This window comes from Streptomyces sp. NBC_01485 (assembly GCF_036227125.1).
In the GTDB taxonomy this organism is placed as follows: domain Bacteria; phylum Actinomycetota; class Actinomycetes; order Streptomycetales; family Streptomycetaceae; genus Streptomyces.
Genome location: NZ_CP109435.1, coordinates 345,548 through 459,555 on the forward strand (window position 1 = coordinate 345,548; position 114,008 = coordinate 459,555).

Annotated in this window: 97 protein-coding genes and 8 pseudogenes (1 of these 105 cut by a window edge); 45 read left to right on the forward strand and 60 right to left on the reverse strand. The window is 71.8% G+C overall.

All coding sequences use genetic code 11. The features are described 5' to 3' along the window. The first annotated feature begins 44 nt into the window (after window positions 1-44). The 4 genes from OG352_RS01415 to OG352_RS01430 all read left to right on the forward strand — a co-directional run bounded on the left by OG352_RS01415 (window position 45) and on the right by OG352_RS01430 (window position 3,758). Window positions 45-401 carry a VOC family protein gene (locus tag OG352_RS01415; RefSeq protein WP_329213439.1) on the forward strand — a complete coding sequence of 119 codons (357 nt, stop codon included), beginning with the start codon at window positions 45-47 and terminating at the stop codon, window positions 399-401. 119 nt (window positions 402-520) lie between these two features. After that, the gene (locus OG352_RS01420) at window positions 521-2,197 is read left to right on the forward strand and encodes an FAD-dependent oxidoreductase (RefSeq protein ID WP_329213441.1); all 1,677 of its coding nucleotides are present in this window, start codon (window positions 521-523) and stop codon (window positions 2,195-2,197) included. After that, window positions 2,194-3,408, forward strand: a complete 1,215-nt coding sequence (locus OG352_RS01425; RefSeq protein ID WP_329213443.1) for an ATP-binding protein — start codon at window positions 2,194-2,196, stop codon at window positions 3,406-3,408. Before OG352_RS01420 ends, OG352_RS01425 begins: the two co-directional genes overlap by 4 nt. Then, window positions 3,405-3,758, forward strand: coding sequence for a UBP-type zinc finger domain-containing protein (locus OG352_RS01430; protein ID WP_329213445.1), 354 nt, complete (start codon window positions 3,405-3,407; stop codon window positions 3,756-3,758). Before OG352_RS01425 ends, OG352_RS01430 begins: the two co-directional genes overlap by 4 nt. Before the next feature lie 210 nt (window positions 3,759-3,968). Here the strand turns inward: OG352_RS01430 and OG352_RS01435 are convergent, their stop codons facing one another. Beyond that, window positions 3,969-5,771 (reverse strand): M4 family metallopeptidase, encoded by a 1,803-nt coding sequence (locus tag OG352_RS01435; protein ID WP_329213447.1) that lies wholly within the window; start codon window positions 5,769-5,771, stop codon window positions 3,969-3,971. Window positions 5,772-6,006: 235 nt separating this feature from the next. Here OG352_RS01435 and OG352_RS01440 point away from each other — a divergent pair. From OG352_RS01440 to OG352_RS01460, 5 genes and pseudogenes are all read left to right on the forward strand, one after another. Further along, window positions 6,007-6,184: pseudogene (locus tag OG352_RS01440) on the forward strand (CAP domain-containing protein); the annotation flags it as partial. 185 nt (window positions 6,185-6,369) lie between these two features. Beyond that, window positions 6,370-7,452 carry a hypothetical protein gene (locus tag OG352_RS01445; protein WP_329213449.1) on the forward strand — a complete coding sequence of 361 codons (1,083 nt, stop codon included), beginning with the start codon at window positions 6,370-6,372 and terminating at the stop codon, window positions 7,450-7,452. Then, on the forward strand, window positions 7,449-8,555 hold the full coding sequence (locus OG352_RS01450; protein ID WP_329213451.1) for a polyprenyl synthetase family protein: 1,107 nt from the start codon (window positions 7,449-7,451) through the stop codon (window positions 8,553-8,555). Before OG352_RS01445 ends, OG352_RS01450 begins: the two co-directional genes overlap by 4 nt. Window positions 8,556-8,693: 138 nt before the next feature. Next, complete coding sequence (locus OG352_RS01455) at window positions 8,694-9,653, forward strand: threonine/serine dehydratase (RefSeq protein ID WP_329213453.1); 960 nt, start codon at window positions 8,694-8,696, stop codon at window positions 9,651-9,653. 357 nt (window positions 9,654-10,010) lie between these two features. Next, window positions 10,011-11,654 carry a serine/threonine protein kinase gene (locus OG352_RS01460; RefSeq protein ID WP_329213455.1) on the forward strand — a complete coding sequence of 548 codons (1,644 nt, stop codon included), beginning with the start codon at window positions 10,011-10,013 and terminating at the stop codon, window positions 11,652-11,654. Here the strand turns inward: OG352_RS01460 and OG352_RS01465 are convergent. Beyond that, window positions 11,643-13,109, reverse strand: a complete 1,467-nt coding sequence (locus OG352_RS01465; RefSeq protein WP_329213457.1) for a serine hydrolase domain-containing protein — start codon at window positions 13,107-13,109, stop codon at window positions 11,643-11,645. The two genes, OG352_RS01460 and OG352_RS01465, sit on opposite strands and share 12 nt — an antisense overlap. 185 nt (window positions 13,110-13,294) lie before the next feature. On the opposite strand from OG352_RS01465, the gene OG352_RS01470 reads away from it, so the two are divergent. Then, window positions 13,295-14,350 carry a hypothetical protein gene (locus OG352_RS01470; protein ID WP_329213459.1) on the forward strand — a complete coding sequence of 352 codons (1,056 nt, stop codon included), beginning with the start codon at window positions 13,295-13,297 and terminating at the stop codon, window positions 14,348-14,350. A gap of 28 nt (window positions 14,351-14,378) precedes the next feature. Here OG352_RS01470 and OG352_RS01475 read toward each other — a convergent pair whose 3' ends face one another. From OG352_RS01475 to OG352_RS01495, 5 genes are all read right to left on the reverse strand, one after another. Further along, window positions 14,379-14,864 (reverse strand): DUF6328 family protein, encoded by a 486-nt coding sequence (locus tag OG352_RS01475; protein WP_329213462.1) that lies wholly within the window; start codon window positions 14,862-14,864, stop codon window positions 14,379-14,381. Window positions 14,865-14,907: 43 nt separating this feature from the next. Then, window positions 14,908-15,891 (reverse strand): aldo/keto reductase, encoded by a 984-nt coding sequence (locus OG352_RS01480; protein WP_329213464.1) that lies wholly within the window; start codon window positions 15,889-15,891, stop codon window positions 14,908-14,910. Between the two features lie 89 nt (window positions 15,892-15,980). Further along, window positions 15,981-16,604 carry a TetR/AcrR family transcriptional regulator gene (locus OG352_RS01485; RefSeq protein WP_443072127.1) on the reverse strand — a complete coding sequence of 208 codons (624 nt, stop codon included), beginning with the start codon at window positions 16,602-16,604 and terminating at the stop codon, window positions 15,981-15,983. Window positions 16,605-16,609: 5 nt separating this feature from the next. Beyond that, window positions 16,610-18,094, reverse strand: a complete 1,485-nt coding sequence (locus tag OG352_RS01490; protein ID WP_329213468.1) for an MFS transporter — start codon at window positions 18,092-18,094, stop codon at window positions 16,610-16,612. A gap of 88 nt (window positions 18,095-18,182) precedes the next feature. Then, complete coding sequence (locus OG352_RS01495) at window positions 18,183-19,391, reverse strand: FAD-dependent monooxygenase (RefSeq protein WP_329213470.1); 1,209 nt, start codon at window positions 19,389-19,391, stop codon at window positions 18,183-18,185. Window positions 19,392-19,568: 177 nt separating this feature from the next. On the opposite strand from OG352_RS01495, the gene OG352_RS01500 reads away from it, so the two are divergent. Continuing rightward, window positions 19,569-19,697, forward strand: a complete 129-nt coding sequence (locus OG352_RS01500; protein ID WP_329213473.1) for a hypothetical protein — start codon at window positions 19,569-19,571, stop codon at window positions 19,695-19,697. Here OG352_RS01500 and OG352_RS01505 read toward each other — a convergent pair whose 3' ends face one another. Both OG352_RS01505 and OG352_RS01510 read right to left on the reverse strand, forming a co-directional pair. Further along, on the reverse strand, window positions 19,698-20,396 hold the full coding sequence (locus OG352_RS01505; protein WP_329213475.1) for a ribonuclease H family protein: 699 nt from the start codon (window positions 20,394-20,396) through the stop codon (window positions 19,698-19,700). A 46-nt stretch (window positions 20,397-20,442) separates the two neighbouring features. Next, entirely contained in the window at window positions 20,443-21,243 is an 801-nt protein-coding gene (locus OG352_RS01510) for a VOC family protein (RefSeq protein ID WP_329213477.1), read from the reverse strand. A gap of 313 nt (window positions 21,244-21,556) precedes the next feature. Here OG352_RS01510 and OG352_RS01515 point away from each other — a divergent pair, with 313 nt between their 5' ends. The 3 genes from OG352_RS01515 (at window position 21,557) to OG352_RS01525 (ending at window position 25,150) form a co-directional block, all read left to right on the forward strand. Beyond that, the gene (locus OG352_RS01515) at window positions 21,557-23,011 is read left to right on the forward strand and encodes a family 2B encapsulin nanocompartment shell protein (protein WP_329213479.1); all 1,455 of its coding nucleotides are present in this window, start codon (window positions 21,557-21,559) and stop codon (window positions 23,009-23,011) included. A 106-nt stretch (window positions 23,012-23,117) separates the two neighbouring features. After that, window positions 23,118-24,170 (forward strand): family 2 encapsulin nanocompartment cargo protein terpene cyclase, encoded by a 1,053-nt coding sequence (locus OG352_RS01520; protein ID WP_329213481.1) that lies wholly within the window; start codon window positions 23,118-23,120, stop codon window positions 24,168-24,170. 101 nt (window positions 24,171-24,271) lie between these two features. Next, window positions 24,272-25,150 (forward strand): geranyl diphosphate 2-C-methyltransferase, encoded by an 879-nt coding sequence (locus OG352_RS01525; RefSeq protein WP_329213483.1) that lies wholly within the window; start codon window positions 24,272-24,274, stop codon window positions 25,148-25,150. A gap of 111 nt (window positions 25,151-25,261) precedes the next feature. Here OG352_RS01525 and OG352_RS01530 read toward each other — a convergent pair whose 3' ends face one another. Next, on the reverse strand, window positions 25,262-25,744 hold the full coding sequence (locus OG352_RS01530; RefSeq protein WP_329213485.1) for a VOC family protein: 483 nt from the start codon (window positions 25,742-25,744) through the stop codon (window positions 25,262-25,264). Window positions 25,745-25,938: 194 nt separating this feature from the next. On the opposite strand from OG352_RS01530, the gene OG352_RS01535 reads away from it, so the two are divergent. Together OG352_RS01535 and OG352_RS01540 are read left to right on the forward strand one after the other, a co-directional pair. Continuing rightward, entirely contained in the window at window positions 25,939-26,577 is a 639-nt protein-coding gene (locus OG352_RS01535) for an ATP-dependent Clp protease proteolytic subunit (RefSeq protein ID WP_329213487.1), read from the forward strand. A 2-nt stretch (window positions 26,578-26,579) separates the two neighbouring features. Continuing rightward, a complete protein-coding gene (locus OG352_RS01540; RefSeq protein WP_329223657.1) occupies window positions 26,580-27,182 on the forward strand; it encodes a ClpP family protease in 603 nt (200 codons plus the stop codon). A 21-nt stretch (window positions 27,183-27,203) separates the two neighbouring features. Here OG352_RS01540 and OG352_RS01545 read toward each other — a convergent pair whose 3' ends face one another. Beyond that, window positions 27,204-27,623 (reverse strand): helix-turn-helix domain-containing protein, encoded by a 420-nt coding sequence (locus tag OG352_RS01545; protein WP_329213489.1) that lies wholly within the window; start codon window positions 27,621-27,623, stop codon window positions 27,204-27,206. A gap of 202 nt (window positions 27,624-27,825) precedes the next feature. Here OG352_RS01545 and OG352_RS01550 point away from each other — a divergent pair, with 202 nt between their 5' ends. Beyond that, on the forward strand, window positions 27,826-28,713 hold the full coding sequence (locus OG352_RS01550) for an RNA polymerase sigma factor SigF (RefSeq protein WP_329213491.1): 888 nt from the start codon (window positions 27,826-27,828) through the stop codon (window positions 28,711-28,713). A 24-nt stretch (window positions 28,714-28,737) separates the two neighbouring features. Here the strand turns inward: OG352_RS01550 and OG352_RS01555 are convergent, their stop codons facing one another. Next, complete coding sequence (locus OG352_RS01555; RefSeq protein WP_329213493.1) at window positions 28,738-29,190, reverse strand: ATP-binding protein; 453 nt, start codon at window positions 29,188-29,190, stop codon at window positions 28,738-28,740. A 121-nt stretch (window positions 29,191-29,311) separates the two neighbouring features. Next, window positions 29,312-30,709, reverse strand: a complete 1,398-nt coding sequence (locus tag OG352_RS01560; protein WP_329213495.1) for a DUF6777 domain-containing protein — start codon at window positions 30,707-30,709, stop codon at window positions 29,312-29,314. 213 nt (window positions 30,710-30,922) lie between these two features. Between OG352_RS01560 and OG352_RS01565 the strand changes: the two genes are divergently transcribed. Continuing rightward, window positions 30,923-32,197, forward strand: coding sequence for a streptophobe family protein (locus tag OG352_RS01565; RefSeq protein WP_329213497.1), 1,275 nt, complete (start codon window positions 30,923-30,925; stop codon window positions 32,195-32,197). 4 nt (window positions 32,198-32,201) lie between these two features. Here the strand turns inward: OG352_RS01565 and OG352_RS01570 are convergent, their stop codons facing one another. The 4 genes from OG352_RS01570 to OG352_RS01585 all read right to left on the reverse strand — a co-directional run bounded on the left by OG352_RS01570 (window position 32,202) and on the right by OG352_RS01585 (window position 36,598). After that, entirely contained in the window at window positions 32,202-33,188 is a 987-nt protein-coding gene (locus OG352_RS01570) for a serine/threonine-protein kinase (RefSeq protein ID WP_329213499.1), read from the reverse strand. Continuing rightward, window positions 33,188-33,769 (reverse strand): hypothetical protein, encoded by a 582-nt coding sequence (locus OG352_RS01575; RefSeq protein ID WP_329213501.1) that lies wholly within the window; start codon window positions 33,767-33,769, stop codon window positions 33,188-33,190. The genes OG352_RS01570 and OG352_RS01575 overlap by 1 nt, the downstream gene beginning before the upstream one ends. A gap of 9 nt (window positions 33,770-33,778) precedes the next feature. Then, on the reverse strand, window positions 33,779-36,118 hold the full coding sequence (locus tag OG352_RS01580) for an ABC transporter ATP-binding protein/permease (protein ID WP_329213503.1): 2,340 nt from the start codon (window positions 36,116-36,118) through the stop codon (window positions 33,779-33,781). Between the two features lie 69 nt (window positions 36,119-36,187). Next, window positions 36,188-36,598: a hypothetical protein gene (locus tag OG352_RS01585; RefSeq protein ID WP_329213505.1), complete on the reverse strand. Its 411-nt coding sequence runs from the start codon at window positions 36,596-36,598 to the stop codon at window positions 36,188-36,190. 701 nt (window positions 36,599-37,299) lie between these two features. On the opposite strand from OG352_RS01585, the gene OG352_RS01595 reads away from it, so the two are divergent. Beyond that, a complete protein-coding gene (locus OG352_RS01595; protein WP_443072128.1) occupies window positions 37,300-37,593 on the forward strand; it encodes a DUF1905 domain-containing protein in 294 nt (97 codons plus the stop codon). Here OG352_RS01595 and mgrA read toward each other — a convergent pair. Then, window positions 37,583-38,575 carry an L-glyceraldehyde 3-phosphate reductase gene (gene mgrA / locus OG352_RS01600; RefSeq protein WP_329213512.1) on the reverse strand — a complete coding sequence of 331 codons (993 nt, stop codon included), beginning with the start codon at window positions 38,573-38,575 and terminating at the stop codon, window positions 37,583-37,585. The two genes, OG352_RS01595 and mgrA, sit on opposite strands and share 11 nt — an antisense overlap. Window positions 38,576-38,685: 110 nt before the next feature. Between mgrA and OG352_RS01605 the strand changes: the two genes are divergently transcribed. Further along, window positions 38,686-39,567: a LysR family transcriptional regulator gene (locus OG352_RS01605; protein ID WP_329213514.1), complete on the forward strand. Its 882-nt coding sequence runs from the start codon at window positions 38,686-38,688 to the stop codon at window positions 39,565-39,567. Between the two features lie 25 nt (window positions 39,568-39,592). Further along, window positions 39,593-40,108, forward strand: coding sequence for a mycothiol transferase (locus OG352_RS01610; RefSeq protein WP_329213516.1), 516 nt, complete (start codon window positions 39,593-39,595; stop codon window positions 40,106-40,108). Here the strand turns inward: OG352_RS01610 and OG352_RS01615 are convergent. The 11 genes and pseudogenes from OG352_RS01615 to OG352_RS39870 form a co-directional block, all read right to left on the reverse strand. Beyond that, a complete protein-coding gene (locus tag OG352_RS01615) occupies window positions 40,090-41,160 on the reverse strand; it encodes an adenosine deaminase (protein WP_329213518.1) in 1,071 nt (356 codons plus the stop codon). The genes OG352_RS01610 and OG352_RS01615 overlap by 19 nt on opposite strands. A 52-nt stretch (window positions 41,161-41,212) precedes the next feature. Next, a complete protein-coding gene (locus tag OG352_RS01620; RefSeq protein WP_329213521.1) occupies window positions 41,213-41,611 on the reverse strand; it encodes a VOC family protein in 399 nt (132 codons plus the stop codon). A 131-nt stretch (window positions 41,612-41,742) separates the two neighbouring features. Then, window positions 41,743-42,663: an aldo/keto reductase gene (locus OG352_RS01625; protein WP_329213523.1), complete on the reverse strand. Its 921-nt coding sequence runs from the start codon at window positions 42,661-42,663 to the stop codon at window positions 41,743-41,745. Window positions 42,664-42,715: 52 nt separating this feature from the next. Beyond that, entirely contained in the window at window positions 42,716-43,132 is a 417-nt protein-coding gene (locus OG352_RS01630; RefSeq protein ID WP_329213525.1) for a hypothetical protein, read from the reverse strand. A gap of 240 nt (window positions 43,133-43,372) precedes the next feature. Then, window positions 43,373-44,698 (reverse strand): aldehyde dehydrogenase family protein, encoded by a 1,326-nt coding sequence (locus OG352_RS01635; RefSeq protein ID WP_329213527.1) that lies wholly within the window; start codon window positions 44,696-44,698, stop codon window positions 43,373-43,375. A 224-nt stretch (window positions 44,699-44,922) separates the two neighbouring features. Further along, window positions 44,923-46,128, reverse strand: coding sequence for an RNA polymerase sigma factor (locus OG352_RS01640; protein WP_329213529.1), 1,206 nt, complete (start codon window positions 46,126-46,128; stop codon window positions 44,923-44,925). Next, a complete protein-coding gene (locus OG352_RS01645; protein ID WP_329223658.1) occupies window positions 46,128-46,478 on the reverse strand; it encodes a YciI family protein in 351 nt (116 codons plus the stop codon). The genes OG352_RS01640 and OG352_RS01645 overlap by 1 nt, the downstream gene beginning before the upstream one ends. 255 nt (window positions 46,479-46,733) lie before the next feature. Beyond that, window positions 46,734-47,876: an LLM class flavin-dependent oxidoreductase gene (locus tag OG352_RS01650; RefSeq protein WP_329213531.1), complete on the reverse strand. Its 1,143-nt coding sequence runs from the start codon at window positions 47,874-47,876 to the stop codon at window positions 46,734-46,736. Window positions 47,877-47,934: 58 nt separating this feature from the next. Beyond that, window positions 47,935-48,063, reverse strand: a pseudogene (locus OG352_RS01655) (SfnB family sulfur acquisition oxidoreductase); the annotation flags it as partial. Between the two features lie 8 nt (window positions 48,064-48,071). Continuing rightward, entirely contained in the window at window positions 48,072-48,626 is a 555-nt protein-coding gene (gene ssuE, locus OG352_RS01660; protein ID WP_329223659.1) for an NADPH-dependent FMN reductase, read from the reverse strand. A gap of 250 nt (window positions 48,627-48,876) precedes the next feature. Further along, a complete protein-coding gene (locus OG352_RS39870) occupies window positions 48,877-48,960 on the reverse strand; it encodes a putative leader peptide (protein WP_350760414.1) in 84 nt (27 codons plus the stop codon). Window positions 48,961-49,119: 159 nt separating this feature from the next. Here OG352_RS39870 and OG352_RS01665 point away from each other — a divergent pair. Then, window positions 49,120-49,305, forward strand: a pseudogene (locus tag OG352_RS01665) (helix-turn-helix domain-containing protein); the annotation flags it as partial. Between the two features lie 166 nt (window positions 49,306-49,471). Here the strand turns inward: OG352_RS01665 and OG352_RS01670 are convergent. Next, a complete protein-coding gene (locus OG352_RS01670) occupies window positions 49,472-49,642 on the reverse strand; it encodes a hypothetical protein (RefSeq protein ID WP_329213532.1) in 171 nt (56 codons plus the stop codon). Between the two features lie 224 nt (window positions 49,643-49,866). Here OG352_RS01670 and OG352_RS01675 point away from each other — a divergent pair, with 224 nt between their 5' ends. Next, entirely contained in the window at window positions 49,867-50,562 is a 696-nt protein-coding gene (locus OG352_RS01675) for a type 1 glutamine amidotransferase domain-containing protein (protein ID WP_329213534.1), read from the forward strand. Between the two features lie 111 nt (window positions 50,563-50,673). Next, window positions 50,674-51,114, forward strand: a complete 441-nt coding sequence (locus OG352_RS01680) for an SPW repeat protein (protein WP_329213536.1) — start codon at window positions 50,674-50,676, stop codon at window positions 51,112-51,114. A 105-nt stretch (window positions 51,115-51,219) separates the two neighbouring features. Here the strand turns inward: OG352_RS01680 and OG352_RS01685 are convergent, their stop codons facing one another. From OG352_RS01685 to OG352_RS01695, 3 genes are all read right to left on the reverse strand, one after another. Beyond that, the gene (locus OG352_RS01685) at window positions 51,220-51,987 is read right to left on the reverse strand and encodes an ArsR/SmtB family transcription factor (RefSeq protein WP_329223661.1); all 768 of its coding nucleotides are present in this window, start codon (window positions 51,985-51,987) and stop codon (window positions 51,220-51,222) included. Between the two features lie 179 nt (window positions 51,988-52,166). Next, window positions 52,167-52,943 carry a GNAT family N-acetyltransferase gene (locus tag OG352_RS01690; protein WP_329213538.1) on the reverse strand — a complete coding sequence of 259 codons (777 nt, stop codon included), beginning with the start codon at window positions 52,941-52,943 and terminating at the stop codon, window positions 52,167-52,169. A 138-nt stretch (window positions 52,944-53,081) separates the two neighbouring features. After that, window positions 53,082-53,792 (reverse strand): chaplin, encoded by a 711-nt coding sequence (locus OG352_RS01695; RefSeq protein WP_329213540.1) that lies wholly within the window; start codon window positions 53,790-53,792, stop codon window positions 53,082-53,084. Window positions 53,793-54,051: 259 nt separating this feature from the next. On the opposite strand from OG352_RS01695, the gene OG352_RS01700 reads away from it, so the two are divergent. Next, on the forward strand, window positions 54,052-55,689 hold the full coding sequence (locus OG352_RS01700; RefSeq protein ID WP_329223662.1) for an alpha/beta hydrolase: 1,638 nt from the start codon (window positions 54,052-54,054) through the stop codon (window positions 55,687-55,689). Continuing rightward, a complete protein-coding gene (locus OG352_RS01705) occupies window positions 55,690-57,147 on the forward strand; it encodes an FMN-binding glutamate synthase family protein (protein ID WP_329213542.1) in 1,458 nt (485 codons plus the stop codon). 11 nt (window positions 57,148-57,158) lie between these two features. On the opposite strand, the gene OG352_RS01710 is transcribed toward OG352_RS01705, so the two are convergent. Next, a complete protein-coding gene (locus OG352_RS01710) occupies window positions 57,159-57,941 on the reverse strand; it encodes an alpha/beta fold hydrolase (protein WP_329213544.1) in 783 nt (260 codons plus the stop codon). Between the two features lie 136 nt (window positions 57,942-58,077). Between OG352_RS01710 and OG352_RS01715 the strand changes: the two genes are divergently transcribed. Next, entirely contained in the window at window positions 58,078-59,172 is a 1,095-nt protein-coding gene (locus tag OG352_RS01715; RefSeq protein ID WP_329213546.1) for a baeRF3 domain-containing protein, read from the forward strand. 79 nt (window positions 59,173-59,251) lie between these two features. Further along, on the forward strand, window positions 59,252-60,277 hold the full coding sequence (locus tag OG352_RS01720; RefSeq protein WP_329213548.1) for a Gfo/Idh/MocA family protein: 1,026 nt from the start codon (window positions 59,252-59,254) through the stop codon (window positions 60,275-60,277). A 13-nt stretch (window positions 60,278-60,290) separates the two neighbouring features. On the opposite strand, the gene OG352_RS01725 is transcribed toward OG352_RS01720, so the two are convergent. Next, window positions 60,291-60,704 (reverse strand): SsgA family sporulation/cell division regulator, encoded by a 414-nt coding sequence (locus OG352_RS01725; protein WP_329213550.1) that lies wholly within the window; start codon window positions 60,702-60,704, stop codon window positions 60,291-60,293. A gap of 343 nt (window positions 60,705-61,047) precedes the next feature. Here OG352_RS01725 and OG352_RS01730 point away from each other — a divergent pair, with 343 nt between their 5' ends. Continuing rightward, window positions 61,048-62,445, forward strand: a complete 1,398-nt coding sequence (locus OG352_RS01730; protein ID WP_329213552.1) for a PP2C family protein-serine/threonine phosphatase — start codon at window positions 61,048-61,050, stop codon at window positions 62,443-62,445. Window positions 62,446-62,501: 56 nt separating this feature from the next. Here OG352_RS01730 and OG352_RS01735 read toward each other — a convergent pair whose 3' ends face one another. Next, window positions 62,502-64,004, reverse strand: a complete 1,503-nt coding sequence (locus OG352_RS01735) for a DNA-binding protein NsdB (RefSeq protein WP_329213554.1) — start codon at window positions 64,002-64,004, stop codon at window positions 62,502-62,504. Between the two features lie 232 nt (window positions 64,005-64,236). On the opposite strand from OG352_RS01735, the gene OG352_RS01740 reads away from it, so the two are divergent. Further along, window positions 64,237-65,376: an aminoglycoside phosphotransferase family protein gene (locus tag OG352_RS01740; protein ID WP_329213556.1), complete on the forward strand. Its 1,140-nt coding sequence runs from the start codon at window positions 64,237-64,239 to the stop codon at window positions 65,374-65,376. A 280-nt stretch (window positions 65,377-65,656) separates the two neighbouring features. Next, window positions 65,657-67,579: an N-acetylmuramoyl-L-alanine amidase gene (locus OG352_RS01745; RefSeq protein WP_329213558.1), complete on the forward strand. Its 1,923-nt coding sequence runs from the start codon at window positions 65,657-65,659 to the stop codon at window positions 67,577-67,579. 7 nt (window positions 67,580-67,586) lie between these two features. On the opposite strand, the gene OG352_RS01750 is transcribed toward OG352_RS01745, so the two are convergent. From OG352_RS01750 to OG352_RS01775, 6 genes are all read right to left on the reverse strand, one after another. Next, window positions 67,587-68,084 carry a hypothetical protein gene (locus tag OG352_RS01750; RefSeq protein ID WP_329213560.1) on the reverse strand — a complete coding sequence of 166 codons (498 nt, stop codon included), beginning with the start codon at window positions 68,082-68,084 and terminating at the stop codon, window positions 67,587-67,589. Window positions 68,085-68,303: 219 nt separating this feature from the next. Beyond that, a complete protein-coding gene (locus OG352_RS01755; protein ID WP_329213562.1) occupies window positions 68,304-68,546 on the reverse strand; it encodes a DUF397 domain-containing protein in 243 nt (80 codons plus the stop codon). Between the two features lie 84 nt (window positions 68,547-68,630). After that, window positions 68,631-69,797 (reverse strand): thiolase domain-containing protein, encoded by a 1,167-nt coding sequence (locus OG352_RS01760; protein ID WP_329213564.1) that lies wholly within the window; start codon window positions 69,795-69,797, stop codon window positions 68,631-68,633. Further along, window positions 69,794-70,864 (reverse strand): thiolase domain-containing protein, encoded by a 1,071-nt coding sequence (locus OG352_RS01765; protein WP_329213566.1) that lies wholly within the window; start codon window positions 70,862-70,864, stop codon window positions 69,794-69,796. Before OG352_RS01765 ends, OG352_RS01760 begins: the two co-directional genes overlap by 4 nt. Then, window positions 70,861-71,805 carry a Zn-ribbon domain-containing OB-fold protein gene (locus OG352_RS01770; protein WP_329213569.1) on the reverse strand — a complete coding sequence of 315 codons (945 nt, stop codon included), beginning with the start codon at window positions 71,803-71,805 and terminating at the stop codon, window positions 70,861-70,863. Before OG352_RS01770 ends, OG352_RS01765 begins: the two co-directional genes overlap by 4 nt. Window positions 71,806-71,919: 114 nt before the next feature. Beyond that, window positions 71,920-72,720: a crotonase/enoyl-CoA hydratase family protein gene (locus OG352_RS01775; protein WP_329213571.1), complete on the reverse strand. Its 801-nt coding sequence runs from the start codon at window positions 72,718-72,720 to the stop codon at window positions 71,920-71,922. A 175-nt stretch (window positions 72,721-72,895) separates the two neighbouring features. Between OG352_RS01775 and OG352_RS01780 the strand changes: the two genes are divergently transcribed. Both OG352_RS01780 and paaK read left to right on the forward strand, forming a co-directional pair. Continuing rightward, complete coding sequence (locus OG352_RS01780; protein WP_329213573.1) at window positions 72,896-74,500, forward strand: acyl-CoA synthetase; 1,605 nt, start codon at window positions 72,896-72,898, stop codon at window positions 74,498-74,500. Window positions 74,501-74,723: 223 nt separating this feature from the next. Then, a complete protein-coding gene (paaK, locus tag OG352_RS01785; protein ID WP_329213576.1) occupies window positions 74,724-76,025 on the forward strand; it encodes a phenylacetate--CoA ligase PaaK in 1,302 nt (433 codons plus the stop codon). A gap of 30 nt (window positions 76,026-76,055) precedes the next feature. Here the strand turns inward: paaK and OG352_RS01790 are convergent, their stop codons facing one another. Then, a complete protein-coding gene (locus OG352_RS01790) occupies window positions 76,056-77,552 on the reverse strand; it encodes an acyl-CoA synthetase (RefSeq protein WP_329213578.1) in 1,497 nt (498 codons plus the stop codon). Between the two features lie 268 nt (window positions 77,553-77,820). Here OG352_RS01790 and OG352_RS01795 point away from each other — a divergent pair, with 268 nt between their 5' ends. The 3 genes from OG352_RS01795 to OG352_RS01805 all read left to right on the forward strand — a co-directional run bounded on the left by OG352_RS01795 (window position 77,821) and on the right by OG352_RS01805 (window position 83,454). Continuing rightward, window positions 77,821-79,365, forward strand: a complete 1,545-nt coding sequence (locus OG352_RS01795; RefSeq protein ID WP_329213580.1) for a cytochrome P450 — start codon at window positions 77,821-77,823, stop codon at window positions 79,363-79,365. Continuing rightward, the gene (locus OG352_RS01800; RefSeq protein ID WP_329213582.1) at window positions 79,349-80,356 is read left to right on the forward strand and encodes a (-)-alpha-amorphene synthase; all 1,008 of its coding nucleotides are present in this window, start codon (window positions 79,349-79,351) and stop codon (window positions 80,354-80,356) included. Before OG352_RS01795 ends, OG352_RS01800 begins: the two co-directional genes overlap by 17 nt. A 185-nt stretch (window positions 80,357-80,541) precedes the next feature. Continuing rightward, the gene (locus OG352_RS01805; RefSeq protein WP_329213584.1) at window positions 80,542-83,454 is read left to right on the forward strand and encodes an ATP-binding protein; all 2,913 of its coding nucleotides are present in this window, start codon (window positions 80,542-80,544) and stop codon (window positions 83,452-83,454) included. Window positions 83,455-83,460: 6 nt separating this feature from the next. Here OG352_RS01805 and OG352_RS01810 read toward each other — a convergent pair whose 3' ends face one another. From OG352_RS01810 to OG352_RS01820, 3 genes are all read right to left on the reverse strand, one after another. Next, window positions 83,461-85,014: an acyl-CoA synthetase gene (locus OG352_RS01810; protein ID WP_329213586.1), complete on the reverse strand. Its 1,554-nt coding sequence runs from the start codon at window positions 85,012-85,014 to the stop codon at window positions 83,461-83,463. After that, on the reverse strand, window positions 85,011-86,120 hold the full coding sequence (locus OG352_RS01815) for an NAD(P)H-dependent flavin oxidoreductase (protein ID WP_329213588.1): 1,110 nt from the start codon (window positions 86,118-86,120) through the stop codon (window positions 85,011-85,013). The genes OG352_RS01810 and OG352_RS01815 overlap by 4 nt, the downstream gene beginning before the upstream one ends. 97 nt (window positions 86,121-86,217) lie before the next feature. Beyond that, the gene (locus tag OG352_RS01820; RefSeq protein WP_329213590.1) at window positions 86,218-87,822 is read right to left on the reverse strand and encodes a phytoene desaturase family protein; all 1,605 of its coding nucleotides are present in this window, start codon (window positions 87,820-87,822) and stop codon (window positions 86,218-86,220) included. Between the two features lie 204 nt (window positions 87,823-88,026). On the opposite strand from OG352_RS01820, the gene OG352_RS01825 reads away from it, so the two are divergent. Then, window positions 88,027-88,935, forward strand: coding sequence for an NUDIX hydrolase (locus OG352_RS01825; protein ID WP_329213592.1), 909 nt, complete (start codon window positions 88,027-88,029; stop codon window positions 88,933-88,935). Window positions 88,936-88,966: 31 nt separating this feature from the next. On the opposite strand, the gene OG352_RS01830 is transcribed toward OG352_RS01825, so the two are convergent. The 3 genes and pseudogenes from OG352_RS01830 to OG352_RS01840 all read right to left on the reverse strand — a co-directional run bounded on the left by OG352_RS01830 (window position 88,967) and on the right by OG352_RS01840 (window position 93,560). Next, window positions 88,967-91,222 (reverse strand): serine/threonine-protein kinase, encoded by a 2,256-nt coding sequence (locus OG352_RS01830; protein WP_329213594.1) that lies wholly within the window; start codon window positions 91,220-91,222, stop codon window positions 88,967-88,969. A gap of 59 nt (window positions 91,223-91,281) precedes the next feature. Then, window positions 91,282-91,827, reverse strand: a pseudogene (locus tag OG352_RS01835) (oxygenase MpaB family protein); the annotation flags it as partial. 14 nt (window positions 91,828-91,841) lie between these two features. Further along, the gene (locus OG352_RS01840) at window positions 91,842-93,560 is read right to left on the reverse strand and encodes a sensor histidine kinase (protein ID WP_329213596.1); all 1,719 of its coding nucleotides are present in this window, start codon (window positions 93,558-93,560) and stop codon (window positions 91,842-91,844) included. A gap of 351 nt (window positions 93,561-93,911) precedes the next feature. On the opposite strand from OG352_RS01840, the pseudogene OG352_RS01845 reads away from it, so the two are divergent. Further along, window positions 93,912-94,223 (forward strand): annotated as a pseudogene (locus OG352_RS01845) (oleate hydratase); the annotation flags it as partial. Window positions 94,224-94,465: 242 nt separating this feature from the next. Next, window positions 94,466-94,612 (forward strand): annotated as a pseudogene (locus OG352_RS01850) (pyridoxamine 5'-phosphate oxidase family protein); the annotation flags it as partial. A gap of 73 nt (window positions 94,613-94,685) precedes the next feature. On the opposite strand, the gene OG352_RS01855 reads toward OG352_RS01850, so the two are convergent. The 3 genes and pseudogenes from OG352_RS01855 to OG352_RS01865 form a co-directional block, all read right to left on the reverse strand. Beyond that, window positions 94,686-95,126, reverse strand: coding sequence for a pyridoxamine 5'-phosphate oxidase family protein (locus tag OG352_RS01855; RefSeq protein ID WP_329213598.1), 441 nt, complete (start codon window positions 95,124-95,126; stop codon window positions 94,686-94,688). Between the two features lie 280 nt (window positions 95,127-95,406). Continuing rightward, a pseudogene (locus OG352_RS01860) lies at window positions 95,407-95,541 on the reverse strand (type I glyceraldehyde-3-phosphate dehydrogenase); the annotation flags it as partial. A 183-nt stretch (window positions 95,542-95,724) separates the two neighbouring features. Continuing rightward, window positions 95,725-98,106, reverse strand: a complete 2,382-nt coding sequence (locus tag OG352_RS01865; RefSeq protein WP_329213600.1) for a phosphoketolase family protein — start codon at window positions 98,104-98,106, stop codon at window positions 95,725-95,727. Window positions 98,107-98,142: 36 nt separating this feature from the next. Between OG352_RS01865 and ppk2 the strand changes: the two genes are divergently transcribed. Then, window positions 98,143-98,946, forward strand: a complete 804-nt coding sequence (gene ppk2, locus OG352_RS01870) for a polyphosphate kinase 2 (RefSeq protein WP_329213602.1) — start codon at window positions 98,143-98,145, stop codon at window positions 98,944-98,946. A 17-nt stretch (window positions 98,947-98,963) separates the two neighbouring features. Here the strand turns inward: ppk2 and OG352_RS01875 are convergent. The 3 genes and pseudogenes from OG352_RS01875 to OG352_RS01885 form a co-directional block, all read right to left on the reverse strand. Further along, window positions 98,964-99,296: pseudogene (locus OG352_RS01875) on the reverse strand (universal stress protein); the annotation flags it as partial. A 10-nt stretch (window positions 99,297-99,306) separates the two neighbouring features. Next, window positions 99,307-100,329: a zinc-dependent alcohol dehydrogenase gene (locus OG352_RS01880; protein WP_329213604.1), complete on the reverse strand. Its 1,023-nt coding sequence runs from the start codon at window positions 100,327-100,329 to the stop codon at window positions 99,307-99,309. Window positions 100,330-100,361: 32 nt separating this feature from the next. Continuing rightward, a complete protein-coding gene (locus OG352_RS01885; RefSeq protein WP_329213606.1) occupies window positions 100,362-101,267 on the reverse strand; it encodes a universal stress protein in 906 nt (301 codons plus the stop codon). A gap of 417 nt (window positions 101,268-101,684) precedes the next feature. On the opposite strand from OG352_RS01885, the gene OG352_RS01890 reads away from it, so the two are divergent. The 3 genes from OG352_RS01890 to OG352_RS01900 all read left to right on the forward strand — a co-directional run bounded on the left by OG352_RS01890 (window position 101,685) and on the right by OG352_RS01900 (window position 105,049). Then, window positions 101,685-103,412, forward strand: coding sequence for a SulP family inorganic anion transporter (locus tag OG352_RS01890; RefSeq protein ID WP_329213608.1), 1,728 nt, complete (start codon window positions 101,685-101,687; stop codon window positions 103,410-103,412). Between the two features lie 326 nt (window positions 103,413-103,738). Continuing rightward, the gene (locus OG352_RS01895) at window positions 103,739-104,215 is read left to right on the forward strand and encodes a Crp/Fnr family transcriptional regulator (protein ID WP_329213610.1); all 477 of its coding nucleotides are present in this window, start codon (window positions 103,739-103,741) and stop codon (window positions 104,213-104,215) included. Between the two features lie 123 nt (window positions 104,216-104,338). Further along, window positions 104,339-105,049 (forward strand): response regulator transcription factor, encoded by a 711-nt coding sequence (locus OG352_RS01900; RefSeq protein WP_329213612.1) that lies wholly within the window; start codon window positions 104,339-104,341, stop codon window positions 105,047-105,049. Here the strand turns inward: OG352_RS01900 and OG352_RS01905 are convergent. Both OG352_RS01905 and OG352_RS01910 read right to left on the reverse strand, forming a co-directional pair. Then, window positions 105,046-106,224 carry an acyl-CoA dehydrogenase family protein gene (locus OG352_RS01905; RefSeq protein WP_329213614.1) on the reverse strand — a complete coding sequence of 393 codons (1,179 nt, stop codon included), beginning with the start codon at window positions 106,222-106,224 and terminating at the stop codon, window positions 105,046-105,048. The genes OG352_RS01900 and OG352_RS01905 overlap by 4 nt on opposite strands. A 198-nt stretch (window positions 106,225-106,422) precedes the next feature. Continuing rightward, window positions 106,423-106,758 (reverse strand): ferredoxin, encoded by a 336-nt coding sequence (locus OG352_RS01910; RefSeq protein WP_329223664.1) that lies wholly within the window; start codon window positions 106,756-106,758, stop codon window positions 106,423-106,425. A gap of 262 nt (window positions 106,759-107,020) precedes the next feature. Between OG352_RS01910 and OG352_RS01915 the strand changes: the two genes are divergently transcribed. Next, on the forward strand, window positions 107,021-107,386 hold the full coding sequence (locus OG352_RS01915; protein WP_329213616.1) for a DUF6479 family protein: 366 nt from the start codon (window positions 107,021-107,023) through the stop codon (window positions 107,384-107,386). Window positions 107,387-107,515: 129 nt separating this feature from the next. Here OG352_RS01915 and OG352_RS01920 read toward each other — a convergent pair whose 3' ends face one another. Beyond that, window positions 107,516-109,915 (reverse strand): excinuclease ABC subunit UvrA, encoded by a 2,400-nt coding sequence (locus OG352_RS01920; protein WP_329213618.1) that lies wholly within the window; start codon window positions 109,913-109,915, stop codon window positions 107,516-107,518. A gap of 420 nt (window positions 109,916-110,335) precedes the next feature. Between OG352_RS01920 and OG352_RS01925 the strand changes: the two genes are divergently transcribed. Further along, window positions 110,336-112,258, forward strand: a complete 1,923-nt coding sequence (locus OG352_RS01925; RefSeq protein ID WP_443072130.1) for a PAS domain S-box protein — start codon at window positions 110,336-110,338, stop codon at window positions 112,256-112,258. Here OG352_RS01925 and OG352_RS01930 read toward each other — a convergent pair. Both OG352_RS01930 and OG352_RS01935 read right to left on the reverse strand, forming a co-directional pair. Beyond that, complete coding sequence (locus OG352_RS01930) at window positions 112,242-113,219, reverse strand: ATP-grasp domain-containing protein (RefSeq protein WP_329213620.1); 978 nt, start codon at window positions 113,217-113,219, stop codon at window positions 112,242-112,244. The genes OG352_RS01925 and OG352_RS01930 overlap by 17 nt on opposite strands. A 551-nt stretch (window positions 113,220-113,770) precedes the next feature. Further along, window positions 113,771-114,008, reverse strand: partial view of an RpiB/LacA/LacB family sugar-phosphate isomerase gene (locus OG352_RS01935; protein WP_329213622.1) — the 3' portion only. 224 nt of this gene lie beyond the right edge of the window; the window shows 238 of its 462 coding nt (coding positions 225-462); its start codon lies beyond the right edge, outside the window — the gene reads right to left on this strand; the stop codon is at window positions 113,771-113,773.

The window sequence follows — 114,008 nt, forward strand, 5'->3', positions numbered from 1 at the left end:
TCGTGATCACAACCGTCGGGCCCAGTCTTCACTACGCTTCGGTCATGGCTCTGGAGTGGGAACAAGTGATCGTCGACTCGGCCGACCCGGTGGCGCTGGGACGCTGGTGGGCCGCGGCCCTCGGGTGGGTCGTGGTGCACGACGCCGCCGACGAGTACGAGATCAGACCGGAGCAGGACCGGACCCGGGGTCTGCTCTTCGTGCCGGTCACGGAGGGCAAGTCGGTCAAGAACCGGCTCCACCTGGACTTCCGCCCGGACGACCAGCGGGCCGAGGTGGCCCGCCTGCTGTCCCTGGGGGCACGCCACGCGGACGTGGGCCAGGGCGAGCAGTCGTGGGTGACGCTCGCCGACCCCGAGGGGAACGAGTTCTGCGTGCTGGGGGCGCGGCAGTCGCCCTGACCGCCCGCGTCCTGCCGGTGTCCCGGAGCGGACCGGGGCGATCGAACATACGATGAGCGGGTCGGCGCGGGGCTCGCCGTGCCGCCGCGAAGACCGACCGCTGTCGGGGTGGGAGACGTATGGCACAGGCCGCCGACGCAAGCCGGACCGTCATCCTGACCGTGGACGACGACCCGGGGGTCTCCCGGGCCGTCGCCCGTGACCTGCGGCGCCGCTACGGCGCCCGGTACCGGATCGTGCGCGCGGAGTCCGGGGAGTCCGCGCTGGAGGCGTTGCGCGAGCTGAAGCTGCGCGGCGATCTGGTGGCCGTCGTCCTGGCCGACTACCGGATGCCGCGGATGAACGGCATCGAGTTCCTCGAACAGGCCCTGGACGTGTACCCGGGCGCCCGGCGCGTGCTGCTGACCGCGTACGCGGACACGAGTGCGGCGATCGACGCGATCAACGTCGTCGACCTCGACCACTATCTGCTCAAGCCGTGGGACCCGCCGGAGGAGAAGCTCTACCCCGTCCTGGACGACCTGCTGGAGGCCTGGCGGACCAGCGACCACCGGCCGGTGCCCGCCACGAAGGTGGTCGGGCACCGCTGGTCGGCGCGCTCCTCGGACGTGCGGGAGTTCCTGGCCCGTAACCAGGTGCCGTACCGCTGGTACTCCGCCGACGAGCCCGAGGGTCAGCGGCTGCTGGCCGCGGCCGGGGTCGACGGGCAGCGGCTGCCGCTGGTGGTCACCGCCGAGGGCACGCCCCTGGTCGAGCCGGACGCCCCCGAACTGGCCGCCCATGTGGGGCTGGCGACGACTCCGACGGCCGACTTCTACGACCTGGTGGTGATCGGCGGCGGTCCGGCCGGGCTCGGCGCGGCCGTGTACGGGGCCTCCGAGGGTCTGCGGACGGTGCTCGTGGAGCGGTCGGCGACGGGCGGGCAGGCCGGGCAGAGTTCGCGGATCGAGAACTACCTGGGCTTCCCCGACGGTGTGTCCGGGGCCCAACTCACCGACCGGGCGCGGCGGCAGGCCACGAGGTTCGGCGCCGAGATCCTCACCGCGCGGGAGGTGACGGGGCTGGAGGTCAGCGGGTCCGCGCGGGTGGTCCGCTTCTCGGACGGCTCGGCGGTGGCCGCGCACAGCGTGATCCTCGCAACGGGCGTGTCCTACCGGCAGTTGGCGGCGCCGGGCTGCGACGACCTGACCGGCTGCGGGGTGTTCTACGGCTCGGCGCTCACCGAGGCCGCCTCCTGCCAGGGGCACGACGTGTACGTCGTGGGCGGTGCCAACTCGGCCGGGCAGGCGGCGATGTACTTGGCGCGGGGCGCGAAGTCCGTCACGCTCCTGGTGCGCGGCGCGTCCCTGTCGGCGTCCATGTCTCACTACCTGATCCAGCAGATCGAGGAGGCGCCCAACATCTCCGTGCGCCCCTTCACGGTCGTCGAGTCCGCGCGCGGGGAAGGCCGGCTGGAGCAGTTGACGCTGCGGGACGTGGCGAGCGGACAGACCGAACTCGTCGACGCGCAGTGGATGTTCGTGTTCATCGGCGCGGCCCCGCTGACCGGTTGGCTGGACGGCACGGTGCTGCGCGACGGGCGCGGTTTCATCCTCGCCGGACCCGATCTCACGACGGACGGGCGGCCGCCGGCCGACTGGGAGCTGGACCGGCCGCCCTACCACCTGGAGACCAACATTCCCGGCGTGTTCGTGGCGGGCGACGCGCGCGCCGAGTCCGCCAAGCGCGTCGCGTCCGCCGTAGGAGAGGGAGCGATGGCCGTGATGCTCGTCCACCGGTATCTGGAGCAGTCATGAGCGGGCGGGGGCTGCCGTGCAGCCCGGCCGAGATCAGCTCGCTGTTCCTGTTCGAGAAGCTCTCCCCGGAGCAGCTCGGACGGCTGTGCGGTGAGGGGCGGTTGGAGCGGTTCGAGCCCGGTCCGGTGTACACCGAGGGCGATCCGGCGACCTGCTTCTACGTGATGATCGAGGGCACGGTCGTGCTGTACCGGCGGGTCGGCGCGGACGACGTCGAGGTCAGCCGCACCTCCCAGCGCGGGGTGTACTCCGGGGCCACGGCCGTGCGGGCCACGGCGACGCTGCGGGAGCGGGTGGCGAAGATGCGGCACAAGCTCGCCGTGATCGCCTCGGGCGCGTACGACCCGGAGGCGCTGGCCCGGCTGATCGAGATCCAGGAGCGCACGGCCGAACTGGTCGCCAAGGCACCGGTGTTGAGCCCGCTGGAGGCCTCCGACCGGGAGGACGCGCTCACCGACTGGCTGGACGACCACGACGTCCCGGAGGGCTGGCGGATCGCGCCGACGTTCGTCCAGGCCGGGCTGGACACGGAGTGGCTGGAGCAGGTCGCGGCGGCCGTGGACGAGGACACCCTGCCGGGCGCGATGGGATGGCTCAACTACACGGTGGAGACAGAGCTGTTGATGGACGAGATCGGCGACTCCACCAACCGCATCTCGCACCTCGTGGACGCCGCCAAGCAGTACTCGCAGCTCGACCGCGCCTCCTACCGGGTCGTCGACGTGCACGAACTCCTCGACAGCACGCTGCTGATGCTGTCCGGCAAGATCGGGCGCATCGAGGTCGTCAGGGACTACGACCGGACGCTCCCGCCGATCCCGGCCTACCCGGCCGAGCTCAACCAGGTGTGGACGAACCTCGTCGACAACGCCGTCTTCGCCGTCGACAGCGCGGGCGGCGAAGGCACGTTGACCGTGCGGACGGCTCACGAGGGCGACCGGCTGCTGGTGGAGTTCCGCGACACCGGGCCCGGGATCCCGCCGGACATCCGCGGCCGTATCTTCGACCCGTTCTTCACCACCAAGCCGGTCGGCGAGGGCACCGGGCTCGGCCTGGACATCTCCTGGCGGATCGTCGTCAACAAGCATCACGGCGGCCTGCAGGTCGAGTCCGTGCCGGGCGACACCCGCTTCCAGGTCCTGCTGCCGCTGACCGCCCCCGGCCCCGAGAACGCCCAGGACGACCCCGAGACCGCCGAGGAGCCCGTATGACCGACGTAGCCGGCATCGACCTGAGCGTCCCGCCCAGCGGCACGGGCTGCGTCGACTGCGACGCGGTCGGCGGCTGGTGGTTCCATCTGCGGCGCTGCGCGACCTGCGGCCGGGTCGGCTGCTGCGACTCCTCCCCCGGGCAGCACGCCACCGCGCACCACAAGGCGACCGGGCATCCCGTGGTGCGCAGTTTCGAGCCGGGCGAGGAGTGGTTCTGGGACTACTCCACCGACGAGCTGTACGAGTCCGGTCCCGACCTCGCCCCGCCGGCCCACCATCCCGCCGACCAGCCCGTACCGGGGCCGGCCGGGCGGGTACCGGCGGACTGGGCGCGGTCGCTGCACCGTTGACGCCTTCCCGGCGGCAGGGCTTCAGTGGGCTCCGACCCGCTCCGGTCCTGGTCGGAGGCCGTTGTGGCAGTGCCGCGTGCCAGGAGGCACGACCGTGCTGACGGGGCACTGCGCCGACCTCGGTGAGGTGGGCCTACCTGTCGTGCCTGCCGTTCACGGACGGGGTGCGCCCGGGTTCCCAGGCGGGCGCGCCCCGTCACCACCCGGCTGTCAGCGGCCGGCGGCCGGTGTGTTCGCGGCTGTCACGTTGACGGCGGCCCAGGCGCGGTCCACCGTCAGGTACTCGGTGCTGGTCGCCCCGTAGAGGTCCTTGGCCGCCTTGAGCGTCGCGGTGCGGGCGTCGTGGAAGTCGGTCGAGGAGACCATGTAGCGGGTCAGGGCGCGGTAGAAGACCGCGGTCGCCTTCGCCCGGCCGATGCCCTTCACCGGGACCCCGTCGAAGGTCGGCGAGTCGTAGGCGACGGTGCCGATCTTCTTGCGGCCGCTGCCCTCGGCGAGGAGGTAGTAGGCGTGCGAGGAGACGCCGGAGCCGGCGTGCACCTCGGCGTTGTACGCCTCCGGCGACCAGTAGTCGATCGTGCCTTCGAGGACGTCCAGGGACGGCTTGTCGAGGCGGCGCAGGAACTTCTGGTCGAGGCCCAGCCGCTCGCCGATCAGGTAGTTCGGCGGGTTCTTGGGGTTGTTGGCGCTGAACTCGACGTTGGAGCCGAAGATGTCGGCGAGGGACTCGTTGAGGGAGCCCGGCTCGCCGTACTGGTTGCCGTCGGCGTCGACGGACGTGGGCTCCAGCCTGGCGGTCGCGTCGACGACGCCGTGGGTGAGTTCGTGGCCGGTGACGTCGAGGACGACGAGGGGCTTCTTGATCATGGTGCCGTCGCCGTCGCCGTAGAGCATGCAGCCGCAGGCCGGGTCCCAGAACGCGTTGCCCACCTTGTTGCCGAAGTGGACCATGGCGCGGGCGCCCTTGCCGTTGTTGGCGATGCCCTTGCGGCCGAAGGTCTTCTGGTAGAAGTCCAGCGTCTTGGTGACGCCGTACTGGGCGTCGACGGCGGCGCTGGCGCGGCTGGAGACGGCGCCGTTGCCCCACTTGTTGGTGGGGCTGGTGAACGCCCGGCCGCCCGCGAAGTTCTCCAGTTCCTTGTTCCGCGCGTCACGCGTCTCGGTGTTCCAGTGCGTGGGGTCCTTCAGCAGGTAGCTGGTCCGCGCGGTGCGGGTGGTGGTCAGCGGGATCTTGCCGACGAACAGGCCCGTGCCGGTCCCGGTGGCCGTCGACGGGTAGCGCCTGGGGGCGCGGGCCGCGGGCGGCGCCGCACTCAGGGCCGCGGCCTGCGAGACGGTGCCGGTGGCGGGGTCGAGGGTCTCGCCGCGCTCGCGCAGGGTGTCCAGCAGTTCGGGCGAGAGGAACTCGTCGCTGTCGGGCGTGTTGCTGCGCACCTTGCCGGTACGGGCGTCGAGGACGACCGTGCGGGAGCCGCCGGTCTCGGTGGTGTCGCTGCCGGTCACCCGGATCCGGTAGGCGAGCGCCGACGCGCCGCCACGGGCGTCGACCACGAGTTCGGCGCTCTCCGCGTCGCCCTCGGCCACGGCCGCGGCCTTCGCCTCGGCCTGGCGGGCGGTCAGCCCGGCCTTGACGGTGGCGGGGTCGACGTCGTGGCCGGCGGCGCGGGTCACGCCCGCGTAGGCGAGCCGCTGGGTGAGGTGGACGACGAGGTCGCCGCCGAGGACCGGCATCCCCCGGTGGGTGCGGACGAACCGGACGTGCCGTGCGCCCTCCGGGTCGATCAGGACGTCCTGGGCCTGGAGTTCGTCGCCCTGGCCGACGCCGGTCGCCGAGGCGTGGGCGAAGGCGGCGGTACGGGCGGCCTCGACGACGCGGTCGGCCTGCGAGGCGGTCGCGGCCGTGGCGTGGGTCTCCCCCGCGGACGGGGCCGCGAAGGCCGTGCCCGCCAGGCCCGTGGCGGCCGTCGTCACGGCGACGGCGAGCGCCAGGCTGCGTATGTGTGCGCTGCGCACAGGTGAGGGTTCCTTCGTTCGGACGGCCGGAATCGCCAACCGCCGCAAGACACAGCGCCGTTGGGCGCCAAGGGACTGGTCGGGCCCCGGACCGCAACGGCGATGCCCGGCACCCTCGCGACGCACCGCGACCGCAGAGCGGTCAACTACGCGCCGACCCCGAAGATGTGACACGCCAAATGAAGGTTGCCTCGACCGCATGTGATCGATCTCGCACCAGAAACCGACCACGGGAACCATCGGCGAGAACATCGCCTGCGGCCGGCGCTCCGCCGCCGAGGTGGTGGACGGCTGGATGAACAGCCCCGGCCACCGCACCAACATCCTCAAGGCCCGCCTTCACCCACATCGGCGTCGGCTACGAGGGCGGCGGCCCGTCGGGCACGTACTGGACCCAGCCCTTAGGCACCTGACACTCCGTCAGGCCCGCAGCCACGCCCGCCCCTTCAGGCCCCGAGGTAATCCGCGCCTCGCAGGCAACCCCGTTCGCCCTGCCCGCGTCTTGACCGGCGACAGGCCCACTATACGCACCATGTATACACGCGACGTATACACAGAGTGCATACGTGGGCTCACAGTGATCGGCCGAAAGGAACCGATGTACGGCAAGGCATTCGCCCCGGAGTACCAGGGCGCCCTGACCACCCTGTCCGTGAACTCCTCGCTGGACGACGTACTGGCCGCCGGCACCGAGCAGTTGAGGGTCGCCGAGCGGGCCGGACAGCACGGCGAGGCGGCCCGCTCGGGGCTCGCGGTCGCCGAGGCGCACCGGCGGCTCGGGCAGGTGCGGGAGGCGGACCGGGCCTGGAAGGCGAGTTACCGGGCGGCGCGGGAGGCCGGGGACGTCGCCGCGATGGCGTGGGCGCTGTGGAGCGGCGGCACCCTGGCCCGGCAGCGGGGCGCGTTCCCGCTGGCCTGGCGGCTGCTGGGGCTCGCGGCCGAACTCGGCGAGCGGGGCGGCGACATCGTCGTCCGCGGCTACTCGCTGGCCGGGCTCGCGGAGACCGGCCGCATCCAGGGCGACTACGAGGCCGTGGGCCGGCTGCACGAACAACTGCTGGCCGAGGCCCGCAGGCGCGGCGAGGCCCGGCACACGGTGTGGGCGCTGGAGGGCATAGCGCAGATGCACCGCAACTCCGGTGCCTACGACACCGCGTACACCCTCTTCGAGGAGGCGGCGCTGATCTCGGCGGGCGCCGAGGACCGGCGCGGTCACGCCTGGGCGCTGCGCGGGCTGGCCGACATCGTCTCCGTGCGGGACGGCGCCACCGAACGCGCCCTCGGCCTGCTGGCGGAGGCCGAGGAGTCCTGCCGCGCGATGAACCTGTCCGGCGCGCTGGCCTACAACCACAAGATGCGCGGCAACGTCCTGTACCGCGCCGGTCGTTACCCCGAGGCCCGGGACCTCTACGAGCTGGCACTCGGCGAGTTCCGTGCCATGGGCGAGCCGCGCGGCGAGGCGCTCTCCCGGCTCGGTCTGACGAAGGCACTGGCCCGCCTGGGCCGCGCCAAGGCGGAGACGGAGGCCGAACTGACCGACCTGGCACGGGCGTTGGAGCGCATCGGCCTGAGGCACGCCCGGGAGATGGTCGCCCGGGCGCAGCGCGAGCTGGGGGTCGGACCGGCCGACGAGACGACCGGGGCGGCACCGGCAGGCCTGCGCACGGCGGTCGCACGATGACGGCGCTCGACGCGGCCCCACGGGAAGTCGCCGCGACACCCGGCTCTGCGGTGCGCGACCGCACCGAAGCATCCACCGCCCCCGCCACGCCGCCCCGGGCGCTCCAAGTCCTCGCCCGCTGCCGTGCGTTGGTGCGGCCCGCGCTCATGGAGGCCGTCGGGCGGTCGCATCCCTGGGTGGGTGAGATGGCCGGGTACACCTTCGGCTGGTGCGGCGTCGGCGGGGCGCCCGCGGCCGGCTCCGGAGGCAAGGGCGTGCGGCAGGCCCTCGCGGTGCTCGGCGCCGAGGCGGCCGGCGCGCCCGCGCGGGCCGGGGTGCCCGCGGCGGTCGCGGTGGAACTCGTGCACGCCTTCTCCCTGCTCCACGACGACATCATGGACGGCGACCCGACCCGGCGCGGGCGCGCCACGGTGTGGAAGGCGTACGGCACGGGACCGGCGGTCCTGGCGGGCGACGCCCTGTTCGCCCTGGCGGTGGAGACGCTCGCGGTGCAGCCGCCCCCGGCCGGCGCCACTGCCGTGCGTCTGCTGTCCGGCGCGCTCGGGGACCTCGTGCGCGGGCAGGCCGACGACCTGCTGTTCGCCGCGCGGCCCTGGTCGGGGCCGGAGCGGGTGCGGCCGGCCGCCTACCGGGCGATGGCCGAGGGGAAGACCGGCGCGCTGCTGGGCTGTGCGGCGGCGCTGGGGGCCGTCCTGGGCGGGGCGTCCCCTACTGCGGTGGCCGCGCTGGACCGGGCCGGACGGCATCTGGGGGTCGCGTTCCAGGTGGTCGACGACATGCTGGGCATCTGGGGCGACCCCTCGGTCACCGGCAAACCCGTCCACGCTGATCTGCGGGAGCGGAAGAAGACGTTCCCCGTGCTGGCCGCCCTCGACTCGGCCGCCCCCGCCGCGCGCCGTCTGGCCGTGCTCCTGGAGCGGGGCGGCGATCCGGGGGCGGCGGCGGAGCTGGTCGAAGCGGCTGGGGGCCGTACGGCGGCGCTCGTCGAGGCGGGCCGGCAGGTCGCCGCCGCCGAGTCGGCGCTCGCGGAGCTGCCCTCGGCCGCCCCCGCCCTGAGCGACCTGCGCTGCCTGGTGGACTTCGTCGTGCGCCGGGATCTCTGAAGCCCGGCCCCGACAAGATCGCCGGCCCGTGTTGACCTGCGGGACCGCGCCGGGTGAGGGTGCGAGGAGACGAAGCGAAACAGGTGCGGCCCCGCCACCTCCGCCGCGCCGGAACCCGGAACCGGAAGGGTGACTGCCTTGATCGGCATCTCGGAGATCGAAGCCGCTGCCGAGCGGATCGCCGGACATCTCGTCCGTACCCCGACCGTGCCGAGCCCGGGCCTGTCGACGCTGCTCGGTGTCCCCGTGACCACGAAGCTGGAACTCCTCCAGCGCACCGGTTCCTTCAAGGCGCGCGGGGCGACGGCGAAACTGCTGTCGTTGAGCGAGGCCGAGCGGGCGGCCGGGGTCGTGGCCGTGAGCGGCGGGAACCACGGGATCGCGCTCGCGGTCATGGCCGCCGCGCTGGATGTGAAGGCCACGGTCGTGATGCCGCGTTCGGCGCCCGCCCGTTCCGTCGAGATCGCGGCGGCGGCCGGTGCGTCGGTGCGGCTGACCGACACGATGGGCGGCGCGTTCTCGCTGGTGGAGCGGTTGCGGGACGAGGGCTTCACGCTGGTGCACCCGTTCGACGACCCGGTGGTCGTCGCCGGTCAGGGCACGGTCGGCCTGGAACTGGCCTCCGACGCCGGTGAGCTGACGGACGTGCTGGTGAGCGTCGGGGGCGGCGGTCTGATCGCCGGTGTCGCCGCCGCCCTGCGCGCCCGCCGCCCGGACGTGCGGATCTGGGGTGTGGAGACCGAGGGCGCGCAGGCGATGTCGGAGGCGTTGACGGCGGGCGGGCCGGTGCAGGTGGAGCTGTCGTCGATCGTCTCCACGCTCAGCGCGCCCAGCGTCTCGCAGTTGACGTACGACCATGTCCGCGCCCTGGTCGGCGAGGTGCTGGTGGTCTCCGACCGGGAGGCAGTGCGGGGCAGCCTGGAGCTGGCCGAGCACGCCAAGGTGTGGACCGAACCGGCGGCCGGCTGTCTGCTGCCCGCGGCCCGGCAGGTCGTGGAGCGGGTGGGGGACGGCGCGCGGGTGGGGCTGGTGGTCTGCGGGGGCAACGCGACGGTCGCGGACATGATGACCTGGGTGGACCGGTTCGGGCTGCGCTGAGACCGCGCTGCGGGGTTAGGGAAATCCCTCCGGAGGGTGTCCGAGCAGGAATAAACCCCGGCCGGGAAGGTCGTTTCCGGGATCGGCGAGGAGTCTGCGCAGGAGTGCGCGGAGGAGCGTCCGCAGGAGTGCCCCGTGTCCTGTTTACCTCCGGTTACACCGCAGGACGGGCCCATGACAGGTCCAGGACAGGCCCCGCAATTCCCTTTTCTCGCACAAATGCTCGGCTCGCACCGTCGGTCCTTTTGAATGAAAGACAGGAAACTCGCCGGAGTTGCCCTCCAATTGAACGGACCCCCTCTCACCGGTCGTACCCATGGGAAAGGTGAGTACCAGCGGTTCAGCGAGGGATGGCCCATGGTCAAGACGCACGTCTCCACGCACGAGTTGGTCGCCGGGAGGTACCGGCTGCTCGACGTCGTCCACCAGGAGACGAACCGCGTCAGCTGGTACGGCGAGTACGTGGAGGACACCGGGGCGGCGCGACCGTGCCTGGTCACCCGGATCGGGTTGCCCCCCGACCAGGGCGAGGAGAAGGCGCGGCAGGCCGCCGACCGGGTCCTGGGCATGTCGGAGACGATGGCGCGGCTGAGCCCGGGCCGGATCGCCGCGGTCGTCGACGCCCTGGAGGAGGAGGGTTCCCTGTGGACCGTCACCGAGTGGATCGACGGCCTGCCCCTGGGCCAACTCCTCGCGCAGAAGGGGACGTTCAGTCCGGCCAAGGCCGCCGCGATCGGGCTGGAGCTGCTCGACGTGCTGGAGGTCGCGCACGGTGAGGGCATCACCCACGGCGAGCTGAGCCCCGGCCAGGTCTTCGTGCGGGCCCGCGGTCCGCTCGTCCTCACCGGCTTCGGGCTGGCGGGCGCGACCCTCGCCCCGCGCGTGGCGGCCCCGGCGTACGCCTCTCCCGAGCAGGCCCGCAACGACCGGATCGGCCCGGCGGCCGACCTGTGGGCGCTGGGCGCGATCCTCTACACGATGGTCGAGGGCCGGCCGCCCTACCGGGACCGGGACCGGCCCGAGAGCACGCTGAAGAGCGTGGACCGGCTGCCGTTGCGCACCCCGCTGCGCGCGGGCCCGCTCACCGGGACCCTGCAGGGGCTGCTGCGCAAGGAATCCCGGGAGCGGCTGAACCGGACGGTCGTACGCCAAGCCCTCACCCGGGTGCTGGAGGACGACCCGCACGGCGTCCTGCCCGCCCCCAAGCTGAAGCGTGCCTGCGCCGCGGCCCGGCAGATCGGTCCGCACTGGAGCGGCCGGGCCATGGCGGCCGGGACGGTGCTGGCCGTCGTCACCGTGGCGGTCGCCGCCCTCGCCGTGACCCATCAGCTCTCCGACGCCGACGACACGGCGGCGGGCAGCGCGCAGCCCCGGCCGTCCGTGTCCGCCGCGCCGCCCAGCGAGGACGCCGGCGACAGAGAACCCGCGCCGCCGGCTCCGAGCACGCCCCCGACCGCGCCGAGCAGCCCGTCCCCCAGCTCGTCCCCGGACGCCTCCCCCTCCGCGCCGCCCTCGGCCTCCGCCGACGCCCTCCCGGCCGGCTACCGCGTCTACCGCGCGCCCGAGGGTTTCTCGGTCGCCCTGCCGGCCGGCTGGAAGCGGCTGGAGACCGCGCGTGGCGCCGACCAGTCGTTCCGCGTCACCTTCGGGGCGGCCGGCGACCCGCGCACCCTCGCGGTGACCTTCAGCGTGAGCGCCGGGACGGACCCGGTGGCCGTCTGGCGCGACGACGTCGAGCCCAACCTCAAGAAGGACGACGGTTTCCGGCGGCTGGGCGCCATCGAGGCGACGACGTACCAGGGGTACAAGGCCGCCGACATGGAGTGGCTCTTCAAGGCCGACGGCACGCAGGTGCGCACGTTCGGCCGGGGCGTGCTGCTCGGCGGGCACCGCAGCACCTCGCTGCGTTTCACGACGCCCGCCGCGGACTGGGACAAGAGCGCCAACCAGCAGGCCCTGAAGACCTTCCTGCGGACCTTCCGGCCGGGTTCAGCCGCCTGACGGGCCTGACACTCCCGCTGCCGGCAGCGGGGCGCGCTTGAGCCGCAGGGGTCCGGCGTGCAGCGGCCTGGTGGTCCAGTGCGCGGTGAACGTCCGGTCGGCGAGGGCGCACGTCACCCGCAGGCGGTGCGGGGTCTCCAGCAGGGCGAGGTCCACGGCGAGGGTGTCGCCGTCGCTCCATCCGCCGCTCACGGCGAGCGGCAGCGGCTCGTCCGCCACCCGCCACCCGCCCGATCCCAGGGCGGCCCGCAGGCGGTCGCCGTCCTCGACGAGGGTCAGCGTCCAGCCGTCCGCGTCCACGGCGACGGAGGCACCGGTCAGCCCCGGCTGGTCGGCGCAGGCGCCGCCGTACGGGGTGAACTCGGCGCCCGACCACTGATCGGCCCGCTCCGGCGGTGCGGGAGCGCCGGGGGCCGGGGGCAGTGCGAGCCGGGCCAGGCGCTCGGCGAGGGCCGTGTCGGCGTCGTCCCGACCGGTGAGCCGCTCGGGTCCGAAGGCGGGGATCAGGTGCTCCCAGACGAGGTCGAGCAGAGCCTGCATGTCGCCGGTCGCGGCGGTGGTGGCGATCACCGCGTCGTGTTCGGGCAGCACCAGGCAGAACTGGCCGTACGCCCCGTCGCCGCGGTAGCCGTGCCGGGACCGCCAGAACGAGAAGCCGTAGCCCCGGACCCAGTCCCCCTCCGCGCGCTCGCCGTGGCCGGCCGTGGGGATGTGGGAGCGCGTCGCCTCGGCGACCCACTCCGGCGACAGCAGCCGCTTCCCCTCCCAGAGGCCCTCGCCGAGATACAGCAGGCCGAGCCGGGCGAGGGCGTCGGTGGCGGCGTGCAGCCCGCTGAAGCCCAGCTCACGGCCGGTGCGGTCGGTCAGCCAGCCGGTCTCGCCGATGCCGAGCGGGTCCAGCAGCCGGGGCCGCAGATACGCGGTGAGCGTCTGCCCGGTGACCCGCTGCAGGATCGCGGCGAGCGCGTAGGTGGCGGGCTGGTTGTAGGCGAACACGGTCCCCGGGTCGCGCTCGGGCGGCAGCAGCAGGAAGCCCCGGACGAGGTCGTCGGGGTCGAGGGCGCGCGCCCTGTCCAGCGTCTCGGCCTCGTGCCCGCTCGTCATCGACGCCAGGTGCCGTATCCGCATCGCGCGGCTGCGCGGGTCGGTGATGTCCGCCTCGAACTCCGGGAAGTACGACACCACCGGGTCGTCGAGCCCGATCAGTCCCTCGGCGACGGCGAGACCGGCGGCCGTGGCCGTGAAGCTCTTGCTGATCGAGTACAGCAGATGCATGCGGTCGGGGTGGTACGGCGCCCACCAGCCGGAGGCGACCACGTGGTCGTGGCGCAGGATCATGACGCCGTGCGGCTCGACGGCCTCGCAGGCGTCCAGGGCGTCCAGGAAGGCGAGGACGCGGGAGGCGTCGACGCCCTGGGCGGAGGGGGTGCTCGTGGGCAGCGGGCTGACGGTCATACCGGAATCCTCCCCCGGCGGACGGAGGATGATCGACGGCTTTTTTCACGTCACGCGTGGCCCGTTTCCTCCCCAGGCGGCCGGGGACACCCGGCAAAGCATCGCCAACGGGTCCATATAGGCTGCCGGTCTGCACTTTCGCAGTGCCGATCCTACGTCCCGCAGCCCGCAGAGGAGAGTCATCCGTGACCCTGGCGATCGACCTGCCCGAGACGTCCGAGACGTCCCCCGAGACGTCCCCCGCTCCCCTGTCCGACCTGGTCGCGCGTGACGCCCGCGAGTTCGGCGTGTACGCGCGGACCGGCGGGTGGGCCTTCGGCCTGATGGTGGCGCGCAGCGTCCGGCCGGGCGGGCAGAGCGCGGACGAGACGCCGAAGGTGTCGGCGAAGGAGTTCGCCACGCTGGCGGGCTGCTCCCCCGAGCGCGTCATGCGTTACTACAAGGCCTGGGACCGGGCCGCCGACGACGGTCTCGTCCCGCACTTCGAGGAGCTGGCGCCGGGCCAGGAGGTCGAGCTGCCGGACGCCGACGTGTGGCTGACCTTCTACGTCTCGCGCTCCAGCGCCACGTCCGAGCGCGGCACCGCGATCGCGCAGGCCGCCGAGGCCGAGGGCATCCGTCCGACGAAGGCGCTGGAGGTCGCGGAGAACCCCACCGCCCTGCGGGCCGCGATCCTCGCCGACCCCTCGACCGCCCGCGCGGCCCGCGCCGCCCTCCTGGACCGCATCAAGGAGGACCCGGACCTCCAGGCCGAGCTGGCCCGTGACGTCGTACGCACCGACGACCTGAAGAAGGCCGTGGCCACCGAGAGCCGCTCGGCCGACCGCATCGGGTACGTGCGCCAGATCGCCGAGTCCGGCCAGATCAAGACGCCCGCCGGGCAGACCCTCGACGCGCCGGCCGAGCTGCGCCAGGAGGCGGAGCGGCACCTGTCGCTCATCGACGAGCTGAACGACGGCGAGGACGCCGGCGAGTGGGCGACCGATGCCTACGACACGATGAAGAACCTCGTCGTGGAGACCGTGCAGGCCGATCCCGAGCTGCGCGTCCAGGAGCGGCGCACCAAGTTCTACAGCAGCCTCCAGCGGGTGACGAAGGTGTTCGAGGAGCTGACCTTCGACGACGCGCAGGAGTTCTACGAGGACGACATGGTGCAGCAGTTGGAGGACCTCCAGCAGGCGATCGGCACCTGCATCACCGCGCTGCGCGGGGCGCGGGGCGAGGCGTCCGGAGCCGAGTAGCGGTACGCGCGTCGCTGTGGACCCGGCGTCACCGTGTCGTGTGGCGGTACCGGGTCCACAGCGGCAGCACGAACCAGCACAGCGCGTACCAGACGACCACACCGCTGACGAGCCAGGGCACGTAGTCGTCGTGGGTGGCCACGCGCAGGATCAGCAGCAGGGAGGCGGTCATGGTGGCGAGCAGCAGGAGCAGGCCGACGAAGGTCAGCCGGGACGCCCACCGCACGGCCTGCGGCTTCACCCGCCGCCCGGAGACCAGGCGGTGCAGGGAGACGGGGCCGATGAGCGCGCCGGTCGCGCAGGCGCCCAGGACGACGGTCACGATGTAGATGACCTGGTCGGTGTGTCGCAGGTCCGCGTAGCGCGGGGTGAACACCACGGTCAGCAGGAAGCCGAAGAGGATCTGTACGCCCGTCTGGGCGACGCGGATCTCCTGGATGAGCTCCCCCCACATGCGGTCGGCCCGCTCCTCCTCGGTCTCGTCGCGCCCCGATCCTCGCTCGTCCTGGTCCATGCGGCTCGGGTATCCGGGCCGCCGACCGTTCAAACGGCCGCTGCTACCAGCGTCCCTCGACCTGCTCCTTGACACGCCGGTCGTAGAGGTCGCGGACGGCCGCGAGGGTCTCGTCGGAGAGCTCGGGGAGCCTGGCGGCCGCCGCGTTGGCGCGGGCCTGTTCGGGCGAGCGGGCGCCCGGGATCACGGTGGTCACGCCGGGCTGCTGGACGATCCAGCGCAGGGCGAGCTGGGCCGGGGTGTACCCCTCGGGCGCGAGGGCCGCGAACTCGACGGCGGCCTCGACGCCGGTGGCGTAGTCGACGCCGGAGAAGGTCTCGCCCTGGTCGAAGGACTCGCCGTGCCGGTTGTAGGTGCGGTGGTCGTTCTCCGGGAAGACGGTGTCCTTGGTGTACTTGCCGGACAGCAGGCCGGAGGCGAGCGGGACGCGGGCGATGATGCCGACGCCGGCCTCCCGGGCGGCCGGGAGCACCTCGTGCAGGGGCTTCAGGCGGAACGGGTTGAGGATGATCTGCACGCTCGCCACGCCCGGCCGGGCGATCGCGGTGAGGGCCTCGGCGCAGGTCTCCACGCTGACGCCGTACCGCGCGATGCGCTCCTCCGCGACGAGGGTGTCGAGCGCGTCGAAGACCTCGCCACTGGAGTAGACGGGGGTGGGCGGGCAGTGCAACTGCACCAGGTCGATGCGGTCGACGCCGAGGTTGCGGCGGGAACGGTCGTTCCAGGCGCGGAAGTTGTCCAGGACGTAGTTCTCGGGGAGCTGGTCGACCCGGCGGCCCATCTTGGTGGCGACCAGCACGTGCAGGTCGGGCCGGCTGCTCAGGAACGTGGCGATGGTCTGCTCGCTGCGGCCGTCGCCGTAGACGTCGGCGGTGTCGAAGAAGGTCACTCCGGACTCGGCCGCCGCCTCCAGAACCGTCAGGGCCTCCTTGTCGTCGACGTCTCCCCAGTCGGCGCCCAGTTGCCAGGTGCCGAGACCGACGACGGATGCGTGCTGACCAGACCTACCGAATTCGCGCTCGTCCATGAGGCCAGTCTGTCATCCATGGTCACCTGGCGCGGAACGGCCGGCTCCGGTCCCTCACCTGCGCGTCGTCCACCGGCTCTCCCCCGTGCCTAGCCGTCCAGGTGGGCCTGCACGGTCGGGCCGTACCGGTCGACGATGTCCTCGACCGGCATCGCCCGCAGCTCCGGGCCGCGCGCGATGCCGAACATCACGCCGAGGCCTAGCAGGGTGGCGACGGCGAGTTCGGCGCGGGCGCCGGTGTCGGGGCCGGTGAGCCGGGCGGCGAGGCGCTCGGTGACCTGGGTGCGGAAGTTGGCGCGCAGTATCTCGCCGTGGTCGCCGTGCAGGGGCGCGAACGCGATCCGCAGCACGGGGTCGGTGCCGCGCTCGCGCTGGCTGACCACCACGTGCCGGACCATGTGCCGGCCCAGTTCCGGCAGCGGGGCGGCCAGCAGGGCGTCGGCGTCCTCCTCGAAGGACATGACGCGCGCGAACAGGGCGTCCTTGTTGCCGAAGTACTTCACGACCAGCGGCGCGCTCACCCCGGCGCGCTCCGCGACGGCCTTGAGGGTGATGTCGGCGTGCGCCTGGCGGGCGAGCAGGTACCGGGCGGCCCGCAGGATGGCGGTCTTGGTCGCCCCGGCGTCGCGGCGCGCGGGGGCCGCAGGCCTGCTCGCGGCAGCGGCATCAGTGTCGGTGCCGACATCGGCGTCGGCCTCGGGGGATGTGGTCATGGCACTCATGCTCCCTCCATCGCCCCGTCGTTCACCGGCCGGGTGCCGCCCCGGAACGGTCGCGGGTCCTCGGGCTCGGCGTCGCCGGGGATGGTGAGCGCCACCGCGCACGCGGCCAGGGCCACCGCGCCTGCGATGCCGAAGGCCAGCAGGTAGCCGTGCAGCGTCGGCACCGGGGCTCCGTCGACGAGGCTGGTGTGGTGGACGAGGACGGCGGCCACGGCGGCGCTGGAGACGGCCTGGCCGATCGTGCGCATCAGGACGTTGACGCCGTTCGCCGAGGCGGTCTGCCCGGGCGGGACGGCGCGCAGGATCAGCGAGGGCAGCGCCGAGTAGGCGAGGGTGGTGCCGGTCGCCACGACGGTCGCCCCCACCATGATCATCCACAGTTGGTGGCTGTCGGCGACGCGCACGGCGTACCCCGAGGCGATGACGGCGGCGCCCAGGGCGAGGGTGACGCGGGGGCCGCGCGCCTCGGAGATACGGGCGGAGACGGGTGAGAACAGCAGCATGGTGATGCCGCCGGGCAGCAGGCACAGGCCGGTCTGGACGATGGACAGCCCGAGCCCGTAGCCGCTCGCCTCGGGCGCCTGCACCAACTGGGCGGTCACCAACGAGTTGGCGTAGAACGCGAAGCCGGTCAGGAGCGCGGCCACGTGGGACAGGCCCACCCGTGGCCGGGACACCAACCGCAGGTCCACCAGGGGCTGTCGGGAGCGCAACTGCTGCCGCCACCACAGGCCCAGGACGACCACGGCGCCGAGGAACAGACCGATGATCCGGGCGCTCCCCCACCCCCACTGGCCGCCCTGCGACACGGCGAGGAGCAGGCAGATCAGCCCGGCGGCCAGCCCGAGCGCCCCCGTCACGTCGAACCCGCCGGGCTCGCGCACGGGCGACTCCGGCACCGCCCACCGGATCAGCGCGACCCCGGTCGCGCCCAGGGCGGCGGTCACCCAGAACATCACGTGCCAGTTCGCGTACTGCACGACCACGGCCGCCGCCGGCAGCCCCAGCGCGGCGCCGATGCCGACGGTGGAGCTCATCAGCGCCACGGCGGATCCCCGGCGTTCGGGGGGCAGTTCGTCGCGCAGGATGCTGATGGAGAGCGGGACGACGGAGACCGCGGCGCCCTGCAGGGCGCGGGCCGCGATCAGTACGCCGATGTCGGAGGTGAGGGCGCAGATCACCGAGCCGACGGCCATGAGGGCGAACGACAGGAGCAGCACCCGCCGCTTGCCGTACATGTCACCGGCGCGGCCGAGGACCGGGGTGAGGACCGCGCCGGACAGCAGCGAGGCGGTCACCATCCAGGAGACCGCGCCGGGCGAGGCACCGGTCAGCCGGGGCAGGTCGGGCAGGAGCGGGACGACGACGGTCTGCATGACCGCCATGAGGATGCCGCAGTACGCCAGGACCGGGATGGTGAGCCGGGCCCGCAGACCGGCGTTTCCACTGGTCGGGGCGGGTATCGGAGCGGGCGACTCCACGGGACTCCAGCGGCTTGCATGAAAGTAACATGAGGTGAATGACAATTCACCGTAGCAGTGAATTGCCATTCACCCAAGGTTGGCCCGGCTACCTGCGGGAGGAGGCCGGCGTCCGCGTGCCGCGCGCCAGCTTCGGGCCCAGCCAGCGCTTGAACCGGCGCAGGGCCTCCAGCCGCCCGGCGGCCTTGTCGAGCCGGTAGTACAACTGCGGCGGGACGTACGGCAGCAGGGGCGAGTGCCGCTGTCCGAGCAGGGCGAACATCTGCTCCGGGGGGAGGTGGATGTAGCGGGTGAGGTTCTCGTACCACTGGGCGCTGTAGTGGGCGGCGCTCTGCGGGGAGAGCAGGGCGGACCTGCGTTCCTGTTCGTAGCGAGCGAGGGCCGCCGGAAGGTCGGCGCTGTCGCGCAGGGCGTCGGCGAGGGCGACGGCGTCCTCCAGGGCGAGGGTGGTGCCGGCGCCGATCGAGTAGTGGGTGGTGTGCGCGGCGTCGCCGAGGAGGACGAGATTGTCGCGGTACCAGGTGCGGTTGGTGAGCGTGCGGAAGGTCAGCCACTGGGCGCTGCCGACGGCGGACGCGCGGCCGATCAGGGGGTGGCCGTCGAGGATGTGCGCGAAGAGCTTCTCCAGGTCGGCGAGGCCGTCGCCGTCGCCCGCCCGGTCGAGGCCGAGCCCGGCGAGGGTCTCGGGGGCGCACTCGATGACGCAGGTGCTCTGCTCGGAGCTGAAGGGGTAGCCGTAGCACCAGATCCAGCCGTGCTCGGTCTCCACGAAGGCGAAGGTGAAGGAGTCGAAGACCTTGGTGGTGCCGAGCCAGACGTAGGAGTTGCGGCCCGGTGCGAGGTCGGCGCCGAAGTCGTCGGCCTGGTGGGTGCGCAGGGCGCTGTGGACGCCGTCGCCGGCCACGACGAGGTCGGCGTCCGGCAGGTTCTCGGCGGTGATCTCGCTCTCGAACTCCAGCCGTACGCCGAGTGCGCGGGCCCGTGCGGCGAGGATCTCCAGCAGCTTGTGCCGGCCGATGCCGTGCCCTTCGTCGCCGGGCTGACGGATCGCCAGATCCCTTACGTGGGCGACGCCTTCGTTCCAGCGGACGGAGCTCTCGTCGATCGCGCGCGCCGACTCGGGGTCGCAGGCGTGGAGTTTGTCGAGGAGCCCCTGCCAGTACGTGACGCCCCAGCCGTAGGTCGAGCCCTCCGGGTCGCGCTCGTGGACGGTGATGTCGTGGGACGGGTCCTGCCGCTTGAGCAGGATCGAGAGATACAGGCCGGCGGGCCCGCCGCCGACACAGGCGACCTTCACGCGCACCCCTAGGAATTACTGGACGTGGTGGATTGACGACGCAGAGTAGCAGGGCGCGACGCCCGTCGACTGACGCCCCACCTGCCCGATCGCACCAGTTTTCCCAGGTGAGCCACACCACCGACGGCACACCGGCGCACGAAGGTCCACCGAAAGAAGCGCTCCCAGGGCAAGGAATTGCCCCTTCCGCCTCACGCGGACGCCCAGTTGGCCGACCAGGCGACCGGGGTCTCCCCCAACGATCCGGCGTTCTGGCCGCACCACGCCCACACGGCCCACTACACCTGCGACGCCTTCGACGCCTGATCAGGCGTCGACGCTGCGGCACTCCGGGTGACCCCAGCCCTGCGCGTTCTTGGCGATCTCCTCGCCGGCCGCGTAACCACGGCCGCACACGCAGCGGCCGGGGAACTTGGCCTTCAGCGTGCGGGACGACGAACCGCCGCCGCGCCGGGGGGACTTGACGCCCGAGAAGCGGGCCGACTTCGGCTTCGGGGTGTCCGGTGAGGCCGGGGGCTCCGGGGAGCCGTGGTCGCTGCCCGCCGTCTGCTGGACGATCGCCGCCTGGCTGGCGGCGCGGTCGGCGAAGTCGTTGAGCGGGTCGCCGTCGACCTGGTGGGCGGGCACGTAGCGGAAGTCGACTGCGCGGCCGTCGAGCAGTTCGTCGATACGGACGACCAGCTCCCGGTTGGCGACCGGCTTGCCGGCGGACGTCTTCCAGCCGTTGCGCTTCCAGCCGGGCAGCCAGGTGGTGACGGCCTTCATGGCGTACTGCGAGTCCATCCGGACCTCGAGCGGCACGGCCGGGTCGGTCGACGCCAACAGGCGTTCCAGCGCGGTGAGTTCGGCGACGTTGTTGGTGGCCTTGCCGAGCGGCCCCGCCTCCCAGCGGGCCGGGGCCTCCGTGTCGTCCGCGACCACCCACGCCCAGCCCGCCGGTCCCGGGTTTCCCTTCGAAGCCCCGTCGCACGCGGCCACCACTCGTTCACGCATGCGCACGATCATGCCACGGCCGGGCCGGACGCCCGGCCCGGCGTCAGGACTCCGTCGGCTAGGACACGTCCTTGGTCTGCGGCATGTCGCCCTCGGTGGTGGTGACGTCGATCACCGAGAAGTTCGCGCCCTGCGGGTCGCTGATCGCGGCGAACCGGCCGAACGGGGTGTCCATCGGGCCGAAGCGCAGGACGCCGCCGAGCTTGGTGGCCTTGGCCACGGCGTCGTCGCAGTTGTCGACGGTGAAGTAGACGTTGACGTACGACGGCACCTCGGGCGGGAACTCCTCCGTCATCTTCATGCGGCCCAGGACCATGTCGCCGCCGACCTCGAACAGCCGGAAGTCGACCTTGTCGTCCTGCATCTGCTTCGCCGTGTACGGGAACACGGCCGGCAGGAACGTGTCCGTCTTCGCCGGTTCACGGGTGAAGACCTCGGCCCAGCAGTACGCGCCGGGCTGCTCGGGCGACGCCTCGAAGCCCTCGTGGACGCCCGCCTGCCATACGCCGAAGACGGCGCCGCTGGGCTCGCGGGCCAGGCACATCGTGCCGAACTCGCCTACCTGCATCGGCTCCATCAGCACCTCACCGCCGTTCTCACGGATCTTGGCGGCGGTGGCGGCGGCGTCCGGGGAGGCGAAGTACAGGCACCACTGCGACTGGCCCTCCTGGCCGGGCATCGGCGGGACGACCGCGGCGACCGCCTTGCCGTCGACGAAGGCCTGTGTGTAGTTCCCGTACTCCGACGACGCCTCGCCGAAGGTCCAGCCCAGGACGTCGCCGTAGAAGCTCTTGGCGCCCTCCAGGTCGCTGAACATCGCGTCGGCCCAACAAGGGGCTCCCTCTGGTCGTACGGCCATGACGACGGCCCTCCCGATGAGATGGATTGTCCGGTTCCTCACGCTAGTCACCCGGCGGTCGACTCGCCCGCCGAACACGGAAGTCACCGAGAGTTACTCATGGGCGCAACGGCGCGTGGGAGCACATGGCGGGAGTGTTGGCACACACGCGGCGCCGTCCGCCCCATCCGGCAGGTTTGCACCTCCAGGGCGCGAAACCGCCCCCTTCACGCCGTACCCACCCGTCACTCAGGGTGTTTGGCTGGTGCCGCGGATCACCGTACCGATCTTCACGACCCGTCCGCTCAGCTCCGCGCACCTTCCTGGAGGGAACGTGTCCACACCGGACAGCGCCACCGGTCCCGCTCTCGACGAACCCGAACCCGGCCCTTCCGCCGCCGCCTCCACCGACGGGCAGCTCACCAGTCTCAGCACCCGGGCGGCCCGTCAGCTCGCCACGACCCACAAGTCCGAACCGCAGATGCAGGCCATCAGCTCGCGCTGGCTGCTGCGGATGCTGCCCTGGGTGGACATCAAGGGCGGCGCCTACCGTGTCAACCGGCGGCTCCAACTGCGGGTCGGCCGGGGCCGGGTGCAGTTCGAGCAGAACGGCGGGGACGACGTCCGGGTCATCCCGGAGACCCTCACCGAGCTGCCCGTGCTGCGCGGCTACTCCGACAACGGCGCCCTCGCGGAGCTCTCCGCCCGCTTCCGGGTGCGGGAGGTCCGGGCCGGTCAGGTCGTCTTCGAGGCCGGGCAGCCGGTGACGGAGGCGTACCTCGTCGTGCACGGCCGGTTCGCCCGCTTCACCGCCGGCAAGTACGGCGAGGAGGAGATCGTCGGGGTCGTCTCCGGCGGCGACCAGCTCGGCGACGAGGCCGTCGGGCAGGACGACCCGCTGTGGCTGAGCTCGGTGCGCGCGGAGACCTCGGGCGTGCTGCTGGCGCTGCCGTGGGACGTGCTGCGGGAGTTCATGGGGCGGGTGCCGTCCCTCGCGGCCCATCTGGAGGCCTACGCGGCACGGCAGCGGCTGCCGATGAACCGCAAGGGCGAGGCCGACCTGCCGCTACAAGCCGGCCACACCGGAGAGCCGACGCTCTCGACGGGCTTCGTCGACTACGAACTCTCGCCGCGCGAGTACGAGTTGTCGCTGACCCAGACCGTGCTGAAGGTCCACACCCGGGTCGCCGACCTCTACAACCACCCGATGAACCAGACCGAGCAGCAACTCCGGCTGACCGTCGAGGAGATCCGCGAACGGCAGGAGTGGGAGCTGGTCAACAACCGGGAGTTCGGGCTGCTGCACAACGCCGACTACTCCCAGCGCGTCAGCACGTTCACCGGCCCGCCGACGCCGGACGACATGGACGAGCTGCTGTCGATGCGGCGCAGGACCAAGCTGTTCCTCGCCCATCCCAAGGCGATCGCGGCCTTCTTCCGGCAGTGCAACCGGCGTGGTCTGGTGCCCGGCACGGCCACCGTCGAGGGGCACGAGATCCCGGCCTGGCGCGGGGTGCCGATCTTCCCGTGCAACAAGATCCCGATCAGCCCGCAGCACACCAGCAGCATCCTCGCGCTGCGCACCGGCGAGGCCGACCAGGGGGTCGTCGGCCTGTACCAGACGGGCATCCCGGAGGAGTTCCAACCCGGCCTGAACGTACGGTTCATGGGGGTCGACGCCAACTCGATCATCCGCTACCTCGTGACCGCGTACTACTCGATGGCCGTCCTCGTGCCGGACGCGGCCGGAGTCCTGGAGAACGTCCAGGTCGGCCGGACGGCCGAGTGAGGACGGGCCGAGTGAGGACGGGCCGAGTGAGGACGGGCCGAGTACGGGCGGGTCGAGTACGGGCGGGTCGAGTACGGGCGGGTCGAGTGCGGGCGGGGAGGTCGCGGTGAGTGCGCCCCCGAGCGCCGGGAGTGCGCTGCCCGGTCCGCCGAATCTCGCCGCGAGCGTGCGGGCCCGGCGCGGCGGGGCGATCCCGGGCCTCAGGTACCGGCAGGCCGCGCCCGCCGATCCGGAGCAGGCCGCGGAGATCGACCGCAGGCTGGAGGCGTGGGCCCGCGGCCTGGATCTGTTCCCGGCGGCCTGGAACGGGGACTTCGCGGGGTTCCAGTTCGGCCGCGCGGTGGTGCTCCAGCATCCGTGCGCGGCCGACCTGGAACGCCTCACGGTCGCCGGCAAACTGCTGCTGGCCGAGAACATCGTCGACAACTGCTACTGCGAGGAGGACGAGGACAAGGGCGGCTCGCGCAGCGGGCTCGGCGGCCGGCTGGTCATGTCGCAGTCGGCGCTCGACCCCTACCACGGCCCGCCCGACCTCCAGGCGGAGTGGACGCAGGGGATGCAGGCCGACGGCCCGCTGCGGGCGTACCACTGGGCTCTGAAGGACTACGCCGTCCTCGCCACGCCCAGCCAGACGGACCGGTTCGTGCACGACATCGCCCGGCTGCACCTGGGCTATCTCGCCGAGGCGGCCTGGGGGGAGACCCGGTACGTGCCGCGGGTGTGGGAGTACTTGGTGATGCGGCAGTTCAACAACTTCCGGCCGTGTCTGTCGGTCGTCGACGCGGTGGACGGCTACGAACTGCCCGAGGCGCTCTACGCCCGCCCCGAGATCCAGCGCGTCACGGCGCTCGCCGGCAACGCCACCACCATCGTCAACGACCTGTACTCCTTCACCAAGGAGCTGGCCGGCGACCCGACCCATCTCAACCTGCCGCAGGTCGTCGCCGCCAACGACCGGCGCGGTCTGAAGGCCGCGTACCTGAAGTCGGTCGGGATCCACAACCAGATCATGGCGGCGTTCGAGGAGGAGTCCGCCCTGCTCGCCGCGACCTCGCCGCTCATCGAGCGCTACACGCGCGGCCTGGCGGACTGGGTGGCCGGCAACCACGAGTGGCACGCCACCAACACCCACCGCTACCACCTGCCCGACTACTGGTGACCGCCGCCTTCCTGACACCCCGTCGGCACCGAGCACCGTCACCCACCGAGCACCGTCATGCAGAGCAGCACCGTCACGCATCGCAGCACGAGGAGCCACCGTTGACCATCACCCCGGACGCCATCGCCACGACCGTCCCGCTGCCGACCCAGTCCACGTACCAGAACCGCGTCGCGGACTACTGGAACGCCGAGGAGAACCCGGTCAACCTCGAACTCGGCAGGATCGACGACCTCTACCACCATCACTACGGCGTCGGCGCGGCCGACTGGACCGTGCTCGACGAGCCCGACGCCGATCTGCGCCGCGCGCGGGTCACCGCCGAACTGCACCGCCTGGAGCACGCCCAAGCCGAACTGCTGGCCGCCCGGCTCGGCCGGCTCACCCCCGCCGACCGGGTCTTCGACGCCGGGTGCGGTCGCGGCGGCGGCAGTGTCGTGGCGAACCAGCGGCACGGCTGCCACGCGGACGGCGTCACCATCTCCGCCAAGCAGGCCGGGTTCGCCAACGAACAGGCCCGCAAGCGGGGCATCGACGACAAGGTGCGCTACCACCATCGCAACATGCTCGACACCGGCCTGGAGACCGGCGCGTACGCGGCGTCGTGGAACAACGAGTCGACCATGTACGTCGAGCTGGACCTGCTGTTCGCCGAGCACGCCCGGCTACTGCGCCGCGGCGGACGGTATGTCGTCGTCACCGGCTGCTACAACGACACCTACGGCCAGGCCTCGCGCGAGGTGTCGCTCATCAACGCCCACTACATCTGCGACATCCACCCGCGCTCGGCCTACTTCCAGGCGCTGGCCCGCAACCGGCTGGTGCCGGTCCACGTGGAGGACCTCACGGAGGCGGCCATCCCCTACTGGGAGCTGCGCAGCCAGGCCGACCACCTGGTCACCGGCATCGAGGAGACCTTCCTCACCGCCTACCGCAACGGCAGCTTCCAGTACCTGCTGATCGCGGCCGACCGGGTCTGAACCAGACCGGATCTCAACGAGGCCGGATCTCAACGGGGCGGGGACCGGGCTCCGGCGATCTCGCCGGCCCAGTCCCGTCGGGCGCGGCCCCGCGCCGGTGACCGGTGCCGCCTACGCCCCGTCGTACGCCTTCTGCAGGGCGGCGATGTCGAGCTTGCCCATCGCGAGCATGGCCTTCATGGCGCGGGCGGCCTTCTCGGAGTCGCCGCCGGTGACCATGGCCATGAGCGCGGCGGGGACGACCTGCCAGGACACGCCGTACTTGTCCTTGAGCCAGCCGCAGGGGCCGGGCTCGCCGCCGCCCTCGAGGAGCCTGTCCCAGTAGAAGTCGACCTCCTCCTGGTCGGCGCAGTGGATCTGGAAGGAGATCGCCTCGTTGAACTTGAACTCCGGGCCGCCGTTCAGCCCGACGAACTTCTGGCCGTTCGCCGTGAACTCCACGGTGAGCACGGACCCGGCGGTGCCCGGACCTGCTTCGGTGTAGCGGGTGACGTCGCCGACCTCGGAGTTCTTGAAGATCGACACGTAGTGGTGGGCGGCTTCCTCGGCCTGGCCGTCGAACCAGAGACACGTGGTGAATCCGTCGGTGGTCATGAATACCTCCTGGGCGTGGAACGCGGTCATCAGTGTCGACCGCCGTCCGCCCCGAAACTCATCGCCCGGGCCGTGGATTAATCCGAATGCGCTCTGCCCGTGGCGAATCTGCCGCGGGCAGAGAAACCGCCTTCGGGCGCCGCCGGAGGCCGAGAGTGGGGTCGACGGCAGTCACGCCACGACGAGGAGAACCGATGACTCCACTCACCACGCTCGCTCCCCGCGCCGAGGAGGGCGACACCGCGTCCACCCGCTTCGACGACCACCTCGCCGCCCAACTGCTCGACCAGCGCATCGTGTTGCTCGGCACCCAGGTCGACGAGGTCTCCGCGAACCGGGTCTGCGCGCAACTGCTGATCCTGTCGGCGCAGGACCCGCGCACCGACATCGCCCTGTACATCAACAGCCCGGGCGGGTCGGTGCACGCGGGGCTCGCCGTCTACGACACGATGCGGCTGATCCCCAACGACGTCTCGACGCTCGCCATGGGCTTCGCGGCCAGCATGGGTCAGTTCCTGCTCAGCGTCGGCGCGCCCGGCAAGCGGTACGCGCTGCCGAACGCGCGCGTCATGATGCACCAGCCGTCGGCCGGGATCGGCGGCACCACGTCGGACATCGAGATCCAGGCGGACAACCTGGAGCACACCAAGCGGACCATCGAGCGGATCACCGCCGAGCACACCGGTCAGACCCCGGAGACCATCTCGCGCGACGGCGACCGCGATCGCTGGTTCACGGCCGAGGAGGCCAGGGAGTACGGCATCGTGGACCGGGTCGTGGAGTCCCTCGCGGACGTCCGCCCGGCCGCCTCCAAGCGACGGATGGGGCTGTGACCATGGGCACCTACACGATTCCGAACGTCGTCGAGCGCACCCCGCAGGGCGAGCGGTCCTACGACGTCTTCAGCCGGCTGCTGTCGGAGCGGATCATCTTCCTCGGCACCGAGATCGACGACGGGGTCGCCAACGTCGTCATCGCGCAGCTCCTCCATCTGGAGTCGGCGTCCCCGGAGAGCGAGATCTCGATCTACCTCAACTCCCCGGGCGGATCGTTCACTTCACTGATGGCGATCTACGACACGATGACGTTCGTGCAGGCGCCGATCTCGACGTTCTGCGTCGGGCAGGCGGCGTCGACGGCGGCCGTGCTGCTGGCGGGCGGGGATCCCGGCCGCCGGTTCGTGCTGGAGCACGCGCGCGTGCTGCTCGGGCAGCCGGCCAGCGGCGGCCGCCAGGGCACGGTGTCCGACCTGGCGCTGCAGGCCAAGGAGATGGTCCGTATCCGCGCCCAGGTGGAGGAGGTACTGGCCCGCCACACCCCCCACGACCTGGCGACCCTGCGCACGGACATGGACCGCGACAAGGTGTTCACCGCACCGGAGGCGGTGGCGTACGGGCTGGCCGACGAGGTGCTGAGCCGGCGTCTCGTGAACGTGTGAGACGCCGGCCCGCGCGGGTCGTCAGGCGGCCAGGCAGAGTCCGTCGTACGACGAACTCGTCGTCGCACGGCTCCTGTTGGAGTGGCTCCTGCCGGAGTGGCGGCTGCTGAGCCGGATCAGCTCTCCCTGGGCCCGGCCCAGCAGGTCGCCCAGGCTCAGGCCGAGGGCGTGGGCGGCGGCCGCGAGGACCTCCGAGGAGGCTTCCTTGCGGCCGCGCTCCACCTCCGAGAGGTACGGCATGGAGATGCGGGCCGAGTCGGCGACGTCCTTGAGGGTGCGCTCCTGCGCCTGGCGTTCGCGGCGCAGGACGTCTCCGACCAGGTCGCGCCACAGGGGCTCGCGCGCGGCGGGTCTGGCGGCGGGGGCGGCGGTGTCGCCCGGGCGCTCGGCAGGCGGGCGCAGCGGGATCACACGGGCTTGGTTCGGCGCTTGGTCGCTCACCTGACCAGCCTAGAAGAGCGGCCCGCGACCGGAAGGGGCCCGGCGTTGCGCCCTCGGTGGAATCCGTGCCGGAATCCCGCACGCATGGGTCGGCCCGGATCGGGTACCCGCCCCCTGAGCGGGCTCGTGTGTTCGTGTCCGCTCACGGACCGAGAACAGCAGACGCCAAGCCGTGACGTTCGAGGGATTCGAGGGAGAGGCAATGCAGACCGCCGTGATCCGGTCGGAGGCCAAGGCCGTCGAGAGCACCCCCGTGACCAGCACGGACGGCGCACCGCTGCCGGGAATCGAGGCACCGCGGAGCGTGGCTCCGCGCGACGCACGGGAGCTGTCCCGCCAGTTCTTCCAGCGGCTGGCCGTACTCGAAGAGGGCACGCACGACTACCAGTACGCGCGCAACACGCTCATCGAGATGAACATGTCCCTGGTGCGGTTCGCGGCCGGCCGGTTCCGCGGTCGCGGGGACGACATGGAGGACATCGTCCAGACCGGGATGATCGGCCTGATCAAGGCCATCGACCGGTTCGAGATCTCGCGCGAGGTGGAGTTCACGTCGTTCGCGCTGCCGTACATCGTCGGTGAGATCAAGCGGTTCTTCCGGGACACGACCTGGGCGGTGCACGTGCCGCGCCGGTTGCAGGAGCTGCGCGTCGAGCTGGCCAAGGCCCGGGACGAACTCGCCGGCCGGCTGGACCGGGATCCGACGGTGGCGGAGCTGGCCACGCTGATGAACCTCGCGGAGAACCAGGTGGTCGAGGCGCAGATCGCCGCCAACGGCTACAACTCCTCCTCGCTCGACGCGGCGCTGACCGGCGACGGCCCGGAGCACGGCGAGTCGGTTCTCGCGGACTTCATCGGCGTGGAGGAGGACGGGCTGCGGCTCGTCGAGGACTTCCACTCGCTCGCCCCGCTCATGGCCGAACTCAGCGAGCGCGACCGGCAGATCATCCACCTGCGGTTCGTGGAGGAGGCCACCCAGTCGGAGATCGGCGAACGGCTCGGCTGTTCCCAGATGCACGTGTCCCGGCTGATCAAGCGGATCATCACGCGGCTGCGCCAGGGGATGCTGGGCGAACTGGGCTGCGCCTGACGGCCCTGGCCTGCGCCCGACGGCTCAGCCGCCGAACCTGAGCAGCGCGCGGACGCGTTTGCCGACCGGCACGCGCTCGGCGGTGACCTCCGCCGCCAGCGCGTGCACGATCTCCAGACCGTGCCGGCCGATGCGCCGGGGGTCCTTCGGGAAGCGCAGGGGCAGCGCGTCGCTGCTGTCGTACACGCACACCGTGACCGCGTCGTCCGTACCCTCCAGTTCCAGGATGTACGGCCCGTTGCTGTGCCGGTCGGCGTTGGTGACCAGTTCGCTGACGACCAGGAGCACGTCCCCGCTCGCTCGGTCGCCGATCGTGGCGCACCATTCCGTTCTGAGCTGGTCGACGAAGTGGGCGGCGAAGGAACGGGCCTCGGCTATGCAGCCGGGTTCACCGGTGTAGTGCGCCGCCCGCCGCAGGGGTTCCACGGGTACGTCGAAGCCGGTCGGTACCACTGCCCCGTCCAGGTGCTCGATCATGCGTTTCTCTCTCGGAGGCCGGACTGGCCGGACGCTGCTGTGCACCTGTGCTCGTACCCCGTGCCGCGCCGCGCAGTCCCCGTCGGCCGTCACCCTGTCCGGGCGACGGCCATGGGGTTGCTCACACGGCGGGTGAGAGGGCGGACGACGTCCGGCTGGTGACGCCCGCCGACGGCGGGGCCTGCGAGAGCGAGGAGAGGGAGCTCTCCGGCTCGTCCGTGAGTTCGGACAGCGAGCTCGGCGGCTCGGAGAGCCCGGACTCCTCGGACCTGGACCCGGAGGACGGCGGCTCCGAGGACGGGGGCTCGGAACTCGGGGGCCGGGAACTCGGGGGCTCGGAGCTGTGCGACTCGGAGGACGGCGGTTTCGTGGACGGGGATTCCTTGGACGGGGATTCCTTGGACGGGGACTTCGAGCCCGGGGACTTCGAGGACGACCCGGACGACGGCGGCACGCAGCCCGTCGGCTTACCGGTCGCGGCGCCGGTGGGCGGCGAGACGCACGTCGGCATGCCCGGGGTGCTGACGGTGATGGACGGCGTCAGCTTCGCCGGCGGCCGGGTGGGCCGGTCGTGGTGCACGTCGCCGCCCGGCCGGCGGGCGATCCAGTGGTGGCCGGGGTGGGGGTCGTAGAGCACGAAGACGTTGACCACCTTCACGGAGGCGTTGACCACGACCGTCGTCGAGGGGCTGTACGAGGACCAGGTGTGGCCGGTCCGCTTGTACCCGGACTGCTGGGCGACGGGCGGGGTCAGCGGGTTGCCGCAGGCGCAGCGCACCCGGGGGACGCCGCGCCCGTCGACCATGACCGCCGTGCCGGCCTGCAGGATCGCCTGATAGGTGGTGGCGGCTCCGTCACGGTATCCGTGGTTGGTGACGCGGGTGTCCAGGCGCAGTTGCACGGGGGTGAGGGAGCGCAGGTAGCCGGGGACCTGGGCGGGGTCGACGCCGGCCACGGAGGCGAACGCCTTGTTCTTGGCGGGGTCCTGCTGGAGGTACTTGATCTGCAGCGCCACGTCGCAACTGGAGACGTTGAGGGTGCCGCCGTACAGTCCGGGCTGCCCGCCGCTGACCCCGGGGACGGTGTTCCCGGGCGGGGCGGAGCCCTGCGGGGCGACGGAGGCGGGCGACGCGGAGCTGGTCTTGGCGGCGTTCTCGCCCGTGAAGCTGTCCGGTCCGGGGTCGCCGGCCGGCTGCATGAAGACCTCGCCGGCCGCCTGGTTCGAGCCGCCGCCTCCGGGCAGGGTCAGGACCAGGGCGAGGGCCGTCGCGGCCACGACCGCCGTGGTGATCAGGGCGACCCGGGGCGCGGACTTCCACCAGGGCCGGCGCGGTTCCCAGCCACCGCCGCCCCCCGGGGAGTCGCCGACGGGCGGCTCGGACGGCGGGCCCGAGGGCGGCGGCTGGGAGGGACCCGACAGCGGGCCGGAGGGCGGGCCGGCCGGTCGCCCGGTGGGCCGCCCCGTGGGTTCCGTGGGCGGTTCCGACGGGCGGCCGGAAGACGGAGGTTCGACACTCACGAGCACTCCCGACGTGGATTTACCGCGGCGCTTCACGTGACCGGGTGACCGATGCGACCGATCCGACCGGCCTGGTCGAAATGCGCCGTTTTATTCCGCAACGCACCCATTGTGTGCTCCGATCAGGCGCCGCCCGCAAGCCGGACGCCGACGGCCCCTCCCCCGGCCCCTCCCGACGAGCGCGCTCCGCCGGCGCTGCTTAGCGTGGGCAGGGTGAGCTCCCACACCCCCTATGACCAGGCAGTCTCCCGCCACGGCTGGGTGCAGGCGGTCGCCGCGGCACTGGCCGGGCTGATCGCCATGGGGGTGGTGGCCGCGCTGGGACTGTGGGCGGCCGGCGCCTCGGACCTGCCGCAGGGCGCCTACCCCCGGGTCGTCGCGGCGACCGTCGTCACGGCCGTCGGCGGCACGGTCGAGGTCTCCGGGAGCGCCGGCGGGCTCGCCGACACGCAGGCCGGTCTGACGGTGATCCCGCTGTCCGTCACCCTGGTGGGCGTACTCGTCGTCGGTGCCGGATTCCTGCGGCCGCTGCGGCACCGGGCGGTGGCCGGCGCGGCGGAGCTGGCCTGGTGGGCGGCCCGGATCGCCGTCGTGTGGCTCCTCGGTCTGCTCGGTCTGGCCCTCGCCGCGCGCCAGACCTTCAAGCTCTCCCTCGGTGACGACACGCTGAGCGACCTGGGTGAACTGTTCGACGTCAGCCCCGAGGTCGGTTTCACCACCGACGTGCCGCTCACCCTGGTGATCGGGCTGCTGTGGCTGGCCGGGGTGCTGGCGCTGGCGCTGCTGGTCTCGCGCGGGGCTCCGCTGCCGGCCCGGCTGCTGCGCTTCCAGGAGTCGGTACGGCCGGCCGCGCACGCGATGGTCGTGCTGCTGCTCGCCTGGGTCGCCCTGGGCGTCGTCGCCGCGCTGGTCGTCGCGGCGACCCGCGGGCACGCCACCGAGACCCTCGCGGTGGTGCTGCTCGGCATGCCCAACCTGATGTGGCTGACGTTCACGATCGGGCTGGGCGCGACCTGGAACGGCCGGGTGGAGGGTCCGTTCGGGCTGCCGATGCCGCATGTGCTGGACGAGGTGCTGCGCAGCCGGGACACCGCCGCGCTGAACCTGAGCACGCTCGCCGAGCACGACGGCCGCGTGTGGTGGCTGGTAGTCGTGAACGCGGTGCTGCTGCTGGCGGCCGCGTTCTCGATGGCGGCCCACTCACCGCCCCGGATGCGCGCCTGGCAGCACGCCGTGCACATGGCGGTCGCGCTGGTGCTCACGGTGCTGATGGTCTGTCTGGTGGGCCGGATCTCCGCGCACTTCGGCCTCTCCGTGCTCGGCATCGGCGACCTGGGCGGCAATCTGTCCGGGGAGCTGTTCCTGCGCCCCGAGGTGTGGTCGGCGCTCGGTTTCGCCGCGCTGTGGGGGCTGGTCACCGGTTTCCTGGGCGGGCTGCTGGCGGGGCTGCTGCGCCGCCGGGGCGGGACACAACCCCTGGTGGCCTGACGGCTCAGTGCCGGTCGCCGGGGAAGACCGGCCGCGCCCAGCGCGGAGGCGTCGGCGTGGGCGTCGACGCCGGGGTGGCGACCAGCTCCGTCGGCGGGTGGACCGCCCGGTGCCCGCCGCCGCCCTTCGCCCTCAGCTCGGCGACGAAGGCGGCGCAGGTGGGGTGGCGGGCCTCGGGGTTCTTGGCGAGGGCCCGGGCGAACACCGCGTCGAGGTACGGGGGGAGGTCGGGGCGGACCTCCGTCAGCGGGGTCGGGTCGGCGTTCTGGTGGGCCCAGAGCAGGGCCATGTCGTCGTCGCGGAGGAAGGGCGGGCGGCCCGCGAGGCACTCGTAGACCACGCAGGCGAAGCCGTAGACGTCGCAGCGGCCGTCGACCGGGCGGCCGGAGATCTGCTCGGGGGCGACGTAGTCGAGCGTGCCGACGAACTGTCCGACCGTCGTGAACCCGGTCAGCGACAGCGACTTCTTCGTCAGGCCGAAGTCGGTGAGGTAGACGTGCTCGGGGTGGTCGCTGTCGGTGCCCCGGGACACCAGGATGTTGCCGGGCTTGACGTCCCGGTGGACCAGTCCGTGTTCGTGGGCGGCGTCCAGCGCGGAGGCGACCTGCGCGGCGATGCGGACGGCCGTCGGCAGCGGCAGGGGGCCCTCGCGGTCCAGGAGCTGGCGCAGGTCGCTCCCGTCGACGTACCGCATGGCGATGTAGAGCACCCCGTCGGTCTCGTCCGCCTCGAAGACGGGCACGATGTGCGGGTGGTCGATCGCCGCCGCCACCCGCGACTCGTGGGTGAAGCGCTTGCGGAAGGTGTCGTTGCGGGCCAGCTCCGGGGCGAGCAGTTTGAGCGCGACGGTCCGGTCCAGGCGCAGGTCACGGGCGCGGTAGACGACGGCCATGCCGCCGCGTCCGATCTCCCGCTCGATGCGGTAGCCGGCGACCTGGCGGCCGATCAGCTCGGAGGCCCGGCCGGAGAACGGGCTCGTGCCGTGTGACATCAGGGTCCCCCGTCGAGGTCCACGATCCGCGTGGCGGTGTAGTCCTGGTCCGCGGCCGGGCCGTCCGGGCCGTCCGGGCCTCTCGCGTCGGGCGCGTCGGGGGCCTCGTCCGTCGCGTACGTGCTGAGGCGGCTGCCGTCGCCGTACACCCACTGTCTGCGCGCGAGATCGTACAGCCACACGTCCTCGCCGTCGACGACCACGCCGATCCGCAGTCCGTGGGTACGGCGGCGGAAGGACTCGCCGTCGAGGCCGCCGTCGGCCAGTTCCTCCACCGCCGCCCGGTAGCGGGCGAGGGCCTGTTCGGCGCGGCCCAGGAGGGGGCGCGGGTCGGCCGCGTGCGCGAGGGGGCCGTCGGAGCGGGGCGGGTCCTGCGGGACGGCGACCAGGTGGCGGCCGTCGACCCAGGCCGACCAGCCGTTGGAGCACAGCACGCGCCCCCAGTCGCCGCGCCGCTCCATGAGCCGGACGGGCAGCAGCGGATCGAGGGGCACGGTGGGGCGGGCCGGGTCGGGGGCGTCCCAGGCGGGCATGCCGTGCTGGGGGACGACGTGCGTGGGCCGGAATCCGGGAGTCGTCATCGGCCGCCCCTACTTCCGCATCACGGCGGGCTCATGCCGGCGCAGCAGCCGGGAGACCGCGAACCCGCAGGCCAGCGACAGCACGAGGAGCATCCCGATGTTGAGGAGCCACACCCCCGCCGAGTGCTCGAACAGCGGATCGCTCGTCTTGTCCCCGGGCACGATCCGCGCCAGTTGGAGGGTGCCGGCCATCGCGCCGAACGCCCACCGCGAGGGCACGAGCCAGGACACCTGCTCCAGACCGGGCACGCCGTGCAGCTTCAACAGGGCGCCGCAGAAAACCACTTGGACGATGGCGAGCAGCACCAGCAGCGGCATCGTCACCTCCTCCTTGCGCACGAACGCGGAGACCAGCAGCCCGAGCATCATCGCCGTGAACGCCAACAGGGCGACGGCTACGGTGATCTCGGCAAGCGGTGGCATCAACACGCCTTCGCCGCCTGGTGCGTTGAGGTCGACGCCGAGCAGGGCGACGAGGGTCAGCACTACCGCCTGCACGACGGTGATCGTGCCCAGGACGACGACCTTGGACAGCAGGTACGCCGATCTGGACAGGCCGACGGCGCGTTCCCGCTGGTAGATCACGCGCTCCTTGACGAGTTCGCGCACGGCGTTGGCCGCGCCGGTCAGGACGCCGCCCACGCACAGGATCAGCAGCGCGTCCATCACATGCTCCTGGTCGAGCTTGCCGCCGGCCAGGGCGCGGGCCATCGCCCCCATCACGAACGGCAGGGCGATCATGATCACGAGGAAGGTGCGGTCGGCGGCGAGCGCGGCCGTGTAGCGGCGGACCAGGGTGCTGAGCTGGGCGCCCCGGCTGCGGGGCCGGGGCGGCGGCGGCATGACCACGGGGCCGGAGCGGGGCAGCGGGGGCTGCTCGCTGGAGTTGACGACGTACTGCCGGCGGAAGGGGGACTCGCGGTACTCCCCCGCCCAGTCCCGGTCCTGGTCGCGTTCGAAGGCCTCGAAGGCCTCGGGCCACTGCTCGAAGCCGAAGTAGGCGAGGGCGTCCTCGGGCGGCCCGTAGTAGGCGATCCTGCCGCCGGGCGCGAGCACCAGCAACCGGTCGCAGACGTCGAGGCTGAGGACGCTGTGGGTGACGACGATGATGGTGCGGCCGTCGTCGGCGAGGCCGCGCAGCATGTGCATCACCGAGCGGTCCATGCCGGGGTCGAGGCCGGAGGTCGGCTCGTCCAGGAACAGCAGCGACGGCTTGGTCAGCAGCTCCAGGGCCACGCTGACGCGTTTGCGCTGACCGCCGGAGAGGCTGTGCACGGGCTGGTCGGCGCGCTGCTCGAGACCCAGTTCGCGGATGACCTCCTCGACCCGCGCACGGCGCTCGGCCTTGGCGGTGTCCTGGGGGAAGCGCAGTTCGGCGGCGTAGACGAGGGCGCTGCGCACGGTCAGCTGGGCGTGCAGGATGTCGTCCTGCGGGACCAGTCCGATGCGCTGGCGCAGCTCGGCGTAGTCGCGGTAGAGGTCGCGGCCGTCGTACACGACCGTGCCGTGGTCGGCGGGGCGCTGTCCGGTGAGGGCGTTCAGCAGGGTGGACTTGCCGGCGCCGCTGGGGCCGACGACCGCCAGCAGGCACTTCTCCCCCACCGGGAACGACACGTCGTCGAGGAGGACCTTGCGGCCGCGGTCGACGGCGACCGTCAGGTCCTGTACGTCGAGGGAGACCTCGCCGGTGTCGACGTACTCCTGGAGCTCGTCGCCGACCAGGCAGAACGCCGAGTGGCCGATGCCGACGATGTCGCCGGGGTCCAGCGGGGCGCGGGTGACGGGCAGGCCGTTGAGGTAGGTCCCGTTGTGGCTGCCGAGGTCGACGATCTCGTGGCCGCCGTCGGGCAGCCCGCGCAGTTCGGCGTGCCGGCGCGAGACGATCAGGTCGTCGACGACCAGGTCGTTGTCGGTGGCGCGGCCGATGCGGACAGTGCGCGAGGACAGCGGCCGTACCGAGGTCGGCCGGCGGAAGGTGCCGGTCAGGGCGGGCATGGAGACGGCCGACGGGCGCTGCGGCGTGGGCGCGGGACGGCCGGACACGGCGGCGTACGGCCCGTCGGACGGGCTGCCGAAGTGGATCACGGTGCCGGGGCCGACGCCCCACTCGTGGACGCGGCGGCCGTCGGCGTAGGTGCCGTTGGTGCTGTGTTCGTCCTCGATGGTCCAGTGGGCGCCGTCGGGCCGCAGTACCGCGTGGTGCCAGGAGACGCGGGTGTCGTCGATGACGATGTCGCTCAGTGGATCCCGGCCGACGTGGTAGTCGTGGCCCGGGATCAGCACGGTGGTGCCCGTCTCGGTCTCCAGCACGAGTTCGGGCTCAGTCGAGGAGATCGGCCGCTCAACCATGACCGAATTCTATCGATTCGCACCCATGTGCGCCCGACGGGCGGTCCGTGACCGGGCGGGCGGCCGGCGTCAGCCGACGGGGACGAAGAGGGCCGGGACCGTCCGCTGCATGCGCAGCGCGTCGACGGACTCGGCGAGCAGCTCGTACTCGGTGGTCTCGTCGCTCAGCGCGATCCGCACCAGCCGCCCGCCCGCCAACTCGTCGGCCACCAGCTCCTGCCGGACCACGTCGGCGCACCAGGCCCGCAGCAGCGCGGGCACGTCCGGCACGGTGTCGGCGACCGGGACCAGGGCGCCCGCCGGGATGTGCTCGCTCTCGGGCCGGGGATCCAGCCGTTCGGCCATCCAGGAGGCCCGGTCCCGCAGCCACCACAGGGCGAGCGCCAGCGTCGGCGCCCGGTAGGTGCCGAGCGGTACGCCGATGCGGCGGCCGTCACAGACTCCGTACGCGGTGACATGGCACAGGAATTCGTCGTGCACGACCCTCTCCCCCGGTGCTCGCTTGCCGGTGGTGCCTCGCTTTCCGTGCGACTCCTCTGAGTGAACTGCCCCTGACGTTCGAGTATGTTCACTAATGAAACACTGTCACCATTACTTTCCGGACAGTCTCTTGGCATACTCGGCGCCACTCATGGCCGAAACAATGCGGACCTCGGGGCGCGTCGCCATTACCCGACGGGTAATCGACCCGGGCGGCGGGCGCGGGCAAGGCGGTGACACCGGATCGGCGAAAACCAGGATCCGGGTTCTGACCAGTATCGATGACCTCATTGGAGGCCGATTTCCCATGTCCGCGAACACCGCCCGTTACGGGAATCCCGTCGCCCGCTCCTTCGAGGCCTGGAACGCACGGGAGCCCGATGCCTTGGCCAAGGCTGTTCACGCAGCGTGGGCAGTGAACGGCGGGCGGACCGTCCCCCAGAGGGGGGACCCCCGGCCGACTTCGGCGGGAGGATCGGCGCCGGTGGCCGGATCCGACGTCATCACGCCGGACGCCGAGGACCGGATCACCGCCGTCCTCGGATTCCTCGACCGGGTGCCCACCGGATCCTGAGGCCCGGACCGCGATGAATTCCTCCGTGCGCAGCGGTCTACCCGGAAAGGGATCACCAAGGAGATCGCCGAATGGATCACCGCGTGCGGAGGGCATCGCGAGCACGAACAAGAGCATGAACACCGGCATGAACACGGACACAAACGGAATGCTGAATGCCGAATTCACGGCCGTCCTGCGGAAAAGCCCGGCGGCCGGCGGCTGGACCTATGTCGTCTGGCCGGAGTCCGTCGAATTCTTCGGCACCCGCGGACTGGTCAAGATCCGCGGGACGGTCGACGGACACCCGTTCCGGAGTTCGTTCATGGCCCTCGGGGACGGCACCCACAAACTCCCCGTCAAGGCCGAGGTGCGCGAGGCGATCGGAAAGCGGGAGGGCGACCCGGTGACCGTCCGCCTGACGGAGCGGCTCAGCCGTTGATCACCGCGTCGATCCGGGCCAGTTCCCCGGCCTCGAAGTCCAGGTTGGCCAGGGCGCCGACGCTGTCCTCGATCTGCCGGGCGCTGCTCGCGCCGACCAGCGCGGAGGTCACCCGGCCGCCGCGCAGCACCCAGGCCAGGGCGAGCTGGGCCAGGGACTGGCCGCGGGACCGGGCAAGCTCGTTCAGGGCGCGCAGTTTCCCGACCAGTTCCTCCGTCAGCGCGTCGGAGTTCAGGAACGGGCTGTCGCTCGCCGCGCGCGAGTCCTCCGGGATGCCGTCCAGGTAGCGGCCGGTCAGCAGGCCCTGCTCCAGCGGCGAGAACACGATCGAGCCGACCTGGAGCTCGTCCAGCGCGTCGAGCAGGCCCCCGCTCTCCGGGCGGCGGTCGAGCATCGAGTAGCGCGGCTGGTGGATGAGCAGCGGGGTGCCCAGCTCGCCGAGGATGCGGGCGGCCTCGCGGGTCTGCTCGGCGGAGTAGTTGGAGACGCCGACATAGAGCGCCTTGCCCTGCTGGACGGCGGTGTGCAGGGCGCCCATCGTCTCCTCGAGGGGAGTCTCCGGGTCGGGGCGGTGCGAGTAGAAGATGTCGACGTAGTCCAGGCCCATCCGGGTCAGGCTCTGGTCGAGCGAGGACAGCAGGTACTTGCGCGAGCCCCACTCGCCGTACGGGCCGGGCCACATCAGGTAGCCGGCCTTGGTGGAGATGACCAGCTCGTCGCGGTAGGGCGCGAAGTCGGCCTTCAGCGCCTCGCCCAGCGCGGATTCGGCGGCGCCGGGCGGCGGGCCGTAGTTGTTGGCCAGGTCGAAGTGGGTGACGCCGAGGTCGAAGGCGCGGCGCAGGATGGCTCGCTGGGTGTCCACCGGGCGGTCCGGGCCGAAGTTGTGCCACAGTCCGAGCGACAGCGCGGGGAGCTTCAGGCCGCTGCGTCCGGTGCGCCGGTAGGGCATGTCCGCGTAACGGTCGGGGTGTGCGGTGTACAACGCGACTCCATCAGGGTTGGCTCACGGTCTTCCGGGTCCACTGTTCCCGAGGGCCGTACAGCGGTCCAACAGAAGAATCCGATGGAATTGAGCGGCTAGGCTTCTCAATCATGGAACTGCGCCACCTTCAGCATTTCGTCGCGGTCGCCGAGGACCAGCACTTCACCCGGGCCGCCGAACGCCTGATGGTCTCCCAGTCGGGCCTGTCGGCGTCGATCCGCGCGCTGGAGCGGGAGCTGCGCGCTCCGCTGTTCGTACGGACCACCCGGCGGGTGACGCTGACGGAGGCGGGCCGGGCGCTACTGTCCGAGGCGCAGCGGATCCTGGCGCAGGTGCGGGCGGCGCACGAGGCGGTGGCCGCCGTGCAGGGCGTGGTGCGCGGCACCCTCTCCGTGGGCACCGAGCAGTGCATCGCCGGGGTGCATGTGGCGGGGCTGCTGGCGGCGTTCCGGCGGCGGCACCCGGAGGTGGAGATCCGGCTGCGGCAGACCGGCTCGGGCGCGCTCGGCGAGGAGGTGGCGGCCGGCCGGCTCGACCTGGCGTTCGCCTACCGCACCCAGCCGGACACCGACCAGCTCCGCTGCGCGCCGCTGGCCACCGAGCCGATGTACGTGCTGTGCCATCCCGACCACCCTCTCGCCGGGGCGGCGGCGCTGACGCCGGAGGACGTCGCCGGCGAGGTGTTCGTCGACTTCCACCCGGACTGGGGGCCTCGGCGTGCCACCGACGTCGCGTTCGCCGGGGCGGGGGTGCGGCGCACCGTCGCCCTGGAGGTCAACGACGTGCACAGTCTGCTGGACCTGGTGGACGAGAACCTCGGCGTCGCCGTCGTACCGCGGCACTTCCGGCACAAGCGCGAGGCGCTCACCGCACTGCCCCTGAAGGGCACCGGCGAGGCGGCCTACGAGACGGTCGCCCTGCTCCCGCCCCCGCAGGCGACCAGCCCGGCGGCCCGGGCGCTCATGGCGCTGCTGGAAACGGGGAGCGCGTGAGCGCGGGCTGCGCCATGGTGGACGTATGCATGCCAAGGACATTCTCATCGACGGGTACAACCGCATCCAGGAAGAAGTCCACGCCGCCGTGGAGGGACTGGACCCCGACGGCCTCAACACCCGGCCCGCCCCCGACGCCAACTCGATCGCCTGGCTGGTCTGGCATCTCACCCGGGTCCAGGACGACCACCTCGCCGACGCCTTCGAGCGCGACCAGGTGTGGCTGACGCAGGACTGGGAGAAACGGTTCGGTCTCGACCTGCCGCGCCAGGACACCGGGTACGGGCACAGCGCGGCGAAGGTCGCGAAGGTACGGGTCGCCGACGGCATCCTGCTGACCGGGTACTACGACGCCGTGCACGCGCAGACCCTGAAGGCGCTGCGCGAGCTGACGGCGGCGGACCTGGAGCGCGTCGTGGACGTGCGCTGGGATCCGCCGGTCACGCTGGGCGTACGGCTGGTCAGCGTCCTGGCCGACGATCTGGAGCACGTCGGCCAGGCGGCCTACGTCCGCGGGCTGCTTCAGAGCGCGGAGGCGTAACCCGGCAGGACGACGTCCTCGATGAGGGCCCTGCGCTCGTCGTACGGGATGAACGCGCTCTTGAGGGCGTTCACCGTGACCGTGCGCAGGTCCTCGAGGGTCCAGCCCGCCTCCTCGACCAGCAGCGTCATCTCGCGGGTCATCGTCGTGCCGGAGACCAGCCGGTTGTCGGTGTTGAGGGTGACACGGAAGCCGAGGTCCTTCAGAGCGGTGATCGGGTGCTCGGCGATGGAGGTGGCGGCCCCGGTCTGGAGGTTGGACGTCGGGCACATCTCCAGCGCGACACGACGGTCGCGCACCCATCCGGCGAGGCGGCCGAGCTTGCCGTCGACGATGTCGTCGGTGATGCGCACGCCGTGGCCGATGCGCTGGGCGCCGCACACCTGGAGGGCCTGGTGGATGCTGGGCAGGCCGTGGGCCTCGCCGGCGTGGATGGTGAAGGGGACGTTCTCGCGGCGCAGGTGGGCGAAGGCGTCGAGGTGGTCGGCGGGCGGGAAGCCGTCCTCGGCGCCGGCGATGTCGAAGCCGACGACGCCCGCGTCCCGGAAGGCGACCGCGAGGTCGGCGCTCTCCCGGGTGCGGTCGAACATGCGCATGCCGCACAGCAGGGTCCCGACACGGACCGGGGTTCCGGCGGCGGCGGCCTTCGCCATACCGGCCGCAAGGCCCTCCTGGACGGTCTCGACGACCTCGGGAAGCGTCAGCTCGCCGTTCAGCATCAGCTCGGGGGCGTACCGCACCTCGCCGTAGACGACGCCGTCGGCGGCGAGGTCGAGGACGTACTCCTCGGCGGTGCGCAGCAGGCCCTCGCGGGACTGCATGACGGCGAGGGTGTGCTCGAAGGTGGCTATGTAGCGCACCAGATCGCCCGAGTTGGCGGCCTCGAAGTACCAGGCGGCGAGCTCGTCGGGGTCGGTGGTGGGCAGCGTGTGGCCGACCGCGTCCGCGAGTTCGACGACGGTGGCGGGGCGCAGGCCGCCGTCGAGGTGGTCGTGCAGGACGGCCTTGGGGAGCCGGCGGAGGGTGTCGGTGTCGATGTGGAGCGCGGTCATGTGCGTGTTCCTCGGCGTGTGGTTCAGGCGGTTCAGGTGGTTCAGGTGGTTCTCAGGCGGTGGTGGCGGGCTGGAGCAGGTCCCAGCGGTTTCCGTACAGGTCCTCGAAGACGGCGACGGAGCCGTAGGGCTCGTGGCGGGCCTCCTCCAGGAAGGTCACGCCGGCGGCGCGCATCCGGGCGTGGTCGCCGGCGAAGTCGTCGGTGTGCAGGAAGAACCCGACCCGTCCGCCGGTCTGGTCCCCGATCCGGGCGCGCTGGGCGTCGTCCTTGGCCCGGGCGAGCAGCAGCCCGGTCCCGTCCTGGCCCGCACCCGGCCGTACGACGACCCAACGGGCCCCGTCGGGCCGCGACTCGTCCTCGACGAGCCGGAAGCCGAGCGCCTCGGTGTAGAAGCGGATCGCCTCGTCGTAGTCGTCGACAACGAGGGTGACCAGGGCGATACGACTCATCGGGGCCTTTCGGGAGGTGCGATTGACGGGTGAGGTTATACGTAAAACTCCCTGGACGCCAGTCGTCTGCGGGGCTGCGTGGTCCTGGAGGTTGCCGCGTGCCGTCCGGGGCGAGCCGGTTCCCGGGCACGTCAGTCCCCGGGTGTCCGACCGGCCTTCCGGTGGGCCGTGTTCAGGCGGGCGAGTTCCTCGTCCGTGAGGCGGAGGGCGCCGGCGGCCACGTTCTCGGTCAGGTGGTCGGGGTTTCCGGTGCCGGGGATGGCCAGGACGTGAGGGCCCCGGCTGAGGGTCCAGGCGAGCCGGATCTTGGCGGGGGTCGTGTCGTGGGCGTGGGCGACGGCGAGAACGGCGTCGTCGTGGGCGGTCGTCGCGCCCTCGGGGCCCGCGTCGCCGGCGATGGCGTAGAACGGGACGAAGGCGATGCCCTGTTCGCCGCAGAGGCGGAGGGTCTCCTCGGCCGCCGGGTCGTGGTCGCCGAGCCCGTAACGGTTCTGCACGCTCACCACCGGGGCGATGGCCTGCGCCTCGGCGAGGTGGCGGGGCTCGACGGCGGAGAGGCCGAGATGGCGGATCAGGCCCTCCTCGCGCAGCTCGGCCAGGGCGCCGAAGTGCTCGGCGATCGACTCCTGGCGCATCCGGCGCAGGTAGACGAGGTCGAGGTGGTCGCGGCCGAGCTGGCGCAGGTTCTCCTCGACGTGGCCGCGCAGATCCTCGGGACGGGCCGAAGTGCCCCACTCCCCCCGGTAGTCGCGGAAGGGGCCGACCTTGGTGGCGATGAGCAGGCCGTCCGGGTACGGGGACAGCGCGCTGTTGATCAGTTCGTTGGCGGAGCGGAGGGCGGAGAAGTAGAAGGCGGCGGTGTCGATGTGGTCGACGCCGAGGTCGATCGCCCTGCGCAGGACGGCGATCGAGCGGTCGCGGTCGCTGGACGTACCGAGGTGGAAGGCGGCGCTGCCCGTCAGCCGCATCGCGCCGAAGCCGACGCGGCGGACGGTCAGGTCGCCGATGTGCCAGGTGCCCGCGGCGTCCGCGGTGATCGCTTCGGTGGTCATCCGTGCAGTTTCGCACGCACCGCGGACACCCCTACGGGCCTGGCCGGCGCGCTCAACAGGCCACGGTCTCCTCGCACTTGCGCAGTGCCTCCTGGACGTCGCGGCTCCAGCGCCGGGCCGTGCGGGGGGTGGGCGAGGACACGGTGTGCACGGCCGGCTCCCCGCGTTCGGGCAGTGCGCCGGCCCTGGCGCGGCGGCGCTCCGCGGCAGGCGGTGCGCCGTGGGCGACGACCTCCTCCACTATGTCGGCCAGATCGCCGTCGGGGAGGGGGAGTTCGAGGTCGTCGTCGACGAAGCCGACCACGGCCGGCACGTACTCCACCAGGGCGCGCAGGGCCTTGGGCAGGCCCCGGCGGCCGTGCCGCAGGCCGCTGAGCACGTGCAGCGCCGTGGCGATCTCCCGTTCGGTGGCCTCCCTGCTCAGCGTGGCGGGGGTGATCTCCGTGTGCCGCGGCGGTACGGGGCCCATGAGCCCCGGAAGGCGACGGTTTCACCCTCTGCCTCCACGGCGTCCGCCGACGGCGTTTCGTGCATGCCGGATTCGAAAGTCCGCCGGAATTGGCCGTTTCGGACTACGGACCGTGCCGTTCCGGGCTAATACCCGTTCCCCTGCTGCCACTTGGCGAGCCACTTCCGCCCGCGCGTGTCCATGTCCGCTTCCGCCCAGACCCCCACCGCGTGATGCCCACCGCCCGCCGCCCGCGTCGGCTCAGCGCAGCGGCTTCTCCAGCAGCGCCTTGCGGTGGCTGAACGTCTCGATGGAGTAGCGCCCGTGGTAGTTGCCCATGCCGCTCTCGCCCACGCCGCCGAACGGCAGGTCGGAGACGGTGAGATGGGCGAGCGGCAGCCCGTAGCCGAGGCCCCCGGAGGAGGTTTCGGCGGCGATGCGGCCACGGGTGTCGGCGGAGTCGGTGAAGACGTACAGGGCGAGGGGCTTGTCGCGGTCGTTGATGAAGGCGATCGCCTCGTCCAGGCCGTCGACGGTCACGATCGGCAGGATCGGGCCGAAGATCTCCTCCCGCATGACGGGCGACTTGGGGTCGACGTCGGCGAGGACGGTCGGCGCGATGTACTTGTCCGTACGGTCGTTGCCGCCGCCGACCACGATCCGGCCGGAGTCGAGCAGGCCGGTGAGCCGGTCGAAGTGGCGTTCGTTGATGATGCGGCCGTATGCGCCGGAGGTCTGCGGGTCGGTGCCGTAGACCGTCTCGACCGCGTGTGTCAGCAGGGGTTCGAGGGCGGCGGCCGTCTCCGGGTCGGTGAGGACGTAGTCGGGAGCGACGCAGGTCTGCCCCGCGTTGAGGAACTTGCCGCGCGCCAACCGGTCGGCGACGACGGCGAGATCGGCGTCGCGGTCCACGAACGCCGGGGACTTGCCGCCGAGTTCGAGAGTGACGGGGGTCAAGTGCTCGGCGGCGGCGCGCAGGACGATGCGGCCGACGGTGCCGTTGCCGGTGTAGAAGATGTGGTCGAAGCGCTCGGCGAGCAGGGCGGTGGTCTCCGGGACGCCGCCCTCGACGACGGCGACCGCGTCGGTGTCGAGATACGCGGGCAGCAGACGGGCCAGGGCGGCGGAGGTGGCGGGCGCGAGTTCGCTCGGCTTGACGACCACCGCGTTGCCGGCGGCGAGGGCACCGACCAGCGGTGCGAGCAGGAGTTGGGCCGGGTAGTTCCAGGGTGCGATGACGAGGACGACGCCGAGCGGGTCGTACTGCGTCCAGGCGGTGGCGTCGGCTCCGAGGTGGGCGGGGACGGGGGCGGGCTCGGGGCGCAGCCACTCCTCCAGGTGATCGAGGGTGTGGTCGATCTCCCGGATCGTGAAGTCGATCTCGGTGCGGTAGGCCTCGGTGGAGCTCTTGCCCAGGTCGGCGTGGAGGGCGGCGGCCAGGTCGGCGCCGCGCTCCGTGAGCAGCTCGCGCAGCCGGCGCAGTTGGTCCGTGCGCCAGTCGACGGGCTTGGTGCGGCCGGTGCGGAAGGTGGCGCGCAGCCGCGCGACGACGTCGGCGGGCTGTTCGGGGGTGGCGACGGTGGTCACGGTGCCTCGCTGGGGTGCACGGGCCTCGCGGCCCTGGTTTCTCGGGTGTCTCAGGTAGCTCGGGTGTGTCTCGGGTGTCTCTGGGTGAGCGGCCAGCTCGATGTATATGCCAACCTTTCATGCACCAAAATACATTCCCGGGACAGCGCCCCTCCCACCGGCACCGGCGCGCCCGTCGGACCGGGCCCGGATCAGGCTCGGATCGGGCCCGGATCGGGCCCGGATCAGGCGAGGAGCTCGTGTCTGCGGCGGTCGAGGAAGGCGCGTTCCGCCGGGCTCTCGCTCAGCGCGAGGGCCGCCTCGTAGGCCCGTACGGCCTCGGTGGTCCGGTCCAGGCGGCGCAGCAGGTCGGCGCGGACCGCGTGCCAGACGTGGTAGCCGTCGAGGTCCAGCGCGTCGACGAGGTCGAGGGCCGGGCGCGGCCCCTCCGTCTCGGCCACGGCGACCGCGCGGTTCAGGGCCACGACCGGGCTCGGGGCGAGGTCCATGAGCTGGTCGTACAGGCGCAGGATCTGCCGCCAGTCGGTGGCGTCGGCGGTCGGCGCGTCACTGTGGACGGCCTGGACGGCGGCCTGGATCTGATACGGCCCGGGCCGGTTGCGGCGCAGGCAGCGGCGGACGAGCGCCTGCCCCTCGGCGATCAGCTCCCGGTCCCACCGCGCGCGGTCCTGCTCGGGCAGCGGCACGAGCATGCCGTCGGCGGCCTCGCGCGCGCACCGGCGGGACTCGACGAGCAGCATCAGCGCCAGCAGGCCGACGGCCTCGGGCTCGTCCGGCATCAGCTCGGTGAGGAGCCGGCCGAGGCGCACGGCCTCGGCGCACAGGCCGGTATCGCCCCCGTACCCCTCGTTGTACCCCTCGTTGAAGATCAGGTAGACGACGGCGAGGACGCCCTTGAGCCGGTCGGGCAGATCGGCGTCGCGCGGCACGCGGTACGGGATGCGCGCGTCGCGGATCTTGGCCTTGGCGCGGACCAGGCGCTGGGCCATGGTCGGCTCGGGGACGAGGAAGGCGCGGGCGATCTGCGCGGTGGTGAGTCCGCCGAGCAGCCGCAGGGTCAGGGCGACCTGCGCCTGCGGGGCCAGCGCGGGGTGGCAGCAGGTGAAGATCAGGCGGAGCCGGTCGTCGCGCACGGGGCCCTCCTCCACGGGCGGGTCGGCGGCGTACAGCAGGGCGGCCTCGGCCTGCCGGGCGTCCCGGGTGGACTCGCGGCGCAGCCGGTCGACGGCCCGGTTGCGGGCGGTGGTGATGATCCAGCCGGCCGGGCTCGGCGGCACACCGCTCTCCGGCCAGCGCCGCACGGCCGTGGTGAAGGCGTCCTGGACCGCTTCCTCGGCGAGGTCGATGTCGCCGAGGAAGCGGACGAGGACGGCGACGGCCCGGCCGTACTCCGCGCGGAAGACGGCCTCGACGTCGACGGGGTCACCCATCAGTGGGTGTCCACGAACGGCCGCACCTCGATGGGGAGCGTGGTGGCCAGGGCGGCCTTCCGGCCCCATTCGAGGGCCTCGTCCAGGTCGGCGGCCCGGATCAGGCACAGCCCTCCGAGGTATTCCTTGCCCTCGGCGTACGGCCCGTCGGTGATGAGCACGTCGCCGTCCTGCGGGCGCAGCACGGTGGCCGTCTCCGGTCCGTGCAGTCCGCCGGCGAAGACCCAGGCCCCGGCGGCGCGCAGTTCGTCGTTGTAGGCCTCCACACGGCGCATGATCTCCGCGAGCTCGTCGGGGGCGGGCGGCTCACCGCCGGCCGGCTGGACCACGCTGAGCAGGTAGTTCTTCATGACGTCCTCCTTGGCGTCGTACCGTTCTCTCACCTCCTACACGAACGGCGACCCCTCGGATCGACACCCCACACCGCGAAACGGGAAAGAATCCCGCTGGCTTTCGGACTTCGAGGGGCGCGGACTTCGAGGGGCGCGGAAAACAGCGGTTCTCAGAATCGCAGAGGACTGCAGCCTGTTAGGGGCTCGGGGAACTGCGCGAGCAACCACAACGGACCCGCACCCGCCAACGCACCCCGGACACCCACCCCCCTCTCAACCCGCGAACGGCACCTGCGGCAAGGAAGCGACATCGCCACGGAAAGGATGCCGCCACAACCCTTCTTCGGCCAGCCTCGGCAGTACTCCCTCCCCGAACCAGTAAGCCTCCTCAAGGTGCGGATACCCGGACAGCACGAACTCCTCGATCCCCAGCGCCGCATACTCCTTGATCCGCTCGGCAACCTCCTCATGGCTGCCGACCAACGCGGTCCCCGCACCCCCACGCACCAGCCCGATCCCGGCCCACAGGTTGGGATGGATCTCCAGCCCGTCCCGCCCGCCCCCGTGCAACGCGAGCATCCGCTGCTGCCCCTCGGACTCACTGCGCGCCAGCCCCGCCTGGACGGACCTCACGGTCTCCGAGTCGAACCCGGCGAGCAGCCGATCGGCCTCCGCCCAGGCCTCTTCCGACGTGTCCCGGGTGATGACGTGCAGCCGGATCCCGAACCGCAGGGTCCGCCCCTGCTTCGCCGCGAGCCCCCGGACCCAGGCGATCTTCTCGGCGACCTGCTCCGGCGGCTCGCCCCAGGTGAGGTAGACGTCGACGTGCTTCGCGGCGATCTCACCGGCGATGGCCGAGGATCCCCCGAAGTACACCTCGGGCACCGGATCCGGCACCCGGGCCAGCTTCGCTTCCTCCACCCGCAGGTGCTCGCCCTTCAGGTCGACGGTCTTGCCCTCCCACAACTCCCGCACGATCTCGAGGAATTCACCCGTACGGCGATAACGGTCGTCCTTGTCCAGGAAGTCGCCGTAGGCCCGCTGCTCGTGGCTCTCGCCGCCGGTGACCACGTTGAGCAGGAGCCGTCCGCCGGTCTGCCGCTGGAAGGTGGACGCCATCTGCGCGGCGAGCGTCGGCGAGACGGAGCCGGGCCGGAACGCGACGAGGAACTTCAGGCGCTCGGTGTGCTGGCTGACCATGGCGGTGGTCAGCCAGGCGTCCTCGCACCAGGCCCCGGTCGGGGTGAGCGCGCCCACGAAGCCGAGGTCCTCAGCGGCGCGGGCGATCTGGCTCAGATAAGCGACCGTCGGCGGCCGGTCCCGTCCCGAGGCGGTGGCGGGGGTGCCGTGACCGCCGCCGACGACATGGCGGCTGTCGCCGTTGGTGGGGAGGAACCAGTGGAACGTGAGGGACATGCGGGGTCTCCGATCGAGGGCGCTTCGAAGGCGTATCGAAGGTGCGTCGAGGGTGCTGGAGCAGGCCGTGGCGGGGCGGCCGGGTGCCGTTCAGCACGCACCGGCCGATGCGCTGGATCTTCCGGCGGGTGGGGTCGTGCAGGGTGTGCGTGCGGGCGTCACGCCAATGCCGGTGCGGATTGAGCGAGACCTCGCTCAGCTCGCCGCGGCCAGGTAGGGCGTGCGTCCGAGCGCGGCCGAGAACTGGTCGACGACCTGGCTGAGCGCGTCGGTGGCGGCCGGGGCGACCGTGATGGAGCCGTCCTCGTGGGCGGTGATGTCCTTGTCGAGGGTGAACCAGCCCTGCACGATGTGGGCCGCGCCCATGGAGTTGAGCACGGGACGCAGGGCGTAGTCGATGGCCAGGACATGGGCGGTGGAGCCGCCGGTGGCCAGCGGCAGGACCGTCTTGCCGGCGAGCGCGTACTGCGGGAGCAGGTCGAGGAGCGCCTTGAGGACCCCGGAGTAGGACGCCTTGTAGACGGGCGTGGCGACGACGACGCCGTCGGCGCGCGCGAACAGTTCGGTCGCCTCGACGATCGCCGGGTGGCGGAAGTCCGCGCCGAGCAGGGCCTCGGCCGGGATCGTGCGGACGTCGAGCGGGATCACCTCGTGTCCCTGGGCGGCGAGTTGCTGGTCGAGGTGGCGCAGCAGGCGGCCGGTGCGGGAGGAGGCGGAGGGGCTGCCGGAGACGGACAGGACGGTGGCCATGGGTCCTCTTTCGAAGGGAGCGCCCTCGTCGGACTGCGGGGCGGGGCGGGTGTGCCAGTCGGCGGGGGTCGCGGTGCTCATGCGGTCGACCTCATGGGCCCTGCGGACATGCGGAACTCGTGTTGCGGAGAGTTTTCGGGCACGTCGAATTTCCACGCACGCAAAAGGCGGTGCGGAATTCAGGGACTACTAAGGAGTGCAGAGAGCGGGGGAGAGAACGCGGCGGATCACAGGAAAGGGATGACGGGGATCAGGCCGCGGCGCAACAGGAGGCGCTGGAGACGCGCGCGAGGTCGACATGGCGTCGCCGCGTGAGGTCCAGTCGCATCTTCATACCGTCGATCGTGGCAGCCGTCGGCGACGGCAGTCAAGGAAAACCCGACCGGTCTCGTATCGCGGACCATTGAATTCCACGACGGTGTGACAGGTGACAGGGAAACCCTTGAACGGCCGTCGAATAGGCCCGCGTTCTCCAGGCGTGCGTTCTCCAGGCGTGCGAACGGAACTACTGGATTACATCGCAGCGGTCACCCGACTCGGTTCACCGCTCCGAGCCGCCGGGGAACTGCGCCTGTCCCAGCCCGCGTTGAGCGAGACCGTGCGAAACCTGGAACGCGAACTCGAGGTGGACCTCCTGGAGCGCAAGCGGTCCGGGGCCACGATGAGGGCCTCGGACCGGTGATGTGCCTGCGGCCCGACAGTCCGTTGGCCGCAGCGCCGTTGGTGTCGGTGTCGGTGGACGGCCTGCTCGACGTACCGCTGATCGGGATGCGGTCGGGCTACGTCATGCCTGACCGCCGCCCCGCCCCGCTCCCGAATGCCCGACCCTCGCCCCTCGCCCCCGGTCAGTCGTCGTCGGACGACGCCGGGACCACGACGAGGAACGCGTCCGACTTCAGGTCCATGACCACGGTCGCGGGCTGTCCCTCCGCCCTGCGGCGCGCCGCGCACTCCTCCGCCGGCCACGACCCGCGCGGACCTCCCGCGGAAAACCGCTCCAACACCTTCGCGCGCATAGCGGCAGGCACCTCCAACCGGGTAGCGGACAACTGCCGTCAGAAATGCGCCTGCCCGCGATCGGTGCGATCATGTCCGGCCGTCGCGTACGAGGCGCTGGGCCGCGCCGGCGAGTGAGCCGGGGCGGTGCGCGGCGCACGCTTCGCAAGGCTTAGGTTTGGGGCGCAACACCCCACACGGCAAGCGCACAACAACCCTCACACAACACACCTGGAGCACCCTCATGGCCAAGATCCTCTTCGTGATGACCGGCGTCGACCACTGGACGCTCGCCGACGGCACCCAGCACCCGACCGGCTTCTGGGCCGAGGAGGCCGCCGCACCGTACGAGGCGTTCCGGGCGGCCGGTCACGAGGTCGTCGTCGCCACGCCCGGCGGTGTGGTCCCCACGGTGGACAAGGGCAGCCTCGCCGCCGAGCTCAACGGCGGCCAGGAGGGCGCCGACCGGATCGCCGCCACGCTCGCCGCCATGACCGAGCTGGAGCAGCCGATCCGCCTGGCGGACGTGGACCTCGACGACTACGCGGCCGTCTTCTACCCCGGCGGGCACGGCCCGATGGAGGACCTGGCCGTCGACGCCGTCTCCGGCCGGCTCCTGATCGACGCCCTGGGCTCGGGCCGGCCGCTGGGCGTCGTCTGCCACGCGCCGGCCGCACTCCTGGCCGCCGTACGGGAGGACGGCTCCAACGCCTTCGCGGGCTACAAGATCGCCGCGTTCACCAACGCCGAGGAGATCCAGGCCGGTTTCGGCGAGAAGGCCAAGTGGCTGCTCCACGACCGGCTGACCGAGGCGGGCGTCGACGTCCAGGTCGGCGAGCCGTGGGCGCCCAAGGTGGTCGTGGACCGCAACCTGGTCACCGGCCAGAACCCCGCCTCCTCCGCCCCGCTCGCCGTCGAACTGCTCAAGAAGCTCGACTGACGGCTCCCACCACTACACATAAAGGGCGAATAAGCGCAGAATGAAGGTGCGCGGCGCTTACCGCACACCGCACCAGACGCGGTCAGGCCTGCAAGTCAAAGGAGACGAGTCATGGCCAACGTCTCGCCCGGCAGAAGTGACATATCGACCCACCCCGACGTATCCGAGATGCGGGTCCGCTACGACCGGATGCTCGACGGCCGTGATGTGGCGCTCGTGGACGGACCGGTGTTCCTGCTCGGTCTGTACTGCGCCGTATCCCCGTGGATACTCCACTACACCGTCAGCCAGCCGGCACTGGTGACCCACAACCTGATCGTCGGCATCGCGATCGGCCTGCTGGCCCTCGGGTTCACGGCGGCTCCCGCTCGCATGTACGGCCTCAGTTGGGCCATGTGCGCGCTGGGCGTGTGGATGATCATCGCACCGTGGGTCGTCGGCGACAGCCCGGACGCCGGTGTCGCAGTGAACAACATCATCATCGGCGCTCTGGCAGTGATCCTGGGGGCGATGTGCGCCTTCACGGCGGCGAGAAGCGCCCCGAAGCCGTAGACGCCGGAAAGACCCCGGAACCAGGGAACAGGAAGGCGGCTGGGCCTGCCCGTAGGCGCGGGCAGGCCCAGCCGCGTCCGCCGTCCACTGGCCACTGGCCGCTGCTCAGTGGCCGGGCATCGACCACGGCTCCTGCGGCAGCGTCCTGCCGGTCTCCAGAAGCGACTTCAGGTTGGACAGCACCGCCGGCCAGCCGCCCGAGACATCGGCGAGTTCGCCCTCGTCGTCGAGGTCCTCGTGGGTGACGGTCAGGCGGACGATGTCGGCGTGCGGCCGGATGTCGAAGGTGACCCGCGAGTGCCGGTCCGGCGCCCCCTCCTCTTCAGGCGAGGCCCAGGTGGTGACCAGCCGTGTCGGCCGCTCGCTCTCGACGACGGTGCCGACGACGTCCGCGATCCCGGTGCCGTCCGTGCGCCGGTGTTCCCAGCGGGAGCCCGGCCGCCAGTCCGAGACGTTGCTGTGTCCCCAGTAGGCCGCGGTCAGGTCGGCGTCGGTGAGCGCGTCCCAGACCTTCTCCGGTGTGCTGGCGATGTAGGTGACATAGACGAAGGTGGGCTTGTCGGTCATGGCTTCCTCGGCTCGTCGTCTGACGTCGGAGAGCACGCGCAACCGCGGGCGCTCGAACTGGTCGATCCACCGCTCCTGGATCTCGTGGAGCGGGACCGGGTTGAGGTAGTGCAACTTCTCCCGCCCCCGCCGCACCGTCACGACCAGGTGGGCGGCCTCCAGTACGGCCAGATGCTGGGTCACCGACTGGCGCGTCATGTCGATGTGCCCGCACAACTCGCCGAGCGTCTGGCCACCGTGTTCACGCAGCCGGTCCAGAAGCCGCCTGCGCGTGCCGTCGGCCAGCGCCTTGAAGACCTTGTCCATGCCCGGGTCCGCCCCCGAGCCTGCTGCTGATCGCACACTCCACGTTATGCAGCCAATTACCTGCATGTCAATCGGGCACCCGCTCCGCGTGCGTCCGCAGGCTCGCCCCGTGAATCCGCTCCACGTGTCTGAGCTGGGACACCGGGGCCTACCGCACGACTCCCCTACCGCCCTACCGCCTACTTCGCGTACACGTACGGCGTCGTCGTGCTCAGGGCCGCGAAGCCGAGGCGTTGGAGGATGGGGCGGCTCTGGGCGGAGGCGTCGACCTGGAGGTAGCGGTAGCCGCGGTCGGCGGCGATGCGGGCGCGGTGGGCGATCAGGGCGCGGTAGATGCCTCGGCCGCGCCAGGCCTGGACGGTGCCGCCGCCCCACAGCCCGGCGAAGCTCGTGCCGGGGATCAGTTCCATCCGCGCCGAACTCACCGGCACGTCCCCGGCCATGGCGAGGAGGGCGACGATCACGTCCGGCTCGGCGGTGAGGCGGGCGAGGAGCAGGTCGCGCAGCCAGGAGCCGTCACGGCCGAAGGCCTTCTCGTTCGCCTCGACCATGAGCTCGACGCCCGCCCGGTCGGTGACGGGGACGATGCGGACGCCCTCGGGCGGTTCGGCGTCGACGAGCTGGTCGTCCGTCTCGCCGATCATCAGGGTTTCCTGCGGATCGGCCGTGAAACCGGCCGCCGTGAGCCGTTGCCCGAGGTCCGCCGGGCGGTCGTGCCCGTACAGCTTCCACTCGAACTCGTGGCCGAGCCCGGTGAAGTGGGCGACGTGCTCCGCGATCGCCGCGTCGGCGCCGACGGAGTCCAGGTCCGACCAGAGGACACCGCTCCAGCCGCCCTCGCCGCCGACGTGCCGGACCACGCCCCCGGTCCGCTCGACACGGGCGTCGGAGGTCTCGGGGCGCGCGCCTTCGCGCATCTCCCGGTCGTACAGGGCGAGTACCGCGGCATGATCCATACGCCCACTCCAGCATCCCGGCGCACCCCTCACAAGGGGATTACGGCCGAGGGCCCCCTGTTTCCACAGGGGGCCCTCGGACCGGCCGACCGGCCGACCGGCCGGCCGGTCAGTCGGCCGTCCTCACTCAGGAGCCGGTCAACGCTCAGCGCGCGGGCGGAACCTCCGGTAGAGGGCCGCTCCGCCGAGCACCATGGCCGTGCTGCCGGCGAGCGTGGGCAGGGTGGCGTCGGCTCCGGTGCGTGCCAGCGAGGACACGGCCTCGGGCGCCCCGGCCTGGGGTGCGAGGGCGGGGGCGTGCGGGACGGGCTTCGGGCCCGGCTGCTGGGGCTCGGAGGGCGGGTCGTGCCGGACCGGCGGCTGCGGCGCGGGCTCGGTGGGCCGCACGGGCTCCTCGCCGGAGGTGCCGGAGGTGTTGACGGACTCGTTGCCGAACGCCGGGTTCGCGATGCCGACGACGTTCACGCTGTTGCCGCTGACGTTCACCGGGAGGTGGACCGGCAGCTGGACTCCGTTGCCGGACAGGACGCCCGGCGAGTCCTGCGCGACGCCGTTCGCGGTGGCGCCGCCGTCCGACGACGCGCCCTGCGCCCCGGGAGCGGCGCCCTTGCCCTCGTTGGCGCAGGTGTTGCCCGCGGCGGGGTTCAGGAGTCCCGCCACGTTCACCGTGTTCCCGCACAGGTTCACCGGGAGGTTCACCGGGAGCTGCACACCGTTGCCGGAGATCAGCCCGGGCGAGCCGGCCGCGGAGCCGTTCGCCGCGGAGTCGGCGTGTGCGGGCAGTGTCACGGCCATCGCGCCGGAGACTGCGGCGACGGCCAGCACACCGGTTCGGGTAACCCGTCTCATGGGGTCCCTGCCTTCCAGACATGGATCGCGGGCACTCGCCCGCACCCGATAGAACGCCGACGAGGCATCCGGGTTATGCCTGACCACCCTTTCACCCCATTGGGCGCCCCTTCGTCGAACTGGTGTCACGCCCGCCGTAGGGGCGCCGAGGGGGCTGCCGGACGGTGTCCCGGCCGCCCGGAGGCGGGTCGTGCGGAGGCCGCTTATCGTGATCGAGGGCGCCGTTCCCGGACCGCTGCGGGCGTCCTTGGAGGCACTGATGCTGGCCAAGCTGCCGATGCGGCCCGGGCTGCGACGCTGCGCGCTCGCCGCGACCGCCGCACTGACCCTGCTGGGCGCGGGCCTGCCGACGGCCACCGCGCACCGCGCCACCGACGGCGACGACCGCCTGGACCTGTCCCGGTTCTACGGCCAGAAGATCGCGTGGTCGGCGTGCAAGGGCGACGGCATGCCCGACGACCTCCAGTGCGCCAAGCTGACCGTCCCCCTCGACTACGCCCGCCCCAAGGCGCGCACGCTCGACCTCGCGCTCGCCCGCTACCGGGCCACCGGCCACAAGCGCGGCTCGGTGGTGCTCAACTTCGGCGGTCCCGGCGGCGCGGGCGTCCCCGAACTCGCCTACAGCGGAAAGGAGTTCATGGATCTGACCGACGGCTACGACGTGGTCACCTTCGACCCCCGGGGCGTCGGCCGCTCCTCCCCCGTGAGCTGCGGGGACGGCGAGGACAGCGGGCTGGCCTCCCTGGACGACGACTCGGCGCCCGCCGATCCACGGGCGCTGCTCACCCGCTTGAAGCAGGCGGCCGCCGACTGTGTGAAGCACTCCGGCCCGGTCCTGCCGCACATCGGCACGGTCGACGCGGCACGGGACCTGGACGTGCTGCGCCAGGCGCTCGGCGACAGGAAGCTCAACTACCTGGGCTTCTCGTACGGCACCCGGCTCGGCGCGGTCTACGCCGCCCGGTTCCCCGACCGGGTGGGCCGGCTGGTCCTGGACGGCGTCGACACGCTGACCGAACCCCTCACGGAGCAGGGGGTCGCGGGCGCCCGGGGGCAGCAGGTGGCCCTGGACGACTTCGTCGGCTGGTGCGTGAAGGACATCGCCTGCCCGTTCGGCCAGGATCCGCGCGTGGCCCGCGAGGAGATCGTGCGGCTCGTGCGCTCGCTCGACGAGGACCCGGTGCCGACGGACTTCGGCGCCGACTTCTCCGGCCAGGATCTCGTCGGCGCGCTCGGACAGGGGCTGTACAGCCGGGAGTTGTGGCCGTTGCTGGAGCGGGCGTTGGCCCAGCTCATCGAGAGCGGCGACGCCAGCGGCGTCATGGGGTTCGCGGCCGGCGGCGTCGCCTTCCCGCTCCCGCTCCCGCCCCCGCTGCCCTTCCCGCTGCGGGCGCCGGGCCGCGTCGAGCCCACTCCCGGAGCGCTGGTCGACGCGGAGGACGTCCCCCTCGACAACCTGCCCGCGGCGCTGATGGCGATCAACTGCGCGGACGACCCGGACCGTCCCAGCGCCGGGCAGTTCACCTCGGACCTGCGACGGCTGCGGGCCGCGTACGACAAGGCGTCACCGGTCTTCGGGCAGTACCGCCTCACCGAGGTCCTGATGTGCTACGGCCGCCCCAAGGGCACCGACTTCATCCGCGACGAGGTGAAGAAGCTGCGCACGCCGAAGATGCTCCTGGTCGGCACGCGCGGCGACCCGGCGACGCCGTACCGGTGGACCATGGAGACGGCGGAGCGGCTCGGCTCCTCGGCCGTGGTGCTCGACAACAAGGGCGAGGGCCACACCGGTTACGGGTCGTCCAAGTGCGTGCACCGCAAGGTCGACGACTTCCTGCTGTACGGCTCCCTCCCGCCCAGCGGCAGTTCCTGCGGGCCCGACGAGGACGACGGCTGAGTGCGCCGGCTCCTGCCGCTGCTGCTCGTCGCCCTCACCGCCGCCGGGACGACGGCCGCCGCGTGCGCCCTGTCCGCCCGGTGGTGGCTCGCGGCGATCCCGGCGCTGGCGCTGACGTGCCTGGGCGGCCGGGACCGGCTGCAACGCCGCCGCCCCGTGCTGCGCAACCATCCGTTGACCGGACGTCTGCGGTATCCGACGGCGAGGGTGCGCGACGGGCGTGAGGGAGACGGGGACGAGTTCCTGGTGCCGTCGCTGCACCCGGTCGAGGCTGCCGAGGAGGCGCCGGTGGTGCGGGTGGGCGGACCCGACTGCACCCAGCCGTACGACATGGCCCTGCTCAACATGTCCGCGATGAGTTTCGGGGCGCTGTCCTCGCACGCGGTCCTCGCCCTCAACCGGGGTGCGGCGCTGGGCCGTTTCGCGCAGGACACCGGGGAGGGCGGGCTGTCCGAGTACCACCTGCGGGGCGGGGGCGACCTCATCTGGGAGATCGGGACCGGGTACTTCGGCTGCCGCACCGCCGACGGGGATTTCGACGCACGGGAGTTCGCGGACAAGGCGGCGCTGCCCGAGGTGAAGTGCGTGTCGCTGAAGCTGTCCCAGGGGGCGGCGCCGGGCAGCGGCGGGGTGCTGCCGGGGGTGAAGGTGAGCGCCGAGATCGCCCGGGAGCGGCGGGTGCCGGTGGGCGAGCCGGTGGTGTCGCCGCCCTGCCACCGGGTGTTCTCGACACCCCGGGAACTGGTCCTGTTCCTGGCCCGCCTGCGGGAACTGGCCGGCGGCAAGCCGACCGGGCTCAAGCTGTGCGTGGGGTCGCGGCGGGAGTTCCTCGCGGTGTGCAGGGCGATGCTGGCGGAGGGCGTGACCCCCGACTTCGTGGTGGTGGACGGGTCGGAGGGCGGCACGGGCGCCGCGCCGACCGGGATCGCCGGACGCCTCGGCATGCCCCTCACCGAGGGGCTGATCACGGTGCACAACGCGCTGGTCGGCGTCGGGCTGCGCGGCCGGGTCCGGATCGGGGCGAGCGGCCGGGTGGCCACGGGCTCGGACATCGTCAGGCGCCTCGTGCAGGGCGCCGACTACACGAACGCGGCCCGCGCGATGATGCTCGCCGTCGGCTGCGTCCGGGCCCGGCGCTGCCACACCGGCGGCTGCCCGTCCGGCGTCGCGACGCAGGACCCGCTGCGGGCCCGTGCCCTGAACGTGGCCGCCCAGGCCGCCCAAGTCCTGCGCTACCAGCGGGAGACGGTGCGCGACGCCGTCTCGGTCATGGCGGCGATGGGAGTCCGCACGCCGGGCGAGCTCACCCCCGCCCAGCTGGTCCGGCGGGCGGGCCCGGGCACGGTGCGCTCGTACGCGGAGCTGTACGAGTGGCTCGCGCCGGGCGAACTGCTCGCCGGGCCCCCGGAGTCATGGGCGACGGACTGGAAGGAAGCGGACCCGGACAACTTCCGCTAGCGCCGCGGCGGTTACGCGGACCTGACGCTCACGAACGCGTCGATCGCCGCCGTCAGCTCGGCCGGCTTCTCGACGGGGAGTTCGTGGCCGGCGTCGAGGATACGGACGGTGGCGTCCGGGTACGCCTTGGCCATCCGCAGCATCTGCCGCACCGGGAGCTGGATGTCGTAATAGCCGTGGATCATCAGCGTGGGGGCCTGGATCTGCCCGACCCGGTCCAGGACGTCGAAGGCCCGCATGGCGCCGTACAGCGTCCTGACGACCTCGCGCGGGGTGTCCGCGGACGCTTCGACGTACGCGCGGATCTCCTCGCTCGGGTAGCCGGGGGCGAAGGCGCGCTGGATGTTGGCGGCGACGAACAGCTTGAAGGGGACGAGCGTCGAGGCCCCCATCAGCAGGCCCCGGCCCCGGCTGTAGGTCATGCGGCCGATGGAGCCCACCAGCACCATGCGCTCGACGCGCTCGGGGTGGGAGAGCGCGACGGTCTGCGCGATCATCCCGCCCATCGAGTGGCCGACCGGCACGAACCGCTCGACGCCCAGGTGGTCGAGAAGGGCGAGGAGGTCTCGCGCCAGCTCCCCGACCGTCTTCACGCCCGCCCCGCCGCTCTCGCCGTGCCCGCGCAGGTCGAACCGGATCACCCGGCGCCGCTCGGCGAAGTGCTCCACCTGGTGGTCCCAGCGGTGCCGGTTCGCCATCCAGCCGTGCACGAACACCAGGGGCACGCCGTCGCCGTCGCGCGGGCCCTCGTCGTCGTACGTCAGTGCTGCGCCGTCGACTTCGAGCTGCGGCATGGGTGCCTCCTGCGGTGCGTTCGGTGCGGTCCCGGTTACTGACGCGTACGGTAACCGGCCGCGAGGCCGCCGTCACCGTGGTGCGCCGGGGAGTTCGGGAAATGCCCGCCGGACGATTCGGACCTATCGTGCTGTTATGGAGCACGCACTCAGCCCCGCGACCCTCTCCGAACTGCGCCGCCCGCGTCCCTATCCCGCGGTGTCCGTGCTGACGCCGACCCATCGCCGTGAACCCGGGAACTCCCAGGACCGGGTCCGGCTGCGCAATGTCGTGGCCGAGGCGAAGAAACAGCTGGACAGCGATCCGGCGGTCACCCGCGAGCGGCGCGCCGACGTCGCCGACCAGCTCGACCGGGCCCTCGCCGAGATCGACCTGGCGCACACCGAGGACGGCCTGGTCATCTACGCGGCCCCGGGCGAGCACCAGGTGTGGTCCCTCGCCCGCGCCGTCCCCGAGCGCGTCGTGCTCTCCGACACCTTCCTGACCCGCAACCTCGTCTCCGCCCAGGCCGCCGAGCGGCCGTTCTGGGTGCTGGCGGTCTCCGCCGACCGCGTCACCCTGTGGAACGGCGGCGCGGACCGGGTCACCGAGGAGCACGCCGGCGGCTTCCCGCTGACCAGGAACCGGGAGAACTTCGACGCCGAGCGCCAGGAACGGATCGGCGACCTGCCCAGCACCTTCCGCGACGAGGACACCCGCCACTTCCTGCGCGAGGCCGACATCGCCGTGGGCCGGCTGCTGCGCGAGGATCCGCGGCCGCTGTACGTCACCGGCGCGCAGGCGGCGCTGTCCTGCCTCGACGAGTTGGGCTCGGTCACCCGGGACGCCGTGCACGTCCTGCACGGCGGGCTCTCCCACGGCACGCCCGACGCCGTGTGGCAGGCGGTGCGTCCGCGGCACGACGCCGAGGCCCGCCGGGACACCTCCGCGCTGGCCCGGGTCCTCGACTCGGCCCGCGGGCACCGCATGTTCGCGGCCGGCGTCGACGAGGTCTGGCAGAACGCCCGGGAGGGCCGGGTGCGGCTGCTGGCCGTCGAGGAGAACTACCGCGTGACGGTGCGCGACGACGGCGCCCACCTCGTGCCGGCCGTGAGCGGCGACCTCGACGCCCGCGAGGACATCGTGGACGAGATCGTCGAACAGTGCCTGGAGACCGGCGCCGACGTGCGCTTCGTACCGGACGGCGCGCTGGGCGAGGCGGCCGCGATCGCGGGCGTACTGCGCTACTGAACCGCTTCCCCTCCCCCGAACCGCTCCCTCTCCCCGGCGTACGCTACGGCGTGATCGCCGACCGGGAGGGAGAGCGCTCGTGGGTGACCTGCTGGGCGTGGCCGTACTGGGTGCCGGACACATGGGCGCCGACCACATACGCCGCCTCGACCGGGTGGTGAGCGGAGCCAGGGTCGTCGCCGTGGCCGATCCCGACGCCGCGCGGGCGAAGGAGGCCGTGGCCGGGATCGAGGGGGCGACGGTCCACGAAGAGCCGGCGGCCGTACTCGACGCCCCCGGCGTGGAAGCCGTCCTGATCGCCTCGCCCGGTCCCGCGCACCAGGAGGCGCTGCTCGCGGCCTTCGCCCGCGGGCTTCCGGTGCTGTGCGAGAAGCCGATGGTGCCGGACTCCGCCGGGGCGCTGCGCGTGCTGGAGGCGGAGGCCCGGCTCGGGCGGCGGCTGGCGCAGACCGGGTTCATGCGGCGCTACGACGCCGAGTACCGCAGGCTCAAGTCCCTGCTGGACGACGGGCGGTTGGGCCGGCCCCTGATGCTGCACTGCACGCACCGCAACGCCTCCTCGCCGCCGGACTTCACCAGCGCGATGCTGATCGGCAGTTCGGTGTCGCACGAGATCGACGCGGCCCGCTGGCTGCTCGGCGAGGAGCTGACCTCGGTCACCGTGCTGCGCCCGCGCCCTTCGTCCGGTGCCCCGCAGGGCCTGCTCGACCCGCAGTTCGTGCTCTTCGAGACCGCCGGTGGCGCGCTGGTCGACGTGGAGGTCTTCGTCAACTGCGGCTTCGGCTACCAGGTGCGCTGCGAGGCCGTGTGCGAGGCGGGCAGCGCGCGCATCGGCGACGACCACGGGATGCTCGTCACCACGCGGGGCACCGCCGGCGCGCGGGTGCCCCAGGACTACCTGGTGCGGTTCGTGGACGCCTACGACCGCGAGGTGCAGGCGTGGGTCGACGCGACCCGGCGGGGGCGGGTCACCGGCCCGACCGCGTGGGACGGCTACGCGGCCTCCGTCGTCGCCGAGGCCGGGGTCCGGTCGCTGGAGAGCGGCGTGCGCGTCCCCGTCGAACTCGCCCCGCGCCCCGGCCTGTACGCCGGGGGCGGTCGCTGACACCGGGCCGGCCTCAGACGTTGCCCAGCAGGGCCTGCAGACCCTGGTCGACCGCCGCGTCGACGTCCTCCCGGCCGGCCGCGACCACGGCGTAGCTGCGCAGCAGGAAACGGCGCAGGGCGCCCGTGTTGAACTGGAGCAGGGCGAGTCCGAGCGGGGAGTGGAACTCCATCACCGTACGGGCCGGTCCGCAGGGCCAGATGTGCACGTCACCGCTGCCCGCCGGACCGTCCAGGCCCTGCTCCAGCAGGGCACGGCCGAAGGTCCAGGTGACCGCCTCGCCCGCGAGGGAGACCTCCGGCGGGAAGTCGACGTGCACGGCGAACGGGTCGGTTGCGTCGTAGCGGAGCGTGGCGGGCACGGGCAGCTCCTGGTCCTCCGCGGTGATCAAGCGGGCGCGGACGGGTTGTTCAAGAGTGATGTCCATGCATGTACGACCTCTCTGGGGCCGTTCGCATTACGCGATACCGGGATCGAATTCCTGTGACCTGCATCACACTGACAGAACCATGGAACACAGGGCCGTAGAACACGCGACCGGCAGTCACCTCAGCCCCCTCACGAGTCCCCCAAGTCACGTACGCCACCTACGACTTGACCCCTTCGCGACCCACGTCAACCGCCGCCCACCACCCCTCCGCGAAGACACTGGCATATGTCAGAAGCACCACCGAATCGTGTGTTGCCAAATCCCTTACACGGCGTCGCGCGCTGTGCAACAGTCGTGACAGCCCTTGCTCAGCCTTACCGTTCCCGCATCGGAGTGCGTCATGCCGTCCCATGTCTCCGCGGATCGCTCGGCCGCCCAGCCGCCAGGGCGCGGCTCGGTCGACGCGCTGATCACGCAGACCCGGCGGCTCAAGGGCGACATGGACGCCGTACGGCAGGACGCACAGGGTGACGCGGCGGACCCGCAGGGGCGCTGGCAGCGCGCGCTCTACGACCTGGCGCTGCACCAACTCAACGACCTCGACACGCACTTGGGCCAGTTGCGAGACGGCCCGCCGCCAGTGCCGACCGCCGATCCCGTGCCCGCCGCACCGGCGGTCTCCCGGCGCGCGGCGCTGCTCAGCCGGGTCGGCACCGCCGAGTGGAACCTCCTGACGGACGAGGCCGTCTGGTCCGAGGAGCTGTACCGGATCCTCGGCCGCGACCCCGCCGCTCCCCCGCTCACCCTCGACGAACTGCCCTCGCTCGTCCTCGACGAGGACCGGCCGAAACTCACCGCGATGGTCACGGACTGCCTGGTCGACGCCCGGCCCATCGACGGGGAGTTCCGCGTGGTCCGCCCGGGCGGCGAGGTCCGGACCGTGCACATGATGGGCGAGCCCGTCCTCGACGGCGAGGGCGGCACCGCGTCGATGTGGGCCGTGGTGCGGGACGTCAGCGAACTGCGGCGCAGCCAGCGGGCGGTGCGCGAGAGCCGTGACTCGCTCCAGCACCAGCGGCACCGGGCGCAGACCGAACACCGGCTCGCGGTCGAACTGCGGGAGGCCGTGCTGCCGCCCTGGCGCGGTTCCCCGCGCCTCGCGCACCAGGGCCCCCGCTCCCTCGACGTCGCCGCCCACTACCTGCCCGCCGCGACGACCTCGCTGATCGGCGGCGACTGGTACGACGCGCTCGAACTCTCCGACGGCCAGACGCTGCTGAGCGTCGGCGATCTCACCGGACACGGCCCGGCCGTCGCCTCGAACACAGCGATGCTGCTGGGCGCCCTGCGCGGCATGGCCATGGCGGGCACCCAGCCGGCTCAACTGCTGTCCTGGCTCAACCAGTTAATGGACGCCGCCACGCAACCGTCCCTCGGCAGCGCCGTCTCCTGCCGCTACCGGCCGGACACCCGCACCCTGCTGTGGGCACAGGCCGGACACCCCGCCCCGCTGCTGTTCCGCGACGGGACGGGGCGCCGGCTGAACGCACCGGAGGGCGTGTTCCTCGGCGCCACCTCACGCGCCGCCTACGGGCAGGCCGAGGAAACCCTCGAAGAGGGCGACCTGCTCCTGCTGCACACCGACGCGCTCGCGCCCGTCGACCGTCTCCTCGGCCTCGCCCCCCGCCTGGCCGGGGCGCGCACGGCGCAGGACTGCGTGCGCATGGTGGTGGCGGAGTGCGGCGAGTCCGCACGCGAGGACGACGCCTGCGTACTCGTCGCCCGCGTCACCCGCTGACCAGCCCACGGCAGCCCACGGCATACGGTTGACCGGCGTGCCCGGCACCAACTCCCTCACGCCGGGGCGCTGTTGCCGCCCCTGCCCCCCTTCTGCTTCGGCAGCGACAGCCTGATCTCCTCGCGCAGTTCCCTGATACTCGGGTAGTCGGCGTACTCCGCGGTGAGCCGGTACATCTGGCTCAGCCGGTCCCAGGTCCGCCGGGAGGAGTTCGACCCCATGGACACCAGCGCCAACCGGGCGAACCGGTGCGCCTGTTCGGGGTCGTCCGCGATGAAGCAGGCGGACGCCATGGACAGATGGTCGAAGATCTTCGACCGCTCACGCCCGTCGACGCGCAGCGCCAGGGCCTTCTCCGCGTAGTACTGGGCGTGCACGGCCGCCTGCGGCTCGAACTCGGCCAGCGTGCGGTAGGCCAGGGCCTGCATGCCGTACAGATCCTCGTCCTTGAAGGTCTGCATCCAGGGCGGCGGGGTGACGTCGCCCTTGTCGGAGACGAAGAGGTCCTCCGCCCGGCCGAGGGTCCGGCGCATGGCCTGGCCCTTGCCCATCGACGCCTGCGCCCAGGCCTCGATGGTGTGGAACATCGCCCGGGTGCGCGGCAGTACGTTGTCACCGGAACCGGACTGGGCGAGCTTCATCAGGTCGAGGGCCTCGTCGGGCCGGCCGAGGTGGACCATCTGGCGGGCCGCCCGGGAGAGCGCCTCGCCGGCCCGGGGCCGGTCGCCGCCCTCGTGCGCGGCATGGGCGGCGATGACGAAGTACTTCTGGGCCGTGGGCTCCAGACCGACGTCGTGCGACATCCAGCCCGCGAGGACGGCGAGGTTGGCCGCGACGCCCCACAGGCGCCGCTGGAGATGGGCGGGGTGATGGTAGGCGAGCATGCCGCCCACCTCGTTGAGCTGCCCCACCACCGCCTTGCGTTGCAGCCCGCCCCCGCGGGCCGCGTCCCAGGCGCGGAACACCTCGACCGAGCGCTCCAGTTCGTCGACCTCCTCCGTTCCGATGGGGGCGGCCTCGTAGCGGTCGACCCCGGCGGGGTCGGCATGGTGGAGGAGGGGGTGGTCGATGACGGGAGCGTCGGCGGAGAGGGTCGGATCGGTGTGCAGCCACTCGTACATGGCGCTGCTGAGTGCGGATCCCGCCGTGAGCACGACACCTGCGCTCACTAGGCCGCGTCGGTTGAGCATGAGGTCCATTCCCGTGAATTCGGTGAGGACCGCAGCAGTCCGTTCGGGCGCCCACGGCACACCGTCGGGGTGTTGCACACTCCCGCCGCCGGGCCGATTCCCGGAACGCCCGTGCCGGACCAGACCGAGGTCCTCGATGGTCACGACACGGCCGAGACGCTCGGTGAACAGGGCGACCAGTACCCGCGGCACGGGATCGCGCGGGATCTCTCCCGTGTCGATCCACCGCCGAACCCGGGAGGTGTCGGTCGACAGTTGGGGGTGGCCCATGGCCGCCGCCTGCCGGTTGACCAGCCTCGCGAGTTCACCCTTGGACCAGCCGGCCAGGCCGAACAGATCCGAGAGGCGGGTGTTGGGTTGTCCGCTCACGTCAAGCCCCCAGGTTCTCGGCTGAGTTGACAGTAGCCCGGTGAAAGTTGCCGGGCGACTATTCGCCAGGGTTTCGCCAGGGTCCGCCAGATGGTGTGCCAGTGGGCCATGGGTGTCAGGTAGGAACGCGCCACCCCGACCCGGTCGCCGAGGGACACTCCCCAGGGTGTATCCGGGGGGACCGGTCGGGGCAGCGTCAGACGTCCGGCACACGAAGGGATCTGTTTCCCCCATGTACGCAGCATCGTCCTCCGTGTCCGCCCCGCCCCGGCCGCTGCACCCCCGTCCGGGCGGTGGCGGCCCCTACCTCGCCCCCGCGCGGCCGGCGGCCCCCGCGCTCGGCGCGGGACTGGCCCGGCGCCCCGCGGGGCTCGGCACGCAACCGCTCAGCGGGAGACTCGACCTGTCCGGCCCCCAGGGCGCCCAACTGCGCACGGCGATCGCGTCGGTGCACCGGATCTGCCCGGAGTTCTCCCCGGTCCAGGTGCTGCGCCGCAGCGGACGCTCGGTGCTCCTGGTCGGTACGACAGGGCGCAGCACCGCCGTCGCCAAGTGTTTACTGGACCACTCCCCCGTGTGGGCCGAGCGGATCCGGCACGAAATAGCCGCGTACCGCACGTTCGTCCGGCAGCGCCCCCCGGTGCGCGCGCCGAGACTGATCGCGGCGGACCCGGACAACTGCACCCTGGTGATCGAGCGGATGCCGGGGCGCGTGGCGGCACTCCAGCGGCACCCCACCGAGGCCCCGCCGCGAGCCGACATCAGGGCGGCACTCGGCGCGATCTGCCGCCTGAACACCTGGCGGCCGCCGGCCGGGGCGTTCGACGCGCCGCTCGACTACGCGGCCCGGATCTCCCGCTTCCACGAGCTGGGTCTGCTCACCGACCGGGACCTCGGTGACCTGCAGAAGCTGCTGCACGGCATCGCGGCCACCGCGGGCCGCCACGGCATGGGCCAGTTCTGCCACGGCGACGCCCTCCTGTCGAACATCCTCCTCTCACCGGCCGGTCCAGTGCTGGTGGACTGGGAGCACGCGGGCTGGTATCTGCCGGGCTACGACCTGGCGACGCTGTGGTCGGCGCTGGGCGACGCGCCGGTGGCGCGCCGTCAGATCAGCCAGCTCGCCCAGTCGGCGGGCCCGGCCTCGCGGGACGCCTTCCTGGTGAACCTGATGCTGGTCCTGACCCGCGAGATCCGTACCTACGAGACGGCCGTACAGCGTTCGATGCAGGACACGGCCCCCACGCCCCCGGGGGCGGGCCACCCGGGCGCCGTGCCGACCGGCGAGGAGCAGCGCCTGCTGCTGCGGCGGCTGCACGACGACTGCCAGATGGCCCGCCGGGCCGTACGCGCGGCGGTCGGCACTCGCTGAAGGGGACTCACGGCAGGGACGACGGAGGTCCGCGGTGCGCCTGAACGGCGGCGCACCGCGGACCTCCGTATGTGTGCGAGAGCGGTGTCTTGACGAGGGAAATCTCCTGTTTGTGCGCATGATTGACGGGTTATCGGCAAACCGGTGCCGCAGGGCCCACGTTCGGCCCCGCACTCCCCGTACGCCCCGCACGCCCGCCCGCTCGTCCCAGGAGGCCGCATTGCGAAAACCCGTCACTCACTCCGGACCCCCCAGACGTACCCGTAGAGCCGCAGGCGCCATGGCGTCGGCGGCTCTGCTGCTCCCGCTGCTCGGCGCGGCGCCCGCCACGGCTGCACAGTCCTCGGCGAACAGCCTCCAGCGGGCCTTCGCCGCCGCTGCCGCCGAGTACCACGTGCCGCAGAGCGTGCTCCTGGGCGTCTCCTACCTCCAGTCCCGCTGGGACACGCACGACGGCGCGCCGAGCGTGACCGGCGGCTACGGGCCGATGCACCTCACCGACGCCCGTACGGCGCTCGCGACGGCCCCGCACCACAGCGAGGGCTCGGAGGACGCCCGCGGCGACTCGGCCCGCCCGGCCCTGCACCCGGCCGTGCACCCGGGCGGGCGGATCCCGTCGAGCGGCGAGCTCCCGGCCCGTCTGAAGACGCTGCCCAGGGCGGCGGAGCTGACCGGTCTGAGCCCCGAGGAACTGCGCACGGATCCCGCGGCCAACATCGCGGGCGGCGCCGCGCTCCTCGCCGCCGCCCAGCGGAGCCTGGGCGAGCCGCTGAGCGCCGGCCCGGCGGGCTGGTACGGCGCGGTGGCGCGCTTCTCGGGCGCGGACGACACCGCGACGGCCGCCGCCTTCGCGAACGACGTCTACGACGTGCTGCGCACCGGCGAGGAGCGGATGACGGACGCCGGCGGTCCGGTCGCCCTGGCCGCGCAGCCGGACCTCGCTCCGCGCACGGCCCAACTGCGCGGGGCCGGTCTGCGCACGGTCTCCGCGGCGGGCACCGAGTGCCCGGCGACGGTGTCCTGCGAGTGGATCCCGGCGCCCTACGAGCAGTTCGGCGACAACGACTACGGCAACCACGACGCCGCGGACCGGCCCGCCGCGCCGGGCATCAAGTACATCGTCGTCCATGACACCGAGGGCCGCTGGGAAGGGGTGCTGAACCTGGTCCAGGACCCCACGTACGTGTCCTGGAACTACTCGCTGCGCTCCACCGACGGCCACATCGCCCAGCACGTGAAGGCGAAGGACGTGGCCTGGCACGCGGGCAACTGGTACATCAACTCCAAGTCGATCGGCCTGGAGCACGAGGGTTTCCTCGCCCAGCCGGACTCCTGGTACACGGAGGCGATGTACCGCTCGTCGGCCCGGCTGGTGACGTACCTGTCCGCGAAGTACGGCATCCCGCTGGACCGGCAGCACATCCTGGGCCACGACAACGTGCCCGGCCCGACCCCTGCGGCCGTCTCCGGGATGCACACCGACCCGGGCCCGTACTGGGACTGGCGGCACTACTTCGAGCTGCTCGGCCGGCCCTTCACCGCGACGGCCCGCAGCGGCAGCGGCGGCCTGGTGACGATCCGGCCGGACTACACCGCCAACCAGCCGGTGTACACGGACTGCGCCGTCAAGGGTCAGCCGTGCGCCGCGCACGGTTCGAGCGAGGTGCGGCTGTACTCCGCCCACGACGAGAAGTCCGCCCTGATCAAGGACGTCGGCGACGGCTCGGCCCCGACGACGGGCGTGAACGACCTCTCCTCGCGGGTGTCCACCGGCCAGCAGTACGCGGTCGCCGACGAGTGGGGTGACTGGACGGCGATCTGGTACCTGGGGCAGAAGGCCTGGTTCAAAAACCCCAAGGACCAGCCGACGGCCGTGCCCGCGACGGGCCAGGTGGTGACCCCCAAGGACGGCCGCGCGAGCGTGCCGCTCTACGGCCGCGCGTACCCGGAGGCCTCGGCCTACCCGGCGGGCGTCCCCGACCAGGGGCTCGCACCGCTGCCATACACCCTGCCGAAGGGCCAGACGTACGTGGTCGGGGACAAGGTGCCGGGCGAGTACTACTACGCGGTGACCTTCTCCACCGGCTCGCACCAGGTCGTCGTCGGTGGCGATCAGTACTACGAGATCCAGTACGGCCACCGGGTGGCGTTCGTGCGGGCGGCGGACGTGAAGGTGACGTCGTCGGCCTCGTCGGCCTTCTAGCCGGGCCTCAGCCCTGCTGGAACAGCTCCGCCGGGAGCGGTTTCAGCAGGGCGTACAGGTCGTCGGTGATGGGGCGGTCCCAGGCGGCGATGGTCACCAGGACGTGGTCGCTGCGGTCGAACTGCACGCAGGAGATCCGCCCCTCGGACAGCTTCAGACGGCGCACGATCAGCAGGTTGTCGCCCTGCATCACGGGCATGTCCTCGGTGCCGACGACGGTCACCTCCTCGTCGTTCTCCAGCGCGAGCAGCAGTTGGGCCACCTCGAAGGGGATCTCGTCCTCCGCCACCTCGCGGGCCGGGGAGCCCTCGGGCAGATTGCCGATGATCATCGCGGGGCCGCGGCCGCCGAAGAGGTCGTAGCGCAGGAAGACGCCCTGGCAACTACCGTCGGGGGCGGGCAGCAGGCCGGCGCCCAGATTGCCGGGCCAGTCGCCCGGATCCATGGCCAGGACGTCGAAGTCGGGCCCGGCGGGAGTGGCACTGCGGCGGCGGAGGAACGACATGCGGCCATGGTACGTGGCCACCGGCGTCCGGTGACGCGTGGGCGGGTTACGGTTCGCCGTTCGGGTGCGGGTCATGGACGGCTGATCGCGCGGTTGCCCGCACCCCCTGACGTGGGACGCCGGCGACCACCTGGAGGCGGGCGCCGGGCGCACCGGGCAGGATGCGGCTCGTCGGCGCGGGCTCGGGGCGGTCGACGGGCCGGTTGCGAGGCGGAGGGTCTACGTCAGGTCGAACTCCCCCTCCCGCGCCCCCGACACGAACGCGCCCCACTCGGCGGGCGTGAAGATCAGGGAAGGGCTCTGGGGACGGCCACTGTTGCGCATCGCGATGAATCCCTCGACGAAGGCGATCTGGACGTCCCCCCGCCCCCGACTGCTGGACTGCCACTCGGCGCTGCTGAGGTCCAGCTCCGGCTTGTCCCAGCCCGTGAGCGGCTGCTGCTGGATCATGCTCTCGGCCACGTCCGTGCTCCTCCCGGTTCGTCGTCCGCGGGTCAGCCTAGCGATCGGTTCCGGAGGCCGACAGAGCACGTGAGCGGGACCCTTTCAGGACTGCGGAGCCGACGCGCCCACGAGCCACATGGAGAAGAACTGGGAGCCGCCGCCGTAGGCGTGTCCGAGGACCGTGCGGGCCCGCTCCACCTGGTGTTCCCCGGCCTGCCCGCGCACCTGGAGCGCCGCCTCGGCGAAGCGGATCATGCCGGAGGCGCCGATCGGGTTGGTGGACAGGACGCCGCCCGACATGTTGACGGGGAGGTCGCCGTCGAGCTCCGTGACGCCGGCCTCGGTCAGCTTCCAGCCCTCGCCCTCGTCGGCGAAGCCGAGGTTCTCCAGCCACATGGGCTCGTACCAGGAGAACGGTACGTACATCTCGACGGCGTCGATGTCCCGGCGCGGGTCGGTGACGCCGGCCTGCCGGTAGACGTCGGCGGCACAGTCCTTGCCGGCCTGCGGCGACACGGCGTCCTTGCCCGCGAAGAGGGTCGGTTCGCTGCGCATCGCGCCGCCGAGCATCCAGGCGGGCGGCCGGGGGGCGCGGGCGGCTCCGGCGCGGTCGGTGAGGACCATCGCGCAGGCCCCGTCGGAGGAGGGGCAGGTCTCCGAGTAGCGGATCGGGTCCCAGAGCATGGGCGAGGCCTGGACCTTCTCCAGGGTGATGTCGTGCTCGTGGAGGTGGGCGTAGGGGTTCTTCAGCGCGTTGCGCCGGTCCTTGTAGGCCACCAGCGAGCCGACGGTGTCGGGTGCGCCGCTGCGCCGCATGTACGCGCGCACGTGGGGCGCGAAGAACCCGCCGGCCCCGGCGAGCAGGGGCTGCTGGAAGGGGATCGGCAGGGACAGTCCCCACATGGCGTTGGACTCGGACTGCTTTTCGAAGGCCAGGGTGAGGACGGTGCCGTGGACGCGGGCGGCGACGAGATTGGCGGCGACCAGCGCGGTGGACCCGCCGACGGAGCCCGCCGTGTGCACGCGCAGCATCGGCTTGCCCACCGCGCCGAGCGCGTCGGCGAGGTACAGCTCGGGCATCATGACGCCCTCGAAGAAGTCGGGGGCCTTGCCGATGACGACGGCGTCGATATCGGCCCACGTCAACTCCGCGTCGGCCAGGGCACGTTGAGCCGCCTCGCGGACCAACCCCGCGATGGAGACGTCCCGCCGGGCCGCGACGTGCTTGGTCTGGCCGATCCCGACGACGGCCACGGGCTCCTTGCTCATCGCGGTTCCCCTTCGAGTACGGCGACCAGGTTCTGCTGGAGACACGGGCCGGAGGTGGCGTGGGCGAGGGCGCGGTCGGACTCGCCCCGGTGGATGCGGGCGGCGGCCTCGCCGATGCGGACGAGGCCGGCGGCCATCATGGGGTTGGCGGCGAGCGGGCCGCCGGACAGGTTCACCCGCACGCTGTCGTCCAGCCGCAGCGCCTTGCGCAGGACGACCTCCTGCGAGCTGAACGGCGCGTGCAACTCGGCGGTGTCGACGGGCCGTTCGAACACGCCCGCCTTCTGGGCGGCGAGGCGCGTGGAGGGCGAGTCGGTCAGGTCGCGCACGCCGAGCGCGTGGGCCTCGATGCGGTGGTCGATGCCCCGGATCCAGGCGGGCCGGGAGCACAGCTCGCGGGCCCGCTCCCCCGCCGCGAGGATCACGGCGGCGGCCCCGTCGCCGACCGGCGGGCAGTCGCCGGTGCGCAACGGCCGTACGACGTACTCCCCCTGGGGCACCGAACCCCGCAGTTGGGCACGGGAGTTGAGGGTGGCGACCCGTCGGCTGCGGGCGCCGATCGCGGCGAGGGCGGGTTCGTCGGTGTCGCCCGCGTCGATCAGGGCCCGGGCCTGGAGCGCGGCGAGGGCGACGGAGTCGGGCCACAGGGGGGCGACGTAGTACGGGTCGAGTTGGCGGGTGAGCACGTCGCGCACGGAGCCGGGCGAGGACTTGCCGTAGGCGTAGACGAGCGCGGTGTCCGCGTCGCCGGTGAGCAGTTTGGTCCACGCCTCGTACAGCGCCCAGGCGCCGTCCATCTCGACGTGGGACTCGGCGATGGGCGGCCAGGCGCCGACGCCGTCGAGGGCGAGGGTGAAGGAGAAGGCGCGGCCGGCGAGGTAGTCGCTGGAGCCGGAGCAGGTGAAGCCTATGTCGGCGGTCTTCAGGCCGGTCCGGTCGAGGACGCTGTGCAGGACCGGCATGAGCATCTCCACTTCGGAGAGCTCGTCGGTGGTGCGCAGGACGTCGGTCTGCGCGAAGGCCACCACCGCGACGTCGCGGACGCCTGAGGATTCCTCACGGGTCACAGCAGCTCCTTGTAGGCGTCGTAGTCCGCGTCGGGTTCGCCGGTCGGCCGGTAGTGGTCGGGGTAGCGGGCGCCTTCCGTCCACACGGGTTCGACGCGCAGGCCCATGCGGACCTGGTCGTAGGGGATGCCGCCGATGCGTCCGTGCAGGGCGAGGTCGGCGCCGTCGAGGGCGATGTGGGCGTAGACGTAGGGGACTTCGATGTCGAGGTTCCTCGCCTTGATGTTGACGATGCAGAAGGTGGTGACGGTCCCGCGCGGCCCGACCTCGATCTGCTCGGCGGTCGGCACACCGCAGGTGGGGCAGGCCCCGCGCGGCGGTACGTACACCTTGCGGCAGGACGGGCAGCGTTCACCGACCGTGCGCTGGGTGGAGAGCGCGGCGATGTAGGCGGACTGGGCACGGCCGGGCGAGTAGGTGTAGTCGAGGCGGGCGGGGGCGACGATGCCGGTGACCCGCTCACCCTCGAACTCCCCGTTGCTGCCGGTCAGTTGGCCCGGTACGCCGTCGTACGGCTCGAAGCAGGCGATATCGGTGATGGCGCCGGTGCGTTCCTCGGCCCAGCGGATCCGGACGCGCATCCCGGTGTGGACGGCGTCGGGGCCGGGGGCGTCGAGGACGTGCAGGAGGCCGGTGCCGGCACCGTCGAGCCGGACCAGCACCCAGGCGAACGGGCCGGCCAGAGGCTGGCCCCGGCGGGGAGCGTGGTTCCAGGCCCAGGTGGTCACCGTCCCGGTAGCGGCCACCTCCACAAGATCGCGGATCTCCTCGGCGGTGACGGGGTCGTACTCGACGGGCGGCACGAGCACGCGACCGTCGCCGGCCCGCACCCCGAGGACCACCTGCTCACGCAGCCCAGTGAGGAAGGCACTCTGCACAGGACCGAGGGACCGAGTGAACGGGAACTCAACAACCAGGGGAGCCTTGAGGACTTCGGGCATCGGGGCTGCCTCCTTGGGAAGCCAACGTCAGTGAAAGCGCCCCAGAGGGGCGCGGGGAACTGCGCGACCAGCCACAACGGACCGCAGCCTTCAAAACGGCGCACCCTGCGGAGCTCACTCTCGCTTGTAAACGGGTGACCGCTTCTCCGCAAACGCACGGGCGCCTTCCTTCGCATCGACGGTGTCGAACACCGGCCACCCCCGGACGAGCTCCGCCGCGAGCCCCTCCGTCTCGGTGAGCTCGGCGCTCTCGTACACCGACGCCTTGACGGCCTCGACCGCCAACGGGCCGCAGGAGTTGACCCGTTCGGCGATCTCCAGCGCCTTCTCCAGGGCCGTGCCGTCGGGGACGACATGCCCGACCAAGCCGATGGCGGCAGCCTCCCGCGCGCTGTACGGGCGCCCGGTGAGCAGCATCTCCAGGGCGTGGGTGCGCGGGATCTGTCGTTGCAGGCGGACCGTGGAGCCGCCGATCGGGAACAGGCCGCGCCGCACCTCGAAGAGGCCGAAGGTGGCGGACTCGCCCGCGACGCGGATATCGGTGCCCTGGAGCATCTCCGTTCCGCCCGCGACGCAGTGGCCCTCGACGGCGGCGATCACCGGCTTGCGGGGGCGGTGGTGGCGCAGCATCGCCTTCCAGTGCAGGTCGGGGTCGGCCTTGAGCCGGTCGCGGTACTGCTCCCCTTCCATGCCCTGGCCGGCGAGGGCCTTGAGATCCATGCCGGCGCAGAACGCGCCGCCCGCTCCGGTGAACACGATCGAGCGGACCGAGTCGTCCTCGTCGGCCTCCAGCCAGCCGTCGTACAGGCCGACGAGCATGGCGATCGAGAGCGCGTTCCTGGCCTCCGGCCGGTTGAGCGTGAGCACGAGTGTGGCGCCTTCGCGCCGCACCGTGAGGTGTTCGGTACCGCCCATCGCACATCTCCCCTCGGAAAGAACGAGAACAGGTTGCAGGAGGCGTGATGGCAGTTCAAGGGTTTTCTGACAGTCAGTCAGATTTCTTCGCGGGAGCCCTTCCCACTTGCCGCGCTCTTTGCTGTGATGACGCGAACCGTCGGGAGAACCAGGCCCCGCGAGGTCAGGAGGAGCGGTGGAGTACAACCTTGCCGACCTGTTCGAGTCGGTCGTCGACGTGGCGGCCGACCGTGAGGCGCTCGTGTACGTCGACCACCCCGGCACGGGCGCGGAACGGCGGCTGACGTACGCGGAGTTGGACACAGCCGCCAATCGGATCGGCCATCACCTCCTCGACAGCGGGCTGCGGCCCGGCGAGCATCTCGGCCTGCATCTGTACAACGGCGTCGAGTATCTGCAGACGGTGCTGGGCTGCCTGAAGGCGCGGATCGTGCCGGTCAACGTCAACTACCGCTATGTGGAGGAGGAGTTGGTCTACCTCTACCGGGACGCTGACCTGGCCGCGCTGGTCTTCGACGCGGAGTTCACCGACCGGGTGGCGGCGGCGCTTCCGCAGGCGCCGGCGCTGCGGCACCTGATCCGGGTGGGTCCGGCCGGCGAGGGCATCTCCTCCTTCACGGAGGCCGAGGCGGGCGGTTCCCCCGGGCGCGGGTTCCCGGCCCGCTCGGGCGACGACCAGTTCATCATCTACACCGGCGGCACGACCGGCCTGCCCAAGGGTGTGATGTGGCGTCAGGAGGACCTGTTCTTCTCGGGGTTGGGCGGTGGCTCGCCGACCGGGGAGCCGGTGAAGAAGCCGGAGGAGATCGCCGAGCGGGTGGCGGCGGGGGGTACGGGGATCACCTTCTTCCCCACTCCCCCGCTGATGCACGGCACTTCCACGCTCACCGCCTTCATCGGCTTCAACTTCGGCCAACGTGTGGTGATCCACCGCAAGTTCGTGCCCGAGGAAGTGCTGCGGACGGTCGAGAAGGAGAAGGTCACCAGCATCTCCCTGGTGGGCGACGCGATGCTGCGGCCGTTGATCGACGCGCTCGAGGGTCCGATGAAGGGCACGGACTGCTCGTCGGTGTTCAGCGTGTCCTCGTCCGGGGCGATCATGTCGGACACGGTCCGCCGGCAGTTCCGGGCACTGCTGCCCAACGCGATGCTGCTGAACAACTTCGGCTCCTCGGAGTCCGGCTTCAACGGCACGGCGACGGAGGACTCCGGGCCCGAGCGCGGCTTCCGGGTGCGGGTCAACTCCCGTACGCAGGTGGTCGATCCGGCCACGTACGAGCCGGTTGCGCCGGGCGAGGTGGGCCGGGTCGCCCAGCACGGCCATGTCCCCCTCGGCTACTACAACGACCCGGTGAAAACGGCCGAGACCTTCTTCGAGAAGGACGGCGAGCGCTGGGTGCTGCTCGGCGACATGGCGACCGTCGACGAGGAGGGCGTGGTCGTCGTCCTCGGCCGTGGCTCGCAGTGCATCAACACCGGGGGCGAGAAGGTGTACCCCGAGGAGGTCGAGCAGGCCCTGAAGTCGCACCCGGACGTGTACGACGCCCTGGTGGCCGGGGTGCCGGACGCGACGTGGGGCAACCATGTGGCGGCGGTGGTGCAGGTGCGCACGGGTGCCCCGCTGCCCTCCCTGGAGGACATCCAGGGTCACTGCCGCACGCGGCTCGCCGGTTACAAGATCCCGCGTCAGCTGGTGCTCACCGAGGCCATCCGCCGCTCGCCGAGCGGGAAGGCGGACTACCGGTGGGCGCGGGAGGTGGCGGTCGCGGAGGACCGGTGACCTCCACAGGGATCCCAGAGATCAGAGGGAGGCACTCGCGGTGAGGATCGGCATGCCCCGATCCTGGACGTGGGCCGCAGCCGCCCGCAACCCGGTTCTCCCGGGCGACATTCACGACGAGCCCCCTTGCCTGATGCCCGCAGGCCTGGATTACTGATCCCGAAGGAGATCGACCGAATGATCGGTCGCCCGTATTGACATGATTGGGCGAGGGAGAAGTCTCATGAGGGATGCGCGGAACCTGCTGGACGAGGGCGAGCGCCTCGACGAGGACGCTCTGCGCGCGCTGCAACTGGGGCGTCTGCGGGCCTCGTTGCGTCACGCGTACGCCCATGTGCCCTTCTACCGCGACTCCTTCGACAAGGCCGGCGTCCACCCCGACGACTGCCGTGCCCTCGCCGATCTGTCCCGCTTCCCCTTCACCACCAAGGCGGACCTGCGCGCGCACTACCCGTACGGGATGTTCGCCGTCCCCCGGGACCGCGTCCGCCGCATCCACGCCTCCAGCGGCACCACCGGCCGTCCGACGGTCGTCGGCTACACGGACGCCGACCTGTCCATGTGGGCGGACATGGTGGCCCGTTCGATCCGCGCGGCTGGCGGCCGCCCCGGCGACACGGTCCATGTGGCGTACGGGTACGGCCTGTTCACCGGCGGCCTCGGCGCCCACTACGGCGCCGAACGCCTCGGCTGTACGGTGATCCCGGCGTCCGGCGGCATGACGTCCCGTCAGGTCCTGCTGATCCAGGACCTGAAGCCGCGGATCATCATGGTGACCCCCTCCTACATGCTCACCCTCCTCGACGAGTTCGAACGGCAGGGCGTCGACCCCCGCTCCACATCGCTGCGCGTGGGCGTGTTCGGCGCCGAGCCGTGGACGGAGGCGATGCGTCAGGAGATCGAGGAGCGCTTCGCGATCGACGCCGTCGACATATACGGGCTGTCGGAGGTGATCGGGCCGGGGGTCGCGCAGGAGTGCGTGGAGACCAAGGACGGCCTCCACATCTGGGAGGACCACTTCTTCCCGGAGGTGGTCGACCCGATCACCGGCGAGGTCCTCCCGGAGGGCGCGGAGGGCGAGTTGGTGTTCACCTCGCTCACCAAGGAGGCGATGCCGATCGTCCGCTACCGCACCCGTGACCTGACGGCCCTGCTGCCGGGCACGGCGCGCGTCTTCCGGCGGATGCGGAAGGTGACCGGCCGCAGCGACGACATGGTCATCCTGCGCGGGGTGAACCTCTTCCCGACCCAGATCGAGGAGATCGTGCTGCGCACCCCGGCCGTGGCGCCGCACTTCCAGCTCCGCCTGACCCGCGAGGGCCGCCTCGACGCCCTCACGGTCCGTGCGGAGGCCCGCCCCGACGCCACCCCCGCGGACCGCGTCACCGCCGCGCACGCCATCGCGGCGGCGGTGAAGGACGGCATCGGGGTGTCGGTCTCGGTCGAGATCGTGGACCCGGAGTCGCTGGAGCGGTCGGTGGGCAAGATCAGGCGGATCGTTGACGAACGTCCACGGGAGTCATGACGGCCGACGAGTCATGACCGGCGATCGCAGTCATGAGGTGAACCGGTCCCGCAGCTCCCGCTTGAGGATCTTGCCGCTCGCGTTGCGGGGCAGTTCGTCCACGAAGAGCACGCGCTTGGGGGCCTTGAAGTTCGTGAGTCTCTCGCGGGCGTGGGCGATGAGCTCGTCCTCGGTGACCTCGCCGCGCGGGACGACCACGGCCGTGACCGCCTCGATCCATTTCTCGTCGGGCAGCCCGATCACGGCGGCCTCGGCGACGGCGTCGTGGGTGTACAGCGCGTCCTCGACCTGGCGTGAAGCGACCAGTACGCCACCGGAGTTGATGACGTCCTTCACCCGGTCGACGATCGTGTAGTAGCCGTCGGCGTCGCGGACGGCGAGGTCGCCGGAGTGGAACCAGCCGTCACGGAAGGCCACTTCGGTCTCCTCGGGCTTGTCCCAGTAGCCCTCGCACAACTGCGGGGAACGGTAGACGACTTCACCGGGTGTGCCGTCGGGGACCTCCACGCCGTCCTCGTCGACGACCCGGGCGTCCACGAACAGGACCGTGCGCCCGCAGGAGTCCATGCGGCCCTTGTGCTCGTCGGGGGCAAGGACGGTGGCGAGCGGGCCGATCTCGCTCTGGCCGAAGCAGTTGTAGAACCCCAGTTTGGGCAGGCGTTCGCGCAGGCGCTCCAGGACGGGCACCGGCATGATCGACGCCCCGTAGTACGCCTTGCGCAGCGCGCTGAGGTCTCGGGTCGTGAAGTCGGGGCGGTTCGCGAGGCCGATCCACACGGTGGGCGGGGCGAAGAGGCTGTCGACGCGGCCCTCCTCGATGAGATCGAAGAGCTGGTCGCCGTCGGGCGCGTCCAGCACGATGTTCGTGGCGCCGACCGCGAGGTACGGCAGCAGGAACACGTGCAGCTGTGCCGAGTGGTACAGCGGGAGGGAGTGCGCGGGGCGGTCGCCGGCGCTCAGGTCGAGGGCGGCGATCGCACTCAGGTACTCGTGCACCAGGGCACGGTGGGTCATCATCGCGCCCTTGGGCTGGGCCGTCGTGCCCGAGGTGTAGAGCAGTTGCACCAGATCCTCGGCGCGCGGCTCGGGGCCGTCGTACAGGGCGGTCGCGGGGAGTCGGGCGAGGAGGGAGTCGTCGGCGTCGCGCAGGGCCAACGTCCTGACGCGGTCGGGGAGTCGGCCCGCGAGGTCGGGATCGGCGAGGACCAGGGCACTGCCCGACTGGTCGACGATGTACGTCAGGTCGTCGCCGGTGAGGTTCTGGTTGACGGGGACGTGGACCAGGCCCGCGCGGGCGCAGGCGAGGAAGGCGATGAGGTAGGCGTCGGAGTTGTGCCCGTAGGCGCCGACCCGGTCGCCGGGGGCGAGCCCCTCGCCGAGCAGGACGCTCGCCGCGCGTGAGACGGCCTCGTCGAGTTCCTCGTAGGTCCAGGTGCGGTCGCGGTACTCGACGGCGACGCGCGCCGGGGTGCGACGGGCGCTGCGTCGCAGCACCCCGTCGACCGTACTGCCATGTCCGGGCGTCATGACTGATGATCCTCAGGCGGTGGCCGGGGCACGTCAAGTGCTGGACGCACCCCGGCGTCGACGCCGAGTCGACGCCGAAAGGGGGTGAGCCGCCGGGAACAATTCACAGCGAAATGCTTCTTTTGCTTCTCCGCGCTCCTTTGCGCCCCCCTGCAGAAAGGATTCGCGGCAAAGGGAACCCGTTCGAACTGGGCAGAACCTGACTCGGGTGCCAAGTCAGTGCACCGTCCGTTGTTGTGCGAGTGCCATATGAAGCAGGGGGTATGCGATGAGTAGCGCTGTGCCGGAACGAGAACGCGTATGGAGGGTGGGTACTGCGCCAGGCATATTCCCACTCCTCGGCCACGGTATCGCCTTGTACCGTCGCCCGTTGGCTTTTCTGAATTCTTTGCCCGGCCATGGAGATCTGGTCGAGATCCGACTCGGTCCGCAGCGGGCCTGGATGGTGTGTCATCCGGAGTTGGTCCACCGGATGCTCAAGGACTCGCGCACCTTCGACAAGGGGGGTCCGCTGTTCGACAGGCTCCGGGTGCTGATGGGCGACGGTCTGGTCACGAGCCGCCACGCGGAGCACCGGCGCCAGCGCAGGCTGCTGCAACCCGCGTTCCTCCCGTCCCGGCTGCCCGATCAGACGGAGCTGATGGCCCAGGAGGCGGAGGCGGTGTGCCGCGACTGGCGTCCCGGGCAGGAGGTCGACGTCAGCGCGGCCATGATGGCACTGTCGACGCGGATGATCAGCCGCGTCCTCTTCTCCGACTCGCTCGACGCCGCGACGTCCGCCGAGGTGCGGGAGTGTCTGGCGGACATCGTCCGTGGCCTGTTCGTCCGCACCGTCGTGCCGGTCGACGCCCTGTTCCGCGTCCCCACGCCCGCGAACCGTCGCTACCGGCGGGCGGTCGCCCGCGTGCACGCGATCACCGACGCGGCCATCGCCGAGCGCCGTCGGGGCACTCCCCGCGACGACCTGCTGGGGACCCTGCTGGAGGCCTCGCGCGCCACCGGCTCGGACGCGGCAGACGCGACAGAGGCGGCAGACGGGGCAGAGGCGGCAGACGCGGCGATCACCGAGCAGGAGGTCCACGACCACCTCGTCTCGCTCCTGCTCACCGGGGCCGAGAGCACCGCCCTGTGCATGGCGTCCGCCTTCAGCCTCCTGGCGCAGGATCCACAGTCGGAGCGCCGTCTGCACGCGGAGGTCGACAGCGTGCTCGGCGGACGGCAGCGGCCTGATCCCGACGATCTGACGCGCCTCCCCTACACCCGAAGCGTCGTCCACGAGACGCTGCGCCACTCCCCGCCCGGCTGGCTCTTCACCCGCGTCACCACCAGGGAGACGGAGCTCGCCGGGCACCGTCTCCCCCGGGGAGCCACCGTCCTGTACAGCCCCTACCTGCTGCAGCACGATCCCGCGTCGTTCCCCGACCCCGACCGGTTCCTCCCCGAGCGCTGGCTGCCGGGACGGGCCACCGCCGCACCGCACGGTGCGATGCTGCCGTTCGCCACGGGCAGCCGTAAGTGCATCGGCGACGCCTTCGCCATGGCGGAGGTCACGGTGGCCCTGGCCACCGTCGCCTCCCGCTGGCGTCTGACCCATCTGCCCGGCCCCGTCGCACCACCGCGTCCCGGGGCGACGCTGGGGCCGAGGTCCCTGCTGATGATCTGCGAGCCCCGTTCCCGCGCGTCGATCGGCGGCTCACCTCGTGCGGGTTCCAGCGCGCGCCGAGAAACCGCGGAACTCCCCGTAGCCGAATGCCCCGTACACGACTCTCAGGACTCTCGAAAGGCCGGTGACACCGGTGTCGACCACGCATGAAGAAGCCACGCTCGCCGTACAGGACGAAATGCGTGCCTCCAGCCTGAAAGAACTGATCGACACCCACCTCTACATGCCCTTCCCGTTCCTGCAGAATCGCCACGAATCCGCGGCGGTCGCCGGCGTCGACGCATGGCTGCGCGAGAGGGGGCTGACCGACGAACCGGAGGTGGCGGCGATGATCGGCTACACCCGGCCCGCCGAACTCGCGTCGTACAACAGCCCGACCGTGGACGCCGACATCCTCCAGCTCGTGGCCGATCAGATCGCCTACCAGTTCGTCTTCGACGACCGGGCGGAAGAGGTCGGCCGGGAGTCTCCAGGCCTGCTGCTGCCCATGCTGAGCGAGAGCATCGGAATCCTGCGGGACGGCGAACCGCCCCACACCCCGCTGGGAGCGGCCCTGGCCGATCTCCACCGGCGAGTCCGCGAGCGGTGCACACCCGCACAGGCCGAGCGGTGGGCGTGGAAGAGCCGCGAGTACGTGCACGGCCTGTTGTACGAGGCGGTGGCACAGGCCCATCCCTTCCCCATGGGGATCGGACTGTGCAGCTCGGTGCGTTCGCTCATCGCGGGCGTCGAGCCCTTCTACCCGCTGTGCGAGGCCGCGCAGCCGTGCGAACTGGCCCCCGAGGAACTCGGTCACCCCGTGATGCAACGCCTGAGTCGGCTGTCGGCCGATGCGGCGGTGTGGATTCCCGACCTGTTCTCCGCGGTGAAGGAGCATCAGACGGGCGGAATGATCAATCTCGCCCTCGCCCACCAGCGCACCCACCAGTGCTCCCTGCCGGCGGCCGTCATGCTGGCCATCCGGCAGATCAACGGCACGATCAGCGAGATCGAGAGGCTGTACACGGAGATCAAACCGGAGTTGAGCGCCGCCGGGGTCGGCTACGTGGACGGCATGATCGGCTGGATCCGCGGGTGTTACTACTGGTCCCGCACCGTGCCGCGCTACGCGGACACCTCGATGGCACCCGCCCACCTGTGAGAGCGAGCTTCCAGGAGTGAGTTATTTGGAACGCCTTACCCAGCAGAGCAGACAACCTAACCATTCCGACGCATGATTCATCCTTCCCGGTCATCATCGGAGCTCAACGGCGTCACTGGGTGTGCACCAGGGGCGTACCCTCAGCGCAGTCCTCCGAGGATCACCGACAGGAAGCGGTAGGGCACATGGCGTATGAGCCGCGGCAGCCGATGGCCGAACCTCGTCCGTTGCTCGAGCGACACCGGGAACTCAAGGCGCTCGACTCGACTTTGTCGAAGCTGCGCCGTGCCGTCGAACGCGTACCGCAGGCGCGGTCCGGCGGACTGCTCGCGTTCACCGGTCCGGCCGGACTGGGCAAGACGGCGCTCGTCGCGGAGGCACGGGCACGAGCGGTGGCACAGGGGTTCACGGTGTTCTCGGGCCGGGGCGGCGAGACGGAACAGGACCTGGCGTTCCGCGTGGTGCGCCAACTCGCCCAGCCCGCCCTGGCGGCGATGGACGAGACGGAACGCCGTACCTTCCTGGGGAGTTGGTACGACATCGTCGCCGTCGCGCTCGGTCTCGAGGCGACGGACACCGCCCATGCGCCGGACCCGACCGGCGTGCGAGACGGTCTCGACTGGGTCATGACCCGTCTCACGATGATGAAGGCTCCCGTCGTCCTGCTCCTGGACGACCTGCACTGGGCCGATGCCGAATCCCTCAGCTGGCTGGCCTCGTTCGCGCCTCGGGTCGCGGACCTGCCACTCCTGATCATCGTCGCCTACCGGCCCGACGAACTGCCGCCCGAGGCGGCCGCCTTCCGCACTCTCGTCGCGCATCACGGGAACCGCCCGTACGTTCTGGAACCGCTCACCCGCGCCGGCGTGGCACGCATCATCAGGGACGAAGTGGGGGACGGGGCCGAGGACGACTTCTGCGAGAAGTGCTTCAAGGCGACCGACGGGAGCCCGCTTGACACCGTCGAACTCGCCATCGAACTCGGCAGACGCAAACTGAAGGGCACCCGGGACGACCTGCCCGCGATGCGGGACATCGCCTCGGCGGTCAGCGGCCCAGGCCTGATCAAGCGTCTCCAGGCGCTCGGCACGACCACCGTCCGCTTCGCGCAGGCCGCGGCCGTCCTGGGCGCGCCCTTCTCACCGGAACTCGCCGCCACGATCGCGGTGATCGGCAGCGAGGACACCACCGAGGCGATCGAGAAACTGCGTGTCGCCCGGATCGTGGCCGACGGCCACGGACCCGGTGGAAGCCTCGACTTCGTGCACTCGCTGATCGCGACCACGATCTACCGGAACATCCAGCCCGCCTCCTTTCGGGTCGGCATGCACAACGCGGCCGCGGAGGCCGTCCGTGCGGCGGGGTTCAGTGCCGCCAAGACCTCGCGCCATCTGCTGGAGCTCCCGTGCGAGGGCAGGCCCGAGGTGGTCGAGTGTCTCCGGGAGGCCGCCCGTGAGTTCCTTCGCGCCGGGGCCCCGGAGGCCGCCCGGCGTGTGCTGGCCCGAGCGCTGCAGGAGCCCCCGCTCCCGGAGGACCGTGCCGTACTCCTCCACGAACTCGCCGGCTCGACCTTTCTGATCGAGCCCACGGCCACCGTCACCCTCCTCAAGGAGGCGCGGGCCGAAGTCGGGGTGGATCCCGCTCTGCGCGCCTCCATCGTCTACCGGCTGACCCAGGCACTGGCCCACACGGACCAGTTGGCCGAGGCCGCGGCCGTCGCCGACGACGAGTCACGCCAGACCACGAATGCCCGCATCCGACTGCGCATGCAGGCCGATCACTTCGTCTGGAGTTCGTTCCGCACGGACGAGCCCGATGCGCCCGCCCGCTCGCGTCGGCTGATGAAGCTGGCTGAGCGACTGACCGGACGGGGCCTGGAGGAGCGGTACATCCTGGGGCTGCGGGCATGGGACGGGGTGTTGCGCGGCGAGCCGCGGCAGGCCGTCCTGGCGACCGCCGAGGAAGCTCTGCGTGGCGGACTGAGCTGGACCGACGAGAACCGGGGCTTCGAGGTCCCCGTCTCGGTCGCCCTCGTGTTCATGTACTGCGACCAGCCACGACGGGCCGAAGACCTGTTCACCAAGGGCATCACCGAGTGCGAGGGCAAGGGGTGGCGTGGCTCCCACCTCGCCCTGGGCCAGACCCTCTACGGCTACATCTGCTACCGACGCGGCTTTCTCATCGACGCGGAGGAACTGGCTCGGGAGGGGCTGCGCACCGCCGAGAAGGTGGAAGGGGCCGTGCCCGCCCAGTGGTTCGCCATCGGCATCCTCATCCAGACCCTGCTGGCCCGAGGCCGCACCGCCGACGCACGCCGGATCGCGGACACGTACCGCTACGGCGAGGTGGTCCCGAACGCCGTCATCTACCCCGATCCGCGCTCCGTGTACGCCGAGCTGCTCATCGCGGAGGGACGGCACGCCGAGGCGGAAAGCCTGTTGTCCGACGTCGGGGAGTGGCTGGACGGACGAGGCTGGCGCAACCCCGCCTGGTGTCGCTGGCAACTGAACCTGGTGCAGGCCGTCGCCTCGACCGACCCCGACCGTGCGCTCTCGCTCGCCCGGGACGCCGTCAAGCGGGCCCGGGACTTCGGCGCGGCTTCCGTGATCGGCCAGGCGCTCCGTGCCGAGGCGGAGGTGACCGCCGGGCCGGCGGCGCTGGACGTGCATGCGGAGGCCGTCGAACATCTGGAAGGGTCGCCCGCTTCGTACGAGCTGGCCCGTGCGCTGGTCGGCCACGGTGCCGCGCTGTCGCGCAACGGCCGGTTGCAGGAGGCCGCGAACCGGCTTTACCAGGGCCTGGAGAGCGCCGTCCACTGCGGTGCCGAGACGCTGGCCGCCCGCGCCAGGGAGGAGCTCTCGGCAGCCGGGCTGCGACCGCTGCCGCTGCGCTACGCGCAGACGGACACGCTCACCGTCCAGGAACGCAGGACCGCCGAACTGACGGTCCAGGGGCAGCCGGTGGCCGTGGTCGCGAAGGAACTGCGCCTCACCGAACAGGGCGTGCGGCAACTGCTCTCGTCCGTCTACCGCAAGATCGGCACCGATGCCACCGATCTCCAAGCAGCCCTGGACACCTTCCCCCGCGTCCGGCACTGACCGCCGTCACAGGGGCCGCTGCCGCCCCTCCCAGTACGGCTCCCGCAGCCGCCGCTTGTACAGCTTCCCGTTGGGATCGCGGGGCATCTCGGCGATGAAGTCCACGGTCTTGGGCCGCTTGTACCCGGCGAGCCGCTCGGCGCAGTGGCCGAGGAGCGTGGCGGCGAGGTCGGGGCCGGGCTCGTGCCCCGGGGCCGGTTCGACGACCGCCTTGACCTCCTCGCCCCAGTCGTCGTGCGGGATGCCGAAGGCGGCGGCGTCGGCGACGGCGGGGTGGGCGAGCAGCGCGGACTCGATCTCGGCGGGGTAGATGTTGACGCCGCCCGAGATGATCAGGTCGATCTTGCGGTCCCGGAGGAAGAGGTAGCCGTCCCCGTCGAGGACACCGAGGTCGCCGACGGTGAAGAAGTCACCGATGCGGTTCTTCCGCGTCTTGTCCTCGTCCTTGTGATAGGCGAAGCCGCCGGTCGTCATCTTCATGTAGACCGTGCCCAGTTCACCGGGCGGGAGGGGGTCGCCGTCGTCGTCGAAGACCGCCAACTCGCTGATGGGCCAGGCCTTTCCGACCGTGCCGGGCTTCTTGAGCCAGTCCTCGGCGGTCGCGAAGGCGCCGCCGCCCTCGCTGGCCGCGTAGTACTCCTCCACGCACGTGCCCCACCAGTCGATCATCGCCCGCTTCACATGGTCCGGGCAGGGCGCGGCGCCGTGGATGGCGTGCCGCATGGACGTGACGTCGTACGACTGCCTGGTGGCCTCCGGGAGGGCCAGCAGGCGGTGGAACTGGGTCGGGACCATGTGGGTGTGGGTGCAGCGGTGGGCGTCGATGAGGCGGAGCATCTCCTCGGGCGTCCACTTGTCCATCAGGACCAGCGGGTGGCCGATGTGCAGGGACGCGCTCGCGAACTGGAGGACGGCCGTGTGGTAGAGCGGCGAGCAGACCAGGTGGACGTTGTCGTCGAACGGCCGGACGCCGAAGATGCCGAGGAAGCCGCCGAGGTACGCCTCTTCGGGCGGTTTGCCGGGCAGTGGGCGGCGGATGCCTCGGGGCCGGCCGGTGGTGCCCGAGGTGTAGTTCATGACCCAGCCGAGGGTGCGGTCGGCGGGCGCCGACTCCGGCTGCCCGTCGAGGAGTTCGGCGTACGGACGGAAGCCGTCGGCCTCGCCGACGGCGTACCGGTGGGTGGCGGGGAGGCCGGCCTCGTCGGCGGCGCGGGACGCCTGGTCGCCGTAACGCCCGTGTGCGAGCAGGACCTTGGCGCCGGAGTCGGAGACGATCCAGGCGATCTCGGGGCCGACGAGGTGGTGGTTGACGGGGACGAGGTAGAAGCCGGCCTGGGTGGCGGCGAGATGGGCGGTGAAGAACTCCGCCGAGTTGGGCAGTACGACGGCGAAGGCGTCGCCGCGTTCGAGACCGGCGGCGCGCAGTCCGTGCACGAGCCGGTTGGCGGCGGCGTGCAGGCGTCCGGCGGTCCACTCCTCGCCGTCCGGTGCGATCAGGACCGTGCGGTCGGGGTCGGCGGTCGCCTGGGCCCAGAAGCCCGTGGGGGGTGTGCCGGTCACTGGCCGCTCCTTCCGGCGATGCGGTTGACGTGGTCCACGGCCCGCTCGAAGCCGCGGGTGAGGTCGTCGAAGACGGCCTGGACGCTGCGGACTTCGTTCATCCGGCCGACGATCTGGCCGACGGGCGTGCCGAGCAGCGGGTCGACCCCGTGCTTCTGGATGCGCGAGACGGCCTCGGCGACGAGCAGTCCCTGCAGGGGCATGGGGAGGGTGCCGGGTCCGTCGGGGGCGTCCCAGGCGTCGGTCCATTCGGTACGGAGCTGGCGGGCGGGTTTCCCGGTCAGCGCGCGGGAGCGGACCGTGTCGCCGGAGCCGGCCGCGAGGAGCTTGCGGGTGAGGGCGGGCGAGTGCAGGTCGGCCTCCGCGGTGGTCAGCCAGACCGACCCGAGCCACACGCCCTGGGCGCCCAGGGCGAGGGCGGCGGCGACCTGCCGTCCGCTGCCGATGCCGCCGGCGGCGAGGACCGGCAGCGGGTCGACGGCCTCGACGACCTCCGGGGTGAGCACCATGGAGGCGATCTCGCCGGTGTGCCCGCCCGCCTCGTAGCCCTGGGCGACGACGATGTCGATGCCGCCGTCCCTGTGCTTGCGGGCGTGCCGGGCGCTGCCCGCGAGCGCGGCGACGAGGACGTGTCGCTCGTGGGCGCGGGCGACGACGTCGGCGGGCGGGGAGCCGAGGGCGTTGGCCAGCAGCCGGATCGGGTAGTCGAAGGCGACGTCGAGCTGACTGCGGGCGACCTGCTCCATCCAGCCGGTGATCCGCCACCCGGACGCCTCGCCCTCGGCCAGCTCCGGCACCCCGTACTTGGCGAGGGTGTCCCGCACGAACTGCCGGTGCCCCTCGGGGATCATCGCCTCGACATCGGCCTCACTGACGCCCTCGACCTTCTTCGCGGGCATGACGACATCGAGGCCGTACGGCTTGCCGTCGACATGCGCCTCGATCCAGTCGAGGTCGCGTTTGAGGTCGTCGGGGGCGGTGTAGCGGACCGCGCCGAGCACGCCGAAGCCGCCCGCGCGGCTGATGGCCGCGGCGACTGCGGGGAACGGCGTGAACCCGAAGACGGCGTGCTCGACTCCCAGTTGCTTGCTCAGCTCCGTCTGCATGGGCGCAGGATGCCCCAGCCGACCGGCCGACGGAAGGCTTTTTCTGATACACCGTCAGATTCTTGCGCCGGGGCCGCTGTTCAACCGCCGCGGGGTCTCAGTCGGCCGGTGTCTCCAGTACCGCCATCGCCGCGTTGTGGCCCGGCACTCCGCTCACCCCTCCGCCGCGCACCGCCCCGGCGCCGCACAGCACGATGTTCGCGTGCCGGGTCTCCACGCCCCAGCGGCCGGTGCCCTCCTGGGCGTACGGCCAGGTGAGGTCGCGGTGGAAGATGTTGCCGCCGGGGAGTCCGAGGTCGCGCTCCAGGTCCAGCGGGGTCCGCGCCTCGATGCAGGGGCGGCCGTCGGCGTCGGTGGCCAGGCAGTCGGCGAGGGGTTCGGCGAGGTGGGCGTCGAGCTGGGCGAGGGTGGCTTTGAGGAGTTCCTCGCGCACGGCGTCGTTGTCCCGTTCGAAGAGCCGGGCGGGTGTGTGCAGGCCGAAGAGGGTCAGGGTCTGGTAGCCCTGTTCGACCAGGTCCGGGCCGAGGATGCCCGGGTCGGTCAGGGAGTGGCAGTAGATCTCGGAGGGCGGGGCGGCGGGGAGTTCACCGGCGGCGGCCTGGGCGTGGGCGGTGGCGAGCTGTTCGTAGCCCTCGGCGATGTGGAAGGTGCCGGCGAATGCCTCACGCGGGTCGACGGCGCTGTCGCGCAGCCTGGGCAGCCGCTTGACCAGCATGTTCACCTTGAGCTGGGCGCCCTCGGCGGGGGCGGGCGGCGCGTCGCCGGTGAGGGCCGCGAGGGCTTGCGGGGAGGCGTTCACCAGGACGTGGCGGGCGGCGGCGACACCCTCGCCGTCGGCCGTGCGGTACGTGACCTCCGCCGTACGGCCGTCCGTGGCGATGCGTACCGCCTCGTGCCCGGTGGCGAGGACGGCGCCCGCGTCCCGGGCGGCGGCTGCGAGGGCGTCGGTCAGGGCGCCCATGCCGCCGACGGGGACGTCCCAGGCGCCGGTGCCGCCGCCGATGACGTGGTAGAGGAAGCAGCGGTTCTGCTTGAGGGAGGGGTCGTGGGCGTCGGCGAAGGTGCCGATGAGGGCGTCGGTGAGGACCACGCCCCGCACCAGGTCGTCCGCGAAGCGCTCCTCGACGGCGACGCCGACGGGCTCCTCGAAGAGGATCCGCCACGCCTCCTCATCGTCGACGCGCCGGCGCAGTTCGTCCCGGGTGGGCAGCGGTTCGGTGAGCGTGGGGAACACCCGCCGGGCGACGCGGCCGGTCATGCCGTAGAAACGCTCCCATGCCGCGTACTCGCGCTCGCCGCCCGTCAGCCGCGCGAACGCCTCCCGGGTGCGTTCCTCGCCGCCGCCCACGAGCAGTCCGGTCGACCGTCCGCCGCGCTCCACGGGGGTGTACGAGGAAATGGTGCGACCCTGGACGCGGAAGTGCAGCCCCAGGTCCCGCACGATCTTCTGCGGGAGGAGGCTGACCAGGTACGAGTAGCGTGACAGCCGGGCGTCCACGCCGGCGAACGGCCGGGTGGAGACGGCGGCGCCCCCGGTGTGGTCCAGCCGCTCCAGCACCAGCACGGACCGCCCGGCCCGGGCCAGATAGGCGGCGGCGACCAGCCCGTTGTGTCCACCGCCGACGATGACGACGTCGTAGGCGCGGTGCCCCCCGGGGGCGCGGTGACCCTCGGCTCCTTCGTGTCCCTCGTGTGCAGGCATGGATCCTTCGTAACACGACCCGATCAAGATCGGCCAGAGGCGATCACGGGCAGCCGGTCAGGGGCGCTGGAGCCGGAGCCGGACCCCGAGGAAAGTCGGCGTGCGGTGGGTCTGGATACGGGGTCTCGGCTCCCATACGACGCATACGATCAGGATGACCTCAAGTACGTTGAAACGCGAGCATGTTGGACGCGAGGGGAACCCTTGACCGCCGCACCGAAGCCGAAGTTGAAGCCCGATCCAGATCCCGGGTCCGGTCCCGAGCCCCGTCAGACCGCCGCGCTGTTGCTCAACCGGCGTGGTCAGTACCTCCTCCACCTGCGCGATGCGCACAAACCGATCTGCGATCCGGGTACTTGGTCGCTGCCCGGCGGTGCCTGTGAGGGGGACGAGACGCCCGAGGAGGGCGTCGTGCGTGAGCTGCTGGAGGAGACGGGACTCGTCGTCGACGGACTGACCCGGTACACGGTCGTCGACGACAACATCCAGGTTTTTCTGGGCAGTTGGGACGGCGATCCCGCCTTGCTGCCCGTCACCGAGGGCATCATGTTCGCCTTCTTCGACGCGGCGACCACCGCTCGCCTGACGATGGCGCCATGGGCCGCGGAGGTCCTCGACCGGCACCGGGCCGACCCCGTCGTTCCCTCGCCGCAGCCGCCCGCGCGGCAGCACGTCCTCAACGCCGTGGGCGTCCATCTCCATCTGGAACGCGACGGCAAGATCCTTCTCGGGTTGCGCCATCCCGACTCGCCCTTCGCGCCCCTCAGCCATCACTTCCTGGCCGGTCACTGCGAGCAGGAGTCCGCCGTCGCCTGTCTGATCCGCGAGGCCCGGGAGGAGGCCGGTCTGGAGATCGCGGCGGCGGACGTCGAGCTGGCGCACGTCGTCCACGTCCTGCACGCGCCCGCCACCCGGCCGCGCCTCCAGCTCGTCTTCCGCGCCCGGCACTGGCAGGGCGAGCCACAACTGCTGGAGCCGGACAAATGCCTCGGCTGGGACTGGTGGCCCGTGGACGCGCTGCCGGAGCCGATGGTGGCGTACGCGAGGGCGGCGATCACCGGAATCCGCGAAGGACGGCTGTACACGGAACTGGGCTGGGGTCAGACGGGCTGACCCTGGACGTCGGTGTCAGGGCTCGGCAGGCCTACGCTCCGCCGGCCGCGCGGTGCTGTCGCAGCACCGCCACCCTCCGGTACAGGTCGGCCGCCTCCTGACCGCGGCCGAGCTGTTCCAGGCAGTGGGCCTCGTCGCTGCGGCTCGCGAGGGTGTCGGGGTGGTCGCCGCCCAGGACGTGCTCGCGGGTCGCGGCCACCCGCCGGTACTCGGCCAGGGCGTCGGCCCAGCGGCCCAGCCAGCCCAGGCCGACGGCGACCTCGCGGCGGCTGACGAGCGTGTCGGGATGGTCGGCGCCGAGCACCCGCTCGCGGATCGCGCACACGTCCCGGGACTCGGCGAGCGCCTCCTCCCAGCGGCCCAGCCGGCCGAGGTTGACGCCGAGACCGTGCCGGGCGCGCAGGGTCTCGGGGTGGGCCCGGCCGTGGAGGCGGGTGCGGTCGTCGACGAGGTCGCGGTAGAGCTGGAGCGCCTCCTCGCTGCGGCCGAGGCGGCCCAGGCTGATGCCGGTCTCGTAGCGGGCGGCGAGGGTGTCGGGGTGGTCGGGGCCGAGCGCCTGCGCGCGGGCCGCGGCGACCTCCCGGTAGGCCTGCAGCGCTTCCGGCCAGCGGCCCAACTGGCCCAGGGCGTAGGCGACTTCGTAGCGCGTGACGAGCGTGTCCGGGTGGCTGGGGCCCAGCACGCGGGCGCGGGCGACGGCCACCTCGCCCGCCATCCGGTACGACTCCTCCAGGCGGCCGAGCCGGCTGAGGTTGAAGGCGAGGTTGTGGCGGCAGCGCAGGGTGTCGGGATGGTCGGCGCCCGTCGTGCGCACCCGGACGGCGAGGACCGACGCGTACACCTGCCGGGCGTCGGAGTGACGGCCCAACTGGCCGAGCACATAGGCCATTTCCTGGCGGGTGGCGAGCGTGTCGGCGTGCTCGGCGCCCAGGACCCGGGTGCGGGCGGCGGCCACGTCCTGGTACTCGCGCAGCGCGTCGGTGGCGCGGCCGTTGCGGCTGAGGGTGAAGGCGACCTCGTAGCGGCTGGCGAGGGTCTCGGGGTGGTCCGGGCCGAGGAGGTGCGCGCGTTCGGCGGCGACGGCGCGGTGCAGCTCCCCGGCCTCGGCCCAGCGCCCGAGTCGGGCGAGACCGAGGCCCGCGTCGTGCCGTCCGACGAGCTCGGTGAGCGCGGTGAGCTCCTGCGGGGACGGCGTGTCCGGCGACGGCGGAACGGGGGCGGCGCCGAGGGCCGGCCGGGGGATCCACTCGCCGGTCAGGGCCGCCCCGGCGTCCGGGATCGTGACCGGCAGTCCGGCGCCGGTGGCCTTGTGGCCGGTGGTCATGCCCCGGGTCCAGGACGGCAGCCGGGGCTCGAGGCCCGCGGGCTCGGGCGGCAGCGGCTGGGGCGGCCGTGTCTCGGGCCCGGGTGTCACCACGGTCGGCACGTACGCCGATGCGGTGCGGCCGGCGGCGATGCGCCGGACGATCTCGCGGGCGTCGTGGGGGCGTTGTCCGGGCTGCTTGGCCAGCAGGTCCAGGATGATCCGGTCGAGGTGCTCGGGCAGGTCGGGGCGGTGCTCGCGCGGCGGCCGGGGCGGGGTGTCGCGGTGGCCGACGAGGATCGCCCACGGGTCGTCGAGGTCGAACGGCGGTGCCCCGGTGGCGATCTCGTACAGCACGCACCCCAGCGAGTAGAGGTCGCTGCGGTGGTCGACCTCCTCGGCGCCGATCTGCTCGGGCGACATGTAGTGCGGGGTGCCCATGGCGATGCCGGTGCCGGTGAGGCGGGAGGTGAAGCCGATGTCGTGGCCGAGGCGGGCGATGCCGAAGTCGCAGATCTTCACCGTGCCGTCGGTGAGCCGCACGATGTTCGCGGGTTTCAGGTCGCGGTGCACGATGCCCTGCCGGTGGGTGTAGGCGAGGGCCGCGGCGACCTGGTCGGCGATCTCCACGACGTCGGGGACGGGCAGCGGCCGGCGCTCGTTGTCGTCCAGCAACTGGCACAGGTCGCTGCCGTCCAGGAGTTCCATGACGAGGAAGAGGACGCCGTCGTGGTCGCCGAAGTCGTGGACGACCGTCACCCCGCGGTGCTGGAGCGAGGCGGCGACGCGGCCCTCGCGCCGGAACCGCTCGCGCACGACGCGCCCGAAGGACGGGTCGCGGTGCGGGCTGATCGGTTTGAGACACTTCACGGCGACCTGTCGGCCGAGGGACTCGTCACGGGCCCGCCACACCTCGCCCATGCCCCCGCGCCCGATCAGGTCGATCAGCCGGTACCGGCCCTGGATCAGCCTGCTCTCCGCCATAGTGCGCCGCCGCCCCCGTCACTTTCCGGCCCTCCCCCTGGCTCGTCCAGTATGGCGGCCTATGGCTTGGCTTTGTACGGCACCGGACGGGCCTGGGGGCCGAGCCGGGCCATGGCCCGCAGGATGTGCTGGGGCGGAAGCTGCCACCGCACCCGTACGGGGACACGGCGCAGCAGGGTGCCCGTGGCCCTCAACCGGCGGGTGACGGTGGCGGGTTGCGGGGCGCGCCTGCCGTACAGCTCGTGGGCGTACGGCGGCAGCGAGGCGTACGCCAGGTGCGCCACGCGCCGCCACAGCAGGGCGCGCGCCGGGACGAGCAGGGGGTGGGCCGGCGGTCGGAGCAGGAAGTCGTCGACCTCGCGCGCCTCGGGTCCGGCGGCGAGTTCGGGGCGCACCTTCTCGAAGTACGCCTCCATCTCGGCCCGGTCGCCGGGTACGGCGTCGGGGTCGAGGCCCACCAGGCGGGCGCTGACGCGGCGTTCGGCCATGTAGCGGTCGGCAGCGGCGTAGGTGAGGGGGTAGCCGGAACGGCGCAGGACGTGCAGATGGGAGTCGATCTCGGCGCAGTGCACCCACAGCAGCGCGGGTTCGTCGACGCCGTAGCGTGAGACTGGTGCCCCTACACCTTCCGTGACGGCACCCGCCACACCAGCGCGGTGCCGCCGCCCTCGGGCTTCCCCAGTTCCAGGCGTCCGCCCAACTGCTCGGCGCGTTCCGCCATGTTGCGCAGCCCACTGCGGCGGCCTTCGTCCGGGATGCCCACGCCGTTGTCGGTGACCGAGAGCCTCACCTCCCGCCCGTCCGTGGCCAGGAGCACATCGGCCCGGTCCGCATGGGCGTGGCGGGCGATGTTGGTCAAGGCCTCGGAGAGCACCGCCACCACGTGGTCGGCGATCTCCTTCGGCACGTCGGTGTCCAGCAGGCCCTCCATGCGCACACTGGCGGCGAAGCCGAGGACCGGCGCCGCCTCCCCGACCACCCTTACGGCTCGCGCCCTCAGCCCCGTCTCGCCGTTGCCCTCACGCGTGCGCAGGCCGAAGATCGTCGACCTGATGATCTTGATGGTCTCGTCCAGGTCGTCGACCGCGCGGACCACCCGTTCGGAGGCCTCCTCGTGCTCGATGAAGCGGCCCGCGCTCTGCAGGGTCATGCCGGTGGCGAACAGCCGCTGGATCGCGAGGTCGTGCAGGTCCCGCGCGATACGGTCGCGGTCCTTGAGCACGGCGACCTCCTCGGCGTCCTGGCGGCGTTCCGCCAGCTCCATCGCGACGGCGGCCTGCGCGGCGAAGGCCTGCAAGGTCTCGGTCTCCGTCGCCGAGAACACCGGCCGGCCGGCTTCTCGCGCCAGCAGGACCACGCCTCGCACACCCGCCTCGCGCGTGCCGATGGGCACGGCCACAGCAGGGCCGAGTCCCCCGAAACGCGGAGGCTCCAGGGAGATGCGTGCATCCTGAGCGACGTCCTCGCTGGTGACCGGAACCGCCCCCGAGAAGGCCAGGCCCATCAGGCTCCGGTCCACCGGCAGTACGAGCCCCCGGTGTGCCTCGGCGTCCACCCCGACGGCGATCTCCACGGCGAGCGACCCGGTGTCCCCCATGGACAGCGCGACCGCCGCCAGGGCACTTCCGGTGATCTCACCGGCCCGCTCCGCGATCAGGGCGAGAACCTCGGAGCGCTCACCGCCGGACATCAGGCTCAGGGTGATCTCCGCGTTCGCCCGCAGCCAGCGTTCCCGCAGCCGGGACTCCTCGTACAGACGCGCGTTGTCGATCGCCACGCCGGCCGCCACGGCCAGCGTGAGCGTGACCGAGACGTCCTCCTCGTCGAACTGGCCGCCGCCCCGCTTCTCGGTCAGGTACAGATTGCCGAAGACCTGGTCGCGCACCCGGATCGGGACGCCGAGGAAGGTGCTCATCGGCGGGTGGTGCGGCGGGAAACCGTACGAGGCCGGGTGCTCGGAGATCTTCGCCAGACGCAACGGCTCGGGATGGCGGATCAGCTCCCCCAGGATGCCGTGGCCCTCCGGATACGGGCCGATCCGCGCGATCTGTTCCTCGCTGACCCCGATCGTGTGAAAAGCCGACAGCCGCTTGCCGTCCGGACCGATCACGCCGAGCGCCGCGTACTCCGCGTCGACCAGCGCCGCGGCGGCCTCAACGATGCTGTACAGGGCCTGCTCCAGATCCAGCTCCCGACCGACCGACAACACCGCCTCCAGCAGGCTGTGCACCCGGTCGCGGGTGCCGCGGGCGGCGTCCAGACGCGCCTGGAGCTCCTCCAGCAACTCGTCCAGCCGCAGCTGAGGCAGCCGTACGCGGGCCTCCTCGGGGCTTCCCACCGGTACTCCTCCAGGTCCCCTCAAGGCACGGACACCCACCGGTCCGGTCATGTGTCACGGTAGTGGTCGGCCGCAGGATGCGGTAGCGAATCGGGCGAGTGCCCAGGGCTTACCTCGGCGCCTCCGATTCAGCCGACGGCGGGCCTGCCCTGCACCGCCGACCCAGGCACCCCGCACCCCACGATGGACCGCTCCGGGCGCGCCCCTGGGAAGGGGACGGACCCGCCGGGGCCGACCGGCCCAGTGAAAGGGACCGACAGCACCTGCCGCTTCCGGCTGCGGCGGCCGGAGGCTGGAGGCTGGAGGCTGGAGAGGTACCCGGCCCGAAACCCGACGGAGGAGACCGACGCCATGGTCCGTTATCTGGTGGGCAGCGGGATCGCGGCACTGGCCGCGGCGACGTTCCTGGTCCGCGACGGCGGCTTCTGGGGATCCGACATCCACCTCGTCGAGGAACAGCGGACCCTCGGCGGCAGCCTGGCCGCGGGCGGCCCGCCGGACGTCGGCTACAGCATGCGCGGCGGGCGGATGTTCGAGGCCGACTTCCGCCGCACATACGACCTGCTGTCCGGCATCCCCACCCTCGACGACCCGGTCGTCTCCGTGACCGAGGAGATCCTGGCAGGACACGAGGACTTCGCCTGGGACGACATCGCCCGGCTCGGCAGGTCACCCAGAGGTGTGAGGGACGTCCGGCCCTACCGCCGGGGACCATCGGCACCTGTGGGAAGAGAGGGGCAGGAGAGACAGTGAGTGCAGGAGCGGCACCGATCCCCCGCGGTGTCGCTCCGTTCACGTCGCCACGCAGTCAGCCGTGCAGGGCACGGAGCACCGGACGGAGCACCGGACGGAGAACCGTGCGCGACCCGACGATACGGACACCCGCCATGGCCGACGACGACCGGCTGGTCACCGACCCGGGGGAACTGGCCCGCTATCAGGCCTTGTTGCGTCCGTGGGTGTCACAGCGGATGGATCACGCCGTCCGCATCAGCCCCGATCTGATCACCGGGGTTCGTCTCACAGCCCAGGGTCCGTCCCCGTCGTCCTGAGCGGCGTGAGTCGTGCGGCACGACGACCACCGGGCGGCGCGCCCGGTGCGACAGTGCGCGTGGTGATCGGCGTTCAGGACGGGAGGTGCACTTTGTACAGGGTGTGTCCGCCGACGAGTTCGCGTCCGGTGACCAGCTCCGGGTCGATGCGCACGAAGACCTCCTGCGGCGCCGGCGCCCAGGAACGCGGCCCGGTCCGCAGCAGCCGTGCGTGCTCGGCGGGGTCGGTGACAAGGACGGCCGCTCCCATGACCACGACGCTCCAGCCGGAGTGGGCGGCGGCGTCGACCTCGTCGGCCTCGAAGGCGACCACAGCTCCGGCGATCGCCCTCACCAGCTCCGAGGCAGCCGAGACGCGCACCAGCACCGCCCCGTCATGGTCCAGGCCGAAATTGACCGGCAGAACGGCTGGCAGCGCCTGCCGTGTGTACACGATGCGCCCCACCGGCACCTTGGCGAGCCGGTGCAGGCACTCCTGCCGGTCGAGTTCGCGGAATCCGTCGTTGGCGTCCATCTGCCTTCTCGTCTCTCACCTGACATCGCGGTGGTCGTGGTCACCCGGCAGCACCGGCCGTATGCACACGGTGGTGCCGTCGGCGAGCAGGGCGTGGACCGAGGGTCGGTCGAGCAGGTCGTCCGTCATCGCAGGTCTCCTCCATGGCTTTCGATACATCGATCGTCCGGCGGAGCGGAGGGGTGTCACAGGGGCTGTCCGGGGGCCGACCAGGGCCAATCGGCCCTCCCTGCCCCGCTGACCGGCCCCGGCTCCGCCCTGCGGTGAGCCGCCCACTCGGTCAGTCGTCCGCCACCAGCGCCGTCAGGTCCAGGAGGCGGTTGGTGCAGCCCCACTCGTTGTCGTACCAGCCGAAGACCTTGGCCAGGGTGCCGTTGGCCTGGGTCAGCGCCGGGTCGAAGACGCAGGACGATGCCGGCACCATGGTCGGACCACCAGTGCAGGGCGGCCGGGTCGCGCTCGGCGGTGACGGCGATGCGCCGTCCTTCGACGGCGATGGAGCTGTCGTCATGCCGGACGTCGCGTCCGATGCGGCCGAAGCCGTTGATGCCGACCCGTACGGTCATGGCGGTGGGTGCCTTCCAGGGATGATGGACGGTCAGGCGCTCCAGGTCCAGTCGGCGACCTCGGGCAAGTCGGTGCCGTGCTCACGGATCCAGGCCTGATGGCGGGTGCGGACGTCCGCCATCTCCTGGCGTACGGCGGCGACGCGTACGGCGAGTCCGGGGACGCGGTCGATGACGTCCATGACGAGGCGGTAGCGGTCGAGGTCGTTGCGGACGACCATGTCGAACGGCGTGGTCGTGGTGCCGGACTCCTTGTAGCCGCGCACGTGCAGGTTGTGGTGGCCGGTGCGGCGGTAGGCGAGGCGGTGGATGAGCCACGGGTAGCCGTGGTAGGCGAAGATCACCGGCTTGTCGGTGGTGAACAGGGCGTCGTACTCGAAGTCGCTCATGCCGTGCGGGTGTTCCTCGCTCGGCAGCAGCCGGGTCAGGTCGACGACGTTGACCACGCGCACAGCGAGCTGCGGGAGGTGGTGGCGCAGGAGCTGGGCGGCGGCCAGCACTTCCAGGGTGGGCACGTCGCCGGCGCAGGCCAGGACGACGTCCGGTTCACCGCCGTTCTCCGTGCCGGCCCACTCCCAGATTCCGGCGCCCCGGGCGCAGTGAGCGCGGGCCTCGTCCATCGACAGCCAGTCGAAGCAGGGCTGCTTGCCGGCCACGATGACGTTGACGTGGTCGCGGCTGCGCAGCGCGTGATCCGCCACCGACAGCAGGGTGTTGGCGTCCGGCGGCAGATAGACGCGCACGACGTCGGGGCTCTTGTTGAGGACGTGGTCGACGAAACCGGGGTCCTGGTGGGAGAACCCGTTGTGGTCCTGGCGCCACACGTGCGACGTGAGGAGGTAGTTGAGGGACGCGATGGGTGCCCGCCATGCCAACTCCCGTGATGTCTTGAGCCACTTGATGTGCTGGTTGACCATCGAGTCGACGATGTGCACGAACGCCTCGTAACACGAGAAGAGTCCGTGACGGCCTGTCAGGAGATAGCCCTCCAGCCAGCCCTGGCAGGTGTGTTCGGAGAGGATCTCCATCACCCGGCCGTGATGCTCGAGGTGTTCGTCGACCGGGAGGTGCTGGGCCTGCCATGCCTTTCCGCTGACGTCGAAGACGGCCTGGAGCCGGTTGGACGCGGTCTCGTCCGGGCCGACGAGGCGGAAGTCCCGGCGTCCGCCGGTGTCCTTCATCACCCGGGCCAGGAGGCCGCCGAGGACGCGGGTCGGCTCGTGCAGCGTGGTGCCCGGCTTGTCGACGGGCACGGCGAACTCGTCGAGCGGTGCGATGGGCAGATCCCGCACGAGCAGGCCGCCGTTGGCATGCGGGGTGGCGCCGAGCCGCTGTGCGCCGTCGGGAACGCAGGCGAGGACGTCCGCGACGGGGCGGCCGTCGGCGCCGAAGAGTTCCCGGGGCTTGTACGAGCGCAGCCAGGCCTCCAACTGGCGGAGGTGGTCGGGGTTTTCACGGACGCCGGCGAGCGGGACCTGGTGGGCGCGCCAGGTGCCCTCGACGGGCACGCCGTCCACCTCGGCGGGACCGGTCCAGCCCTTCGGGGTGCGCAGCACGATCATCGGCCAGTGCACGCGCTCGGTGACACCGTCCTCGCGGGCGGTCTGTTGCATCACGGCGATGCGGTCCAGCGCGTCGTCCAGCGCCGCCGCCATGGCCCGGTGCACCTGGACCGGGTCGTCGCCGGTCACATGGATCGGCTCGTGCCCGTATCCCCGCAGGAGCTCGTCGAGTTCGGCCTCCGGGATGCGGGAGAGCACCGTCGGGTTGGCGATCTTGTAGCCGTTGAGGTGCAGGATCGGCAGCACCGCGCCGTCGTGCGCCGGGTCCAGGAACTTGTTGGAGTGCCAGGCGGCGGCCAGCGGACCGGTCTCCGCCTCACCGTCGCCGATCACGCAGGCGACGAGGAGGTCGGGGTTGTCGAATGCGGCGCCGTAGGCGTGGGAGAGCGAGTAGCCGAGTTCGCCGCCCTCGTGGATCGAGCCGGGCGTCTCGGGCGCGACATGGCTGGGCACGCCTCCGGGGAAGGAGAACTGCCGGAACAGCCGCGCCATGCCGGCGGAGTCCCTGGGCACGTCCGGGTAGGTCTCGCTGTAGCTGCCCTCCAGCCAGGCGTTGGCCAGGATGGACGGCCCTCCGTGGCCCGGTCCCCAGACGCACAGGGCGTCGAGTCCGCGCGCCTTGATCACGCGGTTGAGGTGGGTGTACACGAGGTTGAGGCCGGGCGAGGTGCCCCAGTGGCCCAGCAGCCTCGGCTTGATGTGCTCGGGCCGCAGGGGTTCGGTCAGCAGCGGGTTGGCCATCAGGTAGATCTGTCCGGCGGCCAGGTAGTTGGCGGCCCGCCAGTGCGCGTCCAGGGTGCGCAACTCGTCGTCGGAAAGTACCGTGGCGTCCTGGTGTTCGACCTTGGGCATGAGGGACTCCGGAAGTCATCGGGCGGTGGAGGCGGCATGGCCGGCAAGAAGGCGGCGGCGTTGCCGCGCAAGGTGTACGAGAAGGAACTGCTGCGTCTGCAGACCGAGTTGGTGAAGCTGCAGGAGTGGGTGCGGGCGTCGGGCACCCGGCTGGTGGTGGTCTTCGAAGGGCGGGACGCGGCGGGCAAGGGCGGCACGATCAAACGGGTCGCCGAACACCTCAACCCGCGTGTGGCCCGGATCGCGGCGCTTCCGAAGCCGACTGAGCGCGAGCGCACCCAGTGGTACTTCCAGCGGTACGTCGAGCATCTGCCGGCGGCGGGCGAGATCGTGCTGTTCGACCGGTCCTGGTACAACCGGGCCGGTGTCGAGCACGTGATGGGCTTCTGCACGAAGGAGGAGCACCAGCTCTTCCTCCGGCAGTGCCCGGTCTTCGAGCGGATGCTGGTCGAGGCGGGGGTCCTGCTGCGCAAGTACTGGTTCTCGGTGAGCGACACCGAGCAGCAGGAGCGCTTCCGGCGACGGCTGGGGGATCCGCTGCGGCGCTGGAAGCTGTCCCCGATGGACCTGGAGTCGATCACCCACTGGGAGGCGTACTCCCGGGCGAAGGACGAGATGCTGGTGCACACCGACATCAGCGAGGCTCCCTGGTACGTGGTGGAGAGCGACGACAAGCGCCGGGCGCGGCTGAACATGATCGCCCATCTGCTGGACTCCGTGCCGTACCACGACGTCCCTCCGCCCGTCCTCGATCTGCCGAAGCGCCCGGGCTCGACCGGCTACGAGCGCCCGCCGCGCGATCTGCAGACCTACGTCCCCGATCACGCGGCGAGTCTCTGAGCAGCCGGCCGCCGCTCTCACGCCCGCTCGGGTACGACCGCGACGGCGCAGGCGGCGTGGTGCAGTACGGCATGGGCGACCCGCCCCGACTGGAGACCGGACCGCCCGGGGCGGCGCCGGGCGCCGACCACCAGCAGGTCGGCCCCGTGCGAGGCGGCCGGGCGCACCCCGCGGGCCGGACCCTCCACCGTGGGTCGGCGCAGTTCCACGTCCGGCGGAGCATCCTTGAGCGCCTGCTCCAGAACCTCGGCGGCCTGCTGCTCGTGCGGCCGTGCGGGTTCACCGGCGAGCAGCGGGTGGTCGGTGCTCTCGTGCGCCGGGCACCGCCAGGCCCGTACGGCCTCGGAGGGACCATCCTGCTCACCGTCCCGCGTCGAGGTCGAAGACGATCCGGGCCTTGACCTCGCCGCGCAGCACCTCGTCGATGCAGTCGTTGACGGAGGCGAGCGGGCGGGCCTCGTAGACGACCTTGGTGCGGCCGGCCGCGTGCAGTTGGAAGACCTCGGCGAGGTCCTGCCGGGTGCCGACGATCGAGCCGATCACCGAGGTGCCGTTGAGCACGGTGTCGAAGATGGGCACGCGGACCGTGCCGTGCGCCGGCAGGGCCACCATGACCAGCTTGCCGCCGCGCCGCAGCCCGGCGTTGACGGCCTCGAAGGCCGCGTCGTTCACCGCGAGCGCGATCGCCGCGTGGGCGCCGCCGTGCCGCTTGAGCACCTCGCCGACGTTCTCCTTGCGAGCGTCGATGACGATGTCCGCGCCGAGGTCGGCGGCCAGTTGGAGCTTGTCGTCGGTGACGTCGATCGCCGCGACCGTGGCTCCGGCGATCTTCGCGTACTGCACGGCGAGATGGCCGAGCCCGCCGACGCCGGAGATCGCGACGAGCTGGGTGGGCCTGACGTCGGCGACCTTCAGAGCCTTGTACGTCGTCACGCCCGCGCAGGTCAGCGGGGCGGCCTCCAAGGCGGTGATCCCGTCGGGCACGGGCTGGGCGAAGTCGGCCCAGGCAAGCATCTTCTCGGCGTACCCGCCGTCGCAGCCGTAGCCGGTGTTGACCTGCTGCTCGCACAGCGTCTCCCAGCCGGAAAGGCAGTGCTCGCACCGCCCGCACGTCCTGCCGAGCCACGGAACGGCGACCCGCTGCCCGACGGACAGGTGGGTGACGCCCTCGCCGAGCACCTCCACCAGGCCGACGCCCTCGTGCCCGGGGACGAACGGCGGGTTCGGCTTGACCGGCCAGTCGCCGTGGGCCGCGTGGATGTCGGTGTGGCACAGCCCGGACGCCTCCACCCGGACGCGGACCTGGCCGGGGCCGGGCTCGGGGTCGGGGCGCTCCTCGATGACCAGGGGCTCGCCGAACGCTCGTACGACCGCTGCCTTCATGGGTGTCTTCTCCTCGGGATTGGGTGGGGGGGTCAGCTGTGAGGGACGACGGCGACGGGGGCGGTGGAGTGGTGCAGGACAGCGTGCGTGACGTGTCCGATGTGAGCGCCGAACGGGCTGTGGCGGACCCGCCGGCCCACGACGACGAGCGATGCCTCGCGGCAGGCGTCCACGACGTGGAGGGCAGCGCTGCCGTAGCGGGACTCCTCGACGACCTCGACGTCCGGGTACTTCTGCCGCCAGGGCCGCAGCGCTTCGGCCAGCGCCTCAGCGTCGCTGAGGGCCAGCGCCTCGTGCAGGGCGGGGTTGGCGGGCGTGCCGTACGCGTAGTAGGGCGGAGGGTTCCAGCCGTGGACGACCCGCAGGGACGTCGCGCGGCGCTCGGCGGCGTCGAAGGCGAACTCGATCAGCGCCTCGTCCGGGTGCTCGACGTCTAGTCCGAGGACCACGGGCAGGAAGGGGGTCGCGGCGGAGGGAATACCGACCGGGTCCGGCTCGTGCTCGTCGGCGGCCACTTCCAGCGCGCGGACCAGCACGACGGGGCGGTCCGCGTGCGCAACGGCGGACAGGCCCACGGAGCCGAGCATGAACCCGCCGATCCCGCCGAAGCCACGCGAGCCCAGGACGAGCAGCTCGGCGCTCTTCCCCGCCTCGGCCAGCACGTCACCGGGGTGTCCGGAGAGCTGCTCAGTGATCACCTCGACGCCGGGGTGACGCAGGCTGATGCCCTCGGCAGCCTCGCGGGGGATGCGCTCGGTCCAGTGCTGCTGGGTCTCGGCTCCCAGGAGCGGCGCCTGGGCCATCGGCTCCGGTACCGGCTCCCAGACGTGGACGATCTTCAGTGGCAGGTCGCGCAGCTCGGCTTCGCGAGCCGCCCATTCCGCGGCGGCCCGGCTCTCGAGCGAGCCGTCGAGACCTACGGTGATGGTGCGGAGCATGATCTCCACCTCCTGGGGCGAGGGATCCTGGGGCAGGGGATCCGCTTCCAGAGTGGTCTTCGGACGGTTCTCCGTGCAGGGGCCACTGGTCCCGGCTTGGGGCCGACCGGTCCCCCGCACGGCTCGGCGTGGCAGCCCGGGTAGGTGAAAGCCGGAGCTCCGGCGACGGCACTCGTGCACGGCCATGGTCGTGATTCTCTTCGAGGGGGTCGGGTCGTTGCCTGACGGCACTCACTCCGGCCTCGCGCGCCGGGCGGCACCGGATGCCGAAGGTCCGCGGCCATGGGGGCTGAACGGCCCTGCGTCGAGGGGCCGTTGGGCTCGGTGCGGCACCGGGGGCGCCCAGACCGTCTGCCGGGGTCCTCGCGCCCGGCCGCACACCGGTGGATCATGAGGTCAGACGACGGAAGGCGGCAGATGTCCCAGGGCTCGGGCAGACGACACGTCTCGCAATGGCGCCGACTGGCGCCGGGCCTCGTCGCGCTCCTCGGCTACCGGCGCTCGTGGCTGACGGGTGACCTGCTCGCCGGTGTGACGGTGGCCGCGTACCTCGTGCCGCAGGTCATGGCGTACGCGGGGGTGGCGGGGCTGCCGCCGGTGGCCGGCCTGTGGGCGATCCTGCCGGCCCTCGCGATGTACGCCCTGTTCGGTTCCTCGCGGCTCCTGTCGGTCGGCCCCGAGTCCACGACCGCCCTCATGACGGCCACCGTGGTCGCACCGCTCGCCGCCGGGGACCCCGGACGCTACGCGTCGCTGGCAGCGGCCCTGGCGGTCACGGTCGGGCTGCTCTGCCTGGTCGCCCGGGCGGTGCGGCTGGGCTTCCTCGCGGACCTGCTGTCCCGCCCCGTCCTGATCGGCTATCTGGCGGGCGTGGCGCTCATCATGATGGTGGACCAGGTGCCCAAGCTCACCGGGGTGCGGACGACCGGCGCGGAGTTCTTCCCTCAACTGTGGTCCTTCGTCACCCACCTGACGGACGCGCACCTGGCGACCGTCGTGTTCTCCGCCGTCGTGCTCGTGTTCCTCTTCGTGACGGCCCGGTACGTCCCTGCCGTGCCCGGTCCGCTGGTGGCGGTCGTCCTGGGCACCGCCGCCGTCGTCGTCTTCGACCTCGACGGGCGGTACGGGCTGAAGGTGATCGGCGAGGTCCCGTCCGGTCTGCCGGGCCTCGCCGTCCCGGACCTGAGCGAGTTGCCGCGTCTCGTCCTGCCCGCGCTCGGTGTGCTGCTGGTCGCCTACACCGACTTCATCCTGACCGCGCGGGCCTTCACCGACCGCGACGACGAAGGTCCCGGGCTCGACGCCAACCAGGAGTTCCTCGCCCTGGGCGCGGCCAACCTGGGCGCCGGGGCGCTGCACGGTTTCCCGGTGAGCAGCAGCGCCAGCCGCACCGCGCTGGCCTCCTCGGGGGGTGCCCGCAGCCAGGCGTACTCCCTGTGGGCCGGGGCGGTGGTGCTCGCCGTGCTGCTCTTCCTGAGCCCGCTGCTGTCCCGCACGCCGTCGGCCGTGCTCGGCGCGCTCGTCGTCTACGCGGCGGTCCGCATGATCGACCTCGCCGGCTTCCGACGGCTGGCGTCCTTCCGCCGCCGGGAACTGCTCCTGGCGCTCGGCTGCCTCGCCGGGGTGCTCGCCCTGGACATCCTGTACGGGGTGATCGTGGCCGTCGGTCTGTCGGTGGCCGAGCTGCTGACCCGGGTGGCGCGCCCGCACGACGCGATCGAGGGACTGGTCCCCGGTGTGGCCGGCATGCACGACGTCGCCGACTATCGACAGGCCCGGACTGTTCCCGGACTGCTCGTCTACCGCTACGACTCGCCGTTGTTCTTCGCCAACGCGGAGAACTTCCGGCGTCGTGCCCTGGCCGCCCTGGACGAACAGAGCGACCCGGTCCGCTGGTTCGTCCTCAACACCGAGGCCAATGTCGAGGTCGACATCACCGCCCTCGACGCGGTCGACGAACTGCGCCGCGAACTGGCCCACCGCGGCGTCGTGTTCGCCCTCGCCCGCGTGAAGCAGGACCTGCTGAACGACCTGGAGAGGTACGGCCTGGTGGGCTCGGTCGGCAGGGAACGGATCTTCCCGACGCTGCCTACGGCCGTGGCCGCGTACCGCGCGTGGCTCGGCGGTCAGCCCGGCGGTCAGTAGGCGGGCACACCCCGCCTCCTCGAAGCGTTCGCGGACGCCGTCGATCAGGGCCCGGCCGGGGACCGGGGTGTCGCGCAGCGGGAAGGAGACGCCGAGGGACTCGTACTTCGGGGCTCCGAGCCTGTGGGTCCGGGTCGATGAAGAGCAGCCCGATGCCCGCGCCCAGTGGTTCAGCAGACGATCAGCTGCCGTGCCGTACCAAAACTCCCTGTTCTGTACCGGATGGCCCACTCTCCGGACCAGGTGGCCCATGGCCCGCCCCAAAGGACGCGGCACACGCTGGAGGCGGAAATCCGCACAGCCCGTACACCCCCCGGAGGCATCCCATGAACGCTTCCCCCACTCCCAGCCCCAGCCCCAGCACGCTGCGCGCACTGTCCGCCGAACACCGCCAGCGGCTCATGCGCGTCGCCCGAGAGGTGTCCATCCCCCAGGGAACACGTCTGTTCGAGGAAGGTGGACGCGCCGACCGCTTCTGGATCATCCGCACCGGCAGGATCGAGCTCGACATGCACGTGCCGGGCCGTCGGGCGGCTGTCATCGAGAACCTCGGGCACAACGAACTGGTCGGCTGGTCCTGGCTCTTCACCCCGCGCGTCTGGCACCTGGGCGCCGAAGCCACCACACCGGTGCGGGCCTACGAGTTCGACGCCACGGCCGTCCGGTCCATGTGCCAGGACGACGCGGCCCTGGGCAGCGAAGTCGCCCAGTGGGTCGGTGGCGTACTCGCCCACCGTCTCCGCTCGGCCAGGACCCGCCTCCTGAACCTGTACGCCCCCTACGGCGCCGACAGCACCGTCTGACCCGGTCCAGCTCCCTCCGGGCGAGTGGGGCCGGTCGGCCCTAGTGCATTCCGTTCAGGCGCGTGATGATCTGAATCATCGACCGGTCGCAGTCTGTCATCCGCCGGGGAACGAGGGATCACCATGCCAGAGCCACGCACCTTCACCGAGCAGGACCCCATCCGGGTGTTCCTGTTGGACGACCACGAGGTCGTCCGCCGCGGCCTGGCCGATCTGCTCGACTCCGAGCCGGACATCAAGGTGATCGGCGACGCCGGCACCATGGACCACGCGCTCGCGCGGGGCCCCGCGCTGCGCCCGGACGTCGCCGTCCTCGACGTGCGGCTGCCGGACGGCGACGGCATCTCGGTCTGCCGGGAGCTGCGCAGCCAGATGCCGGAGCTGGCCTGTCTGATGCTGACCTCGTTCGACGACGAGGAGGCCCTGCTCGACGCGATCATGGCCGGCGCCTCCGGCTACGTCCTCAAGCAGATCAAGGGGTCCGACCTCGTCTCGGCGGTGCGCACGGTGGCCTCGGGCCAGTCGATGCTGGATCCCGCGACCACGGCCCGCCTGATGCGCTCGCTGCGGGCGGACCCCGCGGAGACCCCCTCCGTGCCCTCCGAGCTGGCGGGCCTGTCACCGCGCGAGAGGGACATTCTCGCCCTGATCGGCGACGGCCTGACCAACCGCGAGATCGGCAAGAAGCTCTACCTGTCGGAGAAGACCGTCAAGAACCACATCTCCCGTCTCCTGGCCAAGCTGGGCGTGCAGCGCCGGGTCCAGGCCGCCGTGCTCGCCTCTCAGCTGGAGAGGAGTGAGGGGGCACGGCCCGACCCACGAAACAGCCGCTAACGCCGCACCCTCGGCATCCCCAGCCCGATCCACGAGATGATCTCCCGCTGGATCTCGTTGTTGCCGCCGCCGAAGGTGAAGATCACGGCGGAGCGGTAGCCGCGTTCGAGGTCGCCGTGGAGCACGGCGCCCGCGGAGCCCTCCTGGAGTGCGCCGGGGGCGGCGACGATCTCCATGAGCCAGGCGTAGGCGTCCCGGCGGGCCTCGGAGCCGTAGACCTTGACGGCGGAGGCGTCCTGTGGGGTGAGGGTGCCGTTCTGGAGGGCGCCCACCATCTGCCAGTTGAGGAGCTTGAGCGCGTCGAGCTTCACGTGGGTCTGGGCGAGGCGGCGGCGTACCCAGGGCAGGTCGACGACGCGGCGTCCGTCGGCGAGTTTGGTCTCCTTCGCCCAGCGCTGTACGTCGTGCAGGGCGCGGATGGCCATGGTGCCGTGCGCGGCGAGGGTCACGCGCTCGTGGTTGAGCTGGTTGGTGATCAGCCGCCAGCCCTGGTTCTCGGCGCCGACCCGCCGGGTGACGGGGACGCGGACGTTCTCGTAGTAGCTGGCGGTGGTGTCGTGGGAGGCGAGGGTGCGGATGACCGTGCAGGAGTAGCCGGGGTCGGTGGTCGGCACGAGGAGCATGGTGATGCCCTGGTGCGGCGGGGCCCCGGGGTCGGTGCGCACGGCGAGCCACACCCAGTCGGCGGTGTCGCCGTTGGTCGTCCAGATCTTCTGCCCGTTGACGACGTACTCGTCGCCCTCGCGAACGGCGCGCGTCTTGAGGGCCGCGAGGTCGGTGCCCGCGTCGGGTTCGCTGTAGCCGATGGCGAAGTCGATCTCCCCGGCGAGGATCTTCGGCAGGAAGTGCGCCTTCTGGTCGTCGGTGCCGTAGCGCATGATCGTCGGTCCGACCGTGTTCAGCGCCATCAGCGGCAGCGGTACGCCGGCCTGGGCGGCCTCGTCGAAGAAGACGAACTGCTCGATCGGCGTCAGGCCGCGGCCGCCGTACTCCTCGGGCCAGCCGACGCCGAGCCAGCCGTCCGCGCCGAGCCGGCGGATGGTCTTGCGGTAGAAGCGTTTGGCGGCGACCTGGTCGGTGTGCCGGGCGTAGGCGTTGTCGGGCACCAACTCGGCGAAGTAGGCGCGCAGTTCGGTGCGCAGCCGCAGTTGCTCGGGCGTGTGGTCGAGGTGCACGGCGCCTCCTGGCTCCCCAAGGCCGGTGTCCTGACGGCGCACACGGTAGAACGTGTTCCAGAAATTGGGAATGGCGGGGCGGGAAGAGATGCAGTGCGGTGCAGTGAAGTGCGGTGCGGTGCGGTGCGGTGCGGTGCGGTGCGGTGCGGGAAGGATGGCCTCCCATCTCGGATGCCGCACGCGATCAGGCGAGTCTGCTCAGACCAGCGTTTCGATGAAGTCCGTGCAGGTCTCGGCGCAGGTGCGGCAGGCGGCCGCGTCCTCCCCGGCGCCCGGGTGGCGGTCGAAGACGCGGGCGGACTCCAGGCAGACGGTCCTGCACCACTCCAGTTGGGCGCGGATGCCGGCCTCGTCAACGCTCGCGTCCTCGGACAGCACTCGGCAGGTCGCGTCGCACACCTCCGCGCACATGATGCCCTTGCGTCGCACGAGTTCCTGGTGATCGGTCCCGTCCTGCTCCAGGAGGCTCGCGCGCTGCGCACAGGCTCGCGCACACTCGGTGCACGCCAGCGCGCAGGCGAAGCGGTCCTCCAGGAACCGGAAGAGATCCCGTTGGTCCCGTTGGCCCTGTTGATCGCGTCGGTCTTGTCGGACCTGTTGATCCTGTCGGGGTGTCGTCGAAGTCACCTCTGGCGGGTAGCCGGGACGGGCGGCGCCAAACCACGCCCGACCGCCACGACGGCGCGCGACGGCATGACATGGCAGGCGGCGAACGCCGTGTGCGAGGCGCCGCGGACGCAGAGTCACGGGATCGGAATGGCGGGTTCATGACCCGTTACGGGGGTATTCGGATGATATGACTACCGCAAGCCTGCAACTGGCCGCCGCGAGCGGCCTGCTCAGCCTGGGGCTGTTCGTGGTCGGTATGGCCGTGGTGGCGGTGCTGGCCGGCAGCTTCTGGCTGGGCGCGCGTGTCAAGTCGCGCGAGCCGGACCGGCCGCGCCCGGAGGAGCAGCCGCACCTCCCGCCCGGCGGCGCGGTGCACGAGGTGCGCGAGAACCGGGAACCCGACGAGGTGCCTCGGATGCCGAAGGGCGGCCGTCCCCTCACCCCGTACGAGCTGACCAACATGCAGACCCGGCCGAGCACGGACAAGAAACGCCCGCGTTGGAGCCGGGGCAGCAGCGGCTCGTTCGGCGGGGGCGGTCTGGGCGCCCACTGAGAGCCGTGCCGTGACCGGCTGGCTGCCTGTATCGCTGGCTGGCTGGCTGGTCGCGGTGTGACACAGGGGCGCGTGACCCGCGTACGGCGGTGTCGACGCGCCCCTGAGTGCTGTGCCGCCGCGCCGCAGTCAGGCGCCGACGTAGGCCGCGAGGTGCTCGCCGGTCAGGGTGGACCGGGTGGCGACCAGGTCGGCGGGGGTGCCCTCGAAGACGATCCGGCCGCCGTCGTGGCCCGCGCCGGGGCCGAGGTCGATGATCCAGTCGGCGTGCGCCATGACCGCCTGATGGTGTTCGACGACGATGACCGACTTGCCCGCGTCGACGAGCCGGTCGAGCAGTCCGAGCAGTTGTTCGACGTCGGCGAGGTGGAGGCCGGCGGTCGGCTCGTCGAGGACGTAGACGCCGCCCTTGTCGCCCATATGGGTGGCCAGCTTGAGCCGCTGGCGCTCGCCGCCGGACAGCGTGGTGAGCGGCTGGCCGAGGCTGAGGTAGCCGAGCCCGACGTCGGCGAGCCGTTCGAGGATCTTGTGCGCGGCCGGGGTGTACGCCTCACCGGCGCCGAAGAACTCCTCGGCCTCGGTCACCGACATCGCGAGCACCTCGCTGATGTCACGGCCGCCGAGGTGGTATTCGAGCACCGACGCGTCGAACCGCCTCCCCTCGCACTCCTCGCAGGTGGTGGCGACGCCTGCCATCATCGCCAGGTCGGTGTAGACGACCCCGGCGCCGTTGCAGGTGGGGCAGGCGCCCTCGGAGTTGGCGCTGAACAGCGCGGGCTTCACACCGTTCACCTTGGCGAACGCCTTGCGGATCGGTTCGAGCAGTCCGGTGTACGTCGCCGGGTTGCTCCGCCGGGAGCCGCGGATCGGCCCCTGGCCGACCGACACCACACCTTCCCCGGCCGGGATCGACCCGTGCACGAGCGAGCTCTTGCCGGAGCCGGCCACGCCGGTGACGACGGCCAGTACGCCGAGCGGTACGTCGACGTCGACGCCCTTCAGGTTGTGCGTCGCCGCGCCCCGGATCTCCAGCGTGCCGGTGGGCTCGCGCACGCTCTCCTTGAGAGCGGCCCGGTCGTCGAAGTGCCGGCCGGTGATGGTGCCGCCGGTGCGCAGCCCCTCGACGGTGCCCTCGAAGCAGACGGTGCCGCCCGTCGTACCGGCGCCGGGGCCGAGGTCGACGACGTGGTCGGCGATCACGATCGTCTCCGGCTTGTGCTCCACGACGAGGACCGTGTTGCCCTTGTCCCGCAGCCGTAGCAGCAGGTCGTTCATCCGCTGGATGTCATGCGGATGCAGGCCGATGGTGGGCTCGTCGAAGACGTAGGTGACGTCGGTGAGCGAGGAGCCGAGGTGTCGGATCATCTTGACGCGCTGCGCCTCGCCGCCCGACAGCGTGCCCGCCGGCCGCTCCAGCGACAGGTAGCCGAGGCCGATCTCCACGAACGAGTCGAGGGTCTGTCGCAGCGCGGCGAGCAGTGGCGCCACCGACGGTTCGTCGAGAGCGCGGACCCAGTCGGCCAGGTCGCGGATCTCCATCGCGCAGGCGTCGGCGATGCTGATCTTCCCGATCTTCGACGACCGGGCCCCCTCGCTGAGCCGGGTGCCCTCGCACTCGGGGCAGACGGTGAAGGTGACCGCCCGCTCCACGAACGCCCTGATGTGCGGCTGCAACGCTTCCTTGTCCTTGGACAGGAACGACTTCTGGATCTTGGGGATCAGCCCCTCGTAGGTGAGGTTGACGCCGTTGACCTTGACCTTGACCGGCTCCCCGTAGAGGAAGTCCTGCAACTCCTTCTTGGTGTACCTGCGGATCGGCTTGTCCGGGTCGACGAAGCCGGACTGGGCGTAGACCTGCACGGTCCACTGACTGTCCGACTTCCAGCCGGGGATGGTGAACGCGCCCTCGGCGAGCGACTTGGAGTCGTCGTAGAGCTGGGTGAGGTCGATGTCGGAGACCGAGCCGCGGCCCTCGCAGCGCGTGCACATGCCGCCGGTGCGGTTGAAGGTCGCCTTCACGGTCCTGGTCCTGGCGGCACCGCGTTCGACGGTGATCCCCCCGCTCGCCCGGACCGAGGCCGTGTTGAAGGAGTACGCGCCGGGCGGGCCGATGTGCGGCTTGCCGAGCCGGCTGAAGAGGATGCGCAGCATCGCGTTGGCGTCGGTGGCCGTGCCGACCGTGGAGCGCGGGTCGGCGCCCATCCGCTGCTGGTCGACGCTGATCACGGTGGTCAGTCCGTCCAGGACGTCGACCTCGGGGCGTGCCAGCGTCGGCATGAAGCCCTGCACGAAGGCGCTGTAGGTCTCGTTGATCAGCCGCTGCGACTCCGCGGCGATCGTGTCGAACACCAGCGAACTCTTGCCCGAACCGGACACCCCGGTGAACACCGTCAGACGGCGCTTCGGGATCTCGATGCTGACGTCCTTGAGGTTGTTCTCGCGCGCGCCGTGCACGCGGATCAGATCGTGGCTGTCGGCGACGTGCTGCGCGGGCGGCGGCGTGTGAGTCCGCTGAGTCCTCGTGGCCATGCTCATCGTCTCCCCATGTGTCACGCCAGGCCCCCGTCGCGGTCTCGGTCGGCTCGCCTGCCCGGTCTGACCACTCACGCTATCCGCGGCCCCGGGGACCGCGCTTCTCGAATACTGATCGGTTCGGTGGCGTTCAGGTTCGGACAGCGAGCAGACGGGGGCGGACAGTAAACGACAACGCGGGGCGCGGAAGGGCCGGAGGCGCTGAGATGGCCTGATTCGTCGTGCGGGATGAGGTGGAAGATGGCCGATGTGATGCGGGCGGAATCTGCGCGGCGCGCGGGGTCGGGGGCCGGCGCTGCGAAACAGGGTGTGAAGCAGAGCGTGAAGCCGGGCGTGAAACAGGGCGCCGCACAAGGTGTCACGCAAGATGTCAAGCAAGGTGTCACGCAAGGCATCAAGCAGAGTGCGAAACGGAGCGTGAAGCGGAAGCCTGAGCAGAAACGGTGCGCCTGTGGGGCGCCCGCGCAGGAGGGCGTGGTGGGCGGGGCCGAGGAGCGGTTCCGGGGACTGCTGGAGGCGGCACCGGACGCCATGGTCATCGTCGACGACACGGGCGTCATCAAGCTCGTCAACGCCCAGACCGAGGCCCTGTTCGGGCACGGCCGCGAGGAACTGCTCGGCCGCCCGGTCGAACTGCTGATCCCGCACCGTTTCCACGACCAGCACACCGTGCACCGGCGCGGGTACACGGCCAACCGCCAGGTGCGTCCGATGGGCGCCGGACTCGAACTGCACGGTCTGCGCAAGGACGGCACCGAGTTCCCGGTCGAGATCAGCCTCAGCCCCCTGGAGACCTCGGACGGGCTGCTGGTGTCGGCGGCGGTGCGCGACGTCAGCGACCGCAAGGCGGCCGAGGCGCGCATCAACGAGCTCGCCGCGCTCGTGGAGTCGTCCCAGGACGCGATCCTCGCCAAGACCCTCGACGGGTACATCACGTACTGGAACGCGGCGGCGCAGCGCCTGTACGGCTACACCGCCGAGGAGGCCATCGGGCGGCACGTCTCGATGCTGGCCCCGCCGGAGCTGCGGGGCGAGGTCCGCGAGCTGCTCAAGCGGCTGCGGCACGCCGAGAAGGTCGAGCACTACGAGACGCTGCGGCTGACCAGCACCGGGGCGCTGCTGGACGTGGACGTCACGCTGTGGCCGACCCGGGACACGCACGGCACCGTGGTCGGGGCGTGCGCGATCGTGCGGGACATCAGCGACCGCAAGCGCGCGGAGGCCGAACTCACCGCCCTGTACGAGCAGCAGCGGCACATCGCGCTGACACTCCAGCGCAGTCTGATGGGCACCCCGCCCGACCTGCCCGGTCTGGCCACCGCCAGCCGCTACCGGCCCGCCACGCAGGGCGCCGGGGTGGGCGGCGACTGGTTCGACCTGATTCCGCTGGGCGCCGACCGGGTAGGCGTGCTGATAGGCGACGTGATGGGCCGCGGGCTCGAAGCGGCCGCCGTGATGGGCCAGTTGAGGTCGGCCGCGCACGCACTGGCGAAGACCGGGATGCAGCCACGGCAGTTGATGCGGGCTCTGGACACCTGTGTCGCCGACCTCGACGTGCCCGACCAGCTCGTCACCTGCTGCTATCTGGTGATCGCCCCGGACACGGGCACCGTGACGGTCTGTTCGGCAGGGCATCTGCCGGTGCTGGTCGCCGGGGTGGGCAGCGGCGTGAGCGCCCTGCCCTGCCCGGTCAACACCCCGCTCGGCGTGGGCGACTTCGTGTACGAGGAGTCCAGTTCGGAGATACCGCCGGGTGCCACGCTGGTGCTCTACACGGACGGTCTGATCGAGACGCCGGGCAGCGACATCGAAGTGCGGATCGGTGAACTGACCGTGCTGTTGGAGGAGTTGTTCGTCGGCACGCCGTGTCTGGAGGCCGCGGCCGACCATGTCCTGGCGAGTCTGCTGCCGGACGCCGACGGCCACAACGACGATGTCACCCTGCTGCTCGCGCAGTTGCCGGCCGCGCCGCTGGCCGCCGTCACCACCCACCTCCCGGCCGCCCCGGCGTCCGTGCCGCAGGGGCGGGCCTTTCTGCACCGGGCGCTGGCCTCGTGGAACTGCGCGGACAGCGCCGACGACGCGCTCCTGCTGCTGTCGGAGACGCTGACGAACGCCGTTCAGCACGCCGAGGGCCCGGTCGCCCTGCATCTGCACCGCACGGCGACCGATCTCACGGTCGAGGTGAGCGACCGCAGCCCGCAGCTCCCCCACCCGCGTCTGGCGGTCGAGGGCGAGGAGTCGGGCCGCGGCCTGGTCCTGGTTCGTGCCCTCGCCGCCAGTTGGGGGGTGCGGCCGACGGACGAGGGCAAGACGACGTGGTTCACGCTGAGGCTGTGAGCCCCCGGGGCGAGCCGCCGCCGGCCAGGGCGAAGGCGTCGAGGTGGGCCTGGACGTAGGGCACGGCCACGGCGCGGAGTTCGAGTTCGCCGTCGACGAACGCGGGCTGCACGTTCACCTCGAAGACGACCCCGCCGTTCTCCACCGCCAGGTCGACGCCGGCGAAGGGCAGCCCGACCGACGCGGTGGCCGCGACGGCGAGTTCGGCGAGGCGGGGCGGCAGGTCCGGCGGGGCGATGTGGACGGCGGTGGCGCCCTGGCAGGTGTTGCAGGGGGTGTCGGTGGCGGGCTGGAGGTGCTCGCGGGCGTGCACGACGCGGTCGCCGAGGACGAAGACACGGAACTGGTGGCGCCAGCCGTCGGCGGTGATGTTCCCGGCGTCGCGGGAGAGCAGCCAGTCGGTGCCGCGTTCGGCGTAGTAGGCGGCGGCGTCCGCGAGTTGGGCGGGGGTGGTGACGTGGAAGGTGTCGTTGCCGCCGGTGCCGACGACGGGCCGGGCCCAGGTGTCGCGGCCGAGCCGGTCGAAGGTGCCGGCCGCCTCCCGGAAGGTGGGCCGGGACAGTACCGCGGTCTCCATCTGGGCGACGCCGTCGCGCAGGAAGCGTTCGACGGTGAGGTTCTTCTCGGTCGCGGTCCGCCAGGCGTCGGGGCCTGCGGCGAGCGTCACCACGTCGTGGCTCTCCAGGAGCCCCTGGAAGCCGGCGAGGGCCCGCCGGTGGTGCGGCGGGATCTCGTAGAGCAGGACGACGTCGGGTACGAAGTCCAGCCGCTCTTCGGGGACTTGGAGCCGTAACCGGCCTCCGTCGCGGACGCCCCGGCCGGTTCCGCCGGTCGCGAAGTGCCGGGAGTCGACCCGGACGGGCGGTGCGCCGGTGAGCAGTTCCACCGCATCGGCGAGGTACTCACGGCAGCCTTCGGGCGAGGTGGGGTCGGCGATCAGGGCGATGCACGGTCGGGACACAGCGGCCTCCAGTGGCTCTCGACTGGCTCTCGACGCGCGCTCGTACCGCGGGCGGCCCTCGCGCGGCCCGAGCGGTGTCACGGATGGTGCCTGTCGCGCGGGTGGTCGTCGCCCGGGGAGCCGCGCCGGCGTACGGGGCCGGTGTGCGGGGCTCGTGCACGGGCTCGGTGCACGGGGCTCGGCGTGCGGGGCCGTCCCGGGTCCGGACGGGTGCCGGGTGGGGACGAGGACGACGGGTGACCACAGGGGTGGGACGAGAGGGCGGGACGGTGCCCAGCCTCGCCGGATCCGCGCGCAGGGCTGGCCGACCACTGTAGGCACCGGGCGGGACGCCGTACCAGGGCGCACGACGGCCCGTCTCCTGCCCCTCCTTCTGCGCCGTCCGCCCCGGTCCGTGCGCCCTGCCCGGTCACCGGTGAGCTGCCGCCTCAGCCGTCCCAGACCCACTCCGTGACCTCGGGGAGGTCGGTGCCCTGCACCCGGATCCAGTCGTGGTGGCGCAGTCGCGCGTCCGCCATCCGCCGGCGTACGGCGGCGGCGGGCGCGGCACGCTACGCGTGTGAGCCCGTCCTGCCGGTGTCGAGGCCGCTGACGTGGTCCACGTTCTGCCGGTCCTCGGCTTCCCGGCTCGCCTCGGCGGCGAACCAGGCGTCCAGGATCTCCTTGAGCAGCGGCTCGGAGGTCAGGCGCAGGCCGAGGGCCAGGACGTTGGCGTCGTTCCAGCGGCGGGCGCCGTCGGCGGTGTAGGCGTCGGTGCACAGGGCGGCCCGGACGCCGGGCACCTTGTTC

Bases quoted from the DNA above. Each gene is read 5' to 3' on its own strand.
- OG352_RS01415 (WP_329213439.1), top strand. From the start codon at position 45: ATGGCTCTGGAGTGGGAACAAGTGATCGTCGACTCGGCCGACCCGGTG.
- OG352_RS01420 (WP_329213441.1), top strand. From the start codon at position 521: ATGGCACAGGCCGCCGACGCAAGCCGGACCGTCATCCTGACCGTGGAC.
- OG352_RS01425 (WP_329213443.1), top strand. From the start codon at position 2,194: ATGAGCGGGCGGGGGCTGCCGTGCAGCCCGGCCGAGATCAGCTCGCTG.
- OG352_RS01430 (WP_329213445.1), top strand. From the start codon at position 3,405: ATGACCGACGTAGCCGGCATCGACCTGAGCGTCCCGCCCAGCGGCACG.
- OG352_RS01445 (WP_329213449.1), top strand. From the start codon at position 6,370: ATGTACGGCAAGGCATTCGCCCCGGAGTACCAGGGCGCCCTGACCACC.
- OG352_RS01450 (WP_329213451.1), top strand. From the start codon at position 7,449: ATGACGGCGCTCGACGCGGCCCCACGGGAAGTCGCCGCGACACCCGGC.
- OG352_RS01460 (WP_329213455.1), top strand. From the start codon at position 10,011: ATGGTCAAGACGCACGTCTCCACGCACGAGTTGGTCGCCGGGAGGTAC.
- OG352_RS01465 (WP_329213457.1), bottom strand. From the start codon at position 13,109: ATGACCGTCAGCCCGCTGCCCACGAGCACCCCCTCCGCCCAGGGCGTC.
- OG352_RS01475 (WP_329213462.1), bottom strand. From the start codon at position 14,864: ATGGACCAGGACGAGCGAGGATCGGGGCGCGACGAGACCGAGGAGGAG.
- OG352_RS01480 (WP_329213464.1), bottom strand. From the start codon at position 15,891: ATGGACGAGCGCGAATTCGGTAGGTCTGGTCAGCACGCATCCGTCGTC.
- OG352_RS01485 (WP_443072127.1), bottom strand. From the start codon at position 16,604: ATGACCACATCCCCCGAGGCCGACGCCGATGTCGGCACCGACACTGAT.
- OG352_RS01505 (WP_329213475.1), bottom strand. From the start codon at position 20,396: ATGATCGTGCGCATGCGTGAACGAGTGGTGGCCGCGTGCGACGGGGCT.
- OG352_RS01510 (WP_329213477.1), bottom strand. From the start codon at position 21,243: ATGGCCGTACGACCAGAGGGAGCCCCTTGTTGGGCCGACGCGATGTTC.
- OG352_RS01530 (WP_329213485.1), bottom strand. From the start codon at position 25,744: ATGACCACCGACGGATTCACCACGTGTCTCTGGTTCGACGGCCAGGCC.
- OG352_RS01535 (WP_329213487.1), top strand. From the start codon at position 25,939: ATGACTCCACTCACCACGCTCGCTCCCCGCGCCGAGGAGGGCGACACC.
- OG352_RS01540 (WP_329223657.1), top strand. From the start codon at position 26,580: ATGGGCACCTACACGATTCCGAACGTCGTCGAGCGCACCCCGCAGGGC.
- OG352_RS01550 (WP_329213491.1), top strand. From the start codon at position 27,826: ATGCAGACCGCCGTGATCCGGTCGGAGGCCAAGGCCGTCGAGAGCACC.
- OG352_RS01555 (WP_329213493.1), bottom strand. From the start codon at position 29,190: ATGATCGAGCACCTGGACGGGGCAGTGGTACCGACCGGCTTCGACGTA.
- OG352_RS01570 (WP_329213499.1), bottom strand. From the start codon at position 33,188: ATGTCACACGGCACGAGCCCGTTCTCCGGCCGGGCCTCCGAGCTGATC.
- OG352_RS01575 (WP_329213501.1), bottom strand. From the start codon at position 33,769: ATGACGACTCCCGGATTCCGGCCCACGCACGTCGTCCCCCAGCACGGC.
- OG352_RS01580 (WP_329213503.1), bottom strand. From the start codon at position 36,118: ATGGTTGAGCGGCCGATCTCCTCGACTGAGCCCGAACTCGTGCTGGAG.
- OG352_RS01595 (WP_443072128.1), top strand. From the start codon at position 37,300: ATGAACACGGACACAAACGGAATGCTGAATGCCGAATTCACGGCCGTC.
- OG352_RS01605 (WP_329213514.1), top strand. From the start codon at position 38,686: ATGGAACTGCGCCACCTTCAGCATTTCGTCGCGGTCGCCGAGGACCAG.
- OG352_RS01610 (WP_329213516.1), top strand. From the start codon at position 39,593: ATGCATGCCAAGGACATTCTCATCGACGGGTACAACCGCATCCAGGAA.
- OG352_RS01615 (WP_329213518.1), bottom strand. From the start codon at position 41,160: ATGACCGCGCTCCACATCGACACCGACACCCTCCGCCGGCTCCCCAAG.
- OG352_RS01620 (WP_329213521.1), bottom strand. From the start codon at position 41,611: ATGAGTCGTATCGCCCTGGTCACCCTCGTTGTCGACGACTACGACGAG.
- OG352_RS01625 (WP_329213523.1), bottom strand. From the start codon at position 42,663: ATGACCACCGAAGCGATCACCGCGGACGCCGCGGGCACCTGGCACATC.
- OG352_RS01630 (WP_329213525.1), bottom strand. From the start codon at position 43,132: ATGGGCCCCGTACCGCCGCGGCACACGGAGATCACCCCCGCCACGCTG.
- OG352_RS01640 (WP_329213529.1), bottom strand. From the start codon at position 46,128: ATGGGTGACCCCGTCGACGTCGAGGCCGTCTTCCGCGCGGAGTACGGC.
- OG352_RS01645 (WP_329223658.1), bottom strand. From the start codon at position 46,478: ATGAAGAACTACCTGCTCAGCGTGGTCCAGCCGGCCGGCGGTGAGCCG.
- OG352_RS01650 (WP_329213531.1), bottom strand. From the start codon at position 47,876: ATGTCCCTCACGTTCCACTGGTTCCTCCCCACCAACGGCGACAGCCGC.
- ssuE (WP_329223659.1), bottom strand. From the start codon at position 48,626: ATGGCCACCGTCCTGTCCGTCTCCGGCAGCCCCTCCGCCTCCTCCCGC.
- OG352_RS39870 (WP_350760414.1), bottom strand. From the start codon at position 48,960: ATGAAGATGCGACTGGACCTCACGCGGCGACGCCATGTCGACCTCGCG.
- OG352_RS01670 (WP_329213532.1), bottom strand. From the start codon at position 49,642: ATGCGCGCGAAGGTGTTGGAGCGGTTTTCCGCGGGAGGTCCGCGCGGG.
- OG352_RS01675 (WP_329213534.1), top strand. From the start codon at position 49,867: ATGGCCAAGATCCTCTTCGTGATGACCGGCGTCGACCACTGGACGCTC.
- OG352_RS01680 (WP_329213536.1), top strand. From the start codon at position 50,674: ATGGCCAACGTCTCGCCCGGCAGAAGTGACATATCGACCCACCCCGAC.
- OG352_RS01685 (WP_329223661.1), bottom strand. From the start codon at position 51,987: ATGGACAAGGTCTTCAAGGCGCTGGCCGACGGCACGCGCAGGCGGCTT.
- OG352_RS01690 (WP_329213538.1), bottom strand. From the start codon at position 52,943: ATGGATCATGCCGCGGTACTCGCCCTGTACGACCGGGAGATGCGCGAA.
- OG352_RS01695 (WP_329213540.1), bottom strand. From the start codon at position 53,792: ATGAGACGGGTTACCCGAACCGGTGTGCTGGCCGTCGCCGCAGTCTCC.
- OG352_RS01700 (WP_329223662.1), top strand. From the start codon at position 54,052: ATGCTGGCCAAGCTGCCGATGCGGCCCGGGCTGCGACGCTGCGCGCTC.
- OG352_RS01710 (WP_329213544.1), bottom strand. From the start codon at position 57,941: ATGCCGCAGCTCGAAGTCGACGGCGCAGCACTGACGTACGACGACGAG.
- OG352_RS01715 (WP_329213546.1), top strand. From the start codon at position 58,078: ATGGAGCACGCACTCAGCCCCGCGACCCTCTCCGAACTGCGCCGCCCG.
- OG352_RS01725 (WP_329213550.1), bottom strand. From the start codon at position 60,704: ATGGACATCACTCTTGAACAACCCGTCCGCGCCCGCTTGATCACCGCG.
- OG352_RS01730 (WP_329213552.1), top strand. From the start codon at position 61,048: ATGCCGTCCCATGTCTCCGCGGATCGCTCGGCCGCCCAGCCGCCAGGG.
- OG352_RS01740 (WP_329213556.1), top strand. From the start codon at position 64,237: ATGTACGCAGCATCGTCCTCCGTGTCCGCCCCGCCCCGGCCGCTGCAC.
- OG352_RS01745 (WP_329213558.1), top strand. From the start codon at position 65,657: ATGGCGTCGGCGGCTCTGCTGCTCCCGCTGCTCGGCGCGGCGCCCGCC.
- OG352_RS01750 (WP_329213560.1), bottom strand. From the start codon at position 68,084: ATGTCGTTCCTCCGCCGCCGCAGTGCCACTCCCGCCGGGCCCGACTTC.
- OG352_RS01760 (WP_329213564.1), bottom strand. From the start codon at position 69,797: ATGAGCAAGGAGCCCGTGGCCGTCGTCGGGATCGGCCAGACCAAGCAC.
- OG352_RS01770 (WP_329213569.1), bottom strand. From the start codon at position 71,805: ATGCCCGAAGTCCTCAAGGCTCCCCTGGTTGTTGAGTTCCCGTTCACT.
- OG352_RS01775 (WP_329213571.1), bottom strand. From the start codon at position 72,720: ATGGGCGGTACCGAACACCTCACGGTGCGGCGCGAAGGCGCCACACTC.
- paaK (WP_329213576.1), top strand. From the start codon at position 74,724: ATGAGGGATGCGCGGAACCTGCTGGACGAGGGCGAGCGCCTCGACGAG.
- OG352_RS01790 (WP_329213578.1), bottom strand. From the start codon at position 77,552: ATGACGCCCGGACATGGCAGTACGGTCGACGGGGTGCTGCGACGCAGC.
- OG352_RS01795 (WP_329213580.1), top strand. From the start codon at position 77,821: ATGAGTAGCGCTGTGCCGGAACGAGAACGCGTATGGAGGGTGGGTACT.
- OG352_RS01805 (WP_329213584.1), top strand. From the start codon at position 80,542: ATGGCGTATGAGCCGCGGCAGCCGATGGCCGAACCTCGTCCGTTGCTC.
- OG352_RS01815 (WP_329213588.1), bottom strand. From the start codon at position 86,120: ATGCAGACGGAGCTGAGCAAGCAACTGGGAGTCGAGCACGCCGTCTTC.
- OG352_RS01820 (WP_329213590.1), bottom strand. From the start codon at position 87,822: ATGCCTGCACACGAGGGACACGAAGGAGCCGAGGGTCACCGCGCCCCC.
- OG352_RS01830 (WP_329213594.1), bottom strand. From the start codon at position 91,222: ATGGCGGAGAGCAGGCTGATCCAGGGCCGGTACCGGCTGATCGACCTG.
- OG352_RS01855 (WP_329213598.1), bottom strand. From the start codon at position 95,126: ATGGACGCCAACGACGGATTCCGCGAACTCGACCGGCAGGAGTGCCTG.
- OG352_RS01865 (WP_329213600.1), bottom strand. From the start codon at position 98,106: ATGCCCAAGGTCGAACACCAGGACGCCACGGTACTTTCCGACGACGAG.
- ppk2 (WP_329213602.1), top strand. From the start codon at position 98,143: ATGGCCGGCAAGAAGGCGGCGGCGTTGCCGCGCAAGGTGTACGAGAAG.
- OG352_RS01880 (WP_329213604.1), bottom strand. From the start codon at position 100,329: ATGAAGGCAGCGGTCGTACGAGCGTTCGGCGAGCCCCTGGTCATCGAG.
- OG352_RS01885 (WP_329213606.1), bottom strand. From the start codon at position 101,267: ATGCTCCGCACCATCACCGTAGGTCTCGACGGCTCGCTCGAGAGCCGG.
- OG352_RS01890 (WP_329213608.1), top strand. From the start codon at position 101,685: ATGTCCCAGGGCTCGGGCAGACGACACGTCTCGCAATGGCGCCGACTG.
- OG352_RS01895 (WP_329213610.1), top strand. From the start codon at position 103,739: ATGAACGCTTCCCCCACTCCCAGCCCCAGCCCCAGCACGCTGCGCGCA.
- OG352_RS01900 (WP_329213612.1), top strand. From the start codon at position 104,339: ATGCCAGAGCCACGCACCTTCACCGAGCAGGACCCCATCCGGGTGTTC.
- OG352_RS01915 (WP_329213616.1), top strand. From the start codon at position 107,021: ATGACTACCGCAAGCCTGCAACTGGCCGCCGCGAGCGGCCTGCTCAGC.
- OG352_RS01920 (WP_329213618.1), bottom strand. From the start codon at position 109,915: ATGGCCACGAGGACTCAGCGGACTCACACGCCGCCGCCCGCGCAGCAC.